98 protein-coding genes and 4 tRNA genes are annotated in these 115,343 nt (G+C 41.6%); 56 read left to right on the forward strand and 46 right to left on the reverse strand.

Annotated elements, in window-relative coordinates; all coding sequences use genetic code 11:
- Window positions 1-472: 472 nt before the first annotated feature.
- A complete protein-coding gene (locus H3T84_RS00220) occupies window positions 473-820 on the reverse strand; it encodes a helix-turn-helix domain-containing protein (protein WP_198217006.1) in 348 nt (115 codons plus the stop codon).
- A 114-nt stretch (window positions 821-934) separates the two neighbouring features.
- Here H3T84_RS00220 and H3T84_RS00225 point away from each other — a divergent pair, with 114 nt between their 5' ends.
- On the forward strand, window positions 935-1,495 hold the full coding sequence (locus tag H3T84_RS00225; protein ID WP_198217008.1) for an NAD(P)H-dependent oxidoreductase: 561 nt from the start codon (window positions 935-937) through the stop codon (window positions 1,493-1,495).
- Window positions 1,496-1,756: 261 nt separating this feature from the next.
- Here the strand turns inward: H3T84_RS00225 and rnz are convergent, their stop codons facing one another.
- Window positions 1,757-2,674: a ribonuclease Z gene (rnz, locus tag H3T84_RS00230; RefSeq protein ID WP_174831613.1), complete on the reverse strand. Its 918-nt coding sequence runs from the start codon at window positions 2,672-2,674 to the stop codon at window positions 1,757-1,759.
- Between the two features lie 2,624 nt (window positions 2,675-5,298).
- Between rnz and H3T84_RS00240 the strand changes: the two genes are divergently transcribed.
- The 5 genes from H3T84_RS00240 to H3T84_RS00260 all read left to right on the forward strand — a co-directional run bounded on the left by H3T84_RS00240 (window position 5,299) and on the right by H3T84_RS00260 (window position 13,084).
- Window positions 5,299-6,105: a DUF3304 domain-containing protein gene (locus H3T84_RS00240; protein ID WP_198217010.1), complete on the forward strand. Its 807-nt coding sequence runs from the start codon at window positions 5,299-5,301 to the stop codon at window positions 6,103-6,105.
- Window positions 6,106-6,748: 643 nt separating this feature from the next.
- The gene (locus tag H3T84_RS00245; protein WP_100126241.1) at window positions 6,749-8,440 is read left to right on the forward strand and encodes a glutamine--tRNA ligase/YqeY domain fusion protein; all 1,692 of its coding nucleotides are present in this window, start codon (window positions 6,749-6,751) and stop codon (window positions 8,438-8,440) included.
- A gap of 129 nt (window positions 8,441-8,569) precedes the next feature.
- Window positions 8,570-10,726 (forward strand): YccS family putative transporter, encoded by a 2,157-nt coding sequence (gene yccS / locus H3T84_RS00250; RefSeq protein WP_198217012.1) that lies wholly within the window; start codon window positions 8,570-8,572, stop codon window positions 10,724-10,726.
- Between the two features lie 191 nt (window positions 10,727-10,917).
- Window positions 10,918-12,483 carry a glycine betaine/L-proline transporter ProP gene (proP, locus tag H3T84_RS00255; protein WP_084585094.1) on the forward strand — a complete coding sequence of 522 codons (1,566 nt, stop codon included), beginning with the start codon at window positions 10,918-10,920 and terminating at the stop codon, window positions 12,481-12,483.
- A 280-nt stretch (window positions 12,484-12,763) separates the two neighbouring features.
- Window positions 12,764-13,084, forward strand: coding sequence for a GIY-YIG nuclease family protein (locus H3T84_RS00260; RefSeq protein ID WP_198217014.1), 321 nt, complete (start codon window positions 12,764-12,766; stop codon window positions 13,082-13,084).
- Between the two features lie 37 nt (window positions 13,085-13,121).
- Here the strand turns inward: H3T84_RS00260 and H3T84_RS00265 are convergent, their stop codons facing one another.
- A complete protein-coding gene (locus H3T84_RS00265; RefSeq protein ID WP_174833957.1) occupies window positions 13,122-14,138 on the reverse strand; it encodes a L,D-transpeptidase in 1,017 nt (338 codons plus the stop codon).
- 117 nt (window positions 14,139-14,255) lie between these two features.
- On the opposite strand from H3T84_RS00265, the gene rlmD reads away from it, so the two are divergent.
- The 3 genes from rlmD to H3T84_RS00280 all read left to right on the forward strand — a co-directional run bounded on the left by rlmD (window position 14,256) and on the right by H3T84_RS00280 (window position 17,095).
- Window positions 14,256-15,569 (forward strand): 23S rRNA (uracil(1939)-C(5))-methyltransferase RlmD, encoded by a 1,314-nt coding sequence (rlmD, locus tag H3T84_RS00270; RefSeq protein ID WP_198217023.1) that lies wholly within the window; start codon window positions 14,256-14,258, stop codon window positions 15,567-15,569.
- A gap of 161 nt (window positions 15,570-15,730) precedes the next feature.
- Complete coding sequence (locus H3T84_RS00275; RefSeq protein WP_198217025.1) at window positions 15,731-16,306, forward strand: YceI family protein; 576 nt, start codon at window positions 15,731-15,733, stop codon at window positions 16,304-16,306.
- Between the two features lie 333 nt (window positions 16,307-16,639).
- Window positions 16,640-17,095: a GNAT family N-acetyltransferase gene (locus tag H3T84_RS00280; protein ID WP_198217027.1), complete on the forward strand. Its 456-nt coding sequence runs from the start codon at window positions 16,640-16,642 to the stop codon at window positions 17,093-17,095.
- 84 nt (window positions 17,096-17,179) lie between these two features.
- Here the strand turns inward: H3T84_RS00280 and H3T84_RS00285 are convergent, their stop codons facing one another.
- The 5 genes from H3T84_RS00285 to H3T84_RS00305 are packed head-to-tail and all read right to left on the reverse strand — an operon-like array spanning window position 17,180 to window position 20,001.
- Complete coding sequence (locus H3T84_RS00285; protein ID WP_037474436.1) at window positions 17,180-17,941, reverse strand: peptidyl-prolyl cis-trans isomerase; 762 nt, start codon at window positions 17,939-17,941, stop codon at window positions 17,180-17,182.
- 54 nt (window positions 17,942-17,995) lie between these two features.
- A complete protein-coding gene (locus H3T84_RS00290; RefSeq protein ID WP_198217035.1) occupies window positions 17,996-18,862 on the reverse strand; it encodes a SurA N-terminal domain-containing protein in 867 nt (288 codons plus the stop codon).
- 41 nt (window positions 18,863-18,903) lie between these two features.
- Entirely contained in the window at window positions 18,904-19,179 is a 276-nt protein-coding gene (locus H3T84_RS00295) for a BolA family transcriptional regulator (protein WP_100117225.1), read from the reverse strand.
- Window positions 19,172-19,465, reverse strand: coding sequence for a YciI family protein (locus tag H3T84_RS00300; protein ID WP_174833952.1), 294 nt, complete (start codon window positions 19,463-19,465; stop codon window positions 19,172-19,174). The genes H3T84_RS00295 and H3T84_RS00300 overlap by 8 nt, the downstream gene beginning before the upstream one ends.
- A complete protein-coding gene (locus H3T84_RS00305; RefSeq protein WP_198217037.1) occupies window positions 19,465-20,001 on the reverse strand; it encodes a septation protein A in 537 nt (178 codons plus the stop codon). The genes H3T84_RS00300 and H3T84_RS00305 overlap by 1 nt, the downstream gene beginning before the upstream one ends.
- A gap of 389 nt (window positions 20,002-20,390) precedes the next feature.
- Here H3T84_RS00305 and H3T84_RS00310 point away from each other — a divergent pair, with 389 nt between their 5' ends.
- The 9 genes from H3T84_RS00310 (at window position 20,391) to accD (ending at window position 31,371) form a co-directional block, all read left to right on the forward strand.
- Complete coding sequence (locus H3T84_RS00310) at window positions 20,391-22,670, forward strand: FimV/HubP family polar landmark protein (RefSeq protein ID WP_198217039.1); 2,280 nt, start codon at window positions 20,391-20,393, stop codon at window positions 22,668-22,670.
- Window positions 22,671-23,138: 468 nt separating this feature from the next.
- Window positions 23,139-23,990 (forward strand): tRNA pseudouridine(38-40) synthase TruA, encoded by an 852-nt coding sequence (gene truA, locus H3T84_RS00315; RefSeq protein WP_198217041.1) that lies wholly within the window; start codon window positions 23,139-23,141, stop codon window positions 23,988-23,990.
- Window positions 23,991-24,027: 37 nt separating this feature from the next.
- On the forward strand, window positions 24,028-24,651 hold the full coding sequence (locus H3T84_RS00320) for a phosphoribosylanthranilate isomerase (RefSeq protein WP_198217043.1): 624 nt from the start codon (window positions 24,028-24,030) through the stop codon (window positions 24,649-24,651).
- 702 nt (window positions 24,652-25,353) lie between these two features.
- Window positions 25,354-26,556: a tryptophan synthase subunit beta gene (gene trpB, locus H3T84_RS00325; protein WP_198217051.1), complete on the forward strand. Its 1,203-nt coding sequence runs from the start codon at window positions 25,354-25,356 to the stop codon at window positions 26,554-26,556.
- An 18-nt stretch (window positions 26,557-26,574) separates the two neighbouring features.
- A complete protein-coding gene (locus tag H3T84_RS00330) occupies window positions 26,575-27,753 on the forward strand; it encodes an MFS transporter (protein ID WP_084548352.1) in 1,179 nt (392 codons plus the stop codon).
- Between the two features lie 89 nt (window positions 27,754-27,842).
- A complete protein-coding gene (locus tag H3T84_RS00335; protein ID WP_025331370.1) occupies window positions 27,843-28,118 on the forward strand; it encodes an ACT domain-containing protein in 276 nt (91 codons plus the stop codon).
- A gap of 9 nt (window positions 28,119-28,127) precedes the next feature.
- Window positions 28,128-29,489 carry a PFL family protein gene (locus tag H3T84_RS00340; RefSeq protein WP_198217053.1) on the forward strand — a complete coding sequence of 454 codons (1,362 nt, stop codon included), beginning with the start codon at window positions 28,128-28,130 and terminating at the stop codon, window positions 29,487-29,489.
- A gap of 156 nt (window positions 29,490-29,645) precedes the next feature.
- Window positions 29,646-30,431, forward strand: coding sequence for a tryptophan synthase subunit alpha (gene trpA / locus H3T84_RS00345; RefSeq protein WP_038649010.1), 786 nt, complete (start codon window positions 29,646-29,648; stop codon window positions 30,429-30,431).
- Between the two features lie 67 nt (window positions 30,432-30,498).
- Window positions 30,499-31,371 carry an acetyl-CoA carboxylase, carboxyltransferase subunit beta gene (accD, locus tag H3T84_RS00350; protein ID WP_198217055.1) on the forward strand — a complete coding sequence of 291 codons (873 nt, stop codon included), beginning with the start codon at window positions 30,499-30,501 and terminating at the stop codon, window positions 31,369-31,371.
- Window positions 31,372-31,479: 108 nt separating this feature from the next.
- On the opposite strand, the gene H3T84_RS00355 is transcribed toward accD, so the two are convergent.
- Together H3T84_RS00355 and H3T84_RS00360 are read right to left on the reverse strand one after the other, a co-directional pair.
- The gene (locus H3T84_RS00355) at window positions 31,480-31,827 is read right to left on the reverse strand and encodes a DUF488 domain-containing protein (protein WP_037473794.1); all 348 of its coding nucleotides are present in this window, start codon (window positions 31,825-31,827) and stop codon (window positions 31,480-31,482) included.
- A gap of 226 nt (window positions 31,828-32,053) precedes the next feature.
- Complete coding sequence (locus H3T84_RS00360; protein WP_198217057.1) at window positions 32,054-32,902, reverse strand: DsbC family protein; 849 nt, start codon at window positions 32,900-32,902, stop codon at window positions 32,054-32,056.
- Window positions 32,903-33,234: 332 nt separating this feature from the next.
- Between H3T84_RS00360 and H3T84_RS00365 the strand changes: the two genes are divergently transcribed.
- Together H3T84_RS00365 and H3T84_RS00370 are read left to right on the forward strand one after the other, a co-directional pair.
- Window positions 33,235-34,032 carry a 3'-5' exonuclease gene (locus H3T84_RS00365; RefSeq protein WP_198217060.1) on the forward strand — a complete coding sequence of 266 codons (798 nt, stop codon included), beginning with the start codon at window positions 33,235-33,237 and terminating at the stop codon, window positions 34,030-34,032.
- Window positions 34,033-34,090: 58 nt separating this feature from the next.
- Complete coding sequence (locus tag H3T84_RS00370; protein ID WP_198217062.1) at window positions 34,091-34,954, forward strand: prephenate dehydrogenase/arogenate dehydrogenase family protein; 864 nt, start codon at window positions 34,091-34,093, stop codon at window positions 34,952-34,954.
- Window positions 34,955-35,286: 332 nt separating this feature from the next.
- Here H3T84_RS00370 and H3T84_RS00375 read toward each other — a convergent pair whose 3' ends face one another.
- Window positions 35,287-35,430, reverse strand: a complete 144-nt coding sequence (locus H3T84_RS00375; RefSeq protein WP_198217064.1) for a hypothetical protein — start codon at window positions 35,428-35,430, stop codon at window positions 35,287-35,289.
- A 105-nt stretch (window positions 35,431-35,535) separates the two neighbouring features.
- Here H3T84_RS00375 and H3T84_RS00380 point away from each other — a divergent pair, with 105 nt between their 5' ends.
- Window positions 35,536-35,946 carry an ACT domain-containing protein gene (locus H3T84_RS00380; protein WP_198217066.1) on the forward strand — a complete coding sequence of 137 codons (411 nt, stop codon included), beginning with the start codon at window positions 35,536-35,538 and terminating at the stop codon, window positions 35,944-35,946.
- A 125-nt stretch (window positions 35,947-36,071) separates the two neighbouring features.
- On the opposite strand, the gene H3T84_RS00385 is transcribed toward H3T84_RS00380, so the two are convergent.
- From H3T84_RS00385 to H3T84_RS00400, 4 genes are all read right to left on the reverse strand, one after another.
- Entirely contained in the window at window positions 36,072-36,341 is a 270-nt protein-coding gene (locus H3T84_RS00385) for a hypothetical protein (protein ID WP_025331362.1), read from the reverse strand.
- A 60-nt stretch (window positions 36,342-36,401) separates the two neighbouring features.
- A complete protein-coding gene (locus H3T84_RS00390; protein WP_198217068.1) occupies window positions 36,402-37,610 on the reverse strand; it encodes an MFS transporter in 1,209 nt (402 codons plus the stop codon).
- A 220-nt stretch (window positions 37,611-37,830) separates the two neighbouring features.
- A complete protein-coding gene (locus H3T84_RS00395) occupies window positions 37,831-38,712 on the reverse strand; it encodes a LysR family transcriptional regulator (RefSeq protein ID WP_198217070.1) in 882 nt (293 codons plus the stop codon).
- 277 nt (window positions 38,713-38,989) lie between these two features.
- On the reverse strand, window positions 38,990-39,493 hold the full coding sequence (locus H3T84_RS00400; protein ID WP_037474899.1) for a phenolic acid decarboxylase: 504 nt from the start codon (window positions 39,491-39,493) through the stop codon (window positions 38,990-38,992).
- A gap of 121 nt (window positions 39,494-39,614) precedes the next feature.
- Here H3T84_RS00400 and H3T84_RS00405 point away from each other — a divergent pair, with 121 nt between their 5' ends.
- Window positions 39,615-40,496, forward strand: coding sequence for a LysR family transcriptional regulator (locus H3T84_RS00405; protein ID WP_100117211.1), 882 nt, complete (start codon window positions 39,615-39,617; stop codon window positions 40,494-40,496).
- Between the two features lie 1,560 nt (window positions 40,497-42,056).
- On the opposite strand, the gene H3T84_RS00410 is transcribed toward H3T84_RS00405, so the two are convergent.
- On the reverse strand, window positions 42,057-42,521 hold the full coding sequence (locus tag H3T84_RS00410; RefSeq protein WP_037474892.1) for an Lrp/AsnC ligand binding domain-containing protein: 465 nt from the start codon (window positions 42,519-42,521) through the stop codon (window positions 42,057-42,059).
- 177 nt (window positions 42,522-42,698) lie between these two features.
- On the opposite strand from H3T84_RS00410, the gene H3T84_RS00415 reads away from it, so the two are divergent.
- The 9 genes from H3T84_RS00415 to metG all read left to right on the forward strand — a co-directional run bounded on the left by H3T84_RS00415 (window position 42,699) and on the right by metG (window position 53,347).
- Complete coding sequence (locus H3T84_RS00415) at window positions 42,699-43,955, forward strand: D-amino acid dehydrogenase (RefSeq protein WP_198217072.1); 1,257 nt, start codon at window positions 42,699-42,701, stop codon at window positions 43,953-43,955.
- Window positions 43,956-44,212: 257 nt separating this feature from the next.
- Complete coding sequence (alr, locus tag H3T84_RS00420) at window positions 44,213-45,271, forward strand: alanine racemase (protein ID WP_084586578.1); 1,059 nt, start codon at window positions 44,213-44,215, stop codon at window positions 45,269-45,271.
- A 119-nt stretch (window positions 45,272-45,390) separates the two neighbouring features.
- Window positions 45,391-46,548 carry a succinyl-diaminopimelate desuccinylase gene (dapE, locus tag H3T84_RS00425; RefSeq protein ID WP_198217081.1) on the forward strand — a complete coding sequence of 386 codons (1,158 nt, stop codon included), beginning with the start codon at window positions 45,391-45,393 and terminating at the stop codon, window positions 46,546-46,548.
- A gap of 10 nt (window positions 46,549-46,558) precedes the next feature.
- The gene (gene argF, locus H3T84_RS00430) at window positions 46,559-47,557 is read left to right on the forward strand and encodes an ornithine carbamoyltransferase (protein WP_370523945.1); all 999 of its coding nucleotides are present in this window, start codon (window positions 46,559-46,561) and stop codon (window positions 47,555-47,557) included.
- 35 nt (window positions 47,558-47,592) lie between these two features.
- Complete coding sequence (locus H3T84_RS00435) at window positions 47,593-48,816, forward strand: multidrug effflux MFS transporter (protein WP_198217082.1); 1,224 nt, start codon at window positions 47,593-47,595, stop codon at window positions 48,814-48,816.
- Window positions 48,817-48,886: 70 nt separating this feature from the next.
- A complete protein-coding gene (pheA, locus tag H3T84_RS00440) occupies window positions 48,887-49,963 on the forward strand; it encodes a prephenate dehydratase (RefSeq protein WP_198217084.1) in 1,077 nt (358 codons plus the stop codon).
- 63 nt (window positions 49,964-50,026) lie between these two features.
- Window positions 50,027-50,632 (forward strand): TIGR00730 family Rossman fold protein, encoded by a 606-nt coding sequence (locus H3T84_RS00445; RefSeq protein WP_025331350.1) that lies wholly within the window; start codon window positions 50,027-50,029, stop codon window positions 50,630-50,632.
- Entirely contained in the window at window positions 50,626-51,189 is a 564-nt protein-coding gene (locus H3T84_RS00450; protein WP_198217087.1) for an SCP2 domain-containing protein, read from the forward strand. Before H3T84_RS00445 ends, H3T84_RS00450 begins: the two co-directional genes overlap by 7 nt.
- A 100-nt stretch (window positions 51,190-51,289) precedes the next feature.
- Window positions 51,290-53,347 carry a methionine--tRNA ligase gene (gene metG / locus H3T84_RS00455; protein ID WP_198217095.1) on the forward strand — a complete coding sequence of 686 codons (2,058 nt, stop codon included), beginning with the start codon at window positions 51,290-51,292 and terminating at the stop codon, window positions 53,345-53,347.
- Between the two features lie 145 nt (window positions 53,348-53,492).
- Here the strand turns inward: metG and H3T84_RS00460 are convergent, their stop codons facing one another.
- The 4 genes from H3T84_RS00460 to H3T84_RS00475 all read right to left on the reverse strand — a co-directional run bounded on the left by H3T84_RS00460 (window position 53,493) and on the right by H3T84_RS00475 (window position 56,576).
- Window positions 53,493-54,779, reverse strand: a complete 1,287-nt coding sequence (locus H3T84_RS00460) for a dicarboxylate/amino acid:cation symporter (protein ID WP_078475366.1) — start codon at window positions 54,777-54,779, stop codon at window positions 53,493-53,495.
- Between the two features lie 337 nt (window positions 54,780-55,116).
- Window positions 55,117-55,193 (reverse strand) — tRNA-Pro (locus H3T84_RS00465).
- An 82-nt stretch (window positions 55,194-55,275) separates the two neighbouring features.
- Complete coding sequence (locus H3T84_RS00470; protein ID WP_198217097.1) at window positions 55,276-55,989, reverse strand: SAM-dependent methyltransferase; 714 nt, start codon at window positions 55,987-55,989, stop codon at window positions 55,276-55,278.
- Window positions 55,986-56,576: a nucleoside triphosphate pyrophosphatase gene (locus H3T84_RS00475; protein ID WP_037474754.1), complete on the reverse strand. Its 591-nt coding sequence runs from the start codon at window positions 56,574-56,576 to the stop codon at window positions 55,986-55,988. The genes H3T84_RS00470 and H3T84_RS00475 overlap by 4 nt, the downstream gene beginning before the upstream one ends.
- Window positions 56,577-56,627: 51 nt before the next feature.
- On the opposite strand from H3T84_RS00475, the gene H3T84_RS00480 reads away from it, so the two are divergent.
- The 8 genes from H3T84_RS00480 (at window position 56,628) to fabG (ending at window position 62,731) form a co-directional block, all read left to right on the forward strand.
- Entirely contained in the window at window positions 56,628-57,131 is a 504-nt protein-coding gene (locus H3T84_RS00480; RefSeq protein ID WP_037474757.1) for a DUF177 domain-containing protein, read from the forward strand.
- 32 nt (window positions 57,132-57,163) lie between these two features.
- Window positions 57,164-57,343: a 50S ribosomal protein L32 gene (gene rpmF / locus H3T84_RS00485; protein ID WP_025331343.1), complete on the forward strand. Its 180-nt coding sequence runs from the start codon at window positions 57,164-57,166 to the stop codon at window positions 57,341-57,343.
- A 163-nt stretch (window positions 57,344-57,506) separates the two neighbouring features.
- Window positions 57,507-58,034: a phosphoribosyltransferase gene (locus tag H3T84_RS00490; protein ID WP_025331342.1), complete on the forward strand. Its 528-nt coding sequence runs from the start codon at window positions 57,507-57,509 to the stop codon at window positions 58,032-58,034.
- A gap of 9 nt (window positions 58,035-58,043) precedes the next feature.
- On the forward strand, window positions 58,044-59,063 hold the full coding sequence (plsX, locus tag H3T84_RS00495) for a phosphate acyltransferase PlsX (protein ID WP_038649732.1): 1,020 nt from the start codon (window positions 58,044-58,046) through the stop codon (window positions 59,061-59,063).
- Between the two features lie 79 nt (window positions 59,064-59,142).
- On the forward strand, window positions 59,143-60,105 hold the full coding sequence (locus tag H3T84_RS00500) for a beta-ketoacyl-ACP synthase III (protein ID WP_025331341.1): 963 nt from the start codon (window positions 59,143-59,145) through the stop codon (window positions 60,103-60,105).
- 24 nt (window positions 60,106-60,129) lie between these two features.
- The gene (locus H3T84_RS00505) at window positions 60,130-60,993 is read left to right on the forward strand and encodes a hypothetical protein (protein ID WP_198217099.1); all 864 of its coding nucleotides are present in this window, start codon (window positions 60,130-60,132) and stop codon (window positions 60,991-60,993) included.
- A gap of 38 nt (window positions 60,994-61,031) precedes the next feature.
- On the forward strand, window positions 61,032-61,976 hold the full coding sequence (gene fabD, locus H3T84_RS00510) for an ACP S-malonyltransferase (protein WP_174833932.1): 945 nt from the start codon (window positions 61,032-61,034) through the stop codon (window positions 61,974-61,976).
- An 11-nt stretch (window positions 61,977-61,987) separates the two neighbouring features.
- Window positions 61,988-62,731: a 3-oxoacyl-ACP reductase FabG gene (gene fabG, locus H3T84_RS00515; protein WP_198217101.1), complete on the forward strand. Its 744-nt coding sequence runs from the start codon at window positions 61,988-61,990 to the stop codon at window positions 62,729-62,731.
- Window positions 62,732-62,808: 77 nt separating this feature from the next.
- On the opposite strand, the gene H3T84_RS00520 is transcribed toward fabG, so the two are convergent.
- The gene (locus H3T84_RS00520; RefSeq protein ID WP_037474826.1) at window positions 62,809-63,759 is read right to left on the reverse strand and encodes a CysB family HTH-type transcriptional regulator; all 951 of its coding nucleotides are present in this window, start codon (window positions 63,757-63,759) and stop codon (window positions 62,809-62,811) included.
- Window positions 63,760-64,226: 467 nt separating this feature from the next.
- On the opposite strand from H3T84_RS00520, the gene H3T84_RS00525 reads away from it, so the two are divergent.
- The gene (locus H3T84_RS00525) at window positions 64,227-64,958 is read left to right on the forward strand and encodes an OmpA family protein (protein ID WP_198217103.1); all 732 of its coding nucleotides are present in this window, start codon (window positions 64,227-64,229) and stop codon (window positions 64,956-64,958) included.
- A 406-nt stretch (window positions 64,959-65,364) separates the two neighbouring features.
- Window positions 65,365-66,162, forward strand: coding sequence for a YiiX/YebB-like N1pC/P60 family cysteine hydrolase (locus tag H3T84_RS00530; protein WP_174833930.1), 798 nt, complete (start codon window positions 65,365-65,367; stop codon window positions 66,160-66,162).
- Between the two features lie 218 nt (window positions 66,163-66,380).
- Here the strand turns inward: H3T84_RS00530 and H3T84_RS00535 are convergent, their stop codons facing one another.
- A complete protein-coding gene (locus H3T84_RS00535; RefSeq protein WP_037474821.1) occupies window positions 66,381-67,058 on the reverse strand; it encodes a phytanoyl-CoA dioxygenase family protein in 678 nt (225 codons plus the stop codon).
- Window positions 67,059-67,617: 559 nt separating this feature from the next.
- On the opposite strand from H3T84_RS00535, the gene H3T84_RS00540 reads away from it, so the two are divergent.
- Window positions 67,618-68,715: a hypothetical protein gene (locus tag H3T84_RS00540; RefSeq protein WP_198217105.1), complete on the forward strand. Its 1,098-nt coding sequence runs from the start codon at window positions 67,618-67,620 to the stop codon at window positions 68,713-68,715.
- Window positions 68,716-69,092: 377 nt separating this feature from the next.
- Here H3T84_RS00540 and argG read toward each other — a convergent pair whose 3' ends face one another.
- The 3 genes from argG to ychF all read right to left on the reverse strand — a co-directional run bounded on the left by argG (window position 69,093) and on the right by ychF (window position 73,294).
- Window positions 69,093-70,445: an argininosuccinate synthase gene (argG, locus tag H3T84_RS00545; protein ID WP_084563499.1), complete on the reverse strand. Its 1,353-nt coding sequence runs from the start codon at window positions 70,443-70,445 to the stop codon at window positions 69,093-69,095.
- 40 nt (window positions 70,446-70,485) lie between these two features.
- The gene (gene tyrS / locus H3T84_RS00550; protein ID WP_084553843.1) at window positions 70,486-71,751 is read right to left on the reverse strand and encodes a tyrosine--tRNA ligase; all 1,266 of its coding nucleotides are present in this window, start codon (window positions 71,749-71,751) and stop codon (window positions 70,486-70,488) included.
- Between the two features lie 451 nt (window positions 71,752-72,202).
- Window positions 72,203-73,294, reverse strand: coding sequence for a redox-regulated ATPase YchF (ychF, locus tag H3T84_RS00555; RefSeq protein WP_041878992.1), 1,092 nt, complete (start codon window positions 73,292-73,294; stop codon window positions 72,203-72,205).
- Window positions 73,295-73,556: 262 nt separating this feature from the next.
- Between ychF and H3T84_RS00560 the strand changes: the two genes are divergently transcribed.
- Window positions 73,557-73,633: transfer RNA gene (locus tag H3T84_RS00560), tRNA-Met, on the forward strand.
- A 230-nt stretch (window positions 73,634-73,863) separates the two neighbouring features.
- Here the strand turns inward: H3T84_RS00560 and cysE are convergent.
- From cysE to sppA, 4 genes are all read right to left on the reverse strand, one after another.
- On the reverse strand, window positions 73,864-74,658 hold the full coding sequence (cysE, locus tag H3T84_RS00565) for a serine O-acetyltransferase (RefSeq protein WP_025331328.1): 795 nt from the start codon (window positions 74,656-74,658) through the stop codon (window positions 73,864-73,866).
- A 29-nt stretch (window positions 74,659-74,687) separates the two neighbouring features.
- On the reverse strand, window positions 74,688-76,184 hold the full coding sequence (gene rng / locus H3T84_RS00570; RefSeq protein ID WP_174833925.1) for a ribonuclease G: 1,497 nt from the start codon (window positions 76,182-76,184) through the stop codon (window positions 74,688-74,690).
- Between the two features lie 217 nt (window positions 76,185-76,401).
- The gene (locus tag H3T84_RS00575) at window positions 76,402-77,472 is read right to left on the reverse strand and encodes a quinone-dependent dihydroorotate dehydrogenase (protein WP_174833924.1); all 1,071 of its coding nucleotides are present in this window, start codon (window positions 77,470-77,472) and stop codon (window positions 76,402-76,404) included.
- Window positions 77,473-77,767: 295 nt separating this feature from the next.
- On the reverse strand, window positions 77,768-78,727 hold the full coding sequence (sppA, locus tag H3T84_RS00580; RefSeq protein WP_198217107.1) for a signal peptide peptidase SppA: 960 nt from the start codon (window positions 78,725-78,727) through the stop codon (window positions 77,768-77,770).
- Window positions 78,728-79,188: 461 nt separating this feature from the next.
- Here sppA and H3T84_RS00585 point away from each other — a divergent pair, with 461 nt between their 5' ends.
- Both H3T84_RS00585 and galU read left to right on the forward strand, forming a co-directional pair.
- The gene (locus tag H3T84_RS00585; protein WP_174833922.1) at window positions 79,189-80,832 is read left to right on the forward strand and encodes a dihydroxyacetone kinase subunit DhaK; all 1,644 of its coding nucleotides are present in this window, start codon (window positions 79,189-79,191) and stop codon (window positions 80,830-80,832) included.
- Window positions 80,833-80,998: 166 nt separating this feature from the next.
- The gene (gene galU / locus H3T84_RS00590) at window positions 80,999-81,880 is read left to right on the forward strand and encodes a UTP--glucose-1-phosphate uridylyltransferase GalU (RefSeq protein WP_198217110.1); all 882 of its coding nucleotides are present in this window, start codon (window positions 80,999-81,001) and stop codon (window positions 81,878-81,880) included.
- Window positions 81,881-81,911: 31 nt separating this feature from the next.
- Here galU and H3T84_RS00595 read toward each other — a convergent pair whose 3' ends face one another.
- Entirely contained in the window at window positions 81,912-82,904 is a 993-nt protein-coding gene (locus tag H3T84_RS00595) for an RluA family pseudouridine synthase (protein ID WP_198217112.1), read from the reverse strand.
- Between the two features lie 565 nt (window positions 82,905-83,469).
- On the opposite strand from H3T84_RS00595, the gene H3T84_RS00600 reads away from it, so the two are divergent.
- The 3 genes from H3T84_RS00600 to H3T84_RS00610 all read left to right on the forward strand — a co-directional run bounded on the left by H3T84_RS00600 (window position 83,470) and on the right by H3T84_RS00610 (window position 89,946).
- Complete coding sequence (locus H3T84_RS00600) at window positions 83,470-86,226, forward strand: Rne/Rng family ribonuclease (RefSeq protein WP_198217114.1); 2,757 nt, start codon at window positions 83,470-83,472, stop codon at window positions 86,224-86,226.
- A gap of 501 nt (window positions 86,227-86,727) precedes the next feature.
- Window positions 86,728-87,933, forward strand: coding sequence for a porin (locus H3T84_RS00605; RefSeq protein ID WP_198217116.1), 1,206 nt, complete (start codon window positions 86,728-86,730; stop codon window positions 87,931-87,933).
- A gap of 831 nt (window positions 87,934-88,764) precedes the next feature.
- Entirely contained in the window at window positions 88,765-89,946 is a 1,182-nt protein-coding gene (locus H3T84_RS00610; protein ID WP_198217118.1) for a porin, read from the forward strand.
- 177 nt (window positions 89,947-90,123) lie between these two features.
- On the opposite strand, the gene H3T84_RS00615 is transcribed toward H3T84_RS00610, so the two are convergent.
- Together H3T84_RS00615 and pyrE are read right to left on the reverse strand one after the other, a co-directional pair.
- A complete protein-coding gene (locus H3T84_RS00615) occupies window positions 90,124-90,687 on the reverse strand; it encodes a DedA family protein (protein ID WP_084562686.1) in 564 nt (187 codons plus the stop codon).
- Between the two features lie 98 nt (window positions 90,688-90,785).
- Entirely contained in the window at window positions 90,786-91,424 is a 639-nt protein-coding gene (gene pyrE / locus H3T84_RS00620; protein WP_025331317.1) for an orotate phosphoribosyltransferase, read from the reverse strand.
- Between the two features lie 76 nt (window positions 91,425-91,500).
- Between pyrE and H3T84_RS00625 the strand changes: the two genes are divergently transcribed.
- Window positions 91,501-92,286 carry an exodeoxyribonuclease III gene (locus H3T84_RS00625; RefSeq protein ID WP_198217120.1) on the forward strand — a complete coding sequence of 262 codons (786 nt, stop codon included), beginning with the start codon at window positions 91,501-91,503 and terminating at the stop codon, window positions 92,284-92,286.
- Between the two features lie 226 nt (window positions 92,287-92,512).
- On the opposite strand, the gene H3T84_RS00630 is transcribed toward H3T84_RS00625, so the two are convergent.
- From H3T84_RS00630 to H3T84_RS12360, 7 genes are all read right to left on the reverse strand, one after another.
- Window positions 92,513-93,907: a sigma 54-interacting transcriptional regulator gene (locus tag H3T84_RS00630; protein WP_198208726.1), complete on the reverse strand. Its 1,395-nt coding sequence runs from the start codon at window positions 93,905-93,907 to the stop codon at window positions 92,513-92,515.
- A gap of 20 nt (window positions 93,908-93,927) precedes the next feature.
- The gene (gene atoS / locus H3T84_RS00635) at window positions 93,928-95,748 is read right to left on the reverse strand and encodes a two-component system sensor histidine kinase AtoS (RefSeq protein WP_198217122.1); all 1,821 of its coding nucleotides are present in this window, start codon (window positions 95,746-95,748) and stop codon (window positions 93,928-93,930) included.
- A gap of 212 nt (window positions 95,749-95,960) precedes the next feature.
- Window positions 95,961-97,142, reverse strand: a complete 1,182-nt coding sequence (locus H3T84_RS00640) for an acetyl-CoA C-acetyltransferase (protein ID WP_198217124.1) — start codon at window positions 97,140-97,142, stop codon at window positions 95,961-95,963.
- A gap of 19 nt (window positions 97,143-97,161) precedes the next feature.
- Entirely contained in the window at window positions 97,162-98,508 is a 1,347-nt protein-coding gene (locus H3T84_RS00645; protein WP_025331312.1) for a TIGR00366 family protein, read from the reverse strand.
- Window positions 98,509-98,513: 5 nt separating this feature from the next.
- A complete protein-coding gene (locus H3T84_RS00650; protein WP_025331311.1) occupies window positions 98,514-99,170 on the reverse strand; it encodes a 3-oxoacid CoA-transferase subunit B in 657 nt (218 codons plus the stop codon).
- A 12-nt stretch (window positions 99,171-99,182) separates the two neighbouring features.
- The gene (gene atoD, locus H3T84_RS00655; protein WP_025331310.1) at window positions 99,183-99,839 is read right to left on the reverse strand and encodes an acetate CoA-transferase subunit alpha; all 657 of its coding nucleotides are present in this window, start codon (window positions 99,837-99,839) and stop codon (window positions 99,183-99,185) included.
- Window positions 99,840-100,101: 262 nt separating this feature from the next.
- A complete protein-coding gene (locus H3T84_RS12360; protein WP_198217746.1) occupies window positions 100,102-100,239 on the reverse strand; it encodes a TIGR00366 family protein in 138 nt (45 codons plus the stop codon).
- Window positions 100,240-100,485: 246 nt separating this feature from the next.
- Between H3T84_RS12360 and H3T84_RS00665 the strand changes: the two genes are divergently transcribed.
- The 5 genes from H3T84_RS00665 (at window position 100,486) to H3T84_RS00685 (ending at window position 103,812) form a co-directional block, all read left to right on the forward strand.
- The gene (locus tag H3T84_RS00665; RefSeq protein ID WP_198217126.1) at window positions 100,486-101,172 is read left to right on the forward strand and encodes a hypothetical protein; all 687 of its coding nucleotides are present in this window, start codon (window positions 100,486-100,488) and stop codon (window positions 101,170-101,172) included.
- 737 nt (window positions 101,173-101,909) lie between these two features.
- A tRNA-Asn gene (locus tag H3T84_RS00670) sits at window positions 101,910-101,985 on the forward strand.
- A gap of 2 nt (window positions 101,986-101,987) precedes the next feature.
- Window positions 101,988-102,063: transfer RNA gene (locus tag H3T84_RS00675), tRNA-Lys, on the forward strand.
- Window positions 102,064-102,748: 685 nt separating this feature from the next.
- Window positions 102,749-103,156 carry a DUF4878 domain-containing protein gene (locus H3T84_RS00680; protein ID WP_198217128.1) on the forward strand — a complete coding sequence of 136 codons (408 nt, stop codon included), beginning with the start codon at window positions 102,749-102,751 and terminating at the stop codon, window positions 103,154-103,156.
- A gap of 32 nt (window positions 103,157-103,188) precedes the next feature.
- On the forward strand, window positions 103,189-103,812 hold the full coding sequence (locus H3T84_RS00685; RefSeq protein ID WP_198217130.1) for a YiiX/YebB-like N1pC/P60 family cysteine hydrolase: 624 nt from the start codon (window positions 103,189-103,191) through the stop codon (window positions 103,810-103,812).
- Window positions 103,813-104,138: 326 nt separating this feature from the next.
- On the opposite strand, the gene H3T84_RS00690 is transcribed toward H3T84_RS00685, so the two are convergent.
- The 3 genes from H3T84_RS00690 to H3T84_RS00700 form a co-directional block, all read right to left on the reverse strand.
- Entirely contained in the window at window positions 104,139-104,684 is a 546-nt protein-coding gene (locus H3T84_RS00690; protein WP_198217132.1) for a cysteine hydrolase family protein, read from the reverse strand.
- A gap of 525 nt (window positions 104,685-105,209) precedes the next feature.
- Window positions 105,210-108,116, reverse strand: coding sequence for a type III restriction-modification system endonuclease (locus H3T84_RS00695; protein WP_025331304.1), 2,907 nt, complete (start codon window positions 108,114-108,116; stop codon window positions 105,210-105,212).
- A gap of 2 nt (window positions 108,117-108,118) precedes the next feature.
- Window positions 108,119-109,987 (reverse strand): site-specific DNA-methyltransferase, encoded by a 1,869-nt coding sequence (locus tag H3T84_RS00700; protein WP_198217134.1) that lies wholly within the window; start codon window positions 109,985-109,987, stop codon window positions 108,119-108,121.
- A 635-nt stretch (window positions 109,988-110,622) separates the two neighbouring features.
- Between H3T84_RS00700 and H3T84_RS12365 the strand changes: the two genes are divergently transcribed.
- A complete protein-coding gene (locus H3T84_RS12365) occupies window positions 110,623-111,090 on the forward strand; it encodes a hypothetical protein (RefSeq protein ID WP_370523949.1) in 468 nt (155 codons plus the stop codon).
- On the forward strand, window positions 110,997-111,377 hold the full coding sequence (locus H3T84_RS00705; RefSeq protein ID WP_370523982.1) for a type I restriction-modification enzyme R subunit C-terminal domain-containing protein: 381 nt from the start codon (window positions 110,997-110,999) through the stop codon (window positions 111,375-111,377). The genes H3T84_RS12365 and H3T84_RS00705 overlap by 94 nt, the downstream gene beginning before the upstream one ends.
- A gap of 216 nt (window positions 111,378-111,593) precedes the next feature.
- Here H3T84_RS00705 and H3T84_RS00710 read toward each other — a convergent pair whose 3' ends face one another.
- The 4 genes from H3T84_RS00710 to H3T84_RS00725 form a co-directional block, all read right to left on the reverse strand.
- Window positions 111,594-112,856 carry a Y-family DNA polymerase gene (locus H3T84_RS00710; RefSeq protein WP_198217136.1) on the reverse strand — a complete coding sequence of 421 codons (1,263 nt, stop codon included), beginning with the start codon at window positions 112,854-112,856 and terminating at the stop codon, window positions 111,594-111,596.
- On the reverse strand, window positions 112,840-114,237 hold the full coding sequence (locus H3T84_RS00715) for a 3'-5' exonuclease family protein (RefSeq protein WP_198217138.1): 1,398 nt from the start codon (window positions 114,235-114,237) through the stop codon (window positions 112,840-112,842). The genes H3T84_RS00710 and H3T84_RS00715 overlap by 17 nt, the downstream gene beginning before the upstream one ends.
- Before the next feature lie 10 nt (window positions 114,238-114,247).
- Window positions 114,248-114,871: a LexA family transcriptional regulator gene (locus tag H3T84_RS00720; protein ID WP_198217140.1), complete on the reverse strand. Its 624-nt coding sequence runs from the start codon at window positions 114,869-114,871 to the stop codon at window positions 114,248-114,250.
- Between the two features lie 209 nt (window positions 114,872-115,080).
- Window positions 115,081-115,323 (reverse strand): hypothetical protein, encoded by a 243-nt coding sequence (locus tag H3T84_RS00725; RefSeq protein ID WP_084552109.1) that lies wholly within the window; start codon window positions 115,321-115,323, stop codon window positions 115,081-115,083.
- Window positions 115,324-115,343: the final 20 nt, after the last annotated feature.

Genomic DNA, 115,343 nt, shown 5'->3' on the forward strand with positions numbered 1-115,343 from the left:
TTATGATAATACCGCTTAATCCATCGAATATAAGACGCTGGTTTTCCCGTGTATCACTATCAGACACAGCAGTAATTTTATTTACTAAACAATAGCAGCATATCCGTGCTTATCACTAAAACTTATATTAAAAATTTATACACATAAAAATACCGCTATATCAATAACACAATAAACTTCAGATAAACAAACAAACTGATTATGCAAGGATTCCGTATAACTGCATCGATATCAGCTCTCACATTGATGCTAAAGTTTAAATATAGTCTGATATATTGATTTATATATCTTTGCTGCGTACTGTAATCAACAGTGGAATAAAGATCAGGCAAAGAAATACAATAAATAGAATTTGATAATTTGAAGCTTCCAGGATTAAACCGCCAAGATAAGTTCCAATCCCTCCGCCACCAAATTCTGTCTTTAGTCATATAAATACGCCGACAATGTCGGCAGATAAAGTTTTTTCAGATTATGATAATGGGTCATTTTTATGATTATTTCCCCATTGGCAAAGCATATCTAAAATAGGAACTAAAGATTTACCTCGTTCTAATAACCCATATTCCACTTTAGGTGGAATTTGCGGATATTCTTTTCTAAAAATTAATTTATCTTTTTCCATCTCTTTTAGGGTATTACTCAGTGTTTTAAAAGAAATATTATTAATGCTTCGTTTAAGTTCATTAAATCGCATTGAGGGTTGATTTTCGTTTAACCAATAAAGAATAACAATTTTATACTTACCTCGAATCATTGAGAGTGTGTAATTAAATCCACTATCCTCAAAATGATCTTCGGCACAATGATGATTTTCCATGTTGATACTTTCCATAAAGATAGTACATAACAGTAATTACCGTACTTCAAAATTAATCGTATTAATATTAGTATGACTTAATTATTGATAATAATATAGATGGAATATTTAACAATGAAACGCACTTTAGTGATTGTAGCTCATCCTCACTTAGCCTCTTCAAGTGTTAACCGATGTTGGGTTAATAGATTAAATCAGTATCATGAACAAGTAACCATACATGATTTATATTCTTACTATCCCTCTTATAAAATAGACTCTAGTTTCGAACAAAACTTAATTGAAAATCATCAAAATTTGGTAATTCAATTTCCGATATATTGGTTTAATTGTCCACCATTATTAAAACAATGGTTAGATGACGTTTTCACTTACGGATGGGCATTTGGTGCCTTAGGCGATAAATTAAGAAGTAAAAAAGTAGGTTTAGCTGTTTCGGCAGGTATAAAGAAAGCAGACTATTCTCAAACAGGACATTATAAATATACACTTGAGCAAATTCTCAGCCCCTTTGAATTAACAATAAATTACGTTCAGGCTGATTATCAGCCCATTTTTGCAATTTATGGCGCAAATAATGAGCCAGACTATCCGGATAAAATTACACAAAAAGATATAGATAAAAGTGCAGATGATTATGTGAATTGGATGAAAAAATTAGGAATGCTAATTTAAAACAGATCATTCAAGTTTATCCAAGCTTATTACTAAATAAAATCTGCTGTGGACAAAAAATAAGAAATATACAGCATATTTCTTATTTTTTCTAAAGTAATGGGTATTTAATGATTTTATTCTGAATATAAAATGAAACGGTATAGACTCCTGAATATTTTTTACAAAATCTATAAACTTCAGGCTCAATTAGCTTTTCCTGCGAAATTTTATTACTAATTGAAACATCAGAAAACTAGCCGATAATGTCGGCATATTTTTCTATACTTGGAACGTGGCAAAATCAGTTGCGATTTCGGTATGGATAAAAATGCTCTTAGCCTCATTAACTAATTTGGCATTGTCATTGAGAGAATATCGAGGGCTTATATGCGTCATAATCAATCTTTTAACATTGGCTTGTTTAGCAATCGTGGCTGCATGAACAGTGGTAGAATGACCATGCTCAATTGCTTTTTGTCCTAATGCATTTTCATGCGTTGCTTCATGGACAAGTACGTCAACATCTTTTGCTAATTCAATTGAAGCATCACAGGGTCCTGTATCACCTAAAATAGCCAATTTTTTCCCTTGTTTAAAATCACCAAGATAATTACGACCATCAATGACACGGCCATCGGCTAGTGTTACTGTTTTACCTTCTTTTAAATAGGCATAATGTGGACCAGGATTAATATTATCTTGCTGTAATTTGTCGATATCTAAGACAGGTGGCGAATCCTTTTCAATAACACGATAACCAAAACAAGGTACCCGATGCGCTAATAATTTGGCTTCAACCTGAAATTTAGTATCTTCAAATACCAAACCATCTTGATCAAGTTCAATAATGTTTAAAGGATAAGTTATCCAAGAATAACTAATATCAATCACAGTTTGAATAAATTGTTTGATGCCTTTAGGGCCAATCAAAGTTAGTTCCGATTGATTTTGGGTTAATGAACGTGTAGTTAAAACACCCGGTAAACCAAACAGATGATCACCATGCAAATGTGTTATAAATATCATCTCTAATTTGGCTAAGCTAAATTTTGCTTTCTGCATTTGCATTTGAGTTGCCTCACCACAATCAAAAAGCCATAATCGGCCTCTTTCTTGTCGGAGATCGAGCATAATACTACTTACATTGCGCTCGGCGGTTGGTGAACCTGAGCTTGTTCCTAAAAAAGTTAGTTTCATAACTATATCAATCTTTTGTTGAATGTCTTATTACATACTAAGAATAACAATATATAACTTTATTTTTATGCAATAACAATAAGTGGAAAAAATTTTATAACAGTTACAAACAATCAGACCAATAAAGATCAAGTTGTTTTGTTCGTTGAAAATTTAGTTCAGCTAAATAAGTGTATTTTAACATATTTAGAGCATTACCAATTGCTCTACCCCCTAACGAATAAGTAAAGTCACACTGTAAATCACGATATTTAATCAATTCTTTATTAGATTTTTTTAAGTTTATTTTTTGCAATTACCGATGTACTCTTTGTCTTCATACCAATTTGAAAGTACATTAAAAAATTTCTGCTGCGATTTATTTAACTCAGCTTGACTGATATAAAAAATTTTTTTCTAAACATTTAGTCAATTCTGCTTCTGAAGAGGAGTAATAGAATCTATCGATATAAATCAAATCTTCATCAGCAAAAATTAAATATAATATTCAATCTGTTGAGTCTGAATTAGCATTGCTCAATATGACTAATCATTGCTATGCTGTTTGTTTAATTTAATAACAAACAGGTTTGGTGCAGATAAAATAGAGCAACCGCATTCAACCAATTCAGTTGCTGACGATTGTCAGCTATCTTTCATTAATTAAATCTGTAGGCCAGAGAAACTGATATTGTCTTTTGTATCTGTAGAGTGAGCATTAAATGTCCGGAAGAAAAATATTCACTGCAAGCCGAATTATCCGGCTGAGCTTATTATTGCTGTTGTCGGCAACTGCGATCACCTCCTGCGAAGAATACGTTGACCCTTATGCCGGCACGACCGGCAAAAAACAATCCTATTCCGTGGCGTCCTGATAACATCGCCACAAATCATAGCCGGATAGTCACCATAAAATCATGGTTTTACCGATAATTGCACATTCACTTTGTAGCAAATTCTTATCTAAAACCATCAACACATTCTGATAAAGGTAATTTCTTCATAAAACATAACTAGTCGGTTTTTGTGCCACTATTAGCAAGCACAATCACCATTCTGCCTTCAAAATATTGGTATAACCATCTATATATTTGCCATTCATATTAATAAAATATATTCCTTCTTAAATAAAATAAGTATTTATAATCAATTTCTGTCAACAAAATAATTAACCAGGAAAAATCCACAAGAGTAATAAATTACTCTTGTGGCTAATCATTCAAAAACCTGCCATAGCTGTCTATTAACTAAAATACTATAAATATAAAAATCGATAGACGATTTGTATCAATAGCATAACAATACCAAATACTAAAGATAGCAATCCTATATATTGGATCGGAATTTCGCAGAAAGTGTATTTAATGTCTTTAACTTTGATGTAATTTTTACCACTAGAAATTATAAAAGGGACAATAAACTCTTTTTTAAAATTTAATTTTAATCCCAGATAATATATGAATATCCCATAAACTATCCAAAGGATAGGCATAAAAAAATAATAACCAATTTTGGCATGTGAGCCATAAATATCGCTGAAATCGGGATAGATACTATCAGTAAGTATCATAAGGATTAGCGTCAATCCTAGATAGCTAGTTAACAAAATCCAACCGGCTTTTGTTGCGGGAATAATCATAGAGTTAATAATGTTTATGCTAAGTATTTTTCACCAATTATGAATGCTAAAGCACCATATTGCAATAAAATGCTTTTTTAATATAACGATATGAATAGTTATTAAATTTTCTTTATATCAATGGTTTTGGGGATTGCTTATGTGATCTCAAGTTTGGGCTTCAGACGATTAATAGTTTTGTTATAGGCGCAGTATCAATAAGTTTGGTCGTAAATCATTTGTATTTTTAGGTGGTTTATTTTATATAGAATTTTTGCCAAAAAAGCCAATTCTGGATTTGAGAGACATTCGGCAGTAATACCATTACACCCTCCGCTACTATATGCCGGTGATGATTTTGGTAAAATAAAAAATATTATTGTCTATTTTTTAGCCTGTAATCAATTGTATATTATAATAGAAGAAGACAGAAATATTCCGATGCATTACCAGCTGTTTGCGAAAAATGAGAAACTTTGTACACCATGCCCTATAGTAAAAACATGGCAGATTACCGGCGTAACAAAGCTAAAATGATGCAATCAAAAAAGAACGTAACAATATCCCGCAGGTAATCCTGCCGGAATATATAAAGGAACTGGAGCAGCAGGGCAAGCTGCCGGTTAGCAGTAAATAAGTTTTGCAGGTTAGCAGTAGTCGCCGGCTAGTATTTTACCAATGCAAATAAGCTTGCGCATGCAATCCTGAACTGTTCCATTTGTAAAAAAGCTGGCTGATTTAGCCATAGCCGGAATCTCCTGAAAATAACGCCATTGTTCCTCTATTGTGCAGTGGCGTTTTATTATTCGCAGTATAAATATCGGTTTGAATAATAAAAAATTCTCGTTTCTGCGCCAGATATTGGTAATATCATTACATAAAAACTGACAGATGTAAGCGGTACCGTCAAAAGGGTGATAACAAAAACCGGAATAAAGGGGGAAGGTACAGATGCAGCTATGAAATCAATTATTAAATACAACAATGCAGTAATCACAGCGTTTAATCTGAGAATAGTGAGAATCAAATGTGTAGAAGAAAAATATTTACTGTAAGCCGCGTTATCCGGCTGAGTTTATTGCTGCTGTCAGCAACTGCGATCACCTCCTGCGGAGAATACGTTGACCCTTATGTAGGCATGACCGGTAAAAAACAATCCTATTCCGTGCCGGTTGAGGTTCTTGTATACACTGACGAAAATATTTCCGGCGGTTCAATTATTTCCGGCGGCTCAACGAGAAATTTTTTCAGTGATTCAACCAATGATGGCTGTATTCCGAATACCAATGGTGTTGATGATGATGAAGTAGGTAAAAAGCGTTATGGTGGCGGTTCTTGTGGAGCAGCTTATCTTCCGATGAAATGGAAACCGGGAATGATGGTGCGTATCAATTGGAGGGTGTCACCATATCCAGAATGGCATGCCAGAGGATTGAATCTTTCAGATCCTAAAGAAGCAGCTATTCTTAATCAGTATGATGAAAACTATTCAGAAGTAATACCGTTGCCACCTCCATCGGCATTTGCAGGAAATCATTCTGGTAAGGCAAAAAATATCACCATCCATTTTCTGGCCTGTAATCAGATATTGATTGATTACGGCACCCGGAAGGAAAGAACACCGGAAGTGGTGAAAAAACAGTTTGAACTATTTGCGAAAAGCCAGAAATTATGTACCCCGCGCCCATCCATCAAATCCATGGCGGACTACCGGCGCAATAAAGCTAGGATGGATGCAATCAAGCAGGAACGGGCTAATATTAAGCAGGTAATCCTGCCGGAATATATAAAGGAACTGGAGCAGCAGGGAAAACTGCCGGTTACTGGTAAATAAGACAACAACTAGCAGACTTTAATTTTTTATCTGTGGCTGTGTGCTGAAAAACAAAAAAAGTGAGAAGCAAATGTCCGGAAGAAAAATATTTATCGAAGGCAGACGATATGATTATTGTATCTGCAGAACGGATAATATACTGAGCTGATTATGCAATTTATACGCTGTATACGGAAATGCTGTACTGCTGTTGTGCCTGTTTATAACGTTTTGATGTATTCATACGGTTTGCGGCGAAGCATGCGGACTATTGATAACGGATTGATTATTACAGCCATTATACTCAAGATATAGTTTAAACTTTCTTGCTGATTTATTTTCTTACATGATGGCAGTCCTTTGGCTTCGGCCGGCTCATGCCGGATATTTTATGTCATTGTGTGGTGCCCGCTTGCGGGCATGAGACACGGATGTTTTAGCAGACAGGCATACTGAATACAGGTAATCGGTAAATTATTGTTTGTATTTCATCTGATTTGGTTTAGTATTTGCTTAATTATTACTAAACTGTTTAATTGATACGTTTTTGGTTAGTATAATTGTATATTGCTTATATAAATTGGGTATATAATTATTACCTTTTAGTTGGTGTTTTCAGGCGTTTTTATTCTGCAAAACACATTTGCACATATTCAGAAGAACTATGCTTAATAAAGATCAGTTTGCCGATAATCATTTTATACGCTCTATTATTGAGGAAGACCTGCAAAGCGGGAAATGCCGGCAGGTAATTACGCGTTTCCCTCCCGAACCTAATGGTTATCTGCATATCGGCCATGCTAAATCAATCTGCCTGAATTTTGGTCTGGCTTATATTTATGATGGTTTGTGTAATCTGCGCTTTGATGATACGAATCCTGAGAAAGAATCGGATGAGTATGTGCGCTCAATTAAGGAAGATGTGCAGTGGCTGGGTTTCCAGTGGCATGAGGAACGTTTTGCTTCAGATTATTTTGAACGTCTGTATGAGTATGCGCTGGAGCTGATTAAAGCAGGTAAGGCCTATGTGGATGATCTGGACGCTGAAGAAATGCGTCAGTATCGCGGTACGTTAACGGAGCCGGGTAAAAACAGCCCGTATCGTGAACGTACGATAGAAGAGAATCTGGATTTGTTTGCCCGTATGCGCAATGGGGAGTTTCCGGACGGCAGTAAAACGCTGCGGCTGAAAATTGATATGGCTGCGGGCAATATTAATCTGCGTGATCCGGTAATCTACCGTATCCGCCGTGTGCATCATCATCGCACTGGTGATAAATGGGTTATTTATCCAATGTATGATTATACGCATGCGATTTCGGATGCGATTGAAAATATTACCCATTCGCTGTGTACGCTGGAATTTGAATCACACAGGCCGCTGTATGACTGGGTGGTGGAGAATATTACGATTGCGCATCAGCCACATCAGTATGAATTTTCACGGCTGGAACTGCTGTATTCGATTACTTCCAAACGCAAGCTGAATCAGCTGGTAGTGCAAGATCATGTGTCCGGCTGGGACGACCCGCGTATGCCGACTATTTCCGGTATGCGCCGCCGTGGTTATACGCCGGAAGGGCTGCGTCTGTTTGCCAAACGGGTAGGTATTTCCAAGAGCGAAAATGTGGTGGATATGAGTGTTCTGGAAGGTGCTATTCGTGAAGATCTGGAAAGTGTGGCACCACGGATGATTGCGGTGCTCAATCCGATTAAAGTTGAGCTGATTAATTTTGATGAGGCGGTAACGCAAAGCCGTGAAGCACCTTTTCATCCGCATCATCCGGAAATGGGCGAGCGTCTGATACCGCTGACGAAAACGATTTATATTGAAGCAGACGATTTTGCGCTGGAGCCGCCTAAAGGCTGGCAGCGTTTAACGCCGGGCGGTGAAGTGCGCCTGCGTTACAGCTATGTGATTAAGTGTGAGGAAGTGGTGCAGGATGCGTCCGGTCGGGTGGTGTCGCTGAAATGCTCGATAGACCATGACACGCTGGCTTCTAAGCCGCAAGGACGTAAGGTGAAAGGTGTTATTCACTGGCTGTCTACTGAACATGCTGTGCCGGCTAAGGTGCGGCTGTATGACCGGCTGTTTACTGTGGAACGTCCGGATGCAGTACGCGGTGATGATGGTCAGTATCGTGATTTTACTGAGTTTCTGAATCCGGCCTCGGTAACAGAAATTGATGCACTGGTGGAGCCGGTAGCAAATACGCTGGCACCGGAAACGCGCTATCAGTTTGAGCGTCTGGGCTATTTTGTGACTGACCGCTATGACCATACTGCGGAAAATCCGGTATTTAACCGTACTGTAACTTTACGTGATACCTGGCAGGCGCAGGCTGAGAAGAAATAATTGTGTCTGTATATGGAAAACCGGCTTTTTGAAGCCGGTTTTTTTTATGCTGTAAATAATCTGTCAGGTTTATCCGGCAGCTTGCTAAAATAGGGCAGGTTGTGTTTTCTGGTCATTAGAGGCGGTTTGATGCGAACAATTCCGGTACGTGCAGGTTATCTGGCCAATTTACCAATGCTGCTCAGTATGATGCTGGCGGCACTGTGGGTATGGTATACGGGCAATACGGCAGAAAGTACGGCGCTGTTTCTGGGGATTATTGCCGGCGGGCTGGTGGATCTGGATGATGGATTCACCGGCCGTTTACGCAATCTGTTTTTTACGCTGATACATTTTTCTCTGGCCGCTACTGCGGTGCAGTGGACATTCGGGCATCCGCTGGCGTTTTCGCTGCTGATGGTGTGGGCGGCATTCAGTATGACGATGATGGGTGCTATTGATGTGCGATACCGTACGATTGCTTTTGGTACGCTGCTGGTGATGCTGTATACGGTGCTGACTTATTCGCCGCTTTTACCCTGGTATACCAATCCGATTATGCTGGTTTGCGGTACCAGTTTGTTTAGTCTGTGTACGCTGGTGCTGCATCTGCTGTTTCCCAACCGGCCGGTGCAGGACAATCTGGCCGGCTCTTTTGCCAGACTGGCCGATTATATGCTGGTAAAAGCTCAGTTTTTTGACCCGGATGAGGTGGATTTGCTTGCAGAAAGGGAACTTGAGCTAGCAATGAAAAATACGGCGGTGATTAATGGTTTTAATCAGTGCCGTACTGCTTTGTTTTATCGTCTGCGCCGGCAGCACCGGCAGCGTAGTATTGGTATGCTGCTGCAATATTATCTGACTGCACAAAATATCCATGAACGTATCAGTTCGCGCCATGTTGATTATGCGGCACTGGCGCATAAGCTGGCACATTCTGATTTAATTTACCGTATTCAGCGCCTGATTGTATTACAGGCGCAGGCTTGCCGGCAGATGAGTGAATGCCTGCAGGAAGATAAGCTATATGCATTTAATCTGATGCTTCAGCGTGCCGGTGAAGGTGTACAGCAGGCTGTGGCACGTTATTGTGCAGAACATGGCAGTGATGAGGATTTACCGGGTTTACAGCAGCTAACGGCTAATATTCTGGCGATTAATGAGCAGCTGTTGTGGCTGGAACAGGTAAAGAATAACAGTAAAGAACAAAACATCGGTGATTTGCAGATTGCCGGGCTGGATGTTGACCGGATACGCGATATTCTGCCGGCATTAAAAGCACATTTTACTTTTCAGTCGAATGTGTTGCGCCATGCTGTGCGTCTGGCCATTCTGACTGCTGTTACCTGTGTGGTGGTTGAAAGTTTCCATCTGAAAATGGGTTACTGGATTTTGCTGACCGGGGTTATTGTCTGTCAGCCGAATTATTCGGCAACAACAGCCAGGCTGAAACAAAGAATTGTGGGTACGCTGCTGGGGGTAGTAGTTGGTTCGGCATTGCCCTATTTTGTGCCTACGCTGTCTGGCAGGCTGATAATTGTGGTGGTTAGTACGGTGCTGTTTTTTGCATTCAGGGTTCGCCGCTACAGTTTCTCCACGTTTTTTATTACGGTTCAGGTACTGGTGGGTTTTGCGATTATCGGTATGGATACGCAGTCAGCCATGCTGTCACGCTTTACGGATACGATTCTTGGCTCAGTGCTGGCGTGGTGTGCAGTATCGTATTTGTGGCCGGACTGGCGTTATCTGACGCTGGGGCGGATTGCCGGGCGCGCCTTAAGCAGTGACGGTGTCTATCTGCGACAGGTAGCGCAGCAGTTGCAGAACGGGCTGAGCGACGATGTTGTTTATCGCGCGGCGCGACGCAATGCACACGAGCTGGCGGTTACGCTGAGTAATACTGTAGCTGATATGTCGATGGAGCCAAAACGTTACGGGCAACATCTGGCTGAGGGTAAAACCTTGCTGCAACTGAATTATGTATTGTTAAGCTGTATTTCTGCACTGGGTGCGATTCGTGCTCAGGTAGATCGCCTGCGTCCACAGCTGACGCCGGAACAGGTGCAATACTGGATGACAATTGCCGGCAGTCTGGCAGAATTGATGGAGCAGAAACCCGATTCTGCACATTTTCAAACTGAATGGGCGGCTTTGGCAGAGCAGTTAAATGTGAGCAGGCCGCTGCCGGATGATGATGTGGTTGAAAAGGTATTATGGCGGCAATTGCATCAGATTCATGTACAGCTGCCACTGTACAGGCAGGCTTTGCGGGCTGATGCCGGAGCAGGCAGGATAGCGGCTAAGTAATGCGGCAAACAGGCTGTGAAAGTGAATTAATAAACTATGAAAAATCGGGGTGGAATAAAATAATTGTAGCACAAGTGCTCTTTTATCGATTATGCTGTAGATAGTTTTCTTTAAAATTCAATTACAAAGCGTTTTTCAGACGCATGTTATAATTGAAATATCATTTAAATATTAATAATGAGAGGATTATCATGACAGCTGTTAATAAACAAAATGAGGCTTCTTCTCATGTTCCACCACTGATTCCTACTCAGAACGGAACGCTGGAATTACACGATATCACTATTGTTGACCAGAATAAGCTTAAAAAGGCCATTTCTGCCGCTGCACTGGGTAATGCCATGGAGTGGTTTGATTTTGGGGTATATGGTTTTGTGGCTTATGCGCTGGGACAGGTATTTTTTCCATCTGCTTCGCCCAGTGTGCAGATAATCGCCGCATTGGGTACCTTCTCCGTACCATTTCTGGTGCGCCCGCTTGGTGGTGTATTTTTCGGGATACTTGGCGATCGCTTCGGCCGGCAGAAAGTATTGTCGACTACCATTATTATTATGGCACTCAGTACTTTTTGTATTGGTCTGATTCCATCGTATAACAGTATTGGTATGTGGGCACCTGTGCTGTTGCTGTTGTGTAAGCTGGCTCAAGGGTTTTCTGTGGGCGGTGAATATACGGGAGCGGCTATTTTTGTCGCGGAATATTCACCCGACCGGCAGCGCGGTTTTCTGGGCAGTTTTCTGGATTTTGGTTCAATCTGCGGGTTTGTGCTTGGTGCAGGGCTGGTGGTATTGCTGGAAAATATTATGGGTTCGGCACATTTTCTCTCGTGGGGCTGGCGCATTCCGTTTTTTCTGGCTGCTCCTTTAGGTCTGCTGGGCTTGTATTTGCGCCATGCTGCGGAGGAAACTCCGGCTTTTCAGCAACATCTGGATATGATGGAAAAGGCCGAGCAGGAAGACGTTGGTAACCGGCCTCAGGTTTCGTTTAAGAAAATTATGCAGCGTTTCTGGCCTACATTGCTGGTGAGTGTCGGGCTGGTGTTAACCACAAATATCACTTACTACATGCTGCTGACTTATATGCCCAGCTATCTGTCGCATAATCTGCATTATGGTGAAGATCGCGGTGTGCTGATTATTATTGCGATTATGATTGGTATGATGTTTATGCAGCCGATTATTGGTTTTGTCAGCGATAAAATCGGACGTAAGCCATTTGTGATTGGCGGTTCAATTGCATTGCTGATTCTGGCTATTCCGTGTTTTCAGCTGATTACCAGTGGCAAAGTAGGGCTGATTTTTCTCGGGCTGTTTATTCTGGCGCTGATTCTGAATTCTTTTACCGGTGTTATGGCTTCTACGCTGCCGGCACTGTTTCCTACTCGTATCCGTTACAGTGCTCTGGCCAGTGCATTTAATATTGCAATTATTATTGCCGGTTTAACGCCGACTATTGCCGCTGCGCTGGTGGATGCTACTAATGATTTGTTTATTCCGGCTTATTATCTGATGCTGGTGGGAATTATCGGTATTGTTACCGGTATCTGCCTGAAAGAAACGGCCAACCGCCCGCTGCGCGGTGTGTCTCCTTCTGCTTCGAATAAGCAGGAAGCGCGAGAGCTTCTGGTGCAGACTTATCAGCATATTGAGCAGAGTGTGGACGATATTGATGCAGAAATTGCCCGCTTACAGGAGCAGATAGGCGAGCTGGAAAAGCGTAAGCAGCAATATATTGATTTACATCCGAAGCTGGAGTAACCGCTTTAGCAGAGATGAGTTAGTGATTAAATCATTAATGTTTATCTGTGAATGAACATTAATGGGTTTTATGTTTAATCTGTAAACTAGCTGATAATTTGTACGGGGTAATTGATTTGCTCTGAATATTGATAAGTATGAATGTGCGTTCAGCTATTTGCTATGATATTACTGAGTGGTTAAAGTTTTGCTTATAAAATAAATATCTCAATTTAAGTGAGGATTTGATTTTGTCTGAAATGATTTTTCTCAGATATTAGATTGCAGGTTATTCAAAGAGATGAAATTAGTGTTACCTGATTGTGTTCTGGCTGTATTACCTCCTTTACCACAGCTAAGGGCTGATTGGGCGGTGTATTTACTGTATTGTACTAATGGTGCATTTTATTGCGGTATAACTAACCGGCCGTTACAGCGCTGGCAGTTGCATTGTGCCGGAAAAGGAGCCAGATATACACGCATATATCCGCCACTTCGGATGCGTTTGGTTTGCCAGAATATTAATAAAGCCGCTGCAGCACGATGTGAATATCGGCTAAAGCGGCTTAAGGCTGCAGACAAAGCAGTTTTATGGCAGCTACTGGAAGATTTTTTTCCCTGAATTAAGTACAGATATGATTAAACTATCTGGTATTTTGTTACATTAATGCATCAAAGCCCGGCTCGGAAGAGGGCGGAATAGTTTTGACCGGAACCCGCTGTGCCGGTGCAGATTGTTCCCTGGCCGGTGTGGTAGCGGATGGCTGTAACGGGGTAATATTTTGCCTGGGTGATTCATCCGCATCTTCATCCACTTCAATATTATTGTTTTCTGGGGTGATTACCTGTTTAGGCTTATTATTTGCTGGGTTAACGTGTTTGAATCCGACAATTTTGCCTTGACCACTAGTCCATTGCAGTGAGCTTAGTTTGCCGCTGACTTTGGTTTTTCCGGCACTGCAGGTGAGGCAAATCAATGTATTGGCTGGTTTGCTCAGAGCGTTATTCAGGCGTTGCTGATCGATGTGCAGCTGATGTTGTTGTGCCCAAGAGCTAATGCTTTGGTTGAGCAATTTTCTATTCAGATTACGTTTGTTATAAGGGTCACGGTAAACAGCAATCCAGATATCATTTTGTTCATCTGTATTGACTGATGCCTGCTGGTAAATAACTGCTGCATCGGCGCCGCTTTGTACTGCTGCGGCAAAATCCAGTGCATTCGGACTGCGTAAACGCACACAGCCATGGCTGCGCACACCGGGCACGCTGCTGGGTACATTGGTACCGTGAATGCCAAGCCCGAGTCGTGGTTCACCAAGACGAACAAATACCGGTCCGAGTGGATTATTCGGGCCGGGTGGTACGGATTTCTGTACAGCTTTACCGCTGGCTGCCATTTCTTTCTGGATACTGAGCGGAACACTCCAGGTAGGCTTGTTTACTTTGGCACCAATTTTGTATTCACCCAATGGTGTTTGTGTACTGGCTTTACCTACTGTTATAGGGTAAGTTTTAATTAATTCTCCGTCCTGAAACAAAAATAGCCGCAGTTGCGGAACATTCAGGATAACCTGCTGCCCCTGACTGGGCACAGCATAGTCCGGCATAGGAATTGCAGCATATGCACTTGTAGTGATCAAAGTAGTGGTCAGCGCATAAAGTATTGGTTTTAACATTATTCTGACAATCCAGTGTGGCAATATGAATATAATAATAACGTAATTTGTCTGTAATGTGATAAATTAATTACAATTAAATTTATTTATGGCCATTATCCGGCTTGAGGTTATAGTTTGGAACAGCAGTTTACGGCACAGATTACTGACTGGAATCAGGAAGGGCGTGGTGTTGCCCATGTTGACGGTAAGGCGGTTTTTATTGAGGAGGCATTACCGGGTGAAGTGGTGGAGTGGCAGCCGGTACGGATAAAAAAATCCTATACTGAAGGCAGAATCAGCCGAATACTGATGCCCGGTATTGCTCGTGTGCAACCACCTTGTCATTATTATGCTGATTGCGGGGGCTGTAATAGCCAGCATATTGAATTTACTGCGCAGGTGGCACTAAAACAGCGTGCGTGGTTAAGTCAGATGCAGCGTCTGGGCAAGGTTTTGCCTGATGAATTGGTGCCGCCTGTTTATGGCTTAGCATGGCATTATCGCCAACGAGTGCGATTACATGCAGTCTATGATAAAGGCCGGTTAAAGCTCGGTTTTCAGGCCAGGCAAAGCCATTCAATTGTAGATATTGATTATTGTCTGGTATTACCCGAGGTAATATCGAAAGCTTTAAAACCAATTAAGCTTTTTTTACAAAACTGGTCTGCAAATACGGTTAAGGGCATTATGCTGCATCAGGGTAATGATGCTATTGCACTCACTATACAGGCTGATGAGTTAAACCAGGCCAAGCGTATGCAGATTGATAGTCTGCTGCAACAGTTACAGCAGCAAAGCGGTTATGTGTGGCAGTGCTGGTTACAAAAAGGTAATAAAACCACTTTAATATCTTCATCTGCGACTTCGGTTCTTGCTTATCGTCTGCCCGAATATCAAATTGAGATTCCATATCAGCCGGAAGATTTTACTCAGGTTAATCATGCGACTAATGCACTTATGGTACAGCGGGCAATGCAATGGTTGCAGCCATGTGCCGGCGAGCGGATTATTGACTGGTTTTGTGGTTTGGGGAATTTCAGTTTACCGATTGCACGGATGCAGGCAGAGGTGTTGGGTATTGAGGGTGTTGCTGCTATGTGTCAACGTGCTGCGCGTAATGCCAGGCATAATGGTTTGGCCAGGCTTGTGCGTTTTCAGCAGGCTGATATTTTTGCTATGAACAGACGGCGTTTATGCAGTTTAGGTTATGCACATAAATGGTTGCTTGATCCGCCACGCGCGGGCGCTCAGGCTCTGATACAGTCTTTAAATGAAATTGAAGAGCGGTTGTTGCCACGACGGATTGTGTATATTTCCTGCGATCCGGCTACTCTGGCACGAGATGCGGGTTTACTCGTTAAGCGCGGTTATTATTATCGTGCCGGCGGTATTATGAATCTGTTTGCGCAAACTGCACATGTTGAATCTATCGCAGTCTTTGACCGGTAATTATTAATTGTAAAATAGATAAAATTATCCGGTTAAAGATATATTCATATATCGGAATTCTTTCCCATTAAGAAATAATATTTTTACTCTTCGGGATTTTTTTGTTTGAATATTCACGTTAATATTGCAGCCGTCAGACAAATGTTTAGAGGAGTTTATTGATGAATAAATTAGCCAGTATTTTGATGGCAGCTCTGCTTGGAATAACTGTACCGGCGGTTGCTGCGGATTATAAAATTGATCCGTTGCATACCAATGCCCGTTTTACGCTTGATCACTTTGCGACTTCCAGTAATGTAGGCGGTTTTTATAATCTTAATGGCAAACTTCAATATGATGCAGTTTCGAAGACAGGTTTTGTAGATATTACTATTCCTCTCAGTACTCTGGATACTGGTCGCAGTGAATTCACAAAACATCTGCAAAGCAAAGCTTTTTTTAATGCTGCACAATATCCGAATCTGCATTTTGTTTCGAATAACTGGGTTTTTGATAATAAGGGTAAAGTCAGAGCCTTGCGCGGTCAGTTAACGATGGTCGGGCAAACCCATTCTGTTACGCTCAGAGCGACTAAATTTAATTGTTATAAAAGCCCTATGAATCAGGCCCAGGTATGTGGCGGTGATTTTGAGGCCATTATTGATCGCTCACAATGGGGAATTAATGAATATCTGACTGCTATGCCGGCCAGTCGTTATGTTAAACTTAACATTCAGATTGAAGCAGCCAGACAGTAAGTGAATTGAAAAAAATTTACGCGGATTATCTGCTTTACTGCAGATAATCCGTTTTTGATTTATAGCAGACATATTTTAAATATCTCATATTTTGATTCATATGATTATTTAAATCATTGAATTTTTTCTGGTTTTTGGGATTAATTATTCATTAAACAGGTACTTCTTTCGATAAAAGTAAAAGAGCAGAAGTCGGGATTAGGGAGCGGGAACTGTGGTATTGTTAAGAAGCTAATTTGAGTATGTTACGTTAGCGTATTTTAGATTTTGTGATTAAGGCTAAGGCGTGAATAATCATTTATTCATTATTAATATGAAGGGATGGAAGTAGTTATGTGGTGTATTAAAAACTTTGATGAGATTTCATCACATGATTTTTTTCACATTGCCCGCTTGCGTATTGATACTTTTATCGTGGAGCAACAACGCGTTTGTTCTGAGCTGGATGACAGGGATTTGCAGGCTAAACATGTTTACTACCAGCGCGACGGGAAGATACTGGCATATGCAAGGATGTTTCTGGCAGGAGAGCATTTTACATTTAGTCGATTTGTAACGCATTCATCCGTACGCGGCACCGGACTCGGAGACCAGCTTGTTAATCTGATTCTGCATTATGCTAGGAATCATTATGCTGAATATCCGGTCAAAATAGAGGCGTACCGGCAGGTTCTTAAATTTTATCAGCGACATAATTTTCAGATACAGGGAGCGCCTTATATTACTGACGGAATACCCTATGTAGAGATGTTGTATCAGCCACAAAATAAGCAGGCGAATACAGATTGAGAATTGTTCAGAGACTGATCGACAGAGTGATTTGTCTTTATCCATAAAAAACCGGTACTGTGTACCGGTTTTTGTTCAGTAAAATTATTGCGGATCCAGATTAATACCGTTTTTTTGCAAAAGCTGATTAATTTGTTCCTGTACTTTCTGCTGTTTGGCTTGTTCACGCAATTGCTCTTTAATCTGGTCAAATGCAGGTGCGTTAGGTGCCTGACGCATACCGGCCAGTTTCAGCAAAATGTAATGACCATCAATAGTAATGACATTTGCTGAAATCTGACCATTTTTCAATTGAGAAGCTAACTGGGCAAATTCAGGCGGCAATTGCTGAGGATTCACCCAGTTGCTGGCTGGCGCTTCCGGATTAACCTGTTTGTACAGTGTTTCGTAAGCCAGGCCTTTTTTCAGTTTGGTTAAACCTTCTTCAGCCGCTTCTTTGCTTGGAAAAACAATTGGCAGTAAATTTATTTCCTGACTGACCTGACTATACTGCCGGCGCAGATCGCTGTCTTTTATTTCAATGTTAGCAGCCAGATAATCTACGTATTGGGCGGCATAAAATTGTGCCTGCACATTTTGCCATGCTGCCTGAGTTTCGGGTTGTTTATCCAGTCCGGCTTTAATGGCCTCAGCTTTTAATAAATCAGCTGTTTGCAGGCGCAGGGTAATTTCTTTCTGAATTTCTGCCTTATCCGGTACCGGAGCACCTGGCTGAGCCTGCATCTGACGCTCAAACTGTTTCAGCATAACGTCAATACGCTGGCTGTCAATTTTGGGCGCATCAGCAAAAGCGAGTCCGGCTGCCATGATACTTAAGCCGGCTAGCCAAGGAATGCTTTTTTTCATGTTGAGTATTCCTTATTTCTGTTCTGATTAATAAAATAACTCAGAATTAAATTATTATTTGATAGAAGCATTTTTGTACAGTTGCTCAATATGTTGGGCTATTAAGGCATTTTGTAAGCGACGTGACAGAATAGGCTCCATTTCTTTCTGACTTGGTAGTTTAACATTGCGCTTATCATTTATATAGAATACAGCATATATATTGCCGTTACCCTGTACCGGCGTAGTAGTATACTGCCCTTTTTTCAGATCTTTAATGGCGTTATAAACCGGGGCAGAACTTTCCTGCAGATCTTTAAGAGAAACGAAACCTTTAGCAATACCGCCATTATCGCGTCCGGCAGGATCAATCGTGTATTTTTTGGCTACAGCGCTGAAACTTTTTTTCGCTGTTAACTCATTAATAGCCTGATTTGCTGTATCTGTATCTTGGGTTAGAATTTCACCTAGTTGCACTTCCTGTGTGCCACTGTAGTATTTTACCATGTCCTTATATGCATTACTTACATCCTGAGATTTTACCGGATTGTTTTTTGCTATGCTGACCTGGTAGGCTTGAGCCAGCAGTTCGTCTTTGAAGAGTGCCCATTCTTCTTTGAAACCCGGTTTTTTATCATCGCCCAGTCGTTTGATTTCTGCCTCAGTCTGACTCAATGCTTTTAAATATTCAGGATCTTTGTCCAGATTCTGTTTTCTTGCAGCCTGAATCAGCAAAGTACGAATAATCAGGCGGTCAGTGATATTTTTACGCAATTCGGCCGAATCCTGGATCTGATTCTGGCTTTCCTGTACCAGTAGGGCTACCTGACTATCGACTTCTTTACTGTCAATTTTGGTTCCGTTAACAGTAACTACAGTCTGAGCAGCGGCAATGCCGGTTAGTCCGAACATGATGGCAGCAGCAATAAGTTGTTTTTTCATGGTTAACTCTCTTTTTAGTTTAAGTAGATAAAAATAAATTATTATCTGGTTAAGTATTCGCTATGTGTGCATGCTCTGATGCTTAAGGCATGAATGGTATTTGTTCTGAATAAATCTTCAAGTAACTGATGAACCTTACGTTGCCGGGCCAGACGAGATAAACCGGTAAAAGCATCACTGACAATCAGCAGGCTGTAATGTCCACCACCACGATGACCTTTATGTCCTGCATGTAAATGACTGTCATCAGTTAGTTCCAGTTGCTGCGGAGCCAGTATTTGCAGACGCGTTTGAATAATAGTCTGAATATCAGTCATTTGGCAGAATTTTTTTAAAAGGACGGATCAGAATTTCTTCAAATACTCCGGCATCAACGTAAGGATCCTGTTCGGCCCATGCTTGCGCTTCATCCAGAGAATCAAATTCGGCAACAATCAGACTGCCGGAAAAATGACTGTCATCTTCGGGTAAAGGGTTAGGACCGGCCAGAACCAGACGCTTCTGTGCCTTTAGTTCTTCTAAACGCGCCAAATGTTTTGGCCGTGCTTGCATACGCGCTTCGTGACTGTTATCGGCATCAGTGGCCATTAGCATAAACAGCATTACAACTCATCCTTTTTAGTATATTGACTAATATATACTGTTTGTCCAACAAGAAATAAAAATAATATTGTGGTACTGCCAAAGAGTTTGAAATTAACCCATTGTGTTACGGTAAAGGTGTAAGCAACCCAAAGATTAAGTGCACCCAGTGCCAGCAGGAATATAACCCAGATATAGGTTAGTTTACGCCATGCAGTGTCGGGCATACTGATTTCTTTTCCAATGGTACTTTTCAGAACATTTTTGCCGCACAGGTGTGAAATCAGCAGACCTGCCGACATAACCCAGAACAGGGCGGTCGGCTTCCACATAATGAAGTGCTCATTTTTTAAAATTACGGTCGCTCCGCCCAGTATGACGACCAGTAACAGACTTACCCACTGCATCGTTTGCAGGCGCCGGTATTTATACAGGCACCACACAGCCTGAATAATACCTGCTGCAATGGCTACTTCAGTGGCAAGGATAATATTTTTGGTTAAGGCATAGGTAGTAAAGAAAAGAATGACTACCATGAATTCAAATACTGCTTTCATTATCGGGAATAGATATCTTTATTTTCTGGTTAACAGGTTAATTAAGGGTATATATATGTGCCATAATACCCTGAGTTTTTACACTTGGCACGTGTTAAAGTAAGCTAATAAACAAAATTTAACTATTGTTGTATATTGGTTTCAGGCTTTCTGAATGATGATTCGTCTGAAAATGTCCACAGATAAACCGGATTTGAATGAAAGTTAAGTAAAGGATACTTGGCATTAAAGTGTCGCAAAAGCTATTATAGCGTGAGATAATATAAAAACAGGTTTAGTAAACGTTAAACACCAATTGCATTTATTTTTTAAAAGTACTTGTAAAATTTTCATAGTAAATAGGCACATACGCCTGACGGCATTGGTGCATTACCGATGAGGGTACGGGATTGAAAAACGCAAATAATTTAAAAATCATCGCATTGTCTTTATGTATGTTAGCCAGTGCACCTGCCTGGGCAGGGCTAGGTAGCTTACAAGTTAGTTCGGCACTGGGTGAACCGTTTTCAGGTAGCGTTGTGGTGACAGGGGACGAAGCTAGGGCAGCGTTAAAAGGACGTCCGGCTGTTGCAGGAGCACCATTGCAGGTACGTGTAACCGCACAAGGACAAAATGCTGTGATTCATTTGCGTTCCAGTAAACCTGTGCATGATCCGATGCTGACTTTCAGTCTTACTGCCGGTAGTCAGGGACGACAGTATACTGCGTTGCTGGATCCTCCTGAACGCAATCGCTCAGCCGGTAAAAACAGAGCAACCGGCAAACAGCACAGACCTGTACATCCTGCACCGGCACGTTCTGTAAAAGAAAAATCTGCAGCACGGGCTACTGTCGCATTACAAAACGGTCTTGCTTCCGAAAATGCGGTAGTGAAATATAATGTCGATAATAATGAAACCCTGATGGATGTTGCACGTAGGGTACGGCCGCAGGGGCTGAGTTTAGAGCAGACCATGCATGCTATACAGGTAGCCAATCCGAATGCTTTTCGTAACGGTAATCCTGATTTGATGTATCGCAATATCAGTCTGGATATTCCTTCTACTTCACAACTGAAAAAATTATCCAAAGTACCACTTAAAACAGCTGTAAAACCGGAAGTGACACAAAATACAACACCGGCAGTAACAAAAGAAAATCCCAAAGTAGCAGCTAATACCGGAGATACGGCTGCGTCGGAAGTTCAAACTAAAGAAAGCACTGTTAAAGCAGAAATATCAGCAGCGTCTTCAGTTCCTGCTCAGGCTTCAGCCACTATTCAGGCTTCAGAAGTTGCTCAGGCTTCAGCTCCTGCAGCAAGTGCGACATCAGTGGTTAAGGCTGAGCCCGTACAACCTAAAGTCAATAATACACAACCGGCAGAAGAGCCCGAAAAAGAATCTTTCCTGCCTTCATGGTGGCTTTATGCTCTGGCTGGTTTTGCCGGTGTGCTGTTAATTGCCGCGTTACTCTGGCAAAGAAGTAAAAAACAAAATAGTGCGGATGATGAGGATTATTCATCTGATGATGACGAGGATGAAGATGATGTTGTATTTAACTCTGAGCCGCCTGAGGTCCGGCAAACTGTACCTGTTCAGACTAAAACAGCGGCAGCTCCGGTGGCGGCGACTACAGCCACTGAGGCCGCAGAAGAAGATGATGACTGGTCATGGTTGAATGATGCCGGGGTGTCAGATACACCAGCTAAAGCCGATGATAAACCTGCTGCTGATGTGAAAACAGAATCTGTAGCTCTGCTTTCTGATAATAAAGCGACAGAAACAAAACAGGAAGAAACAGATACTGACTGGCTCAATTTCAATTTCACTGAAGAGGAACACACAAATGCGGCAGCTCCGGCAGCTGCTGAGCAAAATGGTGAAGATGATTTATCCTGGCTGGATCAGCTTGATGACACTGAGCAGCCGGAGGTATTGGCTTCACAAGAGCCGGTTGCAGCTGCGGCTCAGGAAAAGGTTGCAGATAATGCCGATTTGGAGTGGGTAGTTGCAGATGAGCAACAGTCTGCTGAAACACGTCAGGATACCATTCAGGTTGCACCGCAATCTGAACCTGTGGCTGCATCGGAAGACGATACGTTAAATAATCTGTCTGATTTGCAATGGGACGATGACTTCAAATTTGATGATGAAACCAAACATGAAACTTCTGCTGCGGAGCATGAAATTTCATCTATTGAGCAGACTTTAGCACCACACGATCAGCATGCATTTGCAGCAGAAGATGATGCTATTTCCACAGATATTGATTGGGATTCATTAGGAATAAGTGATGATGATTCAGTAGTTCAGCCTGTTGTATCCCCTGTTGCCGCTGATGAAGATGCAACAGATATTTCAGCCTTGGATTTTGCTCTGGAAGAGAATAAATCTGAACCGGCACCAGCTGTTAATGCAACTTCTGCACCAACAGGACCGATCTCTTCATTTGCCACCGGTGATGGTGGGCAGGACTGGCTGGAACAATCAGCCGAACCTGAGCAGGTTGATAAACCTCTGACTCCTGAACAGCAGGCTATTCCATTACAAGCCAAGCTGGAACTGGCAAAAATGTATCTGGAAATGGATGATGCAGTTACTGCTCGTCAGACGTTGCGTGAATTGGTTGATGAAGCTAATGGCACGATACTGGCAGAGGCACAAAATCTGTTACAGCAATTAGGTGGCTAATTCTCCTTGCTTAGGTTGAATTGTCAGCTGTATTAATTTCTGTATTTGAACACTAAATAGCCGAATTCTGTTTATGGAATTTGGCTATTTTATTTGTTGTAAATTTGCCGTATTTTTTAATATATTACTCACATAAGTTTCTGTTATTAATTGATTTTGTTTTGGTTTATAAGTTTGCTTTTAAGGTGTATCAGCTTATGAAACAAGCTGAATGTAACTGTTAAGAAATAAAGAAGTGGTGCGTAATGGCGTGCAGAAACGGGCATTGCAGCCAGATAAAATCATTCTGAACTAATATATATTCTGATTTGACTGGCCTATTAATAATGTAAGCGAGTCTATTATCAGGCAATTTTTTATTGTTGCTTTGCAATGAGCAATTACATAGGTTTCAAATATGAAGGCGGTTAACGGCTATGCGATAATAATGAATGTGGTTGATGTGATTTATTTGGATTAGAAACAGGCATGGTTGCTAACAGAGAAGAAAATCAGGTGATTACGCATGAAGGTGGTTTGCCTGTACAGCGCTGGGCATTAACTCTGGCTTATGATGGGCGTGCCTTTCATGGCTGGCAAAAGCAGCCGGATGGTTTGTATACTATTCAGTCGGTTCTGGAAGATGCTTTGAGTTCCATTGCCGCTGAACAAATCAATGTTGTGGTAGCAGGACGTACCGATGCCGGTGTTCATGCAACGGGGCAGGTGGTACATTTTGATACGTGTGCGCTGCGAAGTGCCGAAGCATGGTTGCGCGGTACGAATACAGCGATGGATAAAAATATTCGTATTATCAAAGCACAACCGGTAGCCGCTGAATTTCACGCCCGTTTTGACGCATTCGGGCGGCGTTATCGTTATATGCTTGAATCCAGCCGAGTACGTATGCCGCAACTGCGTGGTCGTGTTGGTTGGACTCACTATCCGTTGAATATGGCGCTAATGCGTGAAGCTGCGGCAATGCTGGTGGGAGAACATGATTTTTCCAGCTTCCGCTCCAGTGACTGTCAGGCTAAATCACCAGTAAAAACCTTATATAAATTAGACCTTGTCGGCAGCCCGGAATTAATGGCGATCGATTTTTATGGTAGTGCGTTTTTACACAATATGGTACGTAATATTGTTGGTGCTTTGGTGTATGTGGGTGCAGGTAAATTGAGTGTGGCCGGTTTTGCTCAGTTGCTGGCAGCTAGAAGCCGGCGGCTGGCACCGCCAACATTTATGCCGGACGGATTATATCTGACCGGTATTGATTATCCGCAGCACTGGGGTGTGGAAACAGCTGCTTTACCGGTATGGCTGTGGCCATATCTGGATTAATGCCAATATTGCGGGCAAGTTTGAAAAGGGGTCGAGGATGAAAATTCGAAGCAAGATTTGCGGGATGACCCGCGCTGAAGATGCAATGCTCGCTGCCCGGCTTGGGGCAGATGCAATTGGACTGATATTTTTTTCTGACAGTAAACGCTGTGTCTCTATTGAGCAGGCGCAGGCAATTACTCAGTGTATACCCCCGTTTGTAACAGTAATCGGGTTGTTTGTTAATGCTGCTACAACTGAAGTACAGGAAGTGCTGAGGCATGTGCCTCTGGATGTACTGCAATTTCACGGGGATGAAAATGCTGAATTCTGCCGTCAGTTTCAGCGTCCGTATATTAAGGCAATAAGAGTAGGTGAAACAGCTGATATTGAAGCTGCGGCAGCTACATATACAGATGCCCGTGCTTTGCTGTTTGATGCAGCTGTTGCCGGGCAGTATGGCGGTACAGGTCAGACTTTTGACTGGCAGATGCTGCCAGACAGGCTGGATATTCCATGGATACTTTCTGGTGGTCTGAAACCGGAAAATATTGCTTTGGCTATCAGACAAAGCAAAGCTATGGCTATTGATGTATCCAGTGGTGTGGAAGCATTGCCCGGAATTAAAGATGAGCAAAAAATGCGGGCTCTGATGGCGGCTGTTAATCAGTTTTCTGAATAAGTAATAATCTGATTTTATAATAAAAAATAAGAATTTTTATGCGGTATTTATTATTATGGCATAGAAACTGAAAGCAATATCCGCAAGCCTGAATTTTATTCAGTTTATTACTGAGCAATAAAAATATATTTATAAGGTAAGTGCGGTTCTGGTTTTGAAGATGAAAAGCCAGAGAGTGAAATCATCCTGTTTGAATATTATTTTTGTACTCAAACCAATATGGCTGAAATGATTGAGCTTGTGGATATTCTGGTGCTGAAACTGGCTATTTTACGTTCTATTGACAGATCATCATAACAGACCCGATAAAAAATAATACTAACCAGTACGACTGATTTATATTTCTGTTTTAAAACAGAAATATAGAAGAAAATTTTGCATTGTGATTCTATTTTTCCAGATTTTTATTGGAAGTAATGTCTTGATGTTGGTGTTAGATTATCAGACAGCCGATATTGGTTTTATTAAGATTTTTTTAAATTAATGACAGCTATATCAATAAGCATATAATTAAATTCATGTTGTTATTTTAAGCAGCTCTTATTTATGAAATTAATAACCTGCATTTTTTATTGGCACAGAAGCAGAACTCTTTTATTTATTCCGGATTAAGTATGGATAACGGGATAATGGATTTAAAAGGTGATAATATGGCCGGATAGTTTTACTTTGCGGGTAAATTGTCGCTCAATGGAAAAAAATATGGAAAATTATCACTATCCTGACGAACAGGGTTTTTTTGGTGAGCACGGCGGGCTGTTTGTATCGGAAACACTGATTGCAGCTTTGGCTGAATTAAAACAGGTTTATTATGAAGCGAAAGCTGATCCGGCATTCTGGGCACAGTATCATAAGGATTTAAAATATTATGTAGGCCGTCCCAGTCCGGTTTACCATGCACGGCGCTTGTCTGACTATCTGGGCGGAGCGCAGATTTATCTGAAACGGGAAGATTTAAATCATACCGGTGCACATAAAATTAACAACACGATTGGTCAGGCTTTGCTTGCACAGCGAATGGGTAAAAAGCGCGTTATCGCTGAAACCGGTGCTGGTCAGCATGGTGTGGCCTCTGCTACGGTAGCCGCGCGTTTTGGTCTGGAATGTACGGTATTTATGGGTACTGAGGATATCCGCCGTCAGGCACCGAATGTGTACCGGATGAAACTGCTTGGTGCTCAGGTGGTTGGGGTGAATTCCGGCTCATGTACGCTGAAAGATGCTATGAATGAAGCATTGCGTGAGTGGGTGGCACGGGTAGATGATACCTATTATATTATTGGTACCTCAGCCGGTCCGATGCCTTATCCGGAAATGGTGCGAGATTTTCAGTGTGTTATCGGAAATGAAGCAATACAGCAGATGCAGGAAGCCATCGGTCGTCAGCCTGATGTAGCAGTAGCCTGTGTCGGCGGCGGTTCGAATGCGATTGGTCTGTTTTATCCTTATATCAATATGACTGAAACTCGTCTGGTAGGGGTTGAGGCAGGTGGTCTGGGCTTATCCGGCTCTCAGCATGCCGCACCTATCAGCTCGCACAGCCCGATGGGGGTATTGCACGGATTCCGGGGTTATCTGATGCAGGACGAAAACGGACAGGTGATGAATACTCATTCTGTTTCCGCCGGTCTGGATTATCCCGGTGTGGGTCCGGAGCATGGTCTGCTGCATGATATTGGCCGGGTAGAGTACGAAGCCATGGGTGATGAAGCTGCTATGGAAGCGTTTCATTTACTGTGTCATGAGGAAGGTATTATTCCTGCACTTGAATCCAGCCATGCGCTGGCATGGGCAGTAGCCAATGCACCGAAAATGAGTCCGGATGAAGTCATTCTGGTGAATCTGTCCGGTCGGGGGGACAAAGATATTAATACGGTTGCCCGGCTAGACGGAATTAGTTTGTAGTAAATATTTGTTGTATGTATGAATAAGAGTATTAAACTGTCTTCCGGTCAGATTTTTATGATGGCTCTGGCCATCGGTCTGGCCGTAGCCAGTAATTATTTTGTCTTTCCGCTGATAGAAGTAACTGCACGCTATTTTGGTATGAATGTTGCCAGTAGCGGCATGCTGATTACGCTGACGCAGCTTGCTTATGCGCTGGGGCTGATTTTTCTGGTACCGCTGGGTGATTTGCTTGATAACAAAAAGCTGATTGTATCGCTGTATGTTGTTGTAGGTATCAGTGCGCTGCTGATAGCATTTGCTCCTGATTTATGGCTGTTTATTGCCGGTCTGGTGATGGTCGGCGCCTTTTGTACCGTGGCTCAGGTGCTGATGCCGCTGGCCGCCAGTCTGTCGGAACCCGAACAGCGCGGGCGGGTAATCGGTACGCTGATGAGCGGGCTGTTACTGGGTATTCTGTTGTCACGTACTTTTTCCGGTATGGTTGCCCATTGGTGGGGCTGGCGTACGGTATATATGCTCGGTGCGGCAATGTTGCTGTTAATGGCACTGATTTTGCAATGCAAACTGCCTCATGTACAGCGTGAACACAGTACTCTGGGTTACTGGAAAACGCTGGTATCGGTTTGGTCGTTATTATGGCGTACACCGTTATTGCGGCAGCGTGGTGTGCTCGGGGCGCTGGATTTCTGTTTATTTTCAGTGTTGTGGACACCATTGACGTTATTGCTCAGCCATGCACCTTATCATTTCAGTTTGAGTACAATTGGTTTATTTGGTTTATTTGGTGCGCTGGGGATTTTTGGTTCCAATGTAGGGGGCTGGGCTGCGGATAAAGGCCACACTTATGCGATGACAATAGTTTGTGCCTTACTGTTTTTGCTTAGCTGGTCACTATTGTATGCCGGAGGGGTGCATTTATGGGCATTGATCGGCGGGGTAATTTTGCTGGATTTTGCGATTCAGGCATTACATATCAGTAACCAGTCGCTGATTTATCGTTCTGATCCGGCGCTCAAAGGCCGGATTACTTCCGGTTATATGAGTATGTATTTTATCGGTGGTGTACTCGGTTCACTTGCTTCTGCTATGGCTTATGCACATTATGGCTGGAACGGGGTTTCGTTGCTGGGCGGAGGAGTGGCAACGCTGATTTTGCTGTGTGCACTATTCTTTAAATGTGAACGTATATCTTAAATCTGTGCTGCTGAACTGATCTGGCTGCCGGCTGGTGACGGATTAGTTTCTGTGGTTGGTAATAATTATTATTGTGAATAGGATTATTTATGTCTAATCATGCTGTGATGACAGTGATTGGTAAAGACCGTATTGGTATAGTTGCTGAGGTAGCCACGCTGCTGGCAGAGCATCAGGTTAGTATTGTGAATATCAGTCAGCAGTTAATGGATGATTATTTCACTATGATTATTCTGCTGGATGCGGAAAAATGTACTTTACCACGCTTAGAGTTCAGTAAATTTCTGGATAGTGAAGGCGAAAAACGGGGATTGCACATCCGTGTGCAGGATGAAGCATTGTTTAATGCCATGCACCGGATTTAGGAGTTATTTATGTCTTTTTCTATTCAGAATAATGAAATTCTGGAAACTGTACGAATGGTATCTGACCAGCATTTCGATGTGCGTACGATAACTATTGGCATTGATTTGCATGATTGTATTGATACAGATATCAAGCGCCTGAATGAAAAAATTTATGCCAAGATTACCCGTGTCGGTAAAAATCTGGTACAGACGGCAACTGAGCTGTCGGCTAAATATGGTGTACCAATTGTAAATCAGCGCGTTGCTGTCACACCTATTGCTCAGATTGGGGCTGCTACCGGTGCTGATTCTTATGTATCGATAGCACAGATACTGGACAAAGCGGCAAAAGCCATTGGTATTTCGTTTATCGGCGGCTTTTCTGCATTAGTGCACAAAGGAATGAGTGCTGCTGATGAGATATTAATCCGATCAATTCCTGAAGCTATGGCCTGCACAGATGTCGTATGCAGCTCGGTAAATATCGGTTCTACCCGTGCCGGCATTAATATGGATGCTGTACGGCTGATGGGGGAAACCATCCGCCAGACTGCGGCAATCACGCCAGAAGGTTTTGGCTGTGCCAAGCTGGTAGTTTTTTGTAATGCGGTAGAAGATAATCCGTTTATGGCCGGTGCCTTTCATGGTGCGGGAGAAGCAGACTGCGTCATTAATGTCGGCGTATCCGGACCGGGCGTGGTATGTGCTGCGTTGCAGAATACACAAGGGCTGTCCCTGACTGAAGTTGCCGAGCTGGTGAAAAAAACCGCATTCAAGATTACTCGCGTGGGTGAACTGATCGGCCATGAAGCCAGTAAAATGCTGGGTATTCCGTTCGGTATTCTGGATTTGTCTCTGGCACCTACTCCGGCAGTGGGGGACAGTGTTGCCCGGATTCTGGAAGCGATGGGGCTGAGTGTCTGCGGAACGCACGGCACGACTGCGGCACTGGCATTACTGAATGATGCTGTGAAAAAGGGCGGTATGATGGCTTCAAGCGCAGTAGGCGGACTAAGCGGTGCGTTTATTCCGGTATCTGAAGATGAAGGTATGATAGCAGCGGTAGAAGCCGGTGTGCTGACTCTGGATAAACTGGAAGCTATGACGGCGGTGTGTTCGGTCGGATTGGATATGATTGCTGTGCCGGGCGACACTCCGGCCAGTACATTGGCGGGAATTATTGCTGATGAAGCCGCTATCGGCCTGATTAATAGTAAAACTACAGCCGTGCGGGTGATTCCGGTTACCGGTAAGGATGTCGGTGATTACGTAGAGTTTGGCGGTTTACTCGGTCGAGCTCCGGTTATGCCGGTGAAATCCGGTTCCTGTGAGGTATTTATTAATCGTGGCGGACGAGTACCGGCACCGGTGCAGTCAATGAAAAATTAAGGAATGTGCTGTACCGCATGGTATGATGCAGGCTATGATAATCAGCACTGGCAGTGTTGCAGGCAGATAAAATCTGGCTGTCCGCAGGGAGCGGCAGAATGATGGCTGGCTGAATCAATATACTGCTAAAGTGTTCGGAAATGAGTTGAGAACATAATGAGTAGAATTCAACATACGTTTGAGCAGCTGCATGGACGGACTGCTCTGGTATCGTATATCACTTGTGGTAATCCGGATCTGGCTACAACAGTACAGCTGATGAAAACGCTGGTAGCCAATGGTACAGATATTATTGAACTGGGTGTGCCTTTCTCTGATCCGATGGCCGACGGGCCGGTGATTCAGTCAGCTGCCGAGCGTGCTTTACGCCAGAATGTGTCTCTGAATGATATATTTCAGGTGGTCAGACAGTTCCGGCAGGAAAATCAGACGACACCAGTGGTGCTCATGGGTTATCTGAATCCGGTTTATCATATGGGTTATGAACGTTTTGCCAGTGCTGCTGCGCAGGCTGGTGCGGATGGTGTGCTGACTGTAGACTGTCCGGCCGAAACAATTGATGATTTGCATGAGCAGCTCAGGAAATACGGGCTGGACTGCATTTTTCTGATTGCCCCTACTACCACTGATGAGCGGATTAAACTGATTGGCAGTAAGGCCAGTGGTTTTGTTTACTATGTATCACTTAAGGGAGTGACCGGTTCATCGCAGTTGGATACGGCCGAAGTTTCGCGTAAAATTGATCATTTACGCCAGTTTATACAGGTGCCTATCGGTGTGGGTTTTGGTATTCGCGATGCCGACAGTGCCCGCCGTATCGGAGCAGTAGCGGATGCCGTAATCGTTGGCAGCCGCTTTGTGCAGACAATAGCCGAGCATATTGGTCATGAGGCCGAAGCTCTGGCTCCTGTTGTCGCCGAGCTCAGACAAGCTCTGGAATAATCTGTGTAACATCCTAATTCTGTATGGCAGCCTGTTCCGGCTGCCGGCAATAACCGGGAATAAAAGAATGAGTTGGTTAGATAAAATCCTGCCGCCTAAGATTAAAAAAGATGCAGCGGTTAAATCCGCAGGTATCCCTGAGGGATTGTGGCAGAAATGTCCGTCCTGTGCGGCAACTTTATATGCCACGGATTTGAAAAAGAATATGGAAGTGTGCCCGAAGTGCGGATATCATAATCCGGTGTCAGCACGGGAACGTATCAGTATGATGCTGGATGAAACCAAACAGTATGAAATTGGTAAAGACATCAAACCAGTTGATATTCTCAAATTCCGTGACAGCAAGAAATATACTGACCGCTTAAGTGCTGCCCGTAAGCTGACGCAGGAAGATGATGCGCTGCTGGTGGTACGCGGAACCATGAATGGTGTACCTGTGGTTGTGGCCGCTTTTGAATTCAATTTTATCGGCGGTTCAATGGGTTCTGTTGTGGGTGAGCGCTTTGTTCGCGGTGTACGTGAGGCGGTAAAACATAACTGCACCTTTATCTGTGTGGCCGCTTCTGGTGGTGCACGCATGCAAGAAGGTCTCAATTCATTAATGCAAATGGCTAAAACCTGTGCTTCATTACATTTGCTTGCTGATAAATCACTGCCTTTTATATCAGTATTAACCAATCCGACTATGGGCGGTGTGTCGGCCAGCTTTGCGTTTATCGGTGATGTTGTTCTGGCTGAACCGAATGCTCTGGTTGGATTTGCCGGTCCGCGGGTGATTGAACAAACTGTACGTGAAACTTTACCGGAAGGCTTCCAGCGTTCGGAGTTTTTACTGGATAAAGGGGCAATCGATCAGATTGTTGACCGGCGTGAATTAAAAGATCGAATTGTTCGACTGATTGGTTTGTTACGCTCAGAAGTCAGTGCGGATGCCGCCTGACACAGTTTGTATCTGTATAATCGAATAATGGTTATAGCAATGCCCTGATATATTTTTCAGGGCATTTTTATTGATAGAGACTAAAAGGATACATCAGTTAATTTTGAGCTATGCCTGTAATTGTGCCAGTAATACTGGTACATGGCTGCGAGCAATATCTTTGGCCGCCGTAAGCAGCCATAGTTGCTGATGCTGCTCATGCAGTTGCTTCAGTGTGCGCAATGCCTCCTGTTGTTGTGGCAGGCTGAGTTCCTGCTGATACAGCCGGCAAAATTCCTGATAATGATTTTCAGGATTCTGGTGCAGCCATTTTCTGAGCGGGCCGGACGGGGCAACAGCTTTAATCCACTCAACTCCGCTTAGTCTGATTTTACTGATACCGCGTGGCCACAGGCGGTCTATTAATACTGCCGGCTGCTGATGCTGATAGGTATATACACGCTGAACGTTATACATGGCGATTGAGCTTAACTATAATAAATTATCAATCATAAATTTTTAATAATTGTATCGGCAGGCATGTTGGTAAACCCGTAACTACATATGTTTGCTGATGTAGTATTAAAATAGTATGATTTATTTTAATCAGTATGGTGATTGTAATGTAATGGGCAGTATTATTATGAAAAAATATAAAAAAGCAGCCGGTACGGCTGCTTTTGACTATAGGTATGGATGATAATTATTTCTGATTTTTGCTCAGTTCCTGCTCCAGATCATTTTTACGCATTAGCCCGGAAATGGTTTTGCCATTCGGGAAAACTAAAGTCGGTGTACCATCAATACCAAATTTATTGCCCAGCTTCATAGTGTCTGCTACAGGGTTGTCACAATTGGCCACAGCAGCCGGCTCTTTCCCATTGCGCATCCACTCGGTCCATGCGGTTGTACGATCTTTCTGACACCATATCTGTACAGCCTTTTTCTGTGCGTTCGGATGCAGATCAGGCACCGGCATCAGGAAAGTATAGATGGTAATATTGTCAATCTGGGCAATTTCTTCTTCAAGTTTTTTGCAGAACGGGCAGTCAGGATCGGAGAATACAGCCAGTACTCGCTGTCCGTTACCGCGAACTTCTTTAATTGCCTTATCTAAAGGCAATTCTTTAAAGTCTATTTTTGACAAGTCGCTGACACGCAGTTCAGTCAGATTTTTCTGATGTTCCAGATCAATTAAATTACCAATCATAATATAGCTGGCATTTTCGTCGGTATAGATAATCTGATTACCGGTAATTACTACTTCATAAATACCTTGTAACGGCGTGGTATAAACACCTTGAATATTTAATTCAGCACCCTTGAGCATTTTGCGCATTTTGCTGGCCAGATTGGTACTTATTTTTTTACTGATATCTGCATTAGCAGGATTTCCGGATTCAGCCACATTTTTAGCAGACACAGAGGTTGTGGTACCAGAGGCTGAACTTGCTGCAGAATCAGCATTGTGTACAGGAGTGCCGTCGCAGGATGTGATTAATGGTATGGTCAGCAAAGGAGCAAGCCATTGCCATAAGTAAGATTTTTTCATATTAGAATTCTTTTGTTGTTTGTTAATCAATTATTGTGGATTCATATGTTGTTATTATGCCTAAAATGAGAAAAGCATAAAAGTGTTTAAGTAGAAAATTCTGCTGTTTTGCCACCAAACAGAATGAAACAGGCAGAACTGAAAAGTTGCTGCATGAATACAACGGAATCTGTGGTCTATATAATCTGTTTTTTATCTTAGACCTGTCTGGCTACTTGTTAGTATAAAGCAATCATGTGCAAAGTGTAATAGTGTTTTGCGATTAAACGGCTAGCGCAGGCAATGGCTTCATGCCACAATACTTAATCCGATAATTAATGTGAATTCTTGCTATGACTCCGATTTTGGCTTTCGACATAGAAACTGTGCCGGATGTAGCCGGCATTCGTATTCTGAATCATTTGCCGGCAGAGGTCAGTGATGCTGATGTGGTGGAATTTGCCTTGCAGCAGCGACGAGCCAAAAACGGTAACGATTTTATACAGCTGCATTTGCAGCAGGTAGTGGCTATTTCCTGCTGTATGCGCTGGGGCGCAGATAAAATTCATGTGGGTAGTATCGGAACGCCGGAAGACAGCGAAGAAACTTTAATTGCGCGTTTTTTTGAGCTGATTGAAACCCATACACCTCAGCTGGTGAGCTGGAACGGTGGCGGCTTTGATTTACCAGTATTACATTATCGTGCTTTGATTTATGGCATCAGTGCGGCACGCTACTGGGATATGGGCGAGGGTGATTTTGGTGACAGTCGTGATTTTAAGTGGAATAACTATATCAGCCGCTATCATGCACGCCATTGTGACTTAATGGATTTACTGGCTTTATATCAGTCCCGTGCTTGTGTACCTCTGGATGATATGGCCAAACTATGCGGCTTTCCGGGAAAGCTGGGTATGGACGGTAGTAAAGTCTGGGCAGCTTATCAGCAGGGCGAACTTGCACAGATCAGACATTATTGCGAAACCGATGCAGCCAATACTTATTTAATGTATCTGCGCTTTAATCTGTTACGCGGTTTCCTGGATGCAGACGAATATGAGCAGGAAATCCGTTGTCTTAAAGGTTATCTGAGTACGCAACAGGCAGCACACTGGCAGGAATTTCTGAGTGCATGGGGCAGATCGGTCTGATTATCAAAATAAATAAGCCGAAAACTGAAATGATGATTTGTATGAGATGTTTTCTGAGATGAATATGCGCAGGCTGGTGCTGGTCGGCGTGGGGCTGATTGGCGGTTCGCTGGCACTGGATTTAAAACGTGCCGGACTGGTTGCTGAAGTAGCCGGCATTGATATCGATGCCGATAATCTGACTCGTGCACTGGAACGGCGGGTAGTTGATTATACCTATACGCAGATTAATGCAGAGAGTGTGGCAGAAGCCGATATGGTGCTGATAGCCACTCCGGTGAATACTTTACCGGCAATTTGCCGTCAGCTGGTTCCCTATTTATCTGAGCATTGTATTGTTACTGATGTGGGCAGTACCAAGCAGCTGGCATTAAAGGCCTTTGCTGCTGAATTATCGCATCATTATCCGCGCTGTGTGGCCGCTCACCCGATTGCCGGTTCAGACCGGCATGGTGCACTGGCGGCGCAGTTTGGTTTATTTGCCGGAAAAAAATGTATTGTTTGCGCTCATGAACAGCAGGACGAAGCTGCATTACATACAGTTGTTGCTATGTGGCAGGCTGTACAGGCGCAGATTTATCATCTGGATGCGGCGCGACATGATGCAATTTTTGCTGCTGTCAGTCATTTACCACATATGCTGGCTTATGCATATGTACACCAGTTGGCCGAAGCAGCAAATGCCGAAGAATTGTTGCAATTTGCCGGCAGCGGTTTTCGGGATTTCACCCGCATTGCAGCCAGTAATCCGCAGATTTGGACAGATATCTGTCTGGCTAATCGTCAGGTACTGGCTGGTTTACTCCAGCAGCAGCAGCATGAACTGGCATATTTACAGGACTGTCTGCAACAAGGGGATGCACAAAAATTGACTGCTTTTTTTGCAAAAGCACAGAAAATACGCGAAGACTGGAATAATTAGTATTCCGGCAACCGAAGTCTGTGGTAAGTATGCCTGATGACTATATTGTTCAGGCTAAGTTATGGTTAGATATAATGTTTTTGGGGATTGTTTCCTGAGAAAGATATGTGCAGTTAATGAATTTTGCGGTATTTTTAAATAAAATAACTATATTTTGTCGAATTAATACAAAATATGACTTGCTATGCATGCGTAGTTGAGGCATAATTCGCTTCGTTAAATCAGCTCCTAGTTGGTTTAACAGTTTCTCCTCTATTTCTCCTTTGTAGACTTGGCGCACACTTAATCGTGTGCGCATTTTTTTATTCTTTTTTCTTTATGCTAATGGAATTTTAAAGCTGATGGTCTGTATTAGTATTTTTTTGATGGCTGAGTAAATAAATATAGTCTGATGTGTAGTTGCTTTCAGCTTCGGTGACAGAATTGCTCATTACGCCCTGAGTAAGTGAATTTGCCAGACGGATACTGGTAATCAAAGGTATTCGGTGCTGTCATGCAAATAGAATTAATGCTAGGATAAATTCTTTTGACCAATTTAGTCATTAGATGACTGGTTTGATTGTTTCTGAAGGTACTTTGATATGGACGCTAAAATCTCTGGTGAAAGTAATCTGCAAATTTTGCTGCAATCTGCTTCTCCGCAGCATAATCCGGGCAAATATGTATTTTGTACTCTACAGCAACCTGCACCAGCATTACTGACTGCTGCTGTGGCGATTATGCAGGAAAACGAAGGTACTACGCTGGTTTTACCGCAGGCAGTTGCTGATGAGTATCAGCTGAATTATGAATATATTGCTGGCTGGATTACATTAATGGTGCATTCTTCGCTGGCAGCTGTCGGGCTGACAGCTGCTTTTGCGCATGCACTGGCACAACAGAATATCAGTTGTAACGTTATAGCCGGTTATTATCATGATCATATTTTTGTATCTGATGATGATGTGCAGCAGGCTTTGGTTATTCTGAATAATCTGGGTCAGGCATCATAGTCAGCTTATGCAATAGATAAAACTATGAATGATGATGTTCAATAACAGTGCTGGTGGTTTTGTTGAGCGGAGAAAGAATATAATTTTGATTGTTTTTATGCTTTGCTGAAACCAAGTACAGGTATTCAGGAGCTTATCAGTACGTAACCAAGCTGCGTAGCTGTAACACTGACTTGCATTCGTTCTTTTAACGTAGGGAGTGTTTTTAATGTTTGGGCAGCAATCGTATCGACCCATTGATGCCATTCGGCATTAATTTTAGGATGATCATTCCAAAAGGGGGTGTCGCCAGAGACTAAAGGTTGTAATGCCTGACTCACTGTTGATGGATTTGGAAAATGTTGCATAGCCACTTCTGCTGTGTTTGCAAGTGTTGTTTGTACAAAAGTTAGCATAAACACTAAAGCCGTAAACTTGAATTTTATTTGTGATCCTTTTTATCTATATGAGATTGATTAAGCAAGGTTGCCTGTTGCTTTTTTATATAAACTAAAACACAAGGCGGTAATGATGGCACCCATAATACAAATAATCGTGGCCGTGATAAAAATGCCACTAAACCCTAATTGGTCAAAGGTCATTCCACCAACACCAGCCGCTAAACCAATGGAAAATTGAATCGCGGCAACCGATAATCCACCAACCAGTTCAGCTTTATCAGCAAGTGTTCGAGTGATCCACGTTGACCAACCAACAGGGATAAATCCAAACACAAATCCCCAAGCAATCACTAATGTAGTATCCATAGTCACATTATCAGAACTTAAAAACCTATATTTAATAAATAAGAGCATGGCTATAGCGGCTAAAACTAAATGAATGGCGATCATCACAGGTCTAAAAAATCGGCCAAGTAGTAAACCCGCAACAAAGGTTCCGATGCAATTAGCGATACCAAACACCAATAAAATAAGGGTTAATGGACCGGCTTGTAGTGCTAAATTGTGCTCTAAAAACGGTCGCAGATAAGTAAAAAAGAAGTGATAACCTCCATAACTAAAAATTGTCCCGATAATGCCAAGAAAACACCAACTTTGCTTAAATAGGGCAAACATATTTTTAAAATTACTGCTTTCACGCGGCGGTAAAGATGGTAGGGTAAGCCGTTGCCAAACTAGCGCGATAAAACTTAATGCCGCAGCAATAAAAAACACATTACGCCAACCGACTAAATGACCTAAATAACTGGCAAGAGGCAGTGAAATAATCGTTGCAACCGACACTCCGGCATAGACAATACTTAATGCTCGAGGAATATCTTTACTCGGCGCTAATTGTAATACTACAGCAGATGCCATTGACCAAAATCCGCCAACACAAATCCCTAATAGCGCTCGACCAATCAGCATAATGAAATAATTAGGTGCAACAGCAATGAACAAATTGGATAATACTAATAAAATAGAAAAAGTGAGTAATACTACTCGACGATTAATATTTTGGGTCATGGGTGCGAGAACCAAACTGGTGACTACCGCAAAAATCCCCACCATTGTGACGCTTTGGCCTGCTTGACCTTCAGTAATATTGAAATCTTGTGCGATAGGTGTTAATAAGCTAACGGGAATAAATTCCGCGGTAATCAAACTTGTTACCCCAATAAATAGCGAGAATATTGCTCCCCAATACGCCGTAGTTGGGGAATTTAATGTGTTATCTGACATGGTTAATCCCATTATTATATTAAAGACGAATGAATTGAATGGGTCATAGTCTAAATAGCAGCTAAAGATATGTAAATTACTTATATTTTATGGTTATTTATGCCTTAAAAGCATGGGTATAAGCTGTATTTAATGTCATTAATATCAATAAAAAGAAGTTATAAGAATAAGCTCAGCAAAATAGGAGAATCATTTTGCTCACTTCTATATTCAGAGGGATTTATTGAGAAAAAGCCTGTTTCATTCGCTGTAAACCGATTTCAGCTGCTTTTGAAAAAATTTGATAACGTTTCCAAACTATGTGAATATCAACCGTTAATTGTGGCTCTAAAGGTTTAAAACAAAGATGACTATTACCAGTCGTGTTAATCAGCTTATCAATACTTAATGCATAACCCATGTTTTTTTCAACCATAAGTGAGGCATTGTAAAGTAGGTTATATGAGCCAATCACATTGAGTTTATCTAAATCACGTTTTAACCAGCGCGTAATTCGGATATCGACTTCTTTCTGTTTAGAGATAATAAGTGGCAAGCTCCATAAATCGCTAGGTCTAATCACATCTTGATGCGCAAGTGGACTATCTTTACGCATTAATACTCCCCAAGTATCTTTTTCGGGCAATAGTAACGACTCATATTTGCTAATATTTTCCACACCAATTAATAATCCAAAATCGAGTAAGCCTTTATCGATACGTTCTGTTACTTCATCAGCATCACCACTATAAATATGCACATGAATTTGCGGATAGTCATGTTGTAATGCCTTAACAACCTCAGCAATTAATCCCATGGCATGGGTTTCACCACAGCCAATATAGATATCGCCACTGATTTCCTCAGCTGAAGTTTGAAACTCTAATTCAGTTTTTTGCACTAATTCTAAAATTTCTTCAGCACGTTTGCGTAAACGCATACCTTCATCGGTTAAGGTAATTTTACGACTGCCTCGAATAAATAAGGTTTTACCCAATTCTTGCTCTAATTCAGCCAGTTGACGAGATAATGTTGGCTGAGTCAGATGTAAATACTCAGCAGCCGCAGTGATACTTTCCTCTCTAGCAAGAGCTAAAAAATAACGTAATACTTTAATATCCAAAATGACCTCACATACAACTATTTTTTATGCTTAAAAAGTATAACAATAATTAAATTATAGGAAAGAGGCATGTTGTTTTTATGTACAGTTCGAATGTAGAGTTATGTATAGTTAAAATGTAGACCATACATATAATTTTACCGGTCAGTAAAAAATAACCATGCTAAGTGTTAACGCTACTATAGTTATCTTTTTGTATTTAAAAACAGAGGTTTTTGCTAAATAAACAGAACAGAGCAGACAATTTATTGTCTGCCCTGTGGTTCAGGATAAGTAATTAATGGTGATGCGGAAAATCTGCCGGTAATTCGCTGGCCGGACAGTTAATAACATTTTCATCATTTTCGCCGCAATCTTCAATAAAAGTAATGGTAGCAAATTCGTCAATAACTTCTGTCGGATAAACCGGGCCCGCTTCACGATAAGCTTCCATTTGTGCAATATGCTCGTTCTGGAAACAAACAGTATGTTCGGGATTATTCATTACCCAGCGCGGGAAGAAGATGGTGCCGTGAAATAATTTGTCTTCCAGATTGATAATCAGGCTGACATCTGTACCGGTAGGTTCTGTCCATGAAATTTTATATACGCCGGCTGCTACGCGTACCAGATAAACTTTCTGATCTTTTACCCAGCGGTTACCCACCAGACCGCTATGAATACGATAATCGATGGTAGTGGCATTTTTAACATAAACTTCGTAGTTCCAGCCATTGTCGTAGGTATAAACCAGATGTTTACCAAGAATGTTACTTAAATCGGCAGTATTAAATGCAGGCATTTTTTCACCTTTTGAATTGAAATTAATCTGAATAAAAACAAATAAAGTGTAAACCTGTATTTATCTGATGAATAACGCTAATATTGGTTTAAACCGTTCCAAAATTTCGATTGATTAAGTAATGAAAACAACGCTGGAGCAATGGCAGTTATTGCAGGCCGTAGTCAGTTACGGCAGTTTTGCCCGTGCTGCTGAAGCTTTTAATCGCAGCCAGTCTTCGCTAAGTTATCAGCTGACGCTGATGCAGGAGCGTCTGGGGGTAACGCTATTAACTATTGTCGGCCGGCGTGCAGAACTGACAGCATCCGGACAGCAGTTGCTGGCACAGGCATTACCACTGTTGCAGGGATTTGAAGCACTGGAAAATCGTTCACGGGCTCTGAAACGCGGAGAGCGGGCAAGGTTAGACTTGGTAGTAGACAGTATTTTTCCTAAAGATCGCCTGTTTTCAGCATTGCGCTGTTTTCAGCAGGCTTATCCGTCTACTCAGATACATCTCACAGAGGTATTGCGCAGTGAAAGTTGTACTGTTTTACAACAGCGGCAGGCGGATGTTTATATTATCACCCCAAGTGCTGAGATGATGAGGCAGGGTAAGTTATTGCTGGAGGTGAATTTTGTAGCAGTTGTGCGGCATTCGCACCCTTTACTGGATTTACCGGCACCATTGAGTCAGGATGTTCTGATGCGTTATCCGCTGATTGAAATTGTTAGTCGTGAACAACAGCAACTGCCTTACAGGCAGATTACTGCATCTGAAAACTGGACATTCACCACGATTGAAACAGCTATTGAGGCAGTCAGTCAGGGGGTGGGTTATGGCTGGCTGCCGGAAGAACGGATTAAAAATCAACTGGCCTGCGGAGAATTAAAATTATTGCCATTGCGCCAGGGTATGCGCCGTGCAACACCGGTTTATTTATTTCTCAATCAAGATGAAGAACAGCTGGATGATGAAACTGCATTGCTGGTAAAGTATATTCAGGATGCTGAATTAGTATAAGCATCAAATATTAATGAAATTATGATCTTCTTTGCAGTTTATTAGAATCGCTAAATTGCCAAAAAATGACTGAATTTGCTTTGTAGTGAAAGACATATATTTGGCTGAAATTGATTACAAATAATTTTTGTTACTATAAATCAAGTTTTTCTCAATTAGCCATAGGTAATAACGAAAGGTAGAGTTAGCAATGGATGAAACATTGCTTTTATTTTTCGACGTGATGAAGATTACAATTTGAAAAAAACTTATTGGCAAAATCCAAAAATTCGAAAATAAAGTTTAATGATGATGACTAATTAGCAAAAAGGTAACACTAAGTATTACCTTTCAAAGTTACAACATAAAATTATTAATGCTATTTTTTTAGTTAGTAGGATAAGGATCATTTAAATGAATCACCTCGACCACTAATCATATACCAACCATTCTTCCTATGCGGCTTGTTGTAACGATCAGGACAAGGGGGTAACAATTTTTTACTTTGGTCTGAATATACATAGCCACAATCAGCGCATTTATAAGTATAATCGCCTGCAGATATATTACTACCATATGAAGCAAATTTTTGTACCATCATTATAAATTCCTCCAGTAAAATGTTATAAATAATAAGCCGATTTGCTTGTTACCGTAATATATAAATGCTGATTGATGCAAAAATCAAGCCAAGATTGAATAAACTCTCAATATCTTTGCTAAAATAGCTTTAAAATATAAAAAATTTAGATTTTTAAGCTTAAATACTCGATAATAACAGCAACGTAATGCTATCTTTATTTTAACTTGATAATAATAGATTCTTATGAGCAATTTGCAAATGAAAATTGTAAAAAGAAGCGCAGTCAATATGAAATAACTGGCTAATACTCAATAAAATTTAGCTGATTTTTTTAAAGATTGTCTTAATATATTTTACTTTACGGATAAAAATCATTGGCTTGTTTAACAAGGAGAAAACAACATAAACATCTTAAAATTTTAATTAAAACTAAAATAATGTAACCTAAAAAGCAACTGAGCGCAGGAATAAACATCGTAATAATAAATTCTAAATTATCAATACCATAACTAATATAACTAAAATAAAGATTTTAAATGCCAAACCAGCAAAAAAACTAATCCACAAAATAATCTTAAAAAAGAAGTTAATACATGTTTTTTAGGGATAATAAATAATTTATTAATTGTGTTAGAAAAAAATAATTTCAAATACCATTGTTATACAAAATATTATCAGAAGGATATGTGCAGCTATATGACTAATATAAAATTTGCTTTTTAATGAAAAAATATTAAAAGTAATTATAAATGCCAAATAAATAACCCCAAAAAGATAGATCTATAATTTATCCTTAGATAAATACTTAATAATTTTTGGCATAATCAATCCTGAAAAAATTTAAGTTAGTATCGCAGTTAACCTCATAAAAATCTCATCTAATTAAATATGGTTACACTCTGATTAAATTAATATTTAACTGCTTTATAATCAACTATTCATCTTCCTTAAGTATACAGCTGCGCTGTAATGGTACCGAACATAATACACCCGGAGATTTATTCCAGATGCAACATCTGCTCTTCTTTTACTTCTTCCATAACAACATAACTGCGGCTTTCGGCTGCTGCGGGCAACTGTAACAGAATGTTACCCAGCATATTGCGGTAAGCGTGCATATTCGGCAGGCGAACTTTTATCAGGTAGTCGTATTCACCGGAAATCAGATGACATTCGAGCACATGCGGAATAGTCAGAACTTCACGCCGGAAGTCTTCAAAAATATTGCCGGATTTAGAGCGCAGTTTGATTTCAACAAATACCAGCAGGCTCTGATTCAGGGCGCGAGGATTGAGGCGGGCGTGATAGCCGGTAATAATGTTTTCCCGTTCCAGCCGCCGTACCCGTTCGGTAACTGGTGTGGTGGAAAGACCAACCTTATCGGCCAGCTCGGTCATGGTCATCCGGGCATTTTTCTGAAGCAGGGACAAGATTTTCATGTCTACTTTATCTATATGGTGCATGGTTTTTGATAGTTTGAATGTGAGTATTTATTAAAATACTCCATTTTTTTGTATAAATAAAGTGAAATTCACTATCAGGCTTTGTTTACACTAGGGAAAGTAACTGAATTAAGATATTTGTGAACTTTGTGGTTAAACCAATAGGTTATTCCGGTTAAGTACCAGAGAGAGGATATTATGAAAGTGCTGATTATGGGAGCCGGTATTGTGGGAGTAAGTACAGCATGGTATCTGGCTAAAGCAGGACATGAAGTCACTGTGCTGGAGCGCGCTGATCAGGCAGCAATGGAAACCAGTTTTGCCAATGCCGGTCAATTATCATATGGTTATACCACTCCGTGGGCAGCACCCAATATTCCGGCCAAAGCATGGAAATGGCTATTTAAAGAACATTCCCCTTTGTTGTTTCGGCCTGATGGCAGTCTGTTTCAGCTGCAATGGCTCTGGCAGATGTACCGTAATTGTAATGCCCGAAGCTATGCCACCAATAAAGAACGCATGGTGCGGATTTCCGAGTACAGCCGTGCGATGTTACAGCAATTGCAGGCAGAAGAAAATATTCAGTTTGAAGGCCGCAGCAAAGGTACTTTACAGATTTTCCGTACAGAAAAAGAGGTTATCGATTCCCGTTCCGATGTAGCTGTTTTACAGGAATTCGGTGTGCCTTTACAGGAGCTCAGCAGTGTTGCCGAATGTGTCCAATACGAGCCCGCACTGGCACATATGACCGGAAAGCTGGCCGGTGCCCTGTATTTACCACAGGACGGCACGGGTGACTGCCATTTATTTACTACTGAGCTGGCCAGAAAATGTGAATATCTCGGTGTAAAATTCCTCTACAGGCATGCTATTACTGAAATACAGCAGGATAAATGCAGTATTAAGGGTGTTATGGCCAATGGCCAGTACTTTACTGCCGACCATTATGTTTGTGCTCTGGGCTGTTTTAGTCGCAGTATGCTGAGCGGGCTGGGAATTAATCTGCCGGTATATCCGGTTAAAGGTTACTCACTCACTATTCCGATTACTGATGAAGCAAAAGCACCGGTTTCTACTGTGATTGATGAAACTTATAAAGTGGCAGTAACGCGTTTTGATAAACGTATCCGTGCCGGTGGTATGGCTGAGTTGTCTGGTTATCGTATTCATCTGAACCCCAAACGTAAAGCAACACTGGATTTGGTGGTGAATGATTTATTTCCGGATAGCTGCCGGACTTCGGAAGCTTTTTTCTGGAGCGGTCTGCGCCCGATGACACCGGACAGTACGCCGATTATTGGTGCCAGCCGTTTTGTGAATTTGTCTATCAATACCGGACACGGTACGCTGGGCTGGACAATGGGGCTGGGTTCGGGAAGAATTCTGGCTGATTTGATTAGTGGTGTTAAACCGGAAATTGAAACCAGTGATTTATCGCTGGCTCGTTATGTTTAAGCAAGTTCAGAACGGTTCGGGTAAGTTTTGCTCTTATCGGTGCTTATTTTGTCCGGTTTGTCAGGGCAGACAGAAACGGTAAAATTTTTTATCATAATATTAATATATTATTAATTTATCTGATACGGCTGGCAGTTATGGTGATATATGAAATTCAGATAGAGATAATGATAAAATTTTATTACTGAAAGCTGTTGCTGCATGGCGGCTTTGCTTAAATAATGAAATTTGATAATCAGGATAACAGGGGAGCAATGATGCGTCCGTTAGTTGCGCAGATTCGTTTGAATCACTTGCGTGATAATTTTCTGGCTTTAAAGCAGATGCATGGCGGCGGCAAAATGCTGGCCGTGGTTAAGGCCAATGCTTATGGACATGGCGCTGTGCGTTGCGCGCAGGCACTGGCTGATATAGCTGATGGTTTTGCGGTAGCCTGTATCAGTGAGGCAGTGCAGTTGCGTGAAGCAGGTATACAATTACCGATCATCATGCTGGAAGGGGTTTTTGCTGCTGAAGAATATGAGCTGGCAGACCGTTACCAGTTGTGGCCTGTAGTAGGTAATTTATGGCAGCTGGAAAGCTTACTGGATTATGACTGGCAGAAACCGGTAACAGTATGGCTGAAAATGGATTCCGGTATGCACCGAACCGGCTTTTTCCCTCATGATTATGCACCTGCCTATCAGGCTCTGATTCAAAGCAGTAAGGTTGCTGATGTGGTGAAAATGACCCATTTTGCTTGTGCAGATGAGCCGATGAAAACCATGACGGCTGAACAGATTCGTACTTTTGAGCTGACCTGTGCCAATTTGCCCGGTGAGGTAAGTCTGGCTAATTCAGCTGGCATAATGGCTTATCCGCAAACACAGTGCGGCTGGGGACGGGCGGGGCTGGCACTTTATGGTATTTCGCCGATGGGTGGTGCTGATAGCCGTTTCAAGCCGGTAATGCGGCTGGTAAGTAAAGTATTCGGAGAACGGGTTTTGCAGATGGGAGAACCGATTGGTTATGGTGCCAGTTATGTCACTACCCGTTCAACCCGTGTCGGGCTGGTGGCCTGCGGCTATGCAGACGGCTATCCGCGCCGTGCGGCAACAGGCACACCGGTGGCAATTGACGGGGTACGCAGTTGTGTTCTCGGTCGGGTTTCCATGGATATGATGACAGTTCAACTGGATGACCACCGGCAGTCACTCGGCAGTGAAGTGGAATTATGGGGTGATGTTGTTAATGTAAATGAAGTAGCGGCTGCCGCCGGAACCATTTCCTATGAGCTGCTGTGTAATGTTAAACGTGCTGAAATGGTGTATGAATAAATGGTATGGATTGTCAATTATTGGGTAAATGTTTGGCAAGACAGAAAAATTGGTTTATAAAGATGTAATATGTTCTCAGGCAGCCTTTCAAGCTGCCTGAAGTTATTTTTTTTGAGTTTATGATAATGGAAATAGAAACACTGAAACTGGCCAAAGATTTGATAGCACAGCCATCTGTCACGCCGGATGATCATGGTTGTCAGCCGTTGCTGATGAGCCGTCTGACAGCAATGGGATTCAATATTGAAACCTTCAGATTCGGGGAAACGGATAATTTTTATGCCGTTTACGGCCGGCAGGGACCGCTGGTTTGTTTCGCCGGACATACTGATGTGGTACCAACCGGCGATGAAAGTCGCTGGACTTCGCCTCCATTTACACCTGTAGAGCGTGATGGATACCTGTATGGGCGAGGTGCTGCCGATATGAAAAGCAGTATTGCAGCTTTTGTAACTGCTTGCGAACGCTTGCTGGCTCAGCAACCTGAATTGCCGTTGCGTCTGGCTTTGCTGATTACTTCTGATGAAGAGGGTGACGGGCACGATGGTACCAAACGTGTGGTCGAAGTTTTAAAAGAGCGGGGAGAGCATATTGATTACTGCATTGTGGGTGAGCCTACGGCAGTTGATACACTGGGTGACATGATAAAAAACGGACGACGTGGTTCTTTATCGGGTACGCTGCAGGTGCACGGACGTCAGGGACACATCGCTTATCCTCATCTGGCTGCCAATCCGGTACATGTGGCTGCTGCGGCACTGGCTGAGCTAACTGCCACGCACTGGGATGACGGAAATGCTTATTTTCCGCCTACCGGATTTCAGATTTCCAATATTCACGCCGGTACAGGGGCTACTAATGTGATTCCCGGAGAGCTTACCGTACAGTTTAATTTCCGGTTCTCAACGGAATCGACAGCGGAAAGTCTGCGCCGGCAGGTACATGCCATTCTGGATAAACATAATTTAAACTATGATTTGCAGTGGGCTTTGTCCGGAGAACCGTTTCTGACCGCTGCAGGACGTCTGACTACGGTAGCACAGGCTGCCATTGAGCGTGTTTGTGGTGTGAATGCTCAATTATCTACCACGGGCGGTACGTCAGACGGTCGCTTTATTAAGGCTATCGCCAGCGAATTAATAGAACTGGGGCCGGTTAATGCCACGATTCATCAGATAGATGAGTGTGTGGATATTGCCGCAATAGCTCAGTTATCGGCTATTTATGAGAATATGCTGCAACAGCTGGCACAGGCTGATTTTACTCATGCTGCATAAGGAGAGACTAATGGGGATGCTGAAACAGAAACATTTTTTAAAACTGCTGGATTATACGCCGGCAGAAATTCAGACACTGCTTGATCTGGCCGCCAGCCTGAAAGCTGAAAAGAAAAATGCAGCGGAGCAGCCGCGTCTGACTGGTAAAAATATTGCTTTGATATTTGAAAAAACATCTACCCGTACCCGTTGTGCTTTTGAAGTGGCTGCGCATGATCAGGGTGCACATGTGACTTATCTGGACAGCAGTGGCAGCCAGATCGGGCATAAAGAAAGTATCCGTGATACTGCACGGGTTCTGGGGCGCATGTATGACGCGATTGAGTATCGTGGTTACGGACAGGAAATTGTTGAGCAGCTGGCTGAATATGCCGGAGTTCCGGTGATTAATGGTCTGACCAATGAATACCATCCGACGCAAATGCTTGCTGATTTGCTTACTATGAAAGAAAACAGCAAAAAGCCTTTGAATCAGATTACCTATGCTTATGTGGGTGATGCCCGTTACAACATGGGTAATTCTTTGCTGGTTGCCGGTGCCAAAATGGGTATGGATGTACGTATTGGTGCACCGCGGGCTTTCTGGCCGAATGACGCTCTGGTAGAACAGTGCCGCTCAATTGCAAAGCAGACCGGTGCACGGATTACATTAACTGAAGATGCAGCCGCAGCTGTTGATCAGGCTGATTTTATTCATACCGATGTCTGGGTATCAATGGGAGAAGCGAAAGAAACCTGGAAAGAACGGATTGAGCAGCTCAGACCTTACCGCGTTGATGCACGTCTGATGGTTGCCAGCAATAATCCTGAAGTGAAATTCATGCATTGTCTGCCGGCAATTCATAACCGCGATACTCAGGTAGGACAGTGGCTTTTTAATGAGTTTTCTCTGGATGGTGCCGAAGTAAGTGAAGAAGTATTTGAAAGTGTTGCTTCTATTGTTTTTGAACAGGCAGAAAACCGGATGCATACCATTAAAGCAGTATTGGTAGCATTATTAACTACCTGACCGGGGCAGGCCTGTAGTAAATGGAAAGAATGGTTATGAAAACATCCCCCAATCAGTTACCTATTAATCCGCATTATCTGGCATTATTGTTGTCAGTGATGGTGGCTATTATGCCGTTTTCCACAGATATTTATTTATCTTCTGTACCGGAAATGGCGACTTCTTTACATGCACCGATTGATCAGATTGAACGCAGTCTGGCCAGTTTCATGTTTGGTGTTGCGCTCGGACAATTGCTTGGGGGGGCAATATCCGATATTAAAGGGCGCAAAATCATTGCTATGATTGGTCTGAGTGTCTATCTGGTGTCAGCTATTGCTATTGTCTTTATTCATTCAGCCGGAGAATTGCTGTTCTGGCGCTGGATTCAGGCACTGGGCGGCGGTATGGCTACTGTTACAGTTGGTGCAACTGTACGTGATTTCTTTCATGGCAATGAAGCCGCGAAAATGTTTGCCACTATTGGTATTATTACTCTGGCTGCACCACTGGCTGCGCCCATGCTGGGTACAGCGCTGGCTGCTCTTGGTGGCTGGCGGGTTATCTTTATATTTCTGCTGATATATGCTCTGGCCGTACTGATTTGTGTATGGCGGTTTATGCCACAGGTTAAAATGGATATCCAGCCATTGGATAGCAAAGTTTTTCGCAAGATAAAAGAAAATTTTTCAGTGGTTTTTCATGAACGCGAAGCGTTGGGATTCATGTTTTTCCAAACTGCTGCTTTTGCAGCCATGTTTGTATTTCTGACTGAATCTTCCTTTTTGTACATGAATATATATGGTCTTAGCCCGCATCAGTATTCATGGGCCTTTGGTGCCAATGTGATTACTATGATGCTGTTTAACCGGGTAACAGCCTATCGTCTGCGTACTACGCCGGCTCGCAACATTTTGCTTGGCGGTGTGCTGTTGCAGTTAAGCTGTAATTTATTATTAACCATTGTGGTATGGAGTATGGATCGTCCGCCTTTCTTCCTGTTACTGTTGCTGATTATGTTTTCAATTGGTTCACAGGGTTTGATTGGTTCCAATACTCAGGCGTGTTTCATGAGCTATTTTCGTAAAATTGGTGGCAGTGCCAATGCTGTACTGGGAACAATGCAGTTTCTGATTGCCGCTACTGTAGGCTGGCTGACTACACTGCTGCATAATGGTTCGACACATGTGATGCCGACAATGATGCTGATTTCCACCAGTTGTGGTGCCGTATTATTATGGGCTTTATCACATACCGCATGGCAAAAAAAACATAAATAATAACGGGCAGCCCGCAGTAGGCTGCCTTTTTCTTGTTTTTCTGAATAAACTATTAATAACACTACTAATTATGTCTGATAACGATAAACTCAAACCACACCGCGATGCTATAGACCGGATTGACAGTGAAATTCTGCGTTTGTTAAACCAGCGAGCTACTCATGCTCAGGCCATTGGTACATTAAAGGGAGAGGGCATAGTGTACCGTCCTGAACGTGAAGCAGTTGTTTTACGCCGGATTCAGGAACAAAATCCGGGGCCGTTGTCCGGTCAGGCAGTTGCACGTTTACAGCGGGCGATTATGAGTGAATGTCTGGCACTGGAACGACCGTTAACTGTCGCTTATCTCGGACCTAAGGGTACATTTACCGAACAGGCTGCTATTAAACATTTCGGTCAGGCTGCACAGACACATCCGTGTACTTCAATTGATGAATGTTTCCGTCTGGTCGAAGCGCAGCAGGCCGATTATGTGGTTACACCTGTCGAAAACTCTACTGAGGGGTCGGTGGGGCGCAGTCTCGACCTGTTATTAACCACGCCTTTGAAAGCTTGTGGTGAAGTCAATCTGCGCATTCATCATCAGCTACTGCGTGCTGTAGCATCGCAACAGGATATCACTAAGGTTTATGCACATGCTCAGGCACTGTCTCAGTGCCGGAACTGGCTGGATAAAAACCTACCGGAGCAGGTAGCCCGGATAGCTGTTGCCAGTAATGCAGAAGCAGCACGACTGGCTGCCGCAGACAGTAGTGCTGCAGCCATTGCCTCACTGATGGCTGCCGATTACTATCAGCTACAGACACTGGCTCAGAATATCGAAGATGAACCAAATAATACTACCCGTTTTCTGGTATTAGGACGGAATATCACGACCAGCAGCGGTAAAGATAAAACATCACTGGTTGTGGCTGCGCCCAATAAAGCCGGTGCCATGCATGATTTACTTCAGCCTTTTGCAGATCATCAGGTATCTATGACAAAACTAGAAAGTCGCCCCAGCCGCGGTGGTTTGTGGGAATATGTATTTTTTATTGATATTGAAGGTCATCAGCAGAATGAGGATGTGGCAGCTGCATTGGCTGTCTTGCAACAGCGTTCAGCTTTTCTGAAAATAATTGGTTCTTATCCACAGGCTGTGATTTAAATGCAAAGTTAATATTTATCTGAAGCAGATACCATTGATTGCTGGCATGGAGATAAAACAAATATGAAAAATATTGTTGTATATTGTGGTTCTAATCTGGGGCAGAACAAAGCTTATTTTGACGCGGCTCAGCAGCTGGGACAGGAAATGGCTCAGCAGGGATACCGTCTGGTTTATGGTGGTGGCAATATTGGTCTGATGGGTACGATTGCTACTGCTGTACTGGAACATGGTGGTGAAGTTATTGGTGTTATTCCGAGTTTTCTGAAAAATCTGGAAGGTGCGCATCCGGGGTTAACCGAATTGTATGAAACCACCAATATGACCGAGCGCAAAAATAAAATGATTGAACTGGCTAACGGCTTTATTGCCATGCCCGGCGGACTGGGAACTTATGAAGAACTGTTTGAAGTTCTCTCACAAGCTCAGCTGAAACTGCATCCTCATCCGATAGGAATTCTGAATGTAGCCGGTTTCTTTGATCCCTTAATTCAAATGCTTCAAAATACAGTCACTGCCGGTTTTATGCCGCCGGAAAACATGGATTTACTTTGTCAGTCCGCCAAACCAGCGGAGCTGCTGGAACAAATGCGCCTCTGGCAGCCGCGTGATGCAGTTAAATGGGTTACTCCGCAATGGGCGCAGCAAACCAGAGAAACTTTATGCTGACCTTAGCTGTTCTTAATCACCTTATCCAGCAGAATGTGGAACTTAAAGTGCGCTGGCAGCAATACCGGCAACGGGTTGTAGCGCTGGTGTTGCCTATACTGACTCTTAAAGGGCGCATTGATGATCAAGGATTCTGGCAGGAAGATTCTGCCGAAGCTGAAACCACTATTATTATCGCTCCGACAGCTCTGACTAAAATGCTCAGTGGTGTACAGCCGGGAGTGGGTGACGTACAAATTACTGGTGACCGTACCCTGGGTATGGCGATTTTGCCGCTTATACAGGCATTGCAGTATGACTGGCGTGATGATCTGGCCAGACTGCTTGGTGATGCTGTGGGCGGAAAGGTGGCGCTGGAACTGGAGAGTCTCTATCAGCAAGGCTGCGCTATTGGTCAGAATATTGCAGCACAGGTCGCAGATTATGCACAGGAAAGTGATGCGATTGTGGTCTGGCAGAAGCAATTACAACGTTTTTCTGCTCAGGTCGGGACATTACGTGATGATACAGCCCGACTGGCCGCCCGAATTTCCCGCTTGCAGCAGAAAACTGACTAATATTCCGGCACGTGAGTGGTTTATGAGCCGTTACTGTAGCAGAGAAACGGCTCTGGTATAATTTCAACGATTTTTACTAGATTCTAACGATACATCAATCATGACAAAACAACGCAAAATACTGGTTACTTCAGCCTTGCCCTATGCAAACGGTAATATTCATCTGGGACATATGGTTGAACATATTCAGACTGATATCTGGGTGCGTTTCCAGAAAGCACGCGGACATGAATGCTATTATGTCTGTGCAGACGATACGCATGGTACGCCGGTCATGCTGGCGGCACAGAAACAGGGAATAACACCGGAAGAAATGATTACTCAGGTACGTCAGAATCATTTGGCCGATTTTACCGGCTTTGGTATCGGCTATGATAATTATTACAGTACGCACTCACCTGAAAATGAAGCTTTATCACGCAGCATTTATCTGGCGTTAAAAGCCAATGGAAAAATTGAAAGCCGTACTATTGAGCAATTATTTGATCCGGAAAAAAATCTGTTTCTGCCTGATCGTTTTGTTAAAGGTGAATGCCCGAAATGTCATGCACAGGATCAGTATGGTGATAATTGTGAAGTTTGCGGCACTACTTATAGTCCTACCGAACTGATTAAGCCATATTCTGCTATTTCCGGCGCTACTCCTGTACTGAAAGAATCCGAGCATTTCTTCTTTAAACTCGGAGAATGTGCGGATTACCTGAAACAGTGGACTGCCGGCAGTACCCGGCTGAAAAATGGTCGTGAGCAGCCGCATTTACAGGCAGAAGCCCTGAATAAAATGAATGAATGGTTGCAGAATGATAGCCTGAGTGACTGGGATATCAGTCGTGATGCGCCTTATTTCGGCTTTGAAATTCCGGATGCTCCCGGTAAATATTTTTATGTGTGGCTGGATGCACCTATCGGCTACATGGCATCATTTAAAAACCTGTGTGAACGTCTGGGCATTGATTTTGATCAGTGGTTCTGTGCTGATACTGATACCGAAATGTATCATTTCATCGGTAAGGATATTTTATATTTTCATGCATTATTCTGGCCGGCTACTTTGCAATACGCCAATCTGCGGGCACCAACAGGCATATTTGCACACGGTTTTCTCACGGTAGACGGACAGAAAATGTCCAAATCACGCGGTACTTTTATCACAGCCCGTTCCTATCTTGAGCAGCGACTGAATCCCGAATGGCTGCGTTATTATTTTGCAGCCAAACTCAATAGCAGAATTGAAGATCTGGATTTAAATCTGAATGATTTTATCGCCCGGGTTAATAGTGATTTGGTTGGTAAATACATAAATATCGCCGCACGTGCTGCCGGATTCATCAGCAAACGCTTTCAGGGAACACTGGCTGATGTTAGCAACAGCGAGCTGTTACCACAGCTACAGGCGCAAAGTGAAAATATTGCTGCCAGCTTTGAAGCACGTGAGTATGCGCGCGCCTTACGTGAAATCATGGCATTAGCTGATGTGGTCAATGAGTATGTCGATGCCAACAAACCATGGGAGCTAGCGCGACAGGAAGGACAGGAGGCACGTTTACAGCAAGTATGCAGTGAACTGATTAATGCTTTCCGTATTCTGACCGTATATATGTCACCAGTATTGCCGAAGCTTGCTGCAGAAGCAGCCGCTTTTCTGAATGTGGTGCCATTAAGCTGGGCTGATAGTACGACCTTATTACCTGCCGGTCATCATATCAATGCATATCAGCATCTGATGCACCGAGTGGAACAGAAACAGATTGATGATTTGATTGCAGCGAATCAGCAGAATATTCAGGCAGTTGAGGCTGCTGCTGAAACAAAGTATGAGCCTGTGGCAGATACGGCTTCATTTGATGACTTTATGAAAATCGATATGCGTGTTGCCAAAGTGTTGACGTGCGAAAAAGTCGAAGGCAGTAGCAAACTGCTCAAATTTCAGCTTGATCTTGGTTTTGAGCAGCGCACAATATTCTCTGGTATTGCCGCCAGCTATCCTGAACCGGAAAAACTGGCCGGAAGAATGGTCATTGTGGTAGCCAATTTTGCGCCGCGTAAAATGGCAAAATTTGGCATGTCTGAAGGAATGATTACTTCAGCTGCCGGTAATGGCAAACTATTTTTACTGGATGTGGATAGTGGGGCTGAACCGGGTATGAAAGTCGGCTGATTATCTTGCTGAAAAACCAGACTAGCTAATATTGCTGGTCTGGTTTTTTATTTATGAATCAAAAAAGTGATGAGATGGTTAATCTCATCACCTGGTATAAGAAAATCAAATTTCTGTAAGCAGAATTTTAAGCTGTATGAAGTGCTTATTTCAGTACTTCATGTAAACGCTCTTCATCAAGGCTTTTTTCCCAGCGCGCAACCACAATAGTGGCACAGGCATTACCTACCAGATTAGTCAGAGCACGACACTCAGACATGAATCGGTCAATACCCAGAATCAGTGCCATTCCTTCCACCGGTACAGAAGGTACTACCGATAAGGTTGCAGCCAGAGTGATAAATCCTGCTCCTGTTACACCTGCGGCGCCTTTTGAACTTAACATAGCAACCAGTAACAGCAGTATTTGCTGTTCCAGTGTCAGATCAATATTACATGCTTGTGCAATAAATAATGCCGCCATGGTCATGTAAATATTGGTACCGTCCAGATTAAACGAATAACCGGTGGGTACTACCAATCCGACAATTGATTTCTTGCAGCCGGCTTTTTCCATTTTCTGCATCAGTGTGGGCAGGGCGGCTTCAGATGAACTAGTACCCAGTACCAGTAACAGTTCTTCCTTAATGTATTTGACCAGCTTGATAATCGAAAAACCGTTATAACGGGCTACAGCACCCAGAACAATCAGAATAAACAGAACGGAAGAAATATAAAAAGTCAGAATCAGATAGAGCAGATTACCAATAGAACTAATACCGTATTTACCTATGGTAAAAGCCATGGCGCCAAATGCACCTATCGGGGCTGCACGCATCAGAATAGATACCATTTTGAAAACAGGCGCCGATAAATCCTGAAAAATATTAATCAGCGGGCGGGCTTTTTCTCCAATCAGTGCCAGTGAAATACCGAACAGAATAGCAATAAACAGAGTTTGCAGAATATTGCCATTAGTTAGCGGGCTCATGGCAGTAGTCGGAATAATATCCATCAGAAAGCCGGTCAGGCTGGATTCATGGGACTTCTGCACATATTCGTGTACCTTGGCACTTTGCAGTGAGCTCGGGTCAATATTCAGACCATGTCCCGGCTGGGCAATATTGGCCACAACCAGCCCGATAGCCAGAGCCAGAGTAGAGAAAGTAAGAAAGTAAACCATAGCCTTGCCGGCGACCCGCCCCATGGTTTTCATATTGGTCATCTCGGCGATGCCGGTTACCACGGTAAGAAAAATAACTGGGGAGATGATCATTTTCACTAATTTGATGAATGCATCACCTAAAGGTTTCATGCTTTCGCCAACAGTAGGGAAAAAGTTGCCAAGTAAGATACCAATAATAATGGCAATAATTACCTGTACATATAGGATCTGATACCAGCGCTGTTTTTTCGGTGGTGGATTCATTTCCTCAATTTCGAGTGGTAACATGTTTACCTTTCAATGGGTTGTGTTTAAAGGCTACAGTTTTTTAACGTTATTATGTAGTAGGATGTAACATAATTGGCTGATTATAAAGCCTACATAACTTAACAGAAAAGCATTATTAATTACTAAATAAGAACCATGAGACAAAAGGATGTATGATAAGAAAATTTTTTATAGAAAAATAGATGGTTGTATTAGGAATTGACGATAATTTTCTATCGTGTTTTTAGAAGTAAAAAATAATTTATATTATTTAATTTAAAATAATTTCATTCAAAATAAATTTATTTTAGTTATAAAAAAACCGTCTGCTTGAAATAAGCAGACGGTTTTTAAAATATGGTCGGAGTGAAAGGATTCGAACCTTCGACCCCCTCGTCCCGAACGAGGTGCGCTACCGGGCTGCGCTACACTCCGAAAGAAGTTGTGCATTATAGGCAGCGGCGAGGACATTGACAAGAGTGAAGCGCAAATTAATTTCAAAAAATATCAGCTACAATTATCCGGCATAAACCACAAACAGACATGGTCTTTTTTTCAGCTGTGGCAATGCCGGCATTTTTCGCCATGCTGCAATATTTTGGCTGATAATAGTCTGGGTCGGCATAGTTAAATCTGCGGCAATACACAAACGGGTTTCAGAATGTAAAATTGCTATGGCATCAGCCAGTAAAGCATCATTACGGTAAGGTGTTTCAATAAAAAGCTGGGTTTCATTTTCCTGTCGTGAGCGCTTTTCCAGAGTATGCAAACATTCAATACGTGCGTTTTTTTCAGCAGGCAGATAACCTTTGAAAGCAAAACACTGTCCGTTGGCGCCAGAAGCCATCAGAGCCAGCATGATACTGGACGGTCCCACGAGCGGCATTACAGTGAACCCGGCCTGATGTGCCAGTGCCACCAGCTGGGCTCCCGGGTCTGCAACAGCCGGACAGCCGGCTTCGCTGAGTAATCCCATATTGCGACCGGCCTGCAAAGGTTGTAATAACTTAGCAATATCTCGCTCAGGAGTGTGTTCATTTAAAGTGCACAGATTCAGCTCACGAATCGGTGTTTGCACACCGAAGGCTTTTAAATGAGCCCGTGCTGTTTTTTCTGCTTCAACAACAAAGTCGGTCAGGTTAACAATGCATTTTTGTTCATGCGCAAGCAGACACGGTGTATCCGCATTTCCCAGCGGTGTCGGGATCAGATAGAGTACAGGACTGCTCATAAAATATTCATTCCTTCTGCCAGCAGAAAATCCACCAGACGAAAAACTGGTAAACCAATCAGTGCATTTGGATCGGTGCTTTCGATGCGTTTAATTAGTAAAGCGCCCAATCCTTCACTTTTTGCCGCACCGGCACAATGTACAGCATCCGGTTCACGACTCAGATAATGCTTAATCTGCGCATCAGTCAGCGAACGCATTATGACGCGTGTTTCATCAACATGCTGATGCATGCAGTTTTCAGCAGCGTTCAGTACCGTAAGTGCACTGTAAAATATCACTTGCTGACCACTCAGATAGTGTAACATCTGTTGTGCTTTTGTTACGGTTAATGGTTTGCCCAGTTGCTGCTCGCGACATAACGCAACCTGATCACAACCAATAATCAGAGCATTCGGATAAAGACCGGTTAGGGAGTATGCTTTGCCGCTGGCCAGACGCAATGCTGTTTGTGGTGCGGTTTCTGCAGGAAGCGGTGTTTCCTCAAAATCAGGTTTAACCGCTTCAAAAGGGATATTTAACTGCTGAAGCTGTTGCTGGCGAAAACGGGAGCTGGAAGCCAGAATCAACTTTCTCTCTCTCGGCATAAGTGCGAACTCATTGACATTATAAAGTTTAAATTATATCATCCGCCGTTTATGTTAGACCCTATTTTGATTGACACGGCCACGTTCACATGTGAACGGCAGCAACGCAGCGGTCAATTGCAGCTTCAGGCACTTGACCGGCGGGTTTGGTCGCATGAGCTTTTAGCGCAACGCGAAGGCATTATCCGGTATCAGGTTAGTGGTGGTATTGACCGCTGGCAGCGTCCTTTTCTCGATATCAGTGTGGAAGGTCAGCTGGAGATGGTGTGTCAGCGCTGTTTACAGGCCGTTTCCTGGGCGCTGAATGACCAATCGCGTGTAGTGCTGTTTACCAGCGAACAGTTGCTGGACGAGGCCATGGCCGCTGATGAAACGCTTGAAGGCGCGGTATGGAGTGCAGAATATAACCTTACTGCACTGCTGGAAGAGCAGATTTTAATGGCTATTCCGGTTGCACCGCGACATGAAGACTGTGATCACACTCTGGCAACCCAAACCAATCAAGACTCAGGTAATCCTTTTGCCAGACTGGCAGGACTGAAAAGCGGCCACTAACGAATTAACTTACATTACCCAGGAGCTTTAACATGGCAGTACAACAAAACAAAAAATCCCCTTCAAAACGTGGTATGCACCGTTCACATGATGGTCTGACCGCTGTACAGGTTTCTACTGATACCACTACCGGTGAAGTACACCTGCGTCACCACATCTCTCCAAACGGTATGTACCGCGGACGTAAAGTAGTCAAAGCCAAAGGTGAATAATTCACACCTTTGATTATTCAATACGTATGAAAGCCAGACATTGCATCTGCAATCACTGGCTTTTTTGTATCCAATATTAGCAGAGTCATTATCCTGCTAAAATAAACTGCTTCCACTTTCCCGGCAGCCTCAATGGCCTGCTTTACACTGACTCGGGTTTCCCATGAAAAAAATCTGGTATAACTACGAAGACATACATCGTGCCATTAAACAGCTGGCAGAAAAAATTCAGAAATCAGAGCATTCATTTGATGCAATGATCGCTATCGGTGGTGGTGGATTTATTCCGGCACGTATATTGCGTAGCTTTTTGAATATTCCTGTATATACCGTTACTTTGTCTTATTATGATGTTAACGACTGCCCGACTGACCAGCCGCAGAAAATACAGTGGACCAATGGTTTTGACGAAAAATTAAAAAACAAAAAACTACTGATTGTTGATGAAGTGGATGACAGCCGGGCTACGCTCGAATACTGTATTCGCGAATTACAGCATGAAGGATTCCAGCATCTCGGGGTAGCAGTACTGCATGAAAAGCGCAAACCCAAAAAAGGGGTATTGCCGGCAGATTTACCTTTTTATAGTGCAATACAGGTTGATGACTGGTGGATTAACTATCCTTGGGATGCGCTTGATATTGATGAGCACTATGAGCATGTTGCAGCCCAAGCTACATCAGAGGCATGATCTATGACCCTGAAAACTATTGCTGTAGATGCCATGGGCGGCGATTTCGGTCTGGATATAACCATTCCGGGAGCGCTGACATTTTTACAGCAGCAAACTGACGCTGCACTGATTCTGGTTGGTGATGAAACCAAAATCAGAAATGTATTAAAAAAAGCTAATGCTTCCATGGAGCGGATTACCATTTGTCCGGCCAGTGAAGTGGTAGGCATGGATGAAGAACCGACTTCTGCGCTCAAGAATAAAAAAGATTCTTCGATGCGTGTGGCCATCAACCAGATTAAAGAAGGTCTGGCACAGGCAGCTGTATCGGCCGGCAATACCGGAGCACTGATGGCAACTGCCCGCTTTGTATTGAAAACCATTGATGGTGTTGATCGTCCGGCAATTGCTAAATTCCTGCCCGGACGCAATAATCATATGACACTGGTACTGGATCTGGGTGCCAACGTCGATTGCAGCAGCACCCAGCTTTTGCAGTTTGCTATTGTTGGTAGCCAGCAGGTGGCGGCACTGTTTCCTGAAAATACGCAGCCAAGAGTAGGTTTACTTAATGTCGGTACCGAAGACATCAAGGGTAATGCGGCTGCTAAAGAAACTCATCAGCTTTTACAACGCAGTGATCTGAATTTTGTCGGCAATGTTGAAGGTAATTCTATTTTTACAGCTGAAGTTGATGTGCTGGTAGTTGATGGTTTTACCGGTAATGCAATGCTCAAAAGTATCGAAGGAGCGGTAAAATTTGCTGGTTCAGTTGTTAAAGAAGAGTTTACCCGCAGCTGGTTTAATAAACTGGCCGCATTAATTGCATTACCAACATTAAAGGGATTTAAGCGGCGTCTTGATCCGAGGCGTTTTAATGGTGCCATTTTTCTGGGATTACGTGGTGTCGTAATTAAAAGCCATGGCGGTACGGATGCTACAGGTTTCTGTTTTGCCCTGCAGGAAGCTTATAAAGCCATTAAGGCAGATTCAATCACTAAAATCCAGGCCGGTGTTGTACGTCAGCTGGCTGCACTGGAAGAATAAATCACCTTGTTGCAAAGGCAGACAAGTCAAACGACTTTGTTTTAAAATATGCTCTTTGCCGTAAATTAAAGATTATGCCATGCTGAATGCCCATATTCTGGGTACAGGCAGTTACCTGCCTGCACGCCGCCTGACTAATGATGACCTGAGCAAATTTGTTGATACCTCGGATGAGTGGATTGCAACGCGTACCGGTATCAAAGCACGTCATATTGCCGCAGAAAATGAACAGACCAGTGATATGGCTGTTTCTGCAGCACAGATTGCGCTGGCCGACGCAGGCATTGATGCCAATGAAATTGATCTCATTATTGTGGCTACCTCAACTGCGGATATGACATTTCCTGCTACTGCCTGCATTGTGCAGAATAAACTGGGCATTTCTGGCTGTCCGGCATTTGATGTTCAGGCAGTCTGTGCTGGATTCATGTATGCCATGGCTACTGCCAATGCTTATATTAAAAGCGGTATGGCCAGTAAGGCACTGGTTATCGGTGCGGAAACATTCAGTCGTCTGCTTGACTGGAGTGACCGGCGTACCTGTGTGTTGTTTGGTGACGGTGCCGGTGCAGTTATTCTGGGTGCTTCCGAACAGGAAGGCGGTATCATCCATACCAAATTACAGGCTGATGGTAATTACAGTCATATTCTGCAAACACCGGGAAAAATTGCAGCAGGAAAAATTGAAGGTTCACCCTATCTGTATATGGACGGGCAGGCTGTCTATAAGTTTGCAGTAAAAGCGCTGGCCAATATTGCAAAAGAAGTCATTGATCAATCCGGTTTACAGCCGTCTGATATAGACTGGATTATTCCGCATCAGGCCAATCTGCGCATTATCGAATCTACTGCACGCCATCTTGGTGTATCAATGGATAAAGTTATTGTTACCCTTGCTGAGCAGGGCAATACTTCTGCTGCCTCTATTCCGCTGGCACTGGATGAGGGAATTAAATCCGGTCGGATCAGGCGCGGTCAGACCTTGTTGCTTGAAGGTATCGGAGGTGGTTTTGCCTGGGGTGCGGTTACCTTAAAATATTAATATTGTTCCTATCAGGATCGGATTATGCTATCTCAATCTGCGTTAGCCAATATGTATCCGGTTGTAATGTCGCCCAGTCATGACGGGCGGTATTTTGGTAATTATGTACAGTCATTGCTGGCTTTAGTTGCTGCGCATACCAGTGCAGGTTTTCCAATACAGGTATTTATGCATCAGGGTGAAAGTCTGATTACCCGTGCACGGAATAACTGTGTTGCAGAATTTCTGTCGCATCCGGAATGGACGCACTTATGCTGGATTGATACTGATATCGGTTTTTCACCGGAAGCTTTTCAGCGTCTGCTGCTGGCAGATCGCGATATTGTTGCAGGTGTTTATCCGCTCAAGCGTGAGTCATGGCCGGACGAAGGTATTCCTGAGCATATGACCCAGCAGCAGTTTAATGCCGCTTATACTCGCTATACCATCAATATCAGTAATGCAGATACTAATCATGAGGTGCATGTACAGGTAGATGATGAAGGCTTTATTGAGCTGCCGGAAGCACCAACCGGATTTATGGTTATCAAGCGGGAAGTATTTATCCGGCTGATGGAAGCTTATCCTGAGTTGCAATATCAGCCTGATTCTATCGGTGTTACTGATAGGGGATATCACTATCGCTTTTACGATTGTCTTGTTGATCCGGTGACGAAGCGTTATTTATCTGAAGATTTTAGTTTTTGCCGCTTATGGAATCAGTTAGGCGGTAAGATTTATGTTGATGCACGCTCTAACCTGACCCATATGGGTAACAAAATCTATCAGGGGCCTTTTGCCCAGTCACTGGAAGCTAATCTTGCTTACGCAATAGGTGCCCCGGCAGGTGCAAAAATGTTTCTGCACCACGAACAGCCATTACAGACCAATCAGTCTCCGGCACAATAAATGTCCGGACATTAGTTTTATTCAATTCAAGGAAGATCATGAGTACTGCTTTTTTCTTTCCCGGACAGGGGTCACAAAGTCTCAATATGATGTCCGGCTTTAATGATATGCCAGTTGTTAAAGAAACATTTGAACAGGCATCAGAAGCACTTAATCAGGATTTATGGACATTGATGAACGGGGAAGACAGTACAGCCCTGAATGAAACCATTAATACTCAGCCCCTGATGCTGACTGCCGGTATTGCCACATGGCGTGTATATCAGCAATTGCTTGGTCAATTACCTGTGATGCTGGCCGGACACAGTTTAGGAGAATACACTGCGCTGGTCGCTGCCGGCAGCCTGGCATTTCATGATGCTGTGAAACTGGTTCGTCTGCGTGCTCAATTAATGCAGGAAGCTGTACCGGCCGGAGAGGGTGCCATGGCCGCAATACTGGGACTGGATGATGATATCGTGCGTCAGGTATGTTTACAGGCACAAAACGAACTATCCGGTACAGTGGCCGAAGCCGTAAATTACAACTCACCCGGTCAGGTAGTGATTGCCGGAACTACTGTTGCCATTAATCGTGCCTGTGAGCTGGCTAAAGCGGCCGGTGCCAAGCGTGCACTGCCGTTACCTGTATCCGTGCCTTCACACTGCTGTTTGATGAAACCAGCTGCAGCTAAACTGGCTGCGGCCATGGAACAGATCAATATTTCAAAACCACAAATTCCGGTATTGCATAATGTTGATGTTGCGGTGCATTCAGAACCGGAAACAATTAAACAGGCTCTGGTACAGCAGTTATATTCACCTGTGCGCTGGACTGAAACAGTAAGCAAACTGGTATCTGACGGGATAACAGAATTTGCTGAATGCGGTCCGGGTAAAGTGCTGGCCGGACTGGCTAAAAGAATTGATAAGAGCGCCAGTTGCGTTGCATTAACCAGTGTGCAAAGCATAGAAAATTTTATTGCTGCATATGCTGAGAGCTAAAGGAATAAGTTATGAATCAGGATTTAACAGGTAAAATTGCGCTGGTAACTGGTGCTACCCGTGGAATTGGCGCCGCTATTGCCCGTTTTCTGGCAGAAAAAGGTGCTAAAGTAATCGGTACAGCCACTTCTGCTGCCGGTGTGACTAGTATCAATGAAGCACTGGCTGATTTTGGCGGAGAAGGTCGGGAATTACGTATCGCTGAAGAAAACAGTATTGAAAATCTGATTGCCGACATTGAAAGTAATATCGGTAATATTGCCATACTGGTTAATAATGCCGGTATTACCCGTGATAATTTGCTGATGCGCATGAAAGAATCAGAATGGGATGAAATCATGCAAATTAATCTGAAATCTGCCTTCCGTGCCAGCAAGGCAGTCACCCGCAGTATGATGAAAGCACGCTGGGGCCGGATTATCAATATAACTTCTGTAGTCGGTTTTATCGGTAATGCAGGCCAGACTAATTATGCTGCAGCCAAGGCCGGATTAGTCGGATTCAGTAAATCAATGGCGCGTGAAGTAGGCTCGCGCGGGATTACCGTAAATTGTGTAGCTCCTGGTTTTATCGAAACAGATATGACAAAAGTTTTACCGCAAGAGCAGCGTGATTTTTTTGCCGGGCAAACTGCATTGAATCATTTTGGAACTGTAGAAGATGTGGCCGCCGCAGTTTTGTTTCTGGCCAGTGAAGAAGCACGTTACATTACCGGACAGACGCTGCATGTGAACGGCGGAATGCTGATGCCCTGATATCAGTTAAAGTATTTACAAAGCCATTTTTATCATCTGATAAAAATGGCTTTGTTTTGTATCGGGGATAAAAACTATTAAATTGAAAAATCTTCTTCGTAAGAAGAATACAGGGCAGATTCAATCCGCGACCGTGTTAACCCAGGAGCGAATAAGGCCAGAAACTCATAGCCAAAACCACGCAGATAAACATCCTGTCTGAGTATTATCTGGGTAAAAGAAGGTTCAAACAGATGTTCTGCACTAATCAGTTGTAAACCTTCATCTTGTTTACTGTCAAAAGCCATGGTGGCTAGCAATCCGATACCCAGTCCCTGAGCAACATAAGTTTTAATGACATCGGTATCAGCTGAAGCCAGAGTTACTCTGGGTAATTGACAGCTTTCCTGAGTAAAAGCACGGGCGATTTTAGATTGCTCACTGAAAGCAATATCATAAGTGATGAGCGGATAAGCTGTTATGTCTTCGAGCCGTAATGGCCGCTTTAAATCAAGCAGAGGATGATTATCTGGAACTACGATACTGCGATTCCAGGCTTTACAGCCCAATTTGCGTAATTCAGGATGCTCACTTTCCATTTCCATACCAATGGCAAAATCTACCTCTCCGTCCAGTACCATGTGACTAATGGCTTTAGGGCTGGCGGTATGGATGCTCAGCTGTACCTGCGGATAACATTCAACAAACGCTGAGATAACTTTTGGCAGAGCATACCGGGCCAGTGTATGTGTTGTGGCAATGGTCAGGGATCCAATATTCTGGTCAGCAAATTCTGTACCGATACGTTTAATATTCTGTACTTCACGTAAAATCCGCTCGGCAGTTTCCAGAACAACTTTTCCCGGAGCTGTCACCGCAACCATGCGTTTGCCATGGCGAATAAATAACGGTACGCCCAGTTCTTCCTCCAGCATGCGTATTTGCTTGGAAATACCCGGCTGAGAAGTAAACAGTACTTCAGCTGCTTCTGAGACATTTAAATTCTGGCGATAAACTTCAACCGCATAGCGCAACTGTTGCAGCTTCATATTGTTTCAGCCCCTTTAAGTTTGGAATAATTTTAACTGTCGCTCAAATACAACAAAAAAGCTTCTTTATCTGTATCATAACTCAATTTACTCATTCTGACATGGAACACTTTAACTTTTAGCATAACATCTTTTTACCTTAATCTGCCGGCAGCGGATGAGTATGATAAGTGCAGCTTGTCTGTTGTTTTCATACAACTTAATTAGGGTAAAGTCGTGAATTTAGTTGTAAATAAGTGACACAAGGCTTTTTTTTAGGCATCATGCACAGATAGGAAGCGGGTCGTCTAGCAGCTTCGCCTTGGTGGTTTGCATATTGACAGTTTATGCTGCGTTTTTATAGTATAGACTTGTGATTTACCAAGCTACCCGCCCGGTTTGAGCGGCCTGTAAATGGTATTTGTGTTTTGATCAGGCGAATTTCAGGCTGAATCAGCACATAACAAATTTTTTGATGAGGGAATAACATGACCAAACAGCTAAAATTGAGCGCATTGATCGTTGCTATGGCTGCTTCAACTGCCGCTTTTGCCAATGGTGTTGTACCGGGGCCCGACTGGACCGGTGAACCTGCTGGTGCTTACAATGGCTATACTACCAGTTCTGCTCCTGAAAAAGGAACTGGCGAAATTATCGTCACCCGCGAAAATGGTGCCGATGGTACACCTGAATGTGTTAAAAACCGCTTTAACAATGATAATGAACCAACTCTGGGTAACAACTGTGGTCACCCCGAAGTAGCACAGGCTGCTCCTGAAACACCTAGATATGTTGACGAAACAGTACCTCTGGCTGCTAAATTCCTGTTTGGCTTTGATAAATTTACTCTGCGCCCAGAAGCAATCAATACTCTGGATCAGTTGGCTGCTAAGCTGACTGACAGCAGTGTACAGTCTGTACGTATTGAAGGTCACACCGACTTTAAAGGTTCAGATGCTTATAACCAGACTTTGTCTGATCGTCGTGCTAACACTGTTGCACAGTATCTGATTTCTAAAGGTGTTCCTGCTGGGAAAGTTTCTGCAGTCGGCTTGGGCAAATCTGAAGCCCGCATGACCGAATCTTGTCAGCGTGAAGTTGCTCAACTGGGTAAAAAAGTTTCAGCTGCCAAGAAACGTACTGCTTTGATCGCATGTATCGAACCTGATCGTCGTGTAGATGTTAAAATCCGCACTCTGGTATCTAAGAGAGTTAGATAAATTTTCTAATTTATATTAATTAAAGCCCTGCTTTGAGCAGGGTTTTTGTTTTTACCCTAAAAAAACAGAAACATATTTATAGGTAAATTAGAATAGTTTATTTCTAGGATAATATTATTTGTCAATAAGAAAGTTAATTAGAATTAATACTTTATATAAACAACAAATAGTCAGATTAGTTTATATATTTTAAAAAGTAAAAAAGCTATTTTAGTGTTAAGATACAAGTCTATTGAAAGGATAATATTATGCCTTATGTTTTGTTACTATCTTAGTAAAATCTATTTTAAAACATATGGGTACAGTATTCACTAACTAATTAAACTAAAAAAAACCTTGTGTTATTTAAACAAATTCAAATCTAACTTCAAAATAAATATTTAATAAAATTTAATCTTATTTCAGTATGAAATATTCTAAATTGCTGTTTTTGGTATTATGTAGCTATTTATTAGTAGCCTGCACTGCCCAGTTTCAGCGGGTTTCTAATGGTTCTGGCAAGAAAAAACATGTAACAGTAAAATTTCAGCGACAAAATACTGCGCCTCAAGCAGGGGTTGTATTGGTGCAGCCGATGGAATTACAAAGTGGCGATATTTTGTTTTCTGCTAATTCTAGCCTCAATTCACGTATTTTACGTTTATTTGGTAATACTTCAGTAAGCCATGCTTTTTTATACCTGGGAGATGGTGAAGTGGCTGAGGCTGTGGGAAGTGGTGTACATATTATGCCGCTGACTGAAAGTATTGACGAAAACCCGTTACTGGTCGTTTATCGCCATCCACAGTTAAATGAGTTACAGGCTGAAAAAATCCGTGAATTTGCCAGAGCTGAGGCTGGCGGGAAGTACAATTATATGGGGATTATCAAGCAGACGCCTTATACAGTTACCCGAAAAGTGTGTGAATTGCCGGTTATTCCGCGGGCTTTTCGCCATTTGTGCCTGAATACCATGGCTGTGGTGCAGGTAACACCTTTTTCTTCAGATCGTTACTTTTGTTCACAACTGGTTGTCGCTGCCTATAATTATGCAGGATTGCCTTTAACCAAAACCCCGGCTGAATGGGTTGCTCCCGGGGATTTATTACATATGCGTGCCGGTGATATCCCTTCAGTTGTACCAGTATATCCATTACAGTATATTGGTCATTTACGCTGTAAAACTTCTTTATGGCAGCGCAATTGTTCCCTGGCAGATATCTGATATTGATAAAATTCAGATATCAGCCCGATGTATCAATCAGCAGGATATGATCAAATTATTTATCAAATAAATTAGGTCAATTAAAACATGTTTGAATTAATTTATTAATAATAAATATGTATTTTTGGCGGTCAATAGATTAAGTTTATTATAAAAAATTAATAGTATTCGTTTTGAAATGAGTTATATCTGAATTCTGAGTAGTTCTGCTGAGAAAATCAAATACAGAATTGAAAAGGAATAATTTCAGCTAAATTTCCGGGTGCATATAAAAAGTGTAGTACACGTCTGCCATTAGTCTGAATAGCTTTTGACGAAGAATGCACAATAAGTGGTCGCATAATAACAGCTCCTCCTTTAGACAGGGTACATTCCTGCTCGCCTTTTTGGTCTCGAAGCTGCGGTAGCGTTGATTCATTGATTCTTCCATATTGATGAGTACCGGCAACTACTTTAAGCGGACCATGCTCGTGCTGGCAATTATCTATGTGTAGCCTCACAGCTACCAGTTGCTGCATATATTGTGCCGGCGGTTGTACAAATAGCATATTTTGTTTATGTGACCAGCCGGTAAACTGAGGATCAGAAAACTGATGTCTGACTGCTATGCTTAAATCCTGATGTAAAGGTACTAGCCAGTTTTTATCGGCTGATTTTTTGAATAATGTACATTGGATAGCCACCGGGTTTATTGGGAGCAAGGGAGTAAGCTGAGTATTATTTTTCAAATTGTTAGCAAGTATCTGACACCATGGTTGTGTCAGAAGCTCACGACTGCCGGCAGTAGTTAAATTAATATGTTCTAATTGTTGTTCTATATCTGTTAGTTGCTGAGGAGTAATTAAATCATTGATAACAGCATAACCATTATGTTCAAAACAATCACGTATCTTCATTATATTTTCCGTTTGTATCTGTTTATCTGAACTAATATTAATATATTCCAATTCTATTAGGATTAAGTAGATCCTATTTATAAGATAATATATTAATATTTAAAATAATTTATTTGTAATATTTATCTATACTATAGTTTTTCAAGGTAAGCAGAATATATACTCTTTACAATAGTCAATTTCTTTCTTAATAAAATTAAATTGATTAATTTCTGTATCTCATAAAATAGCCCCAGACACTATATCAAATTTTTATGCTGTCATGTTAAAGACTGGTAGTGCTAAGCCTGTCAAAATCTGTATTCATGTCTTCATACGGCTAAAAAACTTGAATTTATCTGTATTTTTTTGCTCGTTTGTGGATTGAATTCAGACAAATATATGATTTATAGATGTTATAAACTATCATTCATCATTAAGATATTGTATAAATGAAAATTTATTTATAACATGATATATATCATAAAAATTATGATAAAAGAAAAATATGACCAATTTTTCACTTATACTCAGGCACTTATCTGGTATGGTTTTTATCAATCAATTAAGGGGGAGCTTTATGTTTTTTAAAAAATTCTGGAGAAAAAAATCAAATTCTGATATTCAATCGGTACAAGATAAACCAATCGCTCAAGATAAAATATCTCTCGCTATTCAAACATTTTGGACACAGGTAAAAGCATCTGAGCAGACATTTAATACGCTAGAACCAATCTCTATCATGGAAAATCTCAATAATCTTTTAATAGATAATCAATTAAATGTTATTGCTGAGCTTACACGAGGAGATAAAAAAAATCATAAAATAATTTTTACGGCTGAAGGCCGAATTGAGCAGTTTGAACTAGTGATACGAATCGTTAAACATGCACCGGATCTGAATTTTTTTGAAATAGAAGCATTTAGGACGCGGGTTGAAAATCTGGATGTATTCTCTATAACGCATCATGATCATTCTCTTTCATTGAGCCCGGCTGATTTATTGATTTATCATCATGAAGAATATCGTAAAATCTCTTTGGAAATTGCGTTTGGTAAAACTATTCCTGAAGAGATGAAGCAAATCGCCCAGTCGACTGCATTTATCTTGCTTGATCATGCATTAGGAGAATATGATTTTTCTATTAAAATCGATTGTGTCAACTTTTTAGAAATTCCCAAAGAGGCAACCGCAGTACCTCTTAATGAATTTGTAACGGTGTTTGATCAGTTATGGCAAGATAAATTAAAGCATACAGGTATTTTTCCTCTTTCTGATAAAGAGGATAGATGGAATGTATTTGAAATCATTGATCAAAATGATCCTGATAACAAAAGATTTGTGCAAAGAAATGAGACAGCCGATGTATTGGTAGGTGATTTCAATTATTGCTATGCTTTAACTATAACAGCCGATGTGGATAGTAAGGAAAATTTATCTCTGGTTTATGAGCTAGAAGATACTATTAATCCGGCTCTACGATTTAATAAACAGGGCATTCATTGTCAAAATACCCTTTATCAGGGTGTAAGAACCATGTTATGGCATGTGCAGGATAAACAATCAGCTATGACATTAGCACAACGTCTGGCAGATCAGTATAGAACCCTTTCAATTAAAATTGAGTGCGAATTTGATCCGGGCTGGTCACAATATTTAAGTTGGGTAGAAAAATAAAGATAACAATAGTTTTATTTTTTTATTGGTTTTCTTTGAAAATTTTCTATTCCTTCTCATTCCAAAAAAAGAATAAATTAACAAATATTTAACAATATAAAAAGCCTGATGGGCTGGTTGAAGCTGTTTCCCGACGAGCAGGAGTTAGCGGAACAAGCTATAGTAAAAAAGAAATAGTATTGAAAAGGCATTGATTTTACGATCTGATGATCATTTAGCATATATTGACTCTGATACAGCCGAGGCTACTATTGCTATGGGTTTGTTCTTTGATAAATATTTAAATACGTATTATTTATTGTTGCAATTCATTTTTGAATAAAATAAAAAAACCGGATAATAAATTAGTATTATCCAGTTCTAGAAATGATAGATTTTTATAAGATATCTTTTTTATCAGTTAACTGAGGTAGCAGTGCATCCTGACTTACTGATAATAGCCCGCTCTGAGTATATATACCCAATTTGTTGCGGGTATCGATAATATCCAGATTACGCATGGTAAGTTGGCCGATACGGTCAGCAGGGGAAAAGGCAGCATTATCTACTTTTTCCATGCTTAACCGCTCCGGCTGATAAGTAAGATTGGATGATTCGGTATTGAGAATAGAGTAATCATTACCGCGGCGTAATTCCAGCGTAACTTCACCGGTAATAGCTTTGGCTACCCAGCGTTGCGCAGTTTCACGCAGCATGAGCGCCTGTGAATCAAACCAGCGTCCCTGATACAGCAGTCTGCCCAGACGCAGACCATTAATGCGGTACTGTTCAATCGTATCCTCGTTATGGATGCCGGTAAGCAGGCGTTCATAGGCAATATGCAGCAATGCCATTGCCGGTGCTTCATAAATACCGCGTGATTTAGCCTCAATAATACGATTTTCAATCTGATCTGTCATGCCAAGACCATGTCGGCCGCCAATACGGTTGGCTTCCAGAATCAGCTCTACCGGATCATGGTATTCAACACCATTTAAAGCCACCGGTACACCTTCTGCAAACCGCACACTTACTTCTTCAGTCGGAATGTTTACCTGTTCATCCCAGAAAGCCACGCCCATAATCGGCTGTACGATTTTCATGCTGCTATTGAGCATTTCCAGATCTTTAGCTTCATGGGTAGCACCGAGCATATTGGAGTCGGTTGAGTAGGCTTTTTCAACAGACATTTTATAGTCAAAACCCTGAGCAATCAGAAATTCAGACATTTCATGCCGCCCGCCCAGCTCATCAATAAACTGTTGATCCAGCCATGGCTTGTAGATGCGTAAAGCCGGATTGGTTAACAGCCCGTAGCGATAAAAGCGTTCAATATCATTGCCTTTATAGGTAGAACCATCACCCCATATATGTACATCATCTTCTTTCATTGCGGCTACCAGCATTGTGCCGGTAACAGCCCTTCCCAGCGGAGTAGTATTAAAATAAGGCATGCCACCCGTATGTACATGGAATGCTCCGCTTTGTATTGCAGCAATACCTTCATGCGCCAGCTGTGTGCGACAATCAATCAGACGGGCTTTTTGAGCTCCGTATTCGAGTGCTTTTTGCGGAATAGCATCATAATCATCTTCATCAGGCTGTCCCAGATTAGCTGTATAGGCATAAGGTAAAGCGCCCTTCAGTTTCATCCAGAGTAATGCTGTAGAGGTATCCAGTCCGCCGGAAAAAGCAATGCCAACTTTTTCGCCAACGGGTAGGTGTTGCAGAATAGTGCTGTGGTTACTCATATTAACTCCCTTGAGTGATGTATTCGCAAAAAATGAAAATTTATTGCCATACCAGTAGTGCATGGTTGCGTTTACCGCGCCGCAAAATGGTGTAGTGCCCGAAACGTTTGTCATCGCTGCTGAATACGTAATCAGCACTGTCAATTTTTTGCCCGTTAACCATGACTGCTCCCTGACTGATAAAGCCACGTGCTTCATTATTGGATTTGGCCAGTGACGCAGTAGTTAAGGCCTGCACGATATTGATGGATTCAGTAACCGGAAATGCAGGTAAGCCATCCAGAGATAATTGCTGAAAATCGCTTTCAGTAAGTGCACTCTGATCTTCGGCAAACAGGCTGGCAGAAATACGCTGTGCTGCAGCCAGAGCTTCTTCACCATGAATCAGTCGGGTCATTTCCTCTGCCAGAATGCGCTGTGCCTGTGGCTTACTGCCACTGGCCTGATCGCTGGCTTCAATGGCCTCTATCTCTGCCACACTGAGGAAAGTAAAATATTTGAGGAATTTATATACATCCGCATCAGCAACTTTTAACCAGAACTGATAGAACTGGTAAGGAGAGGTTTTTTCTGCACTCAGCCAGACTGCACCACCTTCGGTTTTACCAAATTTAGTTCCGTCCGCTTTAGTCACCAGTGGCAGTGTCAAACCATAAACGGTAGCCTGATGTAGCCGGCGGGAGAGGTCAATCCCTCCGGTGATATTACCCCACTGATCAGAACCGCCGATTTGCAATACGGCACCGTGGCGGCGATACAGTTCAGCAAAATCGTAACCCTGAAGCAGAGCATAGGCAAATTCGGTAAATGAAATACCTACATCATCACGGCTTAGACGCTGTTTTACTGATTCTTTGTTCAGCATGGCATTTACAGAAAAATGTTTGCCGATATCGCGCAGAAAATCCAGACAATTCATGCTGCCGAACCAGTCAAAATTATTTGCCATAATGGCAGCATTGTCACCACTGAAGCTAAGGAAAGGTTGTAGTTGCGCGCGTATCTTGGCTACCCAGTTCTGCACGGTTTCTAAAGTGTTGAGCGAACGTTCCTGTGCCTTGAAGCTCGGATCACCAATCATACCGGTAGCACCTCCTACCAGCGCGATTGGTGTATGTCCGGCCAGTTGAAAGCGGCGTAAAACCAGAATAGGTAACAGGTGACCGATATGTAGACTGTCGGCTGTCGGGTCGAAACCACAGTACAGAGTAATTTTCTTTTCGTTTAATAATGTATCAAGAGCCTGTGCATCAGTGGTTTGAGCTATCAGGCCTCGTTGCTGTAAGTCGTGAACAACGCTGGTCATGGTTGGATTTTGTTCTTTCAAATTAAATAAATTAGCTAAAATTAAGTTTGTCTGGCTCAGACTGCACATAAAAACATAATAGCAAATATCATATTTTTGCTGGTTTTGGCTGATTAGTCTGTTTTAGCGCCTAATAATGATGCATTATTTTACACGATTTGTTTATTGCTGCATTTGTGGTTGTAATAAATTGATAATTCATTAGTTTGGTAATGGTCGGAAATACTTTATCAGTTTCTGTTTATAAATAGACACAGTGATATTTATAATAGGTAAATCATATGGATAACCAATATCAAAGCTGATATTTATTGGTTGCTGGCAGATGGTTTAGATAACCGAACCGAGAGGGTTCGATATGTCAGGCTAAAAAATAAATTTATTATTAACCGAAATGCATAAACCAGCTATATTCTGGATAAGAATATAGCTGGTTTAAAGAGATTAATGGTTATACGTTAAACAGGAAATGAATTACATCACCATCATTTACGATGTATTCCTTGCCTTCAGCACGCATTTTACCGGCCTCTTTAGCTTTGGCTTCACCTCCGCAGGCAATGAAATCTTCGTAAGCAATAACCTGAGCACGGATAAAACCACGTTCAAAATCGGTATGAATAACACCGGCAGCCTGAGGGGCAGTATCGCCTTTATGGATGGTCCATGCTCTGACTTCCTGAACGCCGGCAGTAAAATAGGTTTGCAAACCGAGTAAGTCGTAGCCGGCGCGAATCAGTCGATTCAGACCCGGTTCTTTTAAACCCATTTCTTGCAGAAATTCGGCTTTATCAGCCTCATCCAGATCGGCAATTTCGCTTTCCATTGCTGCACATAGTGCAACAACAGGTGCATTTTCCTGTGCCGCCAGTTGTTGTAGGCGTTCCAGATGCGGGTTGTTATCAAAGCCATCTTCAGCAACGTTGGCTACGTACATTGCCGGTTTTACAGTAAGCAGACATAAAGGTTTAATCAGTGCCAGCTCATCCTTATCCAGCCCTGCCGAGCGTACGGGTTTACCTTCAAGCAGATGTTGCTGTAAGCGTTCCAGAATGGCTACCAGTTTTTGTGCTTCTTTATCACCGGATTTGGCTTTCTTGCTTTCGCGTATGATGGTTTTTTCTACACTGGCCAAATCTGCAAGTGCCAGCTCGGTACCAATGACTTCAATATCCGAAATCGGATCTACCTTTCCGGAAACATGCACAATGTTATCATCATCAAAGCAGCGCACAACGTTTACGATGGCATCAGTTTCACGGATATTAGCGAGAAACTGATTACCCAGACCTTCGCCTTTACTGGCTCCGGCTACCAGCCCGGCAATATCGACAAATTCAACGATGGCCGGCTGGGTTCGTTTGGGATTAACGATTTTAGCCAGCTCTTCCATGCGATCATCCGGCACTTCAACAATACCGACATTAGGCTCAATAGTGCAGAAAGGATAATTGGCAGCTTCAATACCAGACTGGGTAAGGGCGTTAAACAGGGTAGATTTGCCTACATTGGGCAAACCCACAATGCCACATTTCAAACTCATGATATTCCTTGAAAACAGGCGATATTTAAAAATGGCTGAATTGTATCATAAAGCATGCAGATACCTGTGCCAAACCGGTAAAACACTGTGTTATTCTCCTTTAAATGCGCATTTATCGCTCTTTAAACGCCAGATAAATACTATATGAATTGAAGTCATATAAAATGATTTATAAAAACAATAAAATAAAAATTTTTTCTTTTTGAGTGCTTGCATAATCAGAAAAATATCGTATAATTGCGTCTCTCTTGAAATGAGATGCGGCGAATTAGCTCAGTCGGTTAGAGCAGAGGAATCATAATCCTTGTGTCCGGGGTTCGAATCCCTGATTCGCCACCAAATAAATCGCAAACTCTGGTTGAGTTTGCGTTTTTTATTATCTATGTTATTTTATACATATAGCATATAATTTGATTGTCCTGACTGTTTCCTGCGCAGATGTTTTCTGGATTTATTGGTAAACTGTAAAATACAGGCAGCTGTTTATTTAGCTGCCTGTCATCTTAAATACAGATTTATGTTGAATTTTCTGATTAACATTAACTATTGTGTACTTCTGCTTATTCAAATTAAATTCTTTGATCCATTTCCTGAGCAGGACTTTCATGATTATCTGTTTTGCTGATAACGCGCGCAGGTACGCCTACTACTGTTGAATATTCCGGAACATCATTAACTACGACACTGCCGGCACCTACTTTGGCGCAGGTATGTACACGAATATTGCCTAATACGGAGGCATTGGCTCCGATCATGACACCGTCACTGATTTTCGGATGCCTGTCACCGCTTTGTTTACCGGAGCCACCCAGAGTAACACCGTGTAACAGCGAAATATTATTACCCAGCACCGCTGTTTCGCCAATAACCACACCCGTACCGTGGTCAATCATAATTCCATAGCCCATTGAAGCAGCCGGATGGATATCAACTCCTAAAACTTCTGAAGCACGATTTTGTAAAAAATAGGCTAGAGTATGGCGATTCTGTTGCCAGAGCCAGTGGTTAATGCGATGGGTCTGTATGGCGTGAAAACCTTTGTAATACAATAATGGTAAACTATAGGTTTCACAGGCGGGATCGCGTTCATAATAGGCAACAATATCTGCCAGGGCTGCATGAATAATAGAAGTATCCTGATGTAAGGCCTCCAGATAAATCTCGAATAATGCCCGCGCATCCATTACAGCACTGGACATTTTGGTAGACAGATGAAAGGCCAGCATGCGGGCAAAATTTTTATGGCGTAATACACTCAAGTGCAGAAAACTGGCCAGTATAGGTTCATTGCTGACTGCTATTTCGGTTTCATGACGAATGGTTTGCCACAGGTTTTCAGCCTGAGCAGCATCAGGTAAATTCATATGTTTAATTTCTCGTTTGCAGATTAAATTTATTGAATCACAATATCATATTGTTCCTGAGTGTAAGTGGTTTCTACTGCCAGAGCAATCGGCTTGTCAATAAAATCACTTAGCATTTTCAAAGAATCGGCTTCCTCATCCAGAAATAAATCTATGACGCTGGGAGAGGCTAGTATGCGCAATTGCTTAATATCAGGACGACGTGATTCGCATACTATTTCGCGCAAAATCTCATAGCACATAGTTTGTGCTGTTTTGATGCGACCACGCCCCTGACAGACAGGACAGGGTTCACACAGTATCTGGGTCAGATTTTCCCGGGTACGTTTGCGTGTTAGCTCTACCAGACCTAAACTGGTAAAACCGTTAAGTGTAACGCGGGTACGGTCGTAGGCCAGCGCTTGAGCCAGCTCGGTCAGAATTTCCTGCTGGTGTGTTTCGTTGGTCATATCGATAAAATCAATAATGATAATTCCCCCCAGATTGCGTAAACGCAGTTCACGTGCAATCACATGGCAGGCTTCCAGATTGGTTTTAAAGATAGTTTCTTCAAAATTGCGTGCGCCGACAAAACCGCCCGTATTTACATCAATGGTAGTCATAGCTTCTGTCGGCTCAATAATAATATAACCGCCAAAATCCAGATTCACCCGTGGTTGCAGAGAGCGGTTAATTTTGGCTTCGATATTGTATTTTTCAAATAACGGACAATCATCCTTAAATAATTGCAATTTATCCAGTGCACCCTGAGAATAATTCGTGGCAAATTCGTGCATGCGTTGATAATGGCTGGTTGAATCCACAATAATGTGATTGATATTGTCACTGTACATATCACGCAATACACGTAAACTCAGGGGTAAATCCTGATACAGTAATGTTTCAGGCGGACAGGTTTTGGATAGTTGCTGAATATGCTGCCATCGCTTGGTCAGATAATTGATATCAGCCTGCAATTCTGCATCAGTCGCATTTTCGGCACTGGTACGGATAATATAGCCATGTGCAGCATCTGCCGGTAACAGATTTTCCAGCCGCTCACGTAACTGGTTGCGTTCCTCTTCGTCTTCAATACGCTGTGAGATGCCGATATGCTCATCCTGGGGCAGATATACGAGAAAACGGCCTGCCAGTGATATCTGCGTAGACAGACGTGCGCCTTTAGTATTAATCGGGTCTTTGATGACCTGTACAACAATTGGCTGTCCTTCATGCAGCGTGTGTTCAATACGCTGAATCTGCTCTGGTTGCTGACGCTGCTCGAGTACATCGACAATATGCAGAAAAGCGGCACGTTCCAGCCCGATATCAATAAAGGCACTTTGCATACCGGGTAATACACGGCGCACCACACCCAGATAAATATTGCCTACCAGACCATGGCCGCAATTACGTTCAATATGAATTTCACACAACGTATTTTCTTCTATTACGGCTACTCTGGTTTCTTGCGGAGTAATATTTACCAGTACCGTTTCAGCCGGCCGCTGAATATCCTTCGGCAGCGATATGTCGCTGTTATGCATGATGGAGCTTTCAATTTAATCAAATCACTTTGTGTAGTCTCCGTCTGTACAGATAAAAACTGTACAAAGTAATCTGGTCTGTTTGTATAGTGCGACTGACATCATAGCGCAGGCAAGAGTTCCCTGCCAAACGCAGTTGCATAAAGTTTTCTGACAAAGTAGTCTGCTAATAAATATAAAAACTTAAATTAGTAGTATTTATGTAATAGCACACCCGTTATTTTAACCGTGAGCAGCTCTTGATACATTCGGCAACTAACTGAGGACCACGAAAAATCAGACCTGAATATAACTGGACGGCGGCAGCACCAAGACGGATTTTTTCTGCAGCATCCGCTCCGGTTATAATACCCCCTGTACCGATAAGCGGAATTTGCGAATTAATGTGTGCAGATAACTGATTCAGAACATAATTACTCTGTGTCTGTACGGGATGACCAGACAACCCGCCAGTTTCCTGAGCAAATTTATGCGTACCCAGAGTAGTTCTGTCTATAGTGGTATTAGTGGCAATAATTCCGTCTATTTGTGTATTCAGTGCAACCTCTGCAATGGCTTCAATTTGCTCTTCATCCAGATCGGGAGCAATTTTGATGGCAATAGGCACATAGCGGCTTTGCTGAGTAGCCAGCTGAGCTTGACGGTTTTTCAGATGGTTCAATAATCTGTCCAGCTCTCCGGCACTTTGCAGACTGCGTAAATCACGTGTGTTAGGTGAAGAAATATTAACAGTGACATAACTGGCATGCGGATAGGCTTTTTCCAGACAAATCAGATAATCATCCACTGCTTTTTCAATCGGTGTGGCAGCATTTTTGCCAATATTAATTCCCAATATGCCGCGATATCTACTATTTGCAATATTATTGATTAAAGTATCAATACCATAATTGTTAAAGCCCATACGATTAATAATTGCCTGTTGCTTTGGTAATCTGAATAATCGTGGCTTAGGATTGCCTGCCTGAGGTAGCGGTGTCACAGTGCCTACTTCTATAAAGCCAAATCCCAGCATAGCAAGTGCATCAATATATTCACCATTTTTATCCAGACCGGCAGCCAGTCCTACAGGATTGGGGAGCGTTAGTCCCATCAGTGTTGTGGTATTGTTGATATTGTTGTCAGGCAAAATACCATTGGTATTTTTCTGCATGAATGAGAAGTTTGGTTTGCATCCCAGTAAAAAACCACAATGATAACGATGTAACCATAGCAGCGATTTTAAAGTCAGGTAATGGGCTGTTTCAGGATCCAGTCTGAATAATAATGGTTTAATAATAGGATACATGATGTTGATATTGGGAAAAGGGTGAAATATTATAACCAACAACATGGTCAAATCGAATGGAAAATCATTAAATTCGGTATGTGCAGGTGAAATAAATCATTTAATTAAAAATGGTACAGAATACACAAATTAATTAAAGCCGCTGCTGCAGAATATTTTGTGTTTTGTACTACCAGTGTTTTCACCTAATGCTATATAACAATATACCCGTTTATGGTTCCGTAATTTAGAGCAGGAAATATAAACGGGCATAATAATCAGAAAATCTGTTCATTATTGCGGTTATAGCCGGATATCACCATGGTTTGTCAGCCATACCCTGAAAATTCTGTTGTAATGTGCTGCCTATGCTTCGTCCGAAGCGTTTCCAGCTGGTTTCAGCAGTGTAATCTACCAGTTCCGGAGCTTCAATAACATCGCGGGCAACTGTGTAAATATTGCCAAAATCATCTACTAGTCCGACTGCTTTGGCTTCTTCACCGGTATAGGCACGACCGCTGAATATGTCTGGATTGTCAGCAACTTTTAACCGGTCGCCACGCCCCTGCTGCACCGCCTGAATGAATTGTTTATGAATACTGCTTAACATTTGTTGCCAGATTTCCGCCTGTTCCGGGGTTTCCGGCACAAATGGATCGCCCATATCTTTATTGTTGCCGGCTATTTTTACCCGGCGTTTAATTCCAAGTTTGTCAATCAGACCTGTAAAGTCAAAACTGCTGCCAATAACACCGATACTGCCGACAAGGCTGGACGGATCTGCATAAATTTTATCTGCAGCACTGGCAATGTAATAACAACCGGAGGCACACATATCCTCAGTTACAACATATAAAGGTATCTTCGGATGTTCTGCTTTCAGATAACGGATTTCTTCATAGGCAATACTGGAAATCACCGGTGAACCGCCCGGGCTGTTGGCACGAATGATAATGCCTTTAACATTTTTATTCTCATAAGCTGCATTCAGGCTTTTACGTAATAATTCTGCCTGATTATTCTCACTACTGATTACGCCATCCAGATCAATAACTGCGGTATGCGGACTATCGGTGGTTGAAGATCCCATCGCTGCTATAATAATAAAGACAATAATGCACAGCCAGAGTAACCGCCAGGCCCAGCGCCAGATTCGATTGCGCCGTTGTTCGCGGTATACCTCAAGTAACAGCTTCTCCAGCATGCTACGTTCCCAATTGCTATTTTCCTCGGGATTACCATTTGCCGGTTCTGATTTATTAATTTTGATTGTCATTTGGTTTATTCTCTGCTTTTAGTTTTGATATCCGGCAAATCTGATTCTGCCAGCTTTGTTTATTTTGCAAACTGGTTTATATCTGAAATCAGGCCACAATCAAATTATATCTGAATTAATATTTATGTATGTTCTTATCGATTAAGAATTCGGGTCAAGCTTTATCCGTATCAACGTCTACATTATAATTATAATAGTGCAGTCATCAGCCTGCCAGTATCAGTAAATTATGCAGCGAGTAATAGAATAAAATAATACAAAAATGATGGGTCATGTTGTATCAGAGACTAGTCTTTGAATTTATAGATTGAATTTATACATTGTGCAGAAAATTTAAAAGCAGGTTGTTTGTGCAGACTTTCATTTACTTTAAAGATTAAATCGACTAACCCGGTTGATGTATATAGTTGATATTCAGCATTATTTATGTTTCTCATTTGTTAATTAAAACTTGGAAAATCATGTCCAGATTCTTTTTTAATGACCGTAAACAACTGGTCAATGAAGCGATTGAGGGTTTAGTCATTTCCGCGCCTCAGGGCAATCTTGTCAGACTGGATACAGATCCGGCAATACGGGTAGTGATGCGTAGTGACTGGGATAAAAGCCGGGTAGCCGTTATTTCCGGCGGAGGCTCCGGTCATGAACCCGCACATGCTGGTTTTGTTGGCAAAGGTATGTTAACAGCAGCTGTGTGCGGAGATTTATTTGCTTCGCCCAGCGTCGATGCAGTATTTAATGCAATTGTGGCGGTAACGGGGGAACAAGGCTGTTTATTAATTGTCAAAAATTATACCGGAGACCGGCTGAATTTCGGGCTGGCGGCAGAAAAGGCTAAAAGTCATGGGCTAAACGTAGAGATGGTAATCGTTGCCGATGATATTTCATTGCCGGAAAACAGACAGCCCCGCGGTATTGCCGGTACAGTACTAGTGCATAAAATAGCAGGTTATGCAGCAGAAGAAGGTAAATCCCTGACTCAGGTACGCGAGATAGCACAGCAAGCCTGTGACAATCTGTATAGTTTGGGTGTCGCTATGCAGACCTGTAATTTGCCGGACAATACGGAAGAAAAGCGAATTAAAGCCGGACAGGTTGAACTGGGACTGGGTATTCATGGTGAGCCGGGCGCTTCAATAGTGGATACGCACAACAGCAGAATGCTGATCGATACACTGGTTCAGGCATTATCGAAGTCAGCCGGATCAGGTCGTTTTGCTGTTTTAATTAATAATCTGGGTGGTGTATCTGCCCTGGAAATGGCTGTACTGACACGCGAGCTAGCGCATTCAGCCATTAGTAAACAAACTGATTTACTGATTGGTCCTGCCTCACTGGTTACCTCATTGGATATGAAAGGTTTTTCACTTTCGTTGCTTAAGCTGAACGATTACTTCAGCAAGGCGCTGAATGCGCCCGTAGAAACACAGGGATGGCAGAAACCCGTGGTTTTACAGCCCTTAAAAACCGTAGTATGTGAAACCGAATATAAACAGTCTGCTTATATTCCGTCTGAAAACGCTCAGGCAGCAGAATGTATCACAGTCATTACAGATACACTGATCCGGCTAGAAAATCAGCTTAATGCTCTCGATGCAAAAGTAGGTGATGGCGATACCGGAAGTACATTTGCTCATGCTGCGCATGCTATTGCCCGGCAGCTAGCACAAAAACATTTACCGTTAAATGATTTACCTCAACTGTTGTTGTGTATTGGCGAGCGACTGTCTGTTGTCATGGGTGGTTCAAGCGGGGTATTGATGTCGATTTTTTTCACCGCTGCCGGTCAGAAATTACAGACAGGCGGTACACTGGCAGAAGCATTATTAACCGGGCTGGCTCAAATGAAACATTATGGCGGTGCAGATATAGGTGACCGAACTTTAATCGATGCACTGCAACCGGCATTAATTGCATGGCAGAAACAGGGTTTTTCCGCAGCAATACCGGCAGCCAGAGAGGGTGCGGAAAAAACTGCTGATATGCATAAAGCCGGAGCAGGGCGCTCATCTTATGTTAATCAGCAAAATCTCGCCGGAGTGGCTGATCCGGGTGCAGTAGCGGTAGCTGAGGTATTGACTGCACTGAGTAAGCTGCAAGCTTAAGAACATCAGATTGTTACTTTTAAATTTATTTTTATTAGGAATAATAAATCGATAATATCCCTGATGGATTGTCAGTCAAGTTAATCGGATAATTATCTGCATTTATTTTTTATATTACATATATTTTATATTTGTATAACGATTTCAACAGAATGGAAAAAATTAAATGAAAGCTGTGATTCCTGTGGCTGGTTTTGGCACACGTATGTTACCGGCCACAAAAGCCATTCCTAAAGAAATGCTGACCGTAGCCGATAAACCCTTAATTCAATATATCGTTCAAGAATGTGCGGCAGCAGGAATTAATGAAATTGTTCTCGTTAATCATGCATCTAAAACTGCTATAGAAAACCATTTTGATACGGCTTTTGAGCTGGAAACACAGTTACAGAGTAAAGGTAAAACGGCTTTACTGAGTGAAACGCGTAGTGTATTGCCCAATGGAATGCAAATCATTCAGGTACGTCAGAGTGAAGCTAAAGGTTTGGGACATGCTATCTTGTGTGCACGTTCTGTGATTGGTGATGAACCATTTGCGGTATTGCTGTCTGATGTACTGATCGATGAAAATACCTGTAATCTGTCCACAGATAATCTGGCAGCAATGCTAAAACAGTTCCGGAATACACAGCGCAGCCAGATTATGGTTGAACGTGTGCCGATGAGTGAGGTTAATAAATATGGCATTGTCGATTGTAATAGTCAGCAGGCTGATTCCGGAAACAGCATCAGTATGAGTGCTATTGTGGAAAAACCGGCGACCGGACAGGCTCCATCTGATCTGGCTGTGGTTGGCCGCTATGTGCTTTCAGCTGCTATCTGGCCTTTGCTGGAAAAAACCTTACCCGGTGCAGGAGGCGAGATTCAGCTTACTGATGCCATTGCTGCCCTGATGCAGCATGAAGCTGTAGATGCTTTTGTGATTCAGGGCTGTTCACATGATTGCGGAGACAAACTTGGCTATATGAAAACATTCATTGAATATAGTCTGCGCCATCATCAGTGTGGTTCTCAACTCAAACAGTGGCTGCAAAAGCAAGCATTCTAATGCAGGCAAATACGGATATAAGCATCAATTATCATTTGCCGGGTACTATTGGTAAATGACTCAGGAATAGCTGCAGATCATCCGGTAAAGGAGCGGTAAGCTGTAAAATATCGCCACTAACCGGATGAGCCAGCGTTAATTCAGCAGCATGTAAAAACATTCTTTTCAGCCCGGCTTTTTGCAGGCGCTTATTTATCTGATAATCACCATAACGCTCATCTCCGGCAATAGGGCATGACTGTGATTGCATATGGACACGTATCTGGTGGGTACGGCCTGTTTTAAGTGTCGCTTCCATAAGTGTCAATGCTCTGATTCCCATATGGTGTAATTGCTCACCTGCATAACGCTGCAGTATCCGGAACTGCGTATGCGCCCGTTGTCCTTCCTGCGTGTTGCCGGCGATACGTACCATCTTTTCCCCTTGTGCACCGGTATATTTCAGTAGCGGAAGTTTAACTTGCCGTATATTTTCCGGCCAGTTGCCAATGGCCAGAGCCAGATACACTTTATGCGGATGATTCTGGCGAATTGATTCATGCAGTTTGACCAGTGCACTGCGTTTTTTGGCTATCATCAGCAAGCCGCTGGTATCTTTATCCAGCCTGTGAACCAGCTCCAGATAACGGGATTCAGGGCGGGCGCGGCGCAGTTGCTCAATAACGCCAAAACTAATACCACTGCCGCCATGTACCGCAATACCGGCCGGTTTGTTAATCACAAGTAATACATCATCTTCATACACAACCGTAAATTCCTGAGCAGGAATAGTCAAAGTTGTTGCGGATGGGTATCTGGCAGCAGTACGAATCGGGGGTAAACGAATTTCATCATTGACCTGAATCCGGTCTGTTCCTTTACAGCGCTTTTTGTTCAGACGGACTTCTCCGTTACGGATAATGCGCTGAATATGACTTTTCGGTACTCCTTTTAATTCCCTTATTAAATAATTATCCAGTCTCTGACCGGCGCTTTCTGCACAGACAGATAAAAACTGCACTGAATCTTTGCTTAAAACCGTCATATTGCTTATAATCCGTAAGCTTTTATAAATAAATAAAAGTCATCAGTGGTCATGACCAAATATCGTGTTGGCAGACTGAACTGAACCAAAAATGGCCGCATTTTGCCCGAAGCTGAAAAGTGCCTGAAAGCGCAATTTGGCTGTAAATAATGAAATGTTAACGTATTTACCGGAAAAACGCACTGTTGCAGGCGTATTTCCCCGTGTTGCTGACCAGCCGTCAGCAGCAAGGGTTAGTGATTAAGTTTGACTCCATCAGGTGGCAAGCCACGGCTTCAGACGTGATCAGGCAGGACAAAACCTGAAAACGCAGCCGCTACTGTGCCCGAGCACCTGGCAGAATAACAGAAGAATGGCTACCCCAGTTAAGTGTCCGGTCCATACTGATCGGATACCGGACACACGCTGTTTAGCAGGTATCGTGTGATGCTGAATAGCGGATATGATCTTTACACCTTCTTTATGATGAAAGCCTTTAAGTTTGCCGCGAATGATTTAGTCAGGCAGGGCTATGGGTGTCAAATACTAATTACCACGCCTCGTCAGTGCACATAACGAGGTTCTCATGAAACGAATGTTATTCAACGCTACACAGGCAGAAGAGCTGCGTGTGGCTATTGTGGATGGGCAAAGTCTGCTTGACCTTGACATCGAAACGCTGGGAAAAGAGCAGCGTAAAGGTAATATCTATAAAGGTGTCATTACCCGTATCGAACCTTCTCTGGAAGCATGTTTTGTAGACTATGGCACAGATCGTCATGGTTTTTTACCATTTAAAGAAATCTCACGCAGCTATTTTCAGAATTATGAAGGCGGTCGTGTCCGGATTCAGGATGTACTTACAGAAGGTATAGAAGTCATTGTACAGGTGGAAAAAGATGAGCGCGGTAATAAAGGCGCAGCTCTGACCACTTTTGTCAGTCTGGCCGGGCGCTATCTGGTATTGATGCCGAACAATCCGCGTGGCGGCGGTGTTTCCCGTCGTATTGAAGGAGAAGACCGGCAGGAACTCAAGCAGGCAATGAGTGAGCTTGATACACCGCGCGGAATGAGCCTGATTGCACGTACAGCCGGTATTGGACGCAGTACCGAAGAATTACAGTGGGATCTTAATTATCTGATTCAGTTGTGGCGGGCAATTGAGCAGGCGGCGCAGCAGCATAGTGAACCTTACCTGCTGTTTATGGAAAGTTCCTTACTTATTCGTGCCATTCGCGATTATTTCCAGCCAGATATCGGGGAAATTCTGATTGATTCTCAGGAAGTTTATGATCAGATCCGTGAATTTATGTCTTACGTGATGCCTGCCTATATCAACCGGCTGCGGCATTATACCGATCATATCCCACTGTTTTCCCGTTTTCAGATAGAGCAGCAGATCGAATCTGCATTTTCACGAGAAGTCGCCCTTCCATCCGGAGGAGCGATAGTTATCGACCACACCGAAGCGCTGGTATCCATAGATGTGAACTCTGCCAGAGCAACCCGTGGTGCAGATATTGAAGATACTGCTTTCAAAACCAATATGGAGGCCGCAGAAGAGGTTGCACGACAGATGCGTGTGCGTGACCTGGGCGGACTGGTGGTTATTGACTTCATTGATATGGAGAACAGTAAAAATCAGCGTGATGTAGAAATCACCCTGCGTGAAGCACTGAAAAAAGACCGTGCCCGGGTACAAATGGCTAAATTGTCCCGCTTTGGTTTAATGGAATTATCCAGACAGCGCCTAAAACCATCATTGGGAGAAAGCAGTCATACCATTTGCCCTCGCTGTGCCGGCACTGGTTTTATCCGCAGTATTGAATCAACTGCATTACATATCCTGCGCATCATTCAGGAAGAATCAATGAAAGACAACACAGCCGAAGTACGGGTACAGGTACCGGTGGATGTGGCTACTTTTCTGCTGAATGAAAAACGTGCTGAACTGTTTGGTCTGGAAGAGCGTCTGGATGTATGTGTATTGCTGATTCCGAATATTCATCTGGAAAATCCGCATTACAGCGTGACCCGTGTACGTACCGATAATGTGGAAGAAAATACCGTCCCCAGCTACCATCAGGTACAGGAACCGGAAAATATTGGCGAACTGCCTTTTTCTATTGGTCAGAATAAACCAGTTAAGCCAGAGGCTGCTGTTAAAGGGATTCATCATACTCAGCCTGCCCCGGTTATTGAGAAGACCACTGCAGGTAAAACCGAATCAACAGGTATGTGGAAAAAACTGACCGGCTGGCTGGGTAATCTGCTGGGCGGAAAAGCGGTTGAATCTGCCACGGCAGATCGTGCGGCGGCAGAAAAAACCGTCAAAACCACGCATCAGAAAAAAAATCAGAAATCCCAGACACAAGAACGCCGTCAGGCACGTGCCGGCCGGCTGGCTAAAAATAACAACTCAGCGCAAAAAGCTCAGACTGTAAATGAAGCTAAAACACCGGCCGATTCAGCACTCACCAACCGGTCAGCCAGTGAAAACCGCAACCGGCGTGAAGAAAAGCGTGCCGACAGATATGCGAATGCTCAATCAGATATGTCGGCTGATGCTGCTCAGGAAAAAAGTGGCTTTAAACAGGAACAGAATACTTCGCGCAGACGTCGTCAGCGGGCATCAGGTAAAAATGACACCCCGGTGCAGAATGTAAATACCATTAGTACCACTGACGGAATTCAGGTTAATGATCCCCTGATTATTACCCTGGCGGATACTGAGTCGAAAAATGAACGGCATAAAACACGGCATGACAAAAACAGTCGTCGGCAGAATGGCAAGAAAAAACGCAGTTACATTATCTCTGCCAGGAAAATCAGCCGGAATATTGATATCCGGACCATCACTGCTCAAATACAACTGACTGCAGAGCATGTACTGAATCCTGAAAAAAAACTCAATAACATTGCTGTACCATATTCTGAACCGATCCCTGAAACTGATGATATGATGGTGCAACAAGCAGTAGCACTGGTAGAACAGGCTATTGCCCGGGTTCTTGCGCAGCCAGAGCAGGCGCTGCAGACAGCTGCTGTTGATAAAGCAATCGTTGTGGATACAGAAGCTGTTACCCAGACTAGAGAATCAGATATAACTTCGTCAGAAGTGGCGGTTACGGAGGCAGTGGCAGATATCAATCTAAGCCATATTGCCCGTCAAGGCGGGCTGATACTGGTTGAAACCAATGCAGATAAAGCAGTATTTACCACTAATGCCATTGATACAGTGCAGGAACAGCCTAAATTGCGGCGTAAGGATATTGTGCCGGACAAAGCAGATAATACAATAATCACACCTGCAGCATTGGAACAGATTGAAACCAGGATATAGCAAGATTGATTTATGTCTGATCGTAATCCGTATTTTTGATTCGGATATTTGCTGAATTAAAAACAGTGTTTAATGTTTATAGAATGCGTTAATCTTAAAATGATATCGTTTAATACAGGGAACCGGTCAGAACGAATTTGTAAAAAGCTTGATATAATTGCTAACCGATTAATTCTGTTTTAGTGATTGTTCTGGTTGATTATTGAATTCAGTTATTGTGTTGAAAAACTACAACACATTTAAACGCAGAATGTATTTTATATTAATGTATTATTATTTTTATAATGCATTGAATTTATTGATTAATATAGTTATTTATCTATTGGTTGCCGCTGAAAGGCTGTTGAAAAGTGTTGTGTGTTTGCAAATGAATTTGTTTTTTTGCAACTGAAGCATTATATTAACAGCCATGAAATCGCTAACGCGGCGATTAATGCAAAACTTTAAATGCTTATTAGGTTTTTGAAGTTTGTTTTTTCGACATAGAAAAGGAATACAGCAATGAAAAAAACCCTGATTGCTTTGGCTTTGACCACTTTGCCGGTTGCCGCTATGGCTGAGGTTGTTTTATACGGTCAAGTAAAAGCTGGCTATGAAGCTTTTTCTAATAAGACCACCGGTAATGATCGCGGTCCGTACCAGAATGGTATAGCTGATTATGGTTCACGTATCGGTATTAAAGGTTCTGAAGATCTGGAACATGGCTTGAAAGTTATCTGGCAGGTTGAATCCCGCATTCATTTGGGTAACAGCAATGATGATGGTGATAGCTGGGCAACCCGTGACTCTTTCATAGGTTTGGAAACTCCATATGGTAAGGTTCGTGCTGGTCGCATCAGCAACCAGATGAATGCTAATATGGATGATATTGATACCTGGGAATATAACAATGAAGCACTGGGTCTGGGTAAATTCACCCGTACTGATGCCCGTTATGTAGGTATCGCTTATGATTCTCCGGAATGGGCTGGTTTCAGCTTCAACTTATTGTACTCTCCGCGCGATAATGTAAATGGTTACGATAAGGATCGTAAAGGCGAGCACTTTATTCACTCTGGTGATAAATACAGCTTGGGTTTGAACTACAAAAACTCTGGCTGGTTTGCTAAATACGGTTTTGACTACCTGAAAAATTCTGCTATCCATGTTAACAGTATCACCGAAAATCCTAATACTGGTGATTTGCTAATTAATGCTAGCCGCAAGGATGGTCAGGTACATCGTTTTGAAGGCGGCTATGATGCTAATAACTGGTTTGTAGGTGTTGGATATCAATACACTAAAAATGCTGAATCTTATAATAATCACGTGAATGAACTTGGTGATGAAATTGCAGGGTCAATTGTTTCAATTGCCGGCATCCCCGCTTCAGATTTAAAGTCTGGTGAACATAAAATGGGTATCTCTAATCAAGGTCAGGAAGCTGCTCTGACTGTTGGCTACCATTTTGGTAACATCTTCCCGAAAATTTCCTATGCTCATGGCTGGGATGCTAAAATAAATGGTACTAAAGAGAAAAATACCAAATACGATCAGATCGTAATTGGTGCTGATTATGCTTTCTCTAAACGTACTACTGCAAATGTACAGGCAGGCTGGTTGCGTGAAGGTCGTGGTTACGAGTATGACAGCGTGAAGGATGAGTTTTACAATAATGGTAAAACAAAAACTACCGCTTTCGGCGTTGGTCTGAAACACACTTTCTAATTAGCGCTTAATTCTGATTAATTAGAATTTAAATTTAATCCCTGATTGAATAACAATTCAATCAGGGATTATTTTATAGTGAAAACATGATGTCTGTATAATGAGATAAAATGTAAGCGGGGTTGATTTAAAATTGAATTATTTGGCCAACGATCTTAGTAAGGTTGTGTGCTCAGGCTCTTAAAGAGTAAAGCAGATTAGATGATCTGCACATATATCTATGCTGTGGAATGACTACCCATGATATCTGTATTAAGAGACTTGAATAAAGAGTAATTGTGGAAGATATTAAAAATAGTAATACTACTGGATTAAAATAAAATATCTATAAATTACTTTTTTAATATATTACAAAAATGTTAATAAAATAAGAATTAAGCAATATTTGAAAATATAAATACAATATGTTTAAATTCTAAAATCATAAAATAAATAACCTAAATTCTGATTGTTGATTCTGTCAAGATTATCCATACGCATTTATTTTTGTTGTTGTAAATAACTTTATTTAATAATAATTTCGAAAATTTAAATAAATATCCTTTAACAAAGAAAATTATTAAGATTTGTTAAAATATGTATATTTAAATGGTTTTTATAATCAAAATAAAGTATTTAATCTGCATTTAAATACGTTTCTGATGCTTATTTAACCTAATCTTTAATAATAGAAATTTCCCGGATTGATTAATCAAAAGTCATTGTTTGCTTTTTTATTACCCAACCAGTATATTTTGAGAGTCCGTCATATGACGATTGATGTAAACTTCAAAAGCGCTGCATTAAAGTTTTGAGGTTTGTATTTTTGATGTTTAGACAAGGAATACTATAATGAAAAAAACCCTGATTGCTTTGGCCTTAACCGCTCTGCCGGTTGCTTCTATGGCTGAGGTTGTTTTGTATGGTCAAATGAAAGCAGGCTATGAAGCTTCTTCTACGAAATACGGTAGTGACAGCCGTGGTCCGTACCAGAATGGTATTGCCGACTATGGTTCACGTATCGGCTTAAAGGGTTCTGAAGATCTGGAACATGGCTTGAAAGTTATCTGGCAGGTTGAATCTGCTATTCATTTGGGTAACAGCAATGATAAGGGTGATAGCTGGGCTAACCGTGACTCTTTCATAGGTTTGGAAACTCCATATGGTAAGTTTCGCGCCGGTCGCATCAGTAACCAGATGAAGGCCAATATGGATACTGTTGATCCATGGGAATACAACAACCAAGCACTGGGTTTGGGTAAATTTACCCGCACTGGTCAGCGTTATGTAGGTATTGCCTATGATTCTCCGGAATGGTCTGGTTTCAACTTCAACGTATTATATTCTCCGCGCGATAATGTTAATGCTGGTGAGCGGAATAAAGAGTATGACTATAACATGGGTGCAGGTGATAAATACAGTCTTGGTCTGAATTATCACAATGCCGGATATTACGCAAAATATGGTTTTGATTACCTGAAAAATTCAGCTGCTTTACTTAATGAAGAAGGTAAAAATGAATTTAAAGATGGTCAGGTACATCGTATTGAAGCTGGTTATGATGCTAATAATCTGTTTGTAGGTGTGGGTTATCAATATAGCAAAAATACTGGTTCCTATAGTGAATATGTAAATGGTATTCACCCTTCTCGTCTAAATGCAGATCAGACTGGCATTGAGGCAATCGCTCCAGTTGGCGATCATAATGTAGTCACAGATAATAGTGGGCAGGAAGCTGTTTTAACTGTTGGTTATCACTTTGGTAATATTTTCCCGAAACTGACTTATGCTCATGGCTGGGATGTTAAAACTGACGGTAGTAAAGATAAAAATACCAAATACGATCAGATCGTAATTGGTGCTGATTATTCCTTCTCTAAACGTACTACTGCAAATGTACAGGCAGGCTGGTTGCGTGAAGGTAACGGTCCCGATGATTTTGGGGGTGTGGGACCGAACGACGAGCCCATCATGGTGGGTAAAGGTAAAACCAAAACTACTGCATTTGGTGTTGGTCTGAAACATACTTTCTAATCAGGCTTTGTAGCTGATTTTGGAAAAAACCCCGCAGCAGCGGGGTTTGTTTTTTGTATCCGGTAAATCTAACCAGTTAATTATTGAAATAAAATACATTTGTACTTTGTATTTGCAATCAGATTTGCATAATTATTTAATTACTGATTTTGCTTAAAAGCCGTTTTTGTTTCTGTTTTATTTATTACGATGTCGTTTGATATACCAGTATATCAGCAAAGCAAATACAGCTACTATCAGAATAACAACAAAAAGCAGTTTAGTGTATTGTTGAAACTCTGCAAACAGCCATTGTGCTGATTGTCCGAACAGATAACCAAAACTAACGATGATGGTTGCCCAGAGTAAAGCACCCAATGCATTAAATAACAGAAACCGATGGAATGTTACTTTACTCATACCGATGGCAATCGGGCCGGCAATACGCAAACCATACATGAAGCGTACCCCGATAATAATGACAGAGCTGTGTTTACACAGCAAACGATCAGTTTTGGCTACCATCGGATCCAGTTTAGGGAAATGCTGCAATAGGTGTTTACCATAATAACGGCCGAGCAAAAAACATATCTGGTCTCCCAGCATCCCGCCAGCTGCCGCACACAGGATTGAAGGCACAAATAATAAATAGCCTTTGTGTACGAAAAAGCCGGCCAGGGTCAGTATGGTTTCACCTTCAAGAATGCTGCCGATAAATATGGCCAGATAGCCATAGTGATTCAGTAATTGCTCAACATTCATCTATTCATCTGTTTAATAGGGTTAAAAAGAAATCATTTGTTAAACATAAGGTTGTTTGAACTATTCTGGCAATCTGTTTTGCCAGAACCAGACAAAATTTACACGCCATATTGACGGCGGTAATCTGCTACCGGCTGGCGATAATCAGCCAGTGTTGAGTCATTTTCTAATAACAGCAGTAAATCTTCTAATGTGGCAATGGCCGTTACCGGTATTTGATACTGTTGTTCGACTTCCTGAACGGCAGATTGATTTCCCTGACCTTTTTCCATCCGGTCAAGTGCAATGGCTACACCTGCGGTAACCGCGCCTTCATGCTGAATGATGGCAACCGATTCACGTACAGAAGTACCGGCTGAAATAACATCATCTATAATCAGTACACGACCTTTAAGCGGTGCACCAACCAGTACGCCACCTTCGCCATGGTCTTTTGCTTCTTTACGGTTATAGGCATATGGTACATTACGCCCTTCTTCCGCCAGCATCATGGCTGTTGCTGCGGCCAGAATAATGCCTTTATAGGCCGGTCCGAACAGCATATCAAATTCAATACCGCTGGCAAGAATCGAGCGTGCATAAAAACGTGCCAATTGCAGAATACTATAGCCATCGTTAAACAGTCCGGCATTGAAAAAATAAGGTGATTGTCTGCCGGCTTTGGTTGTGAACTGGCCAAATTTTAAAACATGCTGTTGCAGAGCGAAGTGCAGAAAATCCTGACGGAAATCAGACATAATGATCCTTAATGGTAAAATGGCAGATTAAAAATTTTAAGATGTAAATTTTATCATTAATCGAAAGGACATGCGGATGCGCATTATTTCAGCCAATGTAAACGGAATACGTTCAGCTACCAGTAAGGGTTTTATTGATTATCTGGCGCAGGCACAGGCTGATATTGTGTGTGTTCAGGAGTTAAAAGCCCAGGAAGCCGATATGACTGAGCAGATGAAGCATCCGCTGGGCATGTATGGTGCGTGGCATACCGCAGTGAAACGCGGCTATAGTGGTGTGGCAATTTACAGTAAACAGCAGCCTGATGATGTACAAATCGGCTTAGGATGGGAAGATTTTGATCATGAAGGCCGCTATGTACGTGCTGATTTTGGCAAGCTCAGTGTTATCTCTGTGTATTTGCCGTCCGGAAGCAGTTCGGAAGAGCGGCAGCAGGCTAAATTCTGTTTTCTGGATAAATTTTTACCGGTTCTGCGCGAATTGCAGGCCTTACAGCGCGATATCGTAATCTGTGGCGACTGGAATATAGCGCACCAGAATATTGATTTAAAAAACTGGCGCGGCAATCTGAAAAATTCCGGTTTTTTGCCGGAAGAGCGTGAATGGCTGAGCCAGATTATCAATGAGCTTGGCTGGGTAGATATCTGGCGTACGCTGTATCCTGAGATTCCCGGTTATACCTGGTGGAGCAATCGCGGCCAGGCTTATGCCAAAGATGTAGGCTGGCGTATTGATTATCAGATGGCTACGCCAGCACTGGCTGCCTGTGCACAAACTGCTACGATCTATAAAGAAGAAAAATTTTCTGATCATGCGCCTTTGATTGTTGATTATGACTATCAAATAAAGTGCGCGAAGTAATGCAATTGGTTTTCGGCAGTCATATAACAATCTGATCAGCGGGTAGGGCAGCATGCTTTATCCGCTTATGATAAATTCTATTTTCCATCGCTATCATTAATTGCATTCGCGTAAAGCGTTCAGTAAACGCCTGTATATTGATTGTCTGATGACAGGCTGATATTTGCCGTGGTAATAAATATGGGAATATCAGGAACCGGTATTCATGGAACTGAGTTAATGTGATTTAATTAATGGTCTCTACAATCTCGTATTCCTGCATTTTATATAATAATGTTCTTTTGCTGACGCCTAGTGAGCGGGCAGTATTTTCCCGGTGACCGTTATTCAGTCTCAATTCATTAATGATTAATTCTTTCTCATAAATTTTGACTTTTTCTTTCAAGGTGGCACCCAGCTGTTCATCTTCACTAAAATCAGGATGAAAATCAGGTGTTTTTTTATGAGCAATAATTTGTGCGGGCAAATCTTGCGGATAGATAAACAGTCCGTTGGACATGACTACTGCATGTTCGATGGCATTAGACAATTCACGCACATTGCCCGGCCATGGGTATTGATTAAGTACTTCTACCGCACTAATCGAAAAATCCAGTAACTCCTTATTATTTTCATGGCAAAACTGATTGGCAAAATAGCGCGCCAGCAGCATGACATCATTTTTCCGGTCGCGTAAGGGTGGTAAGCTTAATTCCATTACGTTCAGTCTGTAGAATAAATCTTCGCGGAATTCACCAGTGCTGATCATATCCTGAAGGCTACGATTGGTAGCGGCAATCAGCCTGAAATCAGTTTTAATTAATCTGCTGCCACCGATTGGTTCGAATTCTCTTTCCTGGATTACCCGCAGAAGCTTAACCTGAAGATTGGTTGACATTTCAGCTACTTCATCCAGAAAAAGTGTCCCTTGGTGTGCACGCTCAAATAAACCAATCTGGCGTTGATAAGCACCGGTAAATGATCCTTTTTCATGCCCGAATAAAGTACTTTCCAGTAAGGTTTCCGGTAATGCACCACAGTTTACTTTGATAAACGGGCCGGTTGAGCGGGTACTGTAATAATGAATGGTTTTGGCGACTAATTCTTTACCCGTACCGCTTTCACCAGTAATTAATACGGTGGTTTTGGTTTGTGAAATTTTGGCAATATTGCGGCACAGTTCCATCATATTCGGGCTGTTAGTCAGAATATGACCCTTATTATCCGAGCTGAATAATTCTATTTTTGGCGATAAATCCATTCCCTCTTTTTTAGCTTTGCTCAACTCCAGAGTACGTTTTATCAGTGCTTTGAGTTCATTCAGGTCAAAGGGTTTGACAATATAGTCAATTGCACCGAGTTTTAATGCTTCTACCGCCGTATCCACACCGGCATAGGCGGTCATAAGGATGATGGATATATCCGTATTGTTCTGTTTAATTATTTTCAGTGCTTCCAGCCCGCTCATCTGAGGCAGGCGATTATCCATTAAAATTAAATCAACCGGCTGCTGTTCTAAGGTTTCAATAGCGTCTTCTGCATTATCAACAGCAATAACCTGATAATGTTCCTGCGATAAAAAAATAGATAACAGTTTGCGCAGATTTAATTCATCTTCGACAATTAAGATTTTTTCTGACATAAATTCCGGATTATTGTGTATCAGTTAACGGGAAGTGCTACTTCAACCGTAACACCATTGCTGTGCTCATTATTTTTAATGCTAATTTGCCCTTTATGTGAGGAAACTATTTTCTCTACCATGGCCAGACCCAGTCCGGTACCAGAAATTTTAGTGGTAAAAAATGGTGTAAAGATTTTATCCATTATTTCGCTTTTAATGCCTTCACCATCATCCTTTATCCGGATTAACTGATACTTTTGGTTAGCAGACAATAATGTAGAGATTTCAATTTTGCCCTGATCACTGACTGCCTGAATGGCATTGATTAATAAATTCAGTATTGCCTGTTTGATTAATTCTTTATCCAGATACAATGGCGGTAACTGGCTGGCTAATGAAAGAGTCAGGACGATGTTATTTGAGCGGTGAGATGAATTAACCAGTACCAGCACTTCATTAATCAGGTCGTTTAATTGCACCGAAACATAATAATTTTTTGAGGGTACTGAGAAATCAAGTAGCTGCTGAATAACCTGATTAATCGAATCCACTTCTTTCAGAATAATCTCAAGATATTCATTTTGCTCAGCACGGGGTAAATCATTTTGCAGATATTGCACGAAACCGCGTACTGCAGCCAGCGGATTGCGGATTTCATGGGCAATGCCTGCCATCAGCTCGCCCAGTGCCACCAGACGTTCGGTTTGCTGGATTAACTTTTCTACTTCTTCCCGTTCGGTGATATCTTTAAAAATAACGACGGCACCAATAATATTGCCCTGATAATCTTTCAGATGGCTGGTGCTGGCTGAGATTCGGATAATTTGCCGGGCAACCGGGAAATCTACTTCCACACCGACATGATCGATACCATTATATAAAGTATCCAGTAAAGGACTTTGAAAATTTTTATCATCAACTATGGTTGAATATGGCCGGCCAAGGACTTGTTCCAGCTGATAGCCGGTGATTTTTTCTGCAGCCGGATTTAACATGGTAATAAAGCCATTATTATCCACAGTAATAACTGCATCCAGTGTGTTTTCCAGAATCAGCTCGTTGATGGTTTTGGTTTTTCTGAGCTTTTCGGCCAGACTGTTAATTCCGCTGACAATTTCATTCAGCTCACCGCGTATAACTGGCAGACGACTGTCCAGCGAGAAGGGGAGTTTTTCCAGCCCTTGTTTGATTATATTGATATCAGTATTCAGTTTTCTGGATAAAACAGAAGCAATACAAATACAGCTCAGCATACAGATCAGGCTGATAATAATGACATTTTTATCAAATACAAACGCCTGTTTTTCAATGTCATCCAAAGTTTCATTAGCCCAGATATAGCCAATTATCTGATTATTGCGCACAATGGGAATCATGGCATTCATGATATTGCCGCGGACTTGCTGTCCGGTTTCAATCATATGCCGGCCGCTGGCCATGACTTCACGCCCTTTATGCTCAGCCGGAATAGATTTACCAACATTCACACTATAGGCTGACTGCGGGGCATACAACACAATGGCATCTAATTGTTTATGATAATAACCGGCTGCAATATTCGGCATGTTTTTCAGCAGCGGTTCAATTTTAGGAGAGAGATACTGATTAAGCTGGGTAATTTGTTGTGTTCGGGGCAGGCTTTTATCCACCTGCTGGTAAGCATCACCTAAAAGCAAATCCAGAGTTTTGGTAATAGCATAAAGTTTATGGCTTTTTTCCTGTTTGAGAAGTTCGCGCCCTTCTTTATCAATTAGAACGGCACAGACAAAAATTGAAAAACAGGATAGGAAGGTCACCAGTAAAAAAATACGGGCACTGATTCGGTCCGGATATAGGCGCTGAAGGAAGCTGGTGTTCATAAGTGCTCAAATATCCATAATTATCAATAAAATATTTTTAATATCCGGCTGGTACACAGCCAAAATATTTATCTGAATTAATTTTAAATTATCAGATGAATTATGCAAATTAACAAGTCAGGCGATATCGGATAAACTCATTACCACCTGACTGTTTAACCTAATCATATGTCTGTTAACCAAACATTACTCTTAGTTTGACCGGATTATCATTAACAGCGTTCCAGAATAACAGCCGTACCTTGTCCGCCGCCAATGCATAATGTTGCCAGTCCCAGCTGTTTATCACGATGAAGCATGGAATAAAGCAGGGTAACCAGAATACGTGCACCGCTGGCGCCAATAGGATGACCCAGGGCAATGGCACCACCATGAATATTGGTTTTGTCCATATCAAAATTCAGCTCGCGTCCGACACCGAGGAATTGAGCAGCAAAAGCTTCATTTGCTTCGATTAAATCGATATCAGACAGCTGCAGTGCTGCTTTTTGTAAAGCCAGCCGGGTTGCCGGTACCGGACCCATTCCCATTATGCTCGGATCAACGCCGCCAGAAGCATAGCTGCGAATATATGCCAGTGGTTTTAAGCCTAATTCTTTTGCTTTGGTTTCTGACATCAGCACAAGAGCAGCGGCACCGTCATTAATACCGGAAGAATTACCCGCAGTCACTGTACCGTCTTTTTTAAACGCCGGTCTGAGTTTTGCCAGACCTTCCGCCGTGCTGTCTGCTTTGGGATATTCATCCTGTTTAAAGATAATATCGCCCTTGCGTGAGCTGATGGTGACCGGAACAATTTCTGCTTCAAAGTCACCATTGTTATTAGCTTCCGTAGCCAGCTTTTGAGAACGCAGTGCCAGTTCGTCCTGTTCCTCACGGCTGATAGAATATTGTTCAGCAATATTTTCTGCCGTAATTCCCATATGGTAATGATTGGTAGCACAGGTTAATCCGTCATTCACCATGGTATCGTACAGTTCGGCATTACCCATTTTCAGCCCCCAGCGGGCTTTACTGCCAAGCAGATAGGGTGCCTGAGACATATTTTCCATACCGCCGGCGACAACAATATCATTGTCACCGGTTAAAATACTTTGTGTGGCCAGTACGATTGATTTAAGTCCGCTGCCGCATACCTTATTTACAGTAAAAGCCGGTATGCTGCTGGGAATACCTGCATTCAGTGCAGCCTGCCGGGCAGGATTCTGTCCCAGTCCGGCCTGAAGCACATTACCCATAATCACTTCATTTACCGCACCGGCATCCAGTGCAGCACGTTTTAAAGCTTCGTCAATAACAACTTTCCCCAAATTAATGGCACTGACAGAGGCAAGTGAACCATTAAAACTGCCGATGGCGGTGCGTGCAGCACTGACGATTACGGTTTTTGTCATAATAAACTCCCTTTTTTAACTAGAAAAAGTACAGACCAATCAGGAATATCGGCGTAGTGAATATCAGCGCTGTCATACAATATCCCATAATGTCACGCACCCCGAGACCGGCAATAGCCAGTGCAGGTAATGCCCAGAATGGTTGCAGCATATTCATCCATTGTTCGCCGTAGGCAATTGCCATCGTAGATTTACCTAAATCAGCACCCAGAGCCTGTGCGGCAGGAATCACGAACGGGCCTTGAATAACCCAGTGGCCGCCACCTGACGGTACGGCAAAATTAATAATGCCGGAGCTGAAGAACGTCCAGATAGGGAAGGTATCCTTGCTGGCAATATTGATGAAAAATTCAGTGATAAGACCACCCAGACCGGAATGTTCCATCATCAGCTGAATACCCGCATAAAACGGAAACTGAATGATAATACCGGCTGTGCTTCTGGCTGCATTGGAGACAGCACGCATGTATGCCATAGGTGTACGGTGTAACAAAACACCGGCAGTCAGGAATATCAGGTTAACGGTATTAATGGTGATATTAAAACCATTATGATAGAAGTAAATCAGCAGATAACTGATACCCAGAGCACCTACTAGCAAAGAAAGCAGCTTACTTTCTTCCATTTTTTCAGCTATGGTAGCTGTTTTCCGGTCAAGCTTACGCTGAAAATCAGGTTCTGGAGCCAGCAGCTCAGGATTAACCACATTCACTTTACCGTCAGTTCTGACCATAAACCGCACCAGAAGAGGTAAACAGATAATCAGCATAGAAGTAATAAAAATATTACTGGCTGAAAACATGGTCTGAGAAATCGGCACAATACCCTGCGGATTAGCGTCACTAATCATAAAGTGTGCAACAGGATTCCCCGGAGTTGCCGCCATTAAAGGCATTGATCCGGACAAACCGCCACCCCATGTCATAAAAGCAATATAAGCACAGGCGATCAGTAAGCCATAATCCACATTCTTAACCTGTCTGGCCACTTCCTTTGCCAGCATGGCACCTACAACCAGACCAAACCCCCAGTTTAAAATACAGGCAATGCAGCCGACAAAAGTAACCAGCATGGCTGCTTGTGTAGGAGTTTTAGCCAGAGAGGCAATAGATACCAGAACAGATTTCACCGGAGGTGAGCTGGCTAAGGCATGGCCGGTAACCACAATTAAGGCCATCTGCATACCAAAGGCCAGCAAATTCCAGAAGCCGTCCCCCCACATTTTTATCAGACCCAGAGGCTGTGAATCAGTTAATCCCCAGGCCATGAAAAAAATGATAAAAGTAAGCAGTAAAGCAAATATCAGCGGGTCAGGCAGATATTTACTGACCAGATTAGTCGTATGTCTGGATAAACGTGAAATCATAAAACTTATGCCCCTGTAGCAATGGACATCGTTTTCAGATTATCCGCAACAATAAACTCTGCCGTGGTATGCGCTTTTACAGTATCAACATCTACACCCTCAGCGGTTTCAATCAGATACATTTGACCGTTTATAAATTCAAATACAGCCAGCTCAGTAATAACCATGCTGACTTTACCTTTCGCAGTAAGCGGTAAAGTGCATTCCGGCAATATTTTCGGTTCACCGGTTTTAGTACAGTGTTCCATGGCAATAATTACCTTTTTCGCACCTGTAACCAGATCCATAGCACCGCCCATACCCGGCACCATTTTGCCCGGTACCATCCAGTTAGCCAGATTGGCATGCTGGTCAACTTCCAGTCCGCCAAGCACACAGGCATCGACATGACCGCCGCGAATCAGCATAAAAGAAAATGCACTGTCAAACATCGCCGCACCGGGAACAATGCCGCAAGGCTGACCGCCTGCATTAACAATATTTGGTTCATCAACTGTTTTAGGCCCCAGCCCCAGAAAGCCATTTTCTGATTGCAGCGTAATATTGATACCTTCCGGCAAGTAATTCACCACCTGAGTTGGTAAACCAATCCCCAGATTAACAACATCCCCGTTACGTAATTCCTGAGCAACACGGCGAGCAATTAATTCTTTTTTATCCATTGTCTTTATTCCTTAATCGTTAGTGCTAACCATAAAATCAACTAATGCTGCCGGTGTCATCACCGCATCAGGATGTATCTGGCCGACTTCTACCAGTTCATCAGCCTGAGCAATCACCGTGTCAGCAGCGGTAGCAATCAGCGGATTAAAATTACGTGCAGCATACTGATAGACCAGATTACCGTTGTAATCAGCCTTATGCGCATGAATGATGGCTAAATCAGCACGGATTGGCAGCTCAAGTAAATACTCACGATTATTAACTGATAAAACTTTCTTGCCTTCAGCAACAATCGTACCCACTCCGGTAGGTGTTAAAACTCCGCCCAGTCCGGCACCGCCGCAGCGAATCCGTTCAGCCAGCGTACCCTGAGGTACCAGCTCAACTTCCATCTCACCGGCAATCATTCTTCTGCCTGTTTCACGATTGGTGCCAATATGGGAAGTAATCACTTTTCTGACCTGATTATTGTTAATCAGCGGTCCGACACCAGTGTCTACAAAAGCTGTATCATTTCCGATAAGTGTTATATCCTTAATACCCGATTCCAGAATTGCATTCACAATCTTTGACGGCGTACCACACCCCATAAAACCGCCAAACATAATCGTCATACCGTCTTTAAGAAAATCCCGGATTTTATCGGTAGTGATTAATTTTGTTTGCATCAACGGCTCCTTGTTACACGTTAAAAATTCATCTATGCTTAAAAGCAAGCCACTTTGCTATTGCAATTTGTATACCAGATTGGAATAATGAAAATAAAATAATAAAATATTGATTTATAAAAATAAATTTTATATGACAAAAGGGTTTTGAATAAACTTGGCGCAGAAAATTGCACTTGCGTGCAAAAAAAATTGCACATAAAGAAATTATTTTTATTTTTTTATCATTTTGTTGCAGGGATACTGCATATATTTCTGATCGTTAATACCCCATATTTAATACGCAATATGTATGTTCGTCATGGTGCATACAGTGTAAGAAAACACTGACCGTCAGAAAAATCAGATTAATGGTATTAATGATGATATTAAATCCATGATGATAAAAGTAAATCAGCAGGTAACCGGTATCAGAGCACCTACCAGCAAAGAAAGTTACTTACTTCATTTCATTTTTTCAGTTATGGTTACTATTTTGCAGTTCAGCGTATACTAATATCGGGTCTTGGTGCCTGTAGTAGCACACAGATTAACCACAATCTTACCGTCAAATTTGACGATAAAATACATCAGAAAAGGTAAGTAACTAATCAGTATAAATGCATGATATTAATATTAATTTATTAAATAAAAACAGAGAATGATAATGGAAAAATTAGAGTATTTTAATTATTTGCGAACCATACCAGCTTTAAATTTTATCGGAGAAGCCGATCATCCGGAGCATCTGGAAGATAATTTATATGGCATCTTTCAATGTTTTATGCCTGACGGGACAGGTGTAGAAGCTGTATTTAGTCCTCTGCCTGACGGTGATTCGCTGAGAGAGCGTATATTACCTGTTTATAAATTAGTGGAACAAAAGGTTCGTGAATGTTTAAAGCAAGGAATTGTTCCGGGATATTTTGTGCCTGAAACAATCGTGTGTTCCGATGAAGAGCTAATGCAACTCGGATATCAGTTTATAAATAATATTAAGATATTATCAGAATATAATAATGATAACGAGTTTACAGAATTAATGGCAGGTATCACAAATGTGGAAATCGTTAAATCACGGGAAGAGCTTGATAAGTCTATAGATGATACGCAAGACTATATTTACGATGCATTGAGTGATTATATTTCTGATTATATAGATAATAATGACTTGTTATCAATTCTGAGTGAAGCATATTATTCAATAGCTTGTGACTATTGGCTTAGCTATTATTTGCAATATCCGGCTATCAAAACTGATTTAAACTGCGATATTTTTAAACCTTATTTTGAGTTGTGGGTCAGAGGATATTATTGTTCATTTAAAACTGATGCTTTACTTATATGCCCATGACAATGATTAGAAATATTTTATAATGATAAAATCGATAAAATAGAATGTTTGTGTTGGAACATTTTATTTTTATGACGATACAACAATAAGATTATTAGTTTTTAAAACTATGCTGGTGATAATTTACCATTTAAGCGATAACATCACTATCTGATAAACTTATAGGATATCCAGTCTCGCAAGCATAGAATGGGTCTGGATTCCGAAACTTCGCCCATTAATTTTGCCAGCTATTGCCTTAGTGAATAAATAGAAAGATGACTGGCTGAAACATTATCTGAGAAGTCGGCCCGATGTCCTGCTGATTAGATTGATTAATCATAATTTGTGGATACAATCAGGGTATCCGGAATTGCCGAAATCGAAAAGCATCAGACCGGCAAGCCATCACTCTATATCATAAAAATAATATCAGCACAGGCGATATGAAAATCATAATCAACATTCTAAATTGGTGTCTGATTACATCATTAATCAGAATAGCTGCCTGTGCTGCTGCACTGGCCGGATAGGTAACAAAAGTATTCTATTCATTTTCAAGTCAGAGCTCATAAGCGCAAAACCTCAATACATTTATTAGAGTATATAAGCAAATACAATTTAAGTAATATAACTATATTTGCAATTAAATATGTAGAACTACCAATGATTTGTACTTATTGAACTCTTTTTCAGGCTTAAAATGCCTAAAAAAGCTTGACGAGTTTAATATCGCCCCATATAATGCGCTCTTCCTTTCCCTGATAGCTCAGTCGGTAGAGCGACGGACTGTTAATCCGCAGGTCCCAGGTTCGAGCCCTGGTCGGGGAGCCAAAGGGTCGTTAGCTCAGTCGGTAGAGCAGCGGACTTTTAATCCGTTGGTCGAGCGTTCGAATCGCTCACGACCCACCAATATCCTATCTATTTCTTTATTATATTGCTAGCTATTTAGCACAGCTTATTCAGCATAATAGCATTTCTTTAAATTTTCTTGTTATTTATCTGCCTAAATTTATTGCTATTTATCTAATTCTTTCAAATTAACATCAATATTTCTTGATACCTGTCACGAGGATGATTAGTTTGTGCTTCCGATGAAGCTCTGGTGTAATATTTATTGTATTAGATTAGTCAACTGGTTTATCTAGCCTAGCCAAATCATTCACATAAAATTTTCTTCAAACTTTAAATTATTGATAAACCATTTCTTTGGAAATAAATTTAAATGTATGGTAGTAAAATCTCTGATTTATTTAATTTGAAACAGCTAGCCTTATTTATTCAATGGTATCGCACACAATCCTAGTTAGCCCTCTTACAATCAGGTTATATTATCTTTTTTATTTATAGCAATTGATGTACTTTTTCATCATTTTCCTAAAATAGTTTTGATAAAAAAATAGTTTGATAAATATATTTGTAGTAATAATTATTCTTGGTAGTCATTTTTCTGATTAAATCATTTTCAAATTTATCGTATCAGAACAGATAAAAACTTATGAAATTCAATATGTAAATATATTTGTTGATTAATTAAGAAAAATTGGTTTATATTTAATAAAATTATTATTTATTAACAAATTGACAGGAAAGTTATATGAAGAAAATTGTGAGTTTATTGATAGGGTTATTTATTACCTTAGCAATTGCTGCATGCGGTGGTAATTCTTCACCAGAAGCTGCCGCAAAAGTATTTACTGAGGCTGTATATAGTGGTGACAGCCAAAAAGCAATTTCCATGATTTATCTTAGTGAAAAAGATAAAAAAGAAGCAGGTGTACAGGATATATTATCTGGAAAAATTAAAATGAGTGTTTCGCATGCAAAAGAAGTTGCTGATAAAAATGGCGGGTTGAAAAATATATCCATTGAGGATATCAAATATGACGATGATAAAAAATCAGCACATGTTCAAATAAGTGTAACTTTCAAAAATACAGAACAAATAAAAAAGAAAAATTTATATTTAATTAAAACAGATGATGGCTGGAAGGTAAAAGGTTAACCGATGAAGACCTGCTTAAAGCAGGTTTTATTATGTATAGATATTTAATATATTTTTTAATGATTTGCCTGATTCTACTGACCGGTGGTTCTGCTTCATTTATTTATGAAAGACATCCACCTTCATATCCACGCTTGATCCGGGATTTACCCCTACTCGAAGTTGGTGACTGGGTTGTGCGTTTAGGTACTACGAATGACAGTCGATGGATTCGTTATTTGGGAAAAAGTGAGTATTCACACATTGGGATGATTGTGCAATTACAGCCTAAGGTTTTAGTTATCCATGCTACAACAGATGACGGAGAATCAGTTTCAAATCAGGTGATGATTTCCGAATTAGAGCATTTTTTTAGTCCGGTATTGGCTCAGAAAGGTGCTGTTATAAGACCTTTATTTTTGAATAAGCAAGAAAAGCAACGGATTGCTGCACAAATTTTGAACCAGCGCGGAAAACCTTTTGTCTTAGATAACAAAAACGAATCTCATTTATATTGCACAACATTACTATTTGACTCAATTGCTCAATTTCATCCGTCATTTAAACCTGAATGGAATTATATATCGGTGCCATTTTTTGAGGGTGAATATCTGTTTCCTCAAGCATTTGTTAATTATCCCGATACCAAAGTAATTTATCAGATTAAGAATAACTGAAATTCGGGTTGATATATTATTGTTTAATATAAAATATATTTATATTATTTAGCATTAAAGATTTAAATCAGATTTTTTAACATGAATATGTATGTTTAGTAATCTGTATAGCTATACAGATTACTGCTGTTATTCCTTTCGGAATATTCATTCAAAAATTTTGATTATGGTTTGACTATAGATTATATGCTTAAAATGGTAAATATATTTAAAAGACATAATAATACTGTCGAAATTAAGACTTTGTGAATAAAGTCAGTTCTGATTTATTTTTATACATTTTGTGATTTCAGGACAGTTTAAACAGAAGCAGGGGAGGTAAATGCTCAGATTATGGTAGCTCCTAAAGTATTCTGAAAGTGCTTTAATGCCCAGGAATGTCCTACCGGGTCAAAGCTGGCAACAGCATGCTGATGAACGACAATCTGATAATTAAGGTTATATGCATCAACTGCTGTATGTAATACGCAGATATCAGTACATACGCCGGTTAAATGTATTTCGGTAATATTTCTTTCACGCAGGCGTAAATCCAGATCTGTTCCGCTGAATGCAGAGTAGTGGCGTTTATTCATCCAGTAAACTTGCGGATTGGTTTGATTGGCTGTGTACAACTGTTTTAATGAACCATAGAGATTCTGACCGTGGGTACCTATGATATTGTGCGGCGGAAATAATTTATTTTCCGGATGGTATTTATCATCAGGTTCGTGCGCATCAATTGCAAATACCACAAAATCTTTCTGCTCAATAAACGTTCTGGTCAGATTTACCATTTCGTTTTCTATGGCTTGTCCTGCCAGACCGGTTGTCAGTGCTCCGTCTGTGGCAATAAAGTCGTTGGTATAGTCGATTGAAATAAGTGCTTTCATATGTCTATTATCAAATTGTTGTTGTCTGAGTTCTGTAAATTATAAATTATAAGTTAAACTAATTTTATTTTATTGTGTCTATTGGTGTTTGTATAATTTTATATTTTAGTCAAGGTTAAATTCGCGAATTCGAATTTCGTGTTTCGCCTTAACTCTTCTTCCAAAGACTTTCATTAAAGTACATAACTTTTGAAATTAAAGTATTAACTGTAAATTTATCTTCCGTTAAAGACCATTATCATTCGCTTAAAGTAAGTACATTTAAGTCCACCGATAAGTCTATCGGCAAGTGGTGATAAGTTCACCGCTATACTGATCTTAGACAGCAGTATAACTGGGTATTTTACTTTCTTTTCTATTTCGTCGTTGTTTTAGGTTGGGTGAGTATTTAGTGATTACACCGTGCTGTTTCTTTAAGTTATAGAAGTTTGTGCGGTTTACGTTCTATCCCTTGCTTTTTTAATTATGGATACTGGTCATATCCCATTCTGAAGTAGCGTAGGGTACAGATAAAAGCTCCTTCACCTAAATATTTCGAATCAAATTATAAATAGTATCATTAGCAAATTGTGTTTTAAACTCAACTTTAATAGATTTACTTATTTGACTGAATAGTGCTTGTGCATGTTTTATCTTACGTTCTTCTTCAAGTCTTAAACTATCCTTCCCATCTACATTTTTTGTTTCGATAATAAAGTTTAAATAATCATCTTTTGTCGTTTTGACAATATATGCAAAGTCTGGAGAGTACGTGTATCCACCTGCTACCGGGATCTTAATGGAGTTCTTCGGTATCTTTGTAAAAACAGCTACAGACTGAATCTCTCCATCTGTTATGTTGAGCCTTTCAAGCTCTGAGTCATAAAAGACTTCTTCAAAAAGATAAGAATCCAACGGTGGTTTTGTGTTGTCATTCAATATACCAAGATCACTTGATAATACCTTACTCACAGGCACGCCGTCTGCATTAGTGAATTTTGTAGGATGAATTGAACCTGAAATCACATTATATCCAAGGCTGAATTTGTTAAATGAATTGTTCAACAGATATTTGCTAAAACCAGATTTAATTTTTCTGATTGTTTGAATGTTCAGGTAGTCAGTGATATTGATAATGTCTTTTATTTCACAAAATACCTTATGCAAGGTATCGTGTTTAGCAAAAATAGTTTGTGATAAGTTATCAAGAAATTCCCGATAGCTCATTGTGTTTAGTTTAGCAAAGTTATCATCGTCACTGACGATACTTTTCGACATTGCCGTATCATTATGAATATAAATTCTATCAATGCGAGTATGAACACCTGATTTAGTAAATCTTTCTGTTTCTTCGAGCATGAATGACTTGAAAATAGATAAGAATTCGTTTTCGCTATTTATTTTATACTCAATTACTGCTTTTTGATTGATCAAATCCCAAAGCTCTTTCAGTTCACTGAACTTGCCAATACGCATTTTAGTGCGTCTTTTTCCATCGGTGGCTTTTTTGATTTTGCTTGGTTTCAATCCGGCAGGGAATGCAGCCGGATATTTGGCTTTTAAGCGACTATAGGCATTGGAATCTTTGAAGTTGTCATTATCATCAATGATCTCTCCATCAAAAATTTCATTCATGAGTGTTCTGGATGAAAGCTCAGGATACTGAGATAGGATTTTATCCTTAAGCTCCTGAGTAAACTTACTCGGAACGGTTTCTTTGAAAGAGCTATCATTGACCTCTTTGACAAGAGAATCGACAAAATCTTTTTCTGTAAAATCAACATAATAGTTGAGAGTAAAATTGCGGTCTTTCACACGACACATATATTCATTCACTGGAAGACGTAAACCACGCCCTACCTCTTGAAGTTTAGATGTGGTGCTACCACTCGAACGGAGTTTACAAATCTGAAAGACATTTGGGTTATCCCACCCCTCACGCAACGTCCATTTAGAGAAAATGAAACGGCGAGGATTTTCTAAAGACAATAGAAGCTCTTTGTCATGAAGGATTTCATTGATCTCCTGCTCAATTTTTTCATCTTTATCATTATTATCTTTTGAAAAATAACCACCATGAACAGAAGATATATCCTTAACAGTTTTTTCAAGGTAGTTTCTATAAAACTCATCTTTCTCTATTTTTAACAATTCATTAGCTTCTGCCAAAACATATTCTTCGAACTTAGTTTTCAGACTTCCGGCAATATCATTACCATCACGATAGCCTTCAATATCATCAATGAAGAAAAGAGTAAGAGGCTTTATGCGTGGCCTTTGTGTCAGATACTCTTTTTCTAATTTAAAGTGTTCTTTGACAGCTTTACGCATCATGTTATCCGCAAGTGTCTGAGCGTAAGAATAGGGGTTTATCGAGTTACCAATTTTTAGCTCAATACCATTACTCAACACTGCTGTAGTCTTGTTTAAAGCATCAAGAGTTAAATCATGGATCGCACTATGCGTTTTAGATAGTGATTCACCTTTGGCTAATTTAAACGTTTTTTTATTGCTATTTTCATTCAGTTCAAATGTAGCTTCTTTTCCGTCAGATTTGACGAACTTGAGATTGGCATTATCCTCACCGACAATATCCTCAATGTATGCATCAATACCTTTAACAAGATCTTCATTGAATGCATCCACGGCTGTAAGACGATAAACTAAGTTCTTATAGCCTTCACTAAAGGTTGCGCCATAGCGGATGATATATTGTGCATTAAATTTTTCAATATTTTCCCATGTCTTTTTAGCCGTAGGAAATTTATGAGGCTCATCAATGATAATGAATGGTTTTATCGCACTAAGTGCAGAAAATGGAGTATCAAAAAGGTTATCAAACAAACTAACATCATAAGTGTCAGTTAAAGACTTTGAGTTAATCATCCCTGAGTTGATCACAAGAACGTGTATGTATTTCTTATTAAAATTACTTGCTTCAACAAAATCATGGATAGCTTGAGGCATGTATGATTTTGCATTTTTACCTGAATTTTTCTGACTTTCAACAACGTAAGTCTTTAGTTCACGCTCGTAATCATCTCGAAAGTGTTCTTTTAGAGCATCACTTTTTAAAAAGTTTACTGTTCCGGCTTTGATTGATAAGGTAGGAACAATGATGATAAATTTGTTAATGCCAAATGATTTGTTCAAGTCAAAAATTGTTTTGGTGTAAGTATAAGTTTTACCTGTACCTGTCTCCATAGAAACATCAATCACATTACTTTTAGCATCGTAATTATCTTTTGAATGTTCAATACCATTGAACTCCTGGACTTTTTTTAAGTTGTTGTAGTATTGTTGTTCAGATAGATTCAGTTCTGGATTAGCTAACAGGCGAATAGCAACGTGATCCGTCTGCTGAGGTATGGCGGATACAAAGACATTCATCACCGCATCTACGCCGGCCTTTTGATGTGGTAAATTTTTTTCGAATATGAACCCTTTAGACATGATTAGTTCCTTACCACCAAATCTAAATCAATAGATTTTTTATTCGCATAATTTTTTAGTGCTTCATTAAGTTCCATCTGTTTCGCACTTTCGAAGTTGCTGCCATAAAATACAACTTTGTTAGGGGCAAAGTCTTTATCTGAATCCAGCTTTTGAAGTAAAGCCTTCAGTGCTTCACTGGTGAAGTTAGGCGCAATCAGATACAAACGACCATCGCATAAGTGCGCTTTGTAGCCATCAAGATCAACATCTTCAATTGGCGTTGTTAACAAGCTACCATCATATACACACCATGTCGTCAATAGGGTGTCATACTGTTCAGAGGTCAGTACAACATCATCAAAAAAAGTATGGTTAGAAAGCGTTAGTTCAGAATTATTTTTTGCTCGAAAGTCATCGATTGTTTTAAATATTTTAAATCCTAAATCTCCCTTATAATTAGGGTGTTCAGATTTTATTTTTTCTGCAGATTTAATAATCCTGACCTTAGTTATATCAAAAATAGTTTTGAATCCATTAATAAATGCTTCACTATCCAATTTGCATTTTTCAGGTATTTGAATAGAAATGAATTTTCTATTGGAATTTTCTTCTGTATTTATATCAAATACAGCGTTGGCTGTAGTTCCTGAACCAGCAAAAAAATCCATTATAATATCATTCTTTCTACTGGATATCTGTAATAGTTTTTTTATTAACTTTGTGGGTTTTGAATAATCAAAACCTCCTTTAAATCCCAGAAGATTATCGATTTCTTTTTTAGATAGTGAAGTATCTCCAGCAAAAACTCTAGTAAATAATGTTGTAGGAACAAGTCCATCCTGCACTTCAGAAAGGAATCTTTTAACCATAGGGTAGCTATCACCTTCCCCCCATGATATTTCATTGTCTGCTATTTTTTGGTTTATAGTTTCCTCACTAAAAGCCCAGTATCTGTCTTTAGGTCTAGATAATACAATACCATTAGGTTTTTTTATTTTATAATCAGCTTTATACTCATTATGTGCTGTTATAGGATCTAACTTCCAAGGACCTTTAGGATGATTATCTGGATTGTTGTATGCCGATAGATCATCTCTGGGTAGGAGAACACGATCCCATTTTGTTTTATCTTTAGCAAAAACAATTATATGTTCATGGCTAGTTGAGAAATGTTTCGCTGAGTTTTTTCTCGTATGAACCTTTTCCCAAACTATGTTCGCTAAAAAATTATACGAGCCAAATACTTCATTACAAAGAATCTTTAATTCCGAAGCTTCGTTGTCATCAATTGATATGAATATAGCACCATTTTCTGATAAAAATTCTTTTGCAATATATAATCTCGGGTACATAAATGTCAGCCATGCGCTATGACTGCTTGAACCTTTTACAGTAAAATCGAGGATACGTGTAGCTTCATCAAGATCGATACCTGCCAGTTCGGAAAGCTGTTCAGGCGTGAACTTACGATCATCGTTATAAGCGAACCCATCCGAACCTGTATTATATGGCGGGTCAATGTAAATCATCTTCACCTTTTCAGCATAAGCATTAACCATATGCTTCAATACTTCGAGGTTATCCCCTTTGATTAACAGATTCTGACTGTTTTTGTTCTCTTCACGTTGGTTATGGTCTTTATCTTCGGTTAGCAACGTTTTTGGTGGTAGGTTAGCCAACAGACGGGCATAGGATTTGCCAAGCCAGTTTAAACTGTATGACTCTTTAGAGAGTTCAACATCCGATGATTTGACGATCTCAAGAAATTTTTCTTGAATGAAAGCCCCGTTTTTATCAAAGCATTGAGGGAAGTTGGCTTTTAAAACAGCAAGTTGTTTACTATTTGCGGTTTCAACTTCTGAAAAAAGTGTTTCTGTATAAGTGTTCATGTATTACCTAATTATTTTATTTCTTAGCCATACATACTTGATGAAAATAAATGATAAGTCGAAGTTATGGTTTTAAGCTGGTTGGAAAATTAATTCTATTTAATAAGTTTTATCTGCTCCCATTTTAATGGACAGATTTATTAAATTATTCTGTCCATTTATTTCCAAATTGAACAGATGATAAATAATTTAAATGTAAATATTTTTTTACATGGTTATAGTACCTCAATATGCTATAAAATCATTGAATTAGCCTGTGTTATATCATCTAACTTATGTCAATAGATCTATTCTGTTTTAAGATTATTAAAGAAGTTTTAATCACCACATTATCATAACAAATGCCTTTATGACTAATGCTGCATTTCAAACCTTAAGCAGTTAATATGACTTGGCAATCATCACAATAATATTGACCACAACTATCACCATGAACAATCACTTTGCTTGGATAAGCATGTTGAGGCATTCCCATGGTTAATGTTTGGCATACCAATGAACGCTATATCTTTGTATTCATTATTAAAATAAATAACTTTTTAATACTTAGTTACTTATAAAAAGACATCATCGAAGATTAAGATGAAAGCGCCAAGAAATTTAATTTATTACTATTTAATATTTAACTGAGTTTATTGAGTAAATCTAAAAAAGCAAGTAAAAGCCAAAAGAGTGTTGTTAATTTAGTACAGGCACTCTATGAGGAAGGTACTATTAAAGAGATAAAAGAGAAAATAGCAATTATTAAAGAGGTTTTAATGGATAGTTTCTGGCAAACACCAGAATTGGATAAACTTGAGTATGTGCGTGTTGAGTTGCGTGATTTAATTAAGCATTTAAAGGACGATGCTAATGGTCAAACATTTAATGTAGATATTGAAGACTTTATTGAATATGTAGGTGAAACAGAAAGCTTATTTTCTGTGAAAACTTACAAACAACGTGTTATCGATTATTTAATTGAAAACTCCTGGAATCCCGTTATTCAAAAATACGTAATCTTGAGCCTATTACTCGTGCTGATACTGTTGAACTTGAAAATGTATTATGGAACGAACTTGGAACAAAAAGGGAATATAATAAATTTACTTCTAATACCCTAGCAGGTGGCAATGTAGCTGCCTTTATACGCTCTATTGTTGGTTTGGACAAACAAGCCGCTGAAAAACGTTTTAGTCAATTTTTATCCGATAATCAGCTTAATTCACAACAGCAAGAATATTTAAAAACCATTATAAATTATGTGAATGAAAATGGTGATATCACTACTGATGTATTGATCAATGAGTCACCTTTTGACAGCTATGACTGGCAGGAAGTGTTTGGCGATAATGTAGCCTTTATTTCAAAATATGTTAATACCTTACATTCAGTTATTGTTGCGAGATAGTATAAGATACAAATAGAACTACCTAAAAATACACTTTGTATGTAATAGTGAATTAGTTTTTTCGTCTCGATATAACGTATCTTTCATTCTGACAAAAAATAACGGTGTATCGAATATGACATTGTTAACTGATTTAACCATCTGTAAATCCTAATCTGCACTGAAAACCTATCCTCTAAAAGACGATCTTGGTTATGGATAGTCTGTGTAAAGTATTTATATAGTTAATATTTCTGTAAATTTGGTTGTAATACAGTTGCTTAGATGAGTTCGGGTCATAAGCCAGTCGCCGGATTGCAGTTCGCTGCCAAGCCGGATGCTGCTGCGGCCGTAGCGGCTGGTAATGTTGTCCCATGCTCTCATTAGTTCAGGGCGATGATTGTGCTGGCTATGGCAGAGTAAATCTAACTGCCGGAATATGTGCACTGGTTCGATGCCACTCAGTTCAATTCCACATTTTTTATATTCGTAGCCGGGACGGTAGATGCTGTTTAACAGGTGCCAGGCAATGTGGTTAAGGGTGAGTGTATCGTTACTGGCCTGAGGCAGTTTGGTAATCCGGTAGCCGTTGTATTGTGGCAGGTCGTGGCGAAAGCGGTTGGTGTAGATAAATACACCAATGATATGTGCCTGACTGTTTTGTTCGCGCAGTTTGGCTGCTCCGGCGGTAATGTGATGGCTGATGGCCGCCTGTAAACCGTCAAGATTGGTGACCATGTTGCCGAAGCTGCGGCTACGGACGATATTCTGGCGACCGGCTTCTTCTGTGATGAGTTCGCTACAGGGAATTCCCTGCATTTCCCGCTGGGTACGTTCGAGTACAACACCAAATTGTTTTCTTAAGGTTGGGGTATGGGCATTGATGAAATCCAGAGCGGTGTGAATGCCTTGGGCGGCGAGTTTGTGGCCGGTTCTGCGGCCGATACCCCAGATTTCCGTAACCGGTTCGCTGGCAAGGGCTCGTTGTCTGATATTCTGATTCCAGTCTGTCCAGACAATAACGCCATTGAAATGATGGCGGTGGCGTTTGGCCAGATGGTTACAAAATTTAGCTAGTGTACGGGTAGGGGCAATGCCGACACATGTCGGTATACCTACCCACTGCTGGATACGGGAACGAATATTGTGGCCGAGCTGATGCAGGTTGTTCAGACCGTGCAGGCTGGCAAAGCATTCGTCGATTGAGTAGATTTCAATGGCTGGTACCAGTGAGGCAATGGTACTCATCATGCGTCGCGACAGGTCGGCATACAGCTCGTAGTTGGACGAGAAAACGATTAGCTTGCCTTGCCGCACGAGGTGCTGAATCTGAAAGTAAGGTATGCCCATTCTGATGCCCATGTCTTTGGCTTCATTGGAGCGGGAAATGACGCAGCCGTCGTTATTGCTCAGTACGATAACGGGTTGCTGCCTGAGTTCGGGGCGATAGACTCTTTCACAGGAGCAATAGAAGTTATTACCGTCAATCAGGGCAAACATGGGCAGGATTCAAGGCTTGCAGCAGATGTTTATGCTGATGGATGATTTGATAGATGTCGCGATCAAGCTGTCCTTGCGGCTGATTGAGCAGGGTTTGCAGTTCGTCGGTATTACCGGCACTGCCTAGATAAATCCAGTGGTGAAAGATGTGGTATTTGTGCTGTTCTTTTATATAGGCGTAACCACTAAACGGCCATGCAGCCAGTTTAAGTTTCTGTAAGGCCAGTGCAAGTTTGAGGTTGTGCATGTCGGCGGTAATTTTGTTGATGCAGGCACCACTGCACTGATGCAGCTGATGGCGGAAGCAGGGGCGGTTATTGCTGCCTTTTTCGATCCCCAGAGTTTGCAGGCACAGATCGGTGTTGCTGATGATGTTTTTAATGCTTTTCTGTGCATCGCTTTTGCTGTGAAACAGGCCGTAATAGTGCTGTTCGCGGTTAAGCTGAACGTGGCGCATGGGAACAATGCTCAGGGTGTTGTATCCGTTAGTATTGGTATGCAGCCGGAAGCTGAACAGGTCTTTCTGACGGCGCAGGCGGCGGTTGAGGATGGGCTGGCGCTGCTTAATCTGGGCTGATTCGGTGAGCAGGGCGTCCAGTTCGCCGCTACAGGGGATAATGTCGATTTTTCTGGCTTGCTGTGACAGGCTCATTTCTTTGCTGTTGTGTACATCCTGACTGAAATGGCTCATCAGGCGGGTTTTAACTTGTTTGCTTTTGCCAATATACAGAGGAATGTCGTTGTCACCATAAATAAGGTACACGCCGTAATCGTCGCTGATGTTGTCTAGAACATCGCTGTGCAGGTGAGCGGGCAGGCTGGGGCGCTGCATGATGGTTTTACAGGCTTGATGCAGGATGTCTGCGGAAAAGTTGTGTCTGAGCTGCTGCCAGAAGTCGTAGATAGCCCGGGCATCGGCAAAGGCCCGGTGACGGTTTTGCATGTCGAGGTTGTGGCGGGCAATAATTTTGTCCAGTCCGTGATGTTTGTGTTCGGGATAAAGCAGACGCGACAGTTTAACGGTGCACAGTTGCTGCGGGTTGAATGTTCTGCCCAGCCGTTTAAAAGCCGCTTTGATGAAGCCGTAATCAAAACGTACATTGTGCGCTATAAAGATTCGCTCTTTGAAGATGGCTGCCAGCCGGTCGGCAATTTCATTATCGAAATAAGGTGCTTTTTCTACCATTTTATTGCTGATACCGGTAAGAGACTGAATAAAAGGCGGAATGCTGGTATCGGGATTAAGCAGGGTATGAAAAGTTTGTGGCTGCTGCTGTCCGGCTTCTGTGTAAATAACTGCGATTTCGGTAATACGGTCGCTGGTGGTGCGTCCGCCGGTAGTTTCGATATCGACAAAGGCAAGTTGCTGATCTGAAAACATGGTTTCTGGGTTAGCGGATATGTTTGATAACGTAGGTTACGACGCCGACGATGGCAAGGGTGTCGCCTTCTTTTAAGTTGAAATTGGGATAAGACTGGCTGCTGTTTTCGGAGTGTAGTTCGATGCGGCTGTTATCCAGTTTGTGCAGTCGTTTGATGGTAAATTCATTACCTAAATCGGCCATGACGATATCACGGTGTTTGGGTGTGAGGGAACGGTCGATGATAAGCAAATCGTTGCGGCTGATGCCGGCATCCTGCATAGAATCACCACCGCAGCGTACGGCAATGGTGGCAGCCTGATTTTTTATCAGGTACTGGTTGAAATCCAGATAATCGCTGATATAGGGTTCTGCCGGGCTGGGAAAGCCGGCGGGAATGGTTTCGGTAGCTAAGGGAATGTTGAGCCGCGTGAGGTTGTCGGCTATTTTCCAGCAGTCAGCAGGCAAATGCTGTGCCGGTCGCAGCGGGGTAACAGCCAGCTGATTCATCAGGTGTTCTACTGCCGGTATCAGGCTGACGGGAATGCGTTTGACTATTTTGGGTCCGGCAATTCTGGCTTTGCGTCCGGCGCCGGCTCTTACGCCGCCATGCTGATTGTGTTTTGCTGCTGTATCAACCACAATTGTGCTCATCTTGATTAAGTTATTTAATCAAGAATGGTAGATTTTTGATTTTTCTGCGTCAATTATGCTTGCTGCGGATGGCTGGTAATGGTTTGTTTTTTAGCTGTTATGCTGTCGGATATTACCCATACTAATCAAAGCTAACTTATTTTATAGTTTTGAATTGGTTTGTATTGATGCTATCGAATGCAGATAAATTGTGATGGCAGACAATAGGTTTACTGATGTTGTGCAGGCAGGGAGGCAGAACGGGCCGGATGGCTGTTTGAGCCTGAAGCGTTACTGGCTGAGTTTATTTCATCCGCAATCCGGTCCAGGGTAGTGGTGGTTTCCAGATGGGTACTTTGGATATCCGAAGCGGTGATAGCTGCGGCTTCACTGACGCTGTGTGTGCTCTCATTATGTGAACAGGCTGTCAGGCAGATAAGTGTAAGAGTGAATAGTGGAAGAGAAATTTTCATGATAGTTGTACGGATGCTGA

Origin of the sequence: Snodgrassella sp. M0110 (assembly GCF_016101465.1) — a bacterium.
GTDB lineage: Bacteria > Pseudomonadota > Gammaproteobacteria > Burkholderiales > Neisseriaceae > Snodgrassella > Snodgrassella alvi.

Bases quoted from the DNA above. Each gene is read 5' to 3' on its own strand.
- H3T84_RS00445 (WP_025331350.1), top strand. From the start codon at position 50,027: ATGAAAAATATTGTTGTATATTGTGGTTCTAATCTGGGGCAGAACAAA.
- H3T84_RS00285 (WP_037474436.1), bottom strand. From the start codon at position 17,941: ATGAAAAAAAGCATTCCTTGGCTAGCCGGCTTAAGTATCATGGCAGCC.
- H3T84_RS00470 (WP_198217097.1), bottom strand. From the start codon at position 55,989: ATGAGCAGTCCTGTACTCTATCTGATCCCGACACCGCTGGGAAATGCG.
- H3T84_RS00280 (WP_198217027.1), top strand. From the start codon at position 16,640: ATGTGGTGTATTAAAAACTTTGATGAGATTTCATCACATGATTTTTTT.
- H3T84_RS00540 (WP_198217105.1), top strand. From the start codon at position 67,618: ATGTTTTTTAAAAAATTCTGGAGAAAAAAATCAAATTCTGATATTCAA.
- pheA (WP_198217084.1), top strand. From the start codon at position 48,887: ATGTCTGATAACGATAAACTCAAACCACACCGCGATGCTATAGACCGG.
- H3T84_RS00535 (WP_037474821.1), bottom strand. From the start codon at position 67,058: ATGAAGATACGTGATTGTTTTGAACATAATGGTTATGCTGTTATCAAT.
- H3T84_RS00340 (WP_198217053.1), top strand. From the start codon at position 28,128: ATGTCTTTTTCTATTCAGAATAATGAAATTCTGGAAACTGTACGAATG.
- fabG (WP_198217101.1), top strand. From the start codon at position 61,988: ATGAATCAGGATTTAACAGGTAAAATTGCGCTGGTAACTGGTGCTACC.
- H3T84_RS00415 (WP_198217072.1), top strand. From the start codon at position 42,699: ATGAAAGTGCTGATTATGGGAGCCGGTATTGTGGGAGTAAGTACAGCA.
- atoS (WP_198217122.1), bottom strand. From the start codon at position 95,748: ATGAACACCAGCTTCCTTCAGCGCCTATATCCGGACCGAATCAGTGCC.
- proP (WP_084585094.1), top strand. From the start codon at position 10,918: ATGACAGCTGTTAATAAACAAAATGAGGCTTCTTCTCATGTTCCACCA.
- H3T84_RS00665 (WP_198217126.1), top strand. From the start codon at position 100,486: ATGGAAAAATTAGAGTATTTTAATTATTTGCGAACCATACCAGCTTTA.
- H3T84_RS00220 (WP_198217006.1), bottom strand. From the start codon at position 820: ATGGAAAATCATCATTGTGCCGAAGATCATTTTGAGGATAGTGGATTT.
- H3T84_RS00435 (WP_198217082.1), top strand. From the start codon at position 47,593: ATGAAAACATCCCCCAATCAGTTACCTATTAATCCGCATTATCTGGCA.
- accD (WP_198217055.1), top strand. From the start codon at position 30,499: ATGAGTTGGTTAGATAAAATCCTGCCGCCTAAGATTAAAAAAGATGCA.
- H3T84_RS00300 (WP_174833952.1), bottom strand. From the start codon at position 19,465: ATGCTGTTTATGCTAATGGCCACTGATGCCGATAACAGTCACGAAGCG.
- H3T84_RS00685 (WP_198217130.1), top strand. From the start codon at position 103,189: ATGTATAGATATTTAATATATTTTTTAATGATTTGCCTGATTCTACTG.
- H3T84_RS00385 (WP_025331362.1), bottom strand. From the start codon at position 36,341: ATGCTAACTTTTGTACAAACAACACTTGCAAACACAGCAGAAGTGGCT.
- H3T84_RS00410 (WP_037474892.1), bottom strand. From the start codon at position 42,521: ATGCACCATATAGATAAAGTAGACATGAAAATCTTGTCCCTGCTTCAG.
- H3T84_RS00480 (WP_037474757.1), top strand. From the start codon at position 56,628: ATGTTAGACCCTATTTTGATTGACACGGCCACGTTCACATGTGAACGG.
- H3T84_RS00615 (WP_084562686.1), bottom strand. From the start codon at position 90,687: ATGAATGTTGAGCAATTACTGAATCACTATGGCTATCTGGCCATATTT.
- metG (WP_198217095.1), top strand. From the start codon at position 51,290: ATGACAAAACAACGCAAAATACTGGTTACTTCAGCCTTGCCCTATGCA.
- rng (WP_174833925.1), bottom strand. From the start codon at position 76,184: ATGCATAACAGCGACATATCGCTGCCGAAGGATATTCAGCGGCCGGCT.
- H3T84_RS00500 (WP_025331341.1), top strand. From the start codon at position 59,143: ATGCTGAATGCCCATATTCTGGGTACAGGCAGTTACCTGCCTGCACGC.
- H3T84_RS00380 (WP_198217066.1), top strand. From the start codon at position 35,536: ATGGACGCTAAAATCTCTGGTGAAAGTAATCTGCAAATTTTGCTGCAA.
- H3T84_RS00605 (WP_198217116.1), top strand. From the start codon at position 86,728: ATGAAAAAAACCCTGATTGCTTTGGCTTTGACCACTTTGCCGGTTGCC.
- galU (WP_198217110.1), top strand. From the start codon at position 80,999: ATGAAAGCTGTGATTCCTGTGGCTGGTTTTGGCACACGTATGTTACCG.
- H3T84_RS00330 (WP_084548352.1), top strand. From the start codon at position 26,575: ATGAATAAGAGTATTAAACTGTCTTCCGGTCAGATTTTTATGATGGCT.
- H3T84_RS00320 (WP_198217043.1), top strand. From the start codon at position 24,028: ATGAAAATTCGAAGCAAGATTTGCGGGATGACCCGCGCTGAAGATGCA.
- H3T84_RS00265 (WP_174833957.1), bottom strand. From the start codon at position 14,138: ATGTTAAAACCAATACTTTATGCGCTGACCACTACTTTGATCACTACA.
- H3T84_RS00650 (WP_025331311.1), bottom strand. From the start codon at position 99,170: ATGGATAAAAAAGAATTAATTGCTCGCCGTGTTGCTCAGGAATTACGT.
- argF (WP_370523945.1), top strand. From the start codon at position 46,559: ATGGGGATGCTGAAACAGAAACATTTTTTAAAACTGCTGGATTATACG.
- H3T84_RS00645 (WP_025331312.1), bottom strand. From the start codon at position 98,508: ATGATTTCACGTTTATCCAGACATACGACTAATCTGGTCAGTAAATAT.
- H3T84_RS00290 (WP_198217035.1), bottom strand. From the start codon at position 18,862: ATGAAAAAACAACTTATTGCTGCTGCCATCATGTTCGGACTAACCGGC.
- H3T84_RS00450 (WP_198217087.1), top strand. From the start codon at position 50,626: ATGCTGACCTTAGCTGTTCTTAATCACCTTATCCAGCAGAATGTGGAA.
- H3T84_RS00600 (WP_198217114.1), top strand. From the start codon at position 83,470: ATGAAACGAATGTTATTCAACGCTACACAGGCAGAAGAGCTGCGTGTG.
- H3T84_RS00245 (WP_100126241.1), top strand. From the start codon at position 6,749: ATGCTTAATAAAGATCAGTTTGCCGATAATCATTTTATACGCTCTATT.
- H3T84_RS00625 (WP_198217120.1), top strand. From the start codon at position 91,501: ATGCGCATTATTTCAGCCAATGTAAACGGAATACGTTCAGCTACCAGT.
- H3T84_RS00260 (WP_198217014.1), top strand. From the start codon at position 12,764: ATGAAATTAGTGTTACCTGATTGTGTTCTGGCTGTATTACCTCCTTTA.
- H3T84_RS00695 (WP_025331304.1), bottom strand. From the start codon at position 108,116: ATGTCTAAAGGGTTCATATTCGAAAAAAATTTACCACATCAAAAGGCC.
- H3T84_RS00725 (WP_084552109.1), bottom strand. From the start codon at position 115,323: ATGAAAATTTCTCTTCCACTATTCACTCTTACACTTATCTGCCTGACA.
- pyrE (WP_025331317.1), bottom strand. From the start codon at position 91,424: ATGTCTGATTTCCGTCAGGATTTTCTGCACTTCGCTCTGCAACAGCAT.
- H3T84_RS00360 (WP_198217057.1), bottom strand. From the start codon at position 32,902: ATGAAAAAATCTTACTTATGGCAATGGCTTGCTCCTTTGCTGACCATA.
- trpB (WP_198217051.1), top strand. From the start codon at position 25,354: ATGGAAAATTATCACTATCCTGACGAACAGGGTTTTTTTGGTGAGCAC.
- sppA (WP_198217107.1), bottom strand. From the start codon at position 78,727: ATGACAATCAAAATTAATAAATCAGAACCGGCAAATGGTAATCCCGAG.
- H3T84_RS00335 (WP_025331370.1), top strand. From the start codon at position 27,843: ATGTCTAATCATGCTGTGATGACAGTGATTGGTAAAGACCGTATTGGT.
- H3T84_RS00390 (WP_198217068.1), bottom strand. From the start codon at position 37,610: ATGTCAGATAACACATTAAATTCCCCAACTACGGCGTATTGGGGAGCA.
- rnz (WP_174831613.1), bottom strand. From the start codon at position 2,674: ATGAAACTAACTTTTTTAGGAACAAGCTCAGGTTCACCAACCGCCGAG.
- H3T84_RS00595 (WP_198217112.1), bottom strand. From the start codon at position 82,904: ATGACGGTTTTAAGCAAAGATTCAGTGCAGTTTTTATCTGTCTGTGCA.
- H3T84_RS00630 (WP_198208726.1), bottom strand. From the start codon at position 93,907: ATGTCAGAAAAAATCTTAATTGTCGAAGATGAATTAAATCTGCGCAAA.
- H3T84_RS00295 (WP_100117225.1), bottom strand. From the start codon at position 19,179: ATGACTGATATTCAGACTATTATTCAAACGCGTCTGCAAATACTGGCT.
- H3T84_RS00640 (WP_198217124.1), bottom strand. From the start codon at position 97,142: ATGACAAAAACCGTAATCGTCAGTGCTGCACGCACCGCCATCGGCAGT.
- H3T84_RS00575 (WP_174833924.1), bottom strand. From the start codon at position 77,472: ATGTATCCTATTATTAAACCATTATTATTCAGACTGGATCCTGAAACA.
- argG (WP_084563499.1), bottom strand. From the start codon at position 70,445: ATGAGTAACCACAGCACTATTCTGCAACACCTACCCGTTGGCGAAAAA.
- truA (WP_198217041.1), top strand. From the start codon at position 23,139: ATGGTTGCTAACAGAGAAGAAAATCAGGTGATTACGCATGAAGGTGGT.
- alr (WP_084586578.1), top strand. From the start codon at position 44,213: ATGCGTCCGTTAGTTGCGCAGATTCGTTTGAATCACTTGCGTGATAAT.
- H3T84_RS00305 (WP_198217037.1), bottom strand. From the start codon at position 20,001: ATGAAAGCAGTATTTGAATTCATGGTAGTCATTCTTTTCTTTACTACC.
- H3T84_RS00720 (WP_198217140.1), bottom strand. From the start codon at position 114,871: ATGAGCACAATTGTGGTTGATACAGCAGCAAAACACAATCAGCATGGC.
- H3T84_RS00400 (WP_037474899.1), bottom strand. From the start codon at position 39,493: ATGCCTGCATTTAATACTGCCGATTTAAGTAACATTCTTGGTAAACAT.
- H3T84_RS00365 (WP_198217060.1), top strand. From the start codon at position 33,235: ATGACTCCGATTTTGGCTTTCGACATAGAAACTGTGCCGGATGTAGCC.
- atoD (WP_025331310.1), bottom strand. From the start codon at position 99,839: ATGCAAACAAAATTAATCACTACCGATAAAATCCGGGATTTTCTTAAA.
- rpmF (WP_025331343.1), top strand. From the start codon at position 57,164: ATGGCAGTACAACAAAACAAAAAATCCCCTTCAAAACGTGGTATGCAC.
- H3T84_RS00405 (WP_100117211.1), top strand. From the start codon at position 39,615: ATGAAAACAACGCTGGAGCAATGGCAGTTATTGCAGGCCGTAGTCAGT.
- H3T84_RS00460 (WP_078475366.1), bottom strand. From the start codon at position 54,779: ATGTTACCACTCGAAATTGAGGAAATGAATCCACCACCGAAAAAACAG.
- yccS (WP_198217012.1), top strand. From the start codon at position 8,570: ATGCGAACAATTCCGGTACGTGCAGGTTATCTGGCCAATTTACCAATG.
- fabD (WP_174833932.1), top strand. From the start codon at position 61,032: ATGAGTACTGCTTTTTTCTTTCCCGGACAGGGGTCACAAAGTCTCAAT.
- H3T84_RS00370 (WP_198217062.1), top strand. From the start codon at position 34,091: ATGAATATGCGCAGGCTGGTGCTGGTCGGCGTGGGGCTGATTGGCGGT.
- ychF (WP_041878992.1), bottom strand. From the start codon at position 73,294: ATGAGTTTGAAATGTGGCATTGTGGGTTTGCCCAATGTAGGCAAATCT.
- H3T84_RS00530 (WP_174833930.1), top strand. From the start codon at position 65,365: ATGAAATATTCTAAATTGCTGTTTTTGGTATTATGTAGCTATTTATTA.
- H3T84_RS00240 (WP_198217010.1), top strand. From the start codon at position 5,299: ATGTGTAGAAGAAAAATATTTACTGTAAGCCGCGTTATCCGGCTGAGT.
- H3T84_RS00610 (WP_198217118.1), top strand. From the start codon at position 88,765: ATGAAAAAAACCCTGATTGCTTTGGCCTTAACCGCTCTGCCGGTTGCT.
- H3T84_RS00490 (WP_025331342.1), top strand. From the start codon at position 57,507: ATGAAAAAAATCTGGTATAACTACGAAGACATACATCGTGCCATTAAA.
- H3T84_RS00700 (WP_198217134.1), bottom strand. From the start codon at position 109,987: ATGAACACTTATACAGAAACACTTTTTTCAGAAGTTGAAACCGCAAAT.
- trpA (WP_038649010.1), top strand. From the start codon at position 29,646: ATGAGTAGAATTCAACATACGTTTGAGCAGCTGCATGGACGGACTGCT.
- H3T84_RS00680 (WP_198217128.1), top strand. From the start codon at position 102,749: ATGAAGAAAATTGTGAGTTTATTGATAGGGTTATTTATTACCTTAGCA.
- H3T84_RS00710 (WP_198217136.1), bottom strand. From the start codon at position 112,856: ATGTTTGCCCTGATTGACGGTAATAACTTCTATTGCTCCTGTGAAAGA.
- H3T84_RS00690 (WP_198217132.1), bottom strand. From the start codon at position 104,684: ATGAAAGCACTTATTTCAATCGACTATACCAACGACTTTATTGCCACA.
- H3T84_RS00355 (WP_037473794.1), bottom strand. From the start codon at position 31,827: ATGTATAACGTTCAGCGTGTATATACCTATCAGCATCAGCAGCCGGCA.
- H3T84_RS00525 (WP_198217103.1), top strand. From the start codon at position 64,227: ATGACCAAACAGCTAAAATTGAGCGCATTGATCGTTGCTATGGCTGCT.
- H3T84_RS00275 (WP_198217025.1), top strand. From the start codon at position 15,731: ATGAATAAATTAGCCAGTATTTTGATGGCAGCTCTGCTTGGAATAACT.
- H3T84_RS00715 (WP_198217138.1), bottom strand. From the start codon at position 114,237: ATGTTTTCAGATCAGCAACTTGCCTTTGTCGATATCGAAACTACCGGC.
- H3T84_RS00585 (WP_174833922.1), top strand. From the start codon at position 79,189: ATGTCCAGATTCTTTTTTAATGACCGTAAACAACTGGTCAATGAAGCG.
- H3T84_RS00520 (WP_037474826.1), bottom strand. From the start codon at position 63,759: ATGAAGCTGCAACAGTTGCGCTATGCGGTTGAAGTTTATCGCCAGAAT.
- H3T84_RS00475 (WP_037474754.1), bottom strand. From the start codon at position 56,576: ATGCCGAGAGAGAGAAAGTTGATTCTGGCTTCCAGCTCCCGTTTTCGC.
- dapE (WP_198217081.1), top strand. From the start codon at position 45,391: ATGATAATGGAAATAGAAACACTGAAACTGGCCAAAGATTTGATAGCA.
- H3T84_RS00505 (WP_198217099.1), top strand. From the start codon at position 60,130: ATGCTATCTCAATCTGCGTTAGCCAATATGTATCCGGTTGTAATGTCG.
- H3T84_RS00225 (WP_198217008.1), top strand. From the start codon at position 935: ATGAAACGCACTTTAGTGATTGTAGCTCATCCTCACTTAGCCTCTTCA.
- tyrS (WP_084553843.1), bottom strand. From the start codon at position 71,751: ATGACCAGCGTTGTTCACGACTTACAGCAACGAGGCCTGATAGCTCAA.
- cysE (WP_025331328.1), bottom strand. From the start codon at position 74,658: ATGAATTTACCTGATGCTGCTCAGGCTGAAAACCTGTGGCAAACCATT.